This is a genomic window from Streptomyces sp. NPDC088706 (assembly GCF_044752765.1).
Taxonomy (GTDB): domain Bacteria; phylum Actinomycetota; class Actinomycetes; order Streptomycetales; family Streptomycetaceae; genus Streptomyces.
The window spans coordinates 1-115,343 of record NZ_JBIVLW010000011.1; the positions used below are offsets into that span (position 1 = coordinate 1).

The window sequence follows — 115,343 nt, forward strand, 5'->3', positions numbered from 1 at the left end:
GGGGCCCAGGGTGCGACACGGGCCGACCCTACGCCGCTCCCCCGGCCCGACCGCCACGGGCCCACCTCCCCCAGCGCCTGCGCCTCCCTGCCCCCCCCCCCCCCCCCCGCCCCCCCCCCCCCCCCCCCCCCCCCCCCCCCCCCCCCCCGCCCCCCTTTCCCCGCCCCCTCAGCCGGTGAAGATCTCCACGCCCGTCCAGACGGCGAGCCCCAGCATGCAGATCCCGCCGATGCGCTGCACGGTCTTCAGCGGCACGCGCTTGGCGATGAACTTCCCCGCGAGCAGCGCGAGGGCCGAGACGGACATCAGGGCGGCGGCCGCGCCGATCGCGGTCGACCAGGTGCCGTTGCTCGCCGCGAGGTTGGCGGTCGTGATCTGGGTCAGGTCGCCCCACTCGCTGATGAAGACCGCCATGAACGCGGTCGAGTAGACCGGCCAGAAACCGGTCACGGTCTTCACCTCGGCCTCGTCATCGTCGTCGCCACCGCTGCCGCGCAGCAGGATGAACGCGCCGAAGGCGAAGAGCGAGGCGGAGACGAGCTTGACGGTCCAGTCCGGCAGCAGCCCGATCAGACTGCCCGCGCCCACGGCGATGGCGACATGCACGATGAACGCGGACGACGTGCCGAACCACACGTAGAGCGGGCGCATCCGCGTACCCATGGCCAGCGACGCGAACATCGTCTTGTCGGGGAGCTCCGCGAGGAAGATCAGCCCGAAGGCGGTGATGATCGCCAGGAGGTCGAGGTGCATTCCAGGTGGCTTTCTGTGCGAGCCGGGCCCCGGATCTTCGCGAAGCGCCGCTCGGCTTTTCGGAGGACCACTCGGCCCGGCATGACGGTGCCGCCCACAGGGCGTGGGCGTGTCATACAGGACCGAAGGTCTCGCCCGCCCGTGGGGACCCTCGCGGGACTCACGGGCCCGGCCACCGGGAACCCGAGGGTTCCAGTGTGTCGACGACCGGTTTGCGGGGCTACTCCCCTTCGCAGCCCTCAACACTACCCCACCGCATCTGGCGGGGGCGCCTGTGTTCGAAGCGGGGAAGCCTCGGTAGAGTCGCGGTGATCACCCGGACCAGCGTTGACCGTCCCGCTCCCCCCTGCCGACCGGAAGTGCCCGCATGAGCCGCCGCCCCCGCAAGGACGTGCCCGCCCAGGGCGCTGCCCGGCCCACCGTGAGCGTCTGCCGGGGCTGCTGCTGCGGCACCGAGAAGATCCCGGGCGTCGACCACGCCGCGCAGCTGGCCCGGCTGCGCGCCGGTCTGGAAGGCGCCGCCACCGTACGGGCCGTCGAGTGCCTGGACGCCTGTGAGCAGGGCAACGTGATCGTCCTCCAGCCGTCGCCTGAGGGCCGTCGCGCCGGGGGCCGCCCGGTCTGGCTGGGCCTGGTCAACGACGAGCACGCGGAGCAGGACGTCATCACCTGGGCGTCGGCCGGCGGTCCGGGGCTCGCGGACGCCCCGGACATCCTGGACCTGTACGTCTTCCAGCCCTCACGCCGGGTCCGGGCGGGCCTCGACGACTGAGGGCCGCGCCGGGCGGCCGTGCCCCGGCCGACCGGCCCCGCCCGGTTTCAGCCCGCCGCCAGACCCGTCAGCAGCTTCGGCAGCGCCGTACCGATCGGCTCCCGGACGACCTCGTCGGCCAGTGCGTCGTACGGGGTCGGCTCCGCGTTCACCACGATCAGCCGCGCCCCGTGTTCGGCCGCGATTCCCGCGAGCGAGGCGGCGGGCTGCACCTGGAGCGTCGAGCCGACCGCCACGAAGACCTCGCACGCCTTGGCGATCGCCATCGCGTCGGCCAGCACCCGCGGGTCCAGCCGTTCGCCGAACATCACCGTCGCCGACTTCAGGATCCCGCCGCAGACCGTGCACGCCGGGTCCGCCTCGCCCGCCTCGATCCGCTCCAGGGCGTCGGCCATCGACGAGCGGGCGTGGCAGCGCGTACAGACCACCTCGCGCGAGGAGCCGGGGCGGGACGTGGAGACCGGACCCGAGGCCCAGCAGGGCTGACATCGCCTACGTGACCGGCTTGCCGTCCTCCAGCTCCACCGTGCCGGCACCGGACTCCAGCACGTCGAGGGCGGCCCGCACCCGTCCCTCCAACTGTCCCAGCAGATAACGGCCGAGTTCGGCCGGGGCGACCAGCTTCCAGGAGAGCAGCTCCTCCTCCTGGAGGCGGATCGCCGCGAGCTGCTCCGGGGTGAGCACTCCGCCGTCGTATATGTACGCCACGATCGGCGGCCGACGGCTGCTCCGCGTCCAGTCGACGGCGAGCAGCCGGCCCGGCGCCAGGTCGAGCCCGACCTCCTCCGACGTCTCGCGCCGGGCGCCCTGCCGGGGGCCTTCACCCGTCTGGGACTCCACCGTTCCGCCGGGCAGCGCCCAGCCCTCGCGGTAGTTCGGCTCGACGAGCAGGACCCGTCCCGCAGCGTCCCGGAAGAGGCACGCGGCTCCGGCGAGGACCCGGGGGAGCCCGGCGATGTACGTGGCGTAGTCGGCATCCGTAGTAGTCACGGCCGACAGCGTAGTGGGGGAGGGGGGGGCCGGACGGCCATGGGCAGATCAGGGGTCGTACGGATAGGGTCGGGGCGGCGCGACTGCCTGTTCGAAAGCAAGGGATGCAAGGTGACGGACGGAGCAGATGTGGAGACCGCCCGCGTGCTCGTCGCGGCGGACAAGTTCAAGGGCTCGCTCACGGCCGTACAGGTCGCGGAGCGGGTGACGGCCGGGCTGCGGCGCGTCGTCCCCGGCGTACGGGTGGAGACCCTGCCCGTCGCGGACGGCGGCGACGGCACGGTCGCGGCGGCGGTGGCCGCCGGGTTCGAGCGCCGTGCGGCGCGGGTGACCGGGCCCCTCGGGGACCCGGTGACGGCGGCGTACGCGCTGCGCGACTCCACCGCCGTGGTGGAGATGGCCGAGGCCTCGGGCCTCCAGCACCTGCCCGAGGGGGTGTTCGCCCCGCTCACGGCCACCACGTACGGCTCCGGCGAGCTGTTGGCGGCCGCCCTGGACGCCGGGGCGACGACGATCGTGTTCGGGGTCGGCGGCAGCGCCACCACGGACGGCGGCGCGGGCATGCTCGCCGCGCTCGGGGCCCGCTTCCTGGACGCGGACGGCAAGCCCGTCGGCCCCGGTGGCGGGGGGCTCGCCGAACTGGCCGAGGCCGACCTGTCCGGGCTCGACCCGCGCTTCGCCGACGTCGACCTGGTCCTGGCCAGCGACGTCGACAACCCGCTGACCGGGCCCAAGGGCGCACCCGAGGTGTACGGGCGGCAGAAGGGCGCGAGCGAGGAGGACATCGCGGTCCTCGACGCGGCCCTGACGCACTACGCCTCCATCTTGGGGTCCCGGACGGCGGCCCTGCCGGGCGCGGGTGCGGCCGGAGGCATCGGCTACGGGGCGCTCGTGGCCCTCGGCGCCCGCTTCCGGCCCGGCATCGAGGTCATGCTCGACGTGCTCGGCTTCGCCCCCGCCCTCGCCCGCGCCACGCTGGTCATCACCGGCGAGGGCTCGCTGGACGAGCAGACCCTGCACGGCAAGGCCCCGGCCGGGGTCGCCGCCGCCGCCCGGCAGGCCGGGATCGAGGTGGTCGCGGTCTGCGGCCGGCTGGCCCTGTCCCCGGAGGCCCTGAGCGGGGCGGGCATCGCGCGCGCCTACGCCCTGGCCGAGCTGGAACCGGACCCGGCGCTCTCGATGGCCCAGGCCGGACCGCTGCTGGAGCGGGCGGCGGAGTCGATCGCCCGGGACTTCCTGAGCTGACGGGAAGGGGCCGGACGTACGAAACGTACGCCCGGCCCTCCCTGTCCGGCCCTCCCTGTCCGGCCCTCCCTGTCCGGCCCTTCCTGTCCGGCCCTGCACGCCTGGTCCTTCGCGTCTGGTCCTTGGCGTCCGGCCTCTTCACTCCCGGCGCCTGCACATCCAGCGTTTCCCGCCTGGCCCCTTCCTGTCTGGCCCCTTCGCGCCTGGCCCCTTCGCGTCCGGCCCCGTCGTACCGCGCCGCGGACCGACGCTCCGCGGGAGGTCCCGCCGCTCACCCCAGCGCCGCCGACAGCCGCAGCGCGTCCAGCGCCAGCACCGTCTCGACCAGCTCGCGCGGGTGGGTCAGCGACCGTGAGGTCAGCCGTTCCAGCCGACGCAACCGGTTGAACACCGTGTTCCGGTGGCACCGCAGCCGCGCCGCGGCCCGCCCCACCGAGCCGACGCACTCCAGCCATGCCTCCAACGTCCCCACCAGCAGCGCCCGTTCCGCCGGAGCCAGCACGAGCAGCGGGCCGAACACCTCGGCGAGCAGCCGCGCCGACAGCTCCGGCCGGCTCGCCACCAGGGCCGCCGACAGCCGCTCGTCCAGCGGCACGATCTCGCCCGTCCCCGGCTCGCAGGTCAGCAGCGCCGCCCCCGCGAGCCGACGGGCGGACCCCAGCTCCGCCAGGCCGCCCACCACCGGGCTGACGCCCCCCGGCCCCGCGCCGGCCTCCACGAGCCGCGCGACCGGCCGGGCGAGACCTCCCGGGCCCAGCAGAACGACCCCGGCCTCCCCGCACCAGCACCACCGGGCCTCGCCCCCTTCCGGGACGGCGACGGGCGCGCCCAGCACCACCACCGCGTACCGCCCCCGCTCGGGCAGCCCGAGCTCCCGCGCCGCACGCCGCACCTGATGCGGCTGGGCGGAACCCGCCAGCAGCGGCCGGAGCAGCGCCCCGGCCCGCGGATCGGCCCGCGCCCGCGCCCCGGGCCCCGTCTCCCGCCGCATCCCCGCCTCCGTCCGCCGGACCGGCGACCGGCTCGTCCGGCGCCCGTCACCTGCCGCCGGGGGCCGCACCGGGACCGGTCTCCCCGATGACCGACGAGGATGCCACCGGCGGCGCGGCCGGGAGCCCGTCCGTCGGCGCCTCTGTGCGCGTGCACAACGCGGCCCCTCGATCGCTGGTCGTGCGCATCGAGTCCGCCCCGCGCCGTGGACGCGCGCTCCGGCCGGTGCTGGTCTGTGGCACCACACGACGCCACACCACCACCACAGACGAGCACCACGCATCAGCACCACCCACGAGCACGACACGAGAAGGCGGAAGGAGGAGGACGCATGGCAACGCTAGAGATCCGCGCTCTGTCCGTCGGCTACGGCCCGGTCCGGGCCCTGCGCGACATCTCCGTCGACGTGCCGGACGGCGCGATCACCGCCGTACTGGGCGGCAACGGCGCGGGCAAGACCACGCTGCTGCGGGCCGTATCGCGGACCCTCGGCTTCCACCGCGCGGTGCGGGCACCGGCACCATCCGGTTCGACGGCCGTCCCCTGGAGGGGCTGCGGCCCGCCCAGGTGGTGGCCGCAGGAGTGGTCCAGGTACCGGAGGGCCGGCAGGTCTTCGCCCGGATGACGGTGGCGGACAACCTGCGCGCGGGCGCACTCGGGGCGCGCGGCGGGCGCAAGCAGACGAACGCCGCACTGGCCCGCGTCCACGAACTGTTCCCGGTCCTCTCCGACCGGGCACACCAGCGGGCCGGCCTGCTCTCCGGCGGCGAGCAGCAGATGCTGGCCATGGGCCGCGCCTTGATGGCGGGACCCCGGCTGCTCCTGCTGGACGAGCCCTCGCTCGGCCTCGCCCCGCTGATGGCGGCCAGGATCGCGGAGACCGTGCGGGAGATCAACGCGAGCGGTACCTCCGTCATGCTCGTCGAGCAGAACGCGGCGATCGCGCTGCGCCTCGCCTCGACGGCGTACGTCCTGGACGTCGGCGAGGTCGCCCTGCACGGGCCGGCCGCCGAACTGGCCGCCTCCGACGAGGTGCGCCGGCGCTATCTCGGCGTCGTCGACGAGGAGGCCGCCGCCGATGCGGACGCGGGCTCCCGCAACCGGCGCACCCTGAGCAGGTGGTCCGGGTGAAGACCGCACCGGCCACCGCCACCGGCGCCACCACCGGGCCGGCCGCCCTCACCGTCTCCGACGTGACCGTACGCTTCGCCGGGCTCACCGCCCTCGACGCCGTCTCCTTCACCGTCGAACCCGGTAGCGTGCACGCGGTCATCGGCCCCAACGGCGCGGGCAAGTCCACCTGCTTCAACGTCCTCTCCGGCGTCTACCGCGCCTCCGCGGGCACCGTCCACCTCGGCACCACCGAGCTGACCGGACTCCCGCCGCACGCCGTCGCCGCCCTCGGCATCGCCCGCACCTTCCAGAACATCGCGCTCCCGCCGCACGCGACGGTCGCCGACAGCCTGCTGCTCGGCCGTCACCGGCTCACCCGCTCCGGGTTCATCGCCGCCGGCCTGCGGCTGCCCTCCGCAGCCAGCGAGGAGCGGCGCCACCTGGACCGGGTCCGCGAGATCGCCGAATTCATCGGCCTGGAGGCGGCGTTGGACCGCCCGGCGGGCTCGCTCCCCTACGGACAGCAGAAGCTCGTCGAGCTCGGCCGCGCCCTGTGCATGGAGCCGCGGGTCCTGCTCCTGGACGAGCCGATCGCCGGGATGACCGCCGACGAACGCCGCCGTACCGCGGCCGTCGTGGCCAACGTACGCGACAGCCTCGGCATCTCCATCGTGCTGGTCGAACACGACATGGGGGTGGTGATGCGGCTCGCGGACGCGGTGACCGTACTCGACTTCGGACGCAGGATCGCGGGCGGCACCCCCGCCGAGGTCCAGAACGACCCGGCCGTCGTCCAGGCCTACTTGGGAGCACCTCAATGACCACGTTCATCGAACTTCTCCTCGGCGGCCTGTCGATCGGTTCGGTCTACGCACTGATCGCCCTCGGCTTCGTCGTCATCTTCAAGGCCACCGAGGTCGTCAACTTCGCCCACGCCTCGCTGCTGCTGGCGGGCGGCTACGTCACCGCCGTCCTCCACGACGACATCGGGTTCTGGCCCGCGCTGCTCGTCGGGATCGCCGGGGCCGCGACCGTCGGGGCGGCCATCGAGTTCTTCGTGATGCGCCGCTACCGGGGCAGCGACCACAGCGTCCTGGCCATCGTCACCATCGGCGTCGACATCCTCCTCATCACCGAACTCACCCGCCGCATGGGCACGGACGTCCTCGCGCTCGGCGACCCGTGGGGCAACGAGGTCGTCCACATCGGCGGCGTCACCCTCGCCCAGACCAGGATCGCCGCGTTCCTCGCCGCCGGGCTCCTCATCACCGTCTTCCTGCTGGCCTTCCGCCACACCTCGTGGGGTGTCTCGATGCGGGCCGCCGCCGAGAACCCGCAGACCGCCGCCCTCATGGGCATCAAGCTCGGCCGCGTCTCGCTCGCCGCCTGGGCCGTCGCCGGTGCGCTCGCCGCCGTCGCCGCCCTCTTCCTCACCGTGTTCCCGACCCCCGGCCTGGAGCGCGCCACCTCGCTCGCCGCGCTCAAGGCGTTCCCCGCCGCGATCCTCGGCGGACTCGACTCCACGACCGGGGCGCTCGCCGGCGGGCTCATCGTCGGCGTCACCGAGTCGCTCGCCACCGGCTACCAGAGCGACCTCTCCTTCCTCGGCCGGGGCATCGGCGATCTGGCGCCCTACCTGGTGATGGTCGCGGTCCTGCTGATCCGGCCCGCGGGACTCTTCGGCACGAAGGAGCTCGCCCGTGTCTGACACCACCGCCGAAGCCGCCCCCCACGCCCCGGCCGCACCTGCCCCCGCACCCGTGGGCGCGGCGCGTGTCACCGACCGGCTGCGCCGACCGCGTACGTACGCCGTCCTCGTCGGCTCCCTCCTGCTCCTGGCGCTCCCGTTCTACCTGGACCGCTTCTGGCTCCAGGCCGGACTGTTCGCGATGGCGGCGGCGATCGGCGCCATCGGGCTCAACATGCTCACCGGCGCCACGGGCCAACTCTCCATGGGACACGCGTTCTTCCTCGCCGTGGGCGCGTACGGCTACTGCATCCTGGCGGGGGAGAGCAGCACCGAGAACGGCCATGCCCTGACCGGCCTGGGCCTGCCCACCTGGCTGGCCGCGATCCTCGCCGTCCTGCTCGCGGGTGCCGCCGGAGGGGTGTTCAGCCCGATCGCCGGACGGCTGCGCGGTGCGTACCTCGGTATAGCGACCCTCGCGCTGATCTTCATCGGGCAGCACGTGCTGTTCAACGCGGGCTCCCTGACCGGTGGTTACAACGGCCGGGCCGTACCGCCGCTCTCCCTCCTCGGGTTCACCTTCGACGACAGTGAACTCGTCGTCGCCGCCGTCCCGTTCGGTTCCTCGGAGAAGCTCTGGTACCTGGGCCTGGCCGCCCTGCTGCTCAGCGCCCTGTTCGCCCGCGGCGTGCTGCGGGGCAGGCCGGGCCGGGCGATGAACGCCATCCGCGACCACCGGATCGCGGCGGGCGTGATGGGTGTACCGGTGGCGCGCTACCGGGCCGGCGTCTTCGTCCTGTCCTCCATGTACGCGGGTCTCGCGGGCATCCTGCTCGCCCTGGTCTTCCAGCGGACCGTGCCCGAGTACTTCGGCATGATCCTGTCCCTCGAATACCTCGCCATGATCGTCATCGGCGGGCTCGGCAGCGTCGCGGGGGCCGTCGCCGGCGCCTTCTTCGTCTCCCTGCTCCCGCAGGTGCTGACGCACTACAGCGACTCCCTCCCGCTGGTCTCCGCCCCCGGCACGGGCGGTCTGGCACCGGGTGAGGCGTCCCGCTATCTGTACGGCGCCGCGGTGGTCGCGGCGGTCCTTTTCCTGCCCGGCGGTCTCGCCCGCCTCGGCATCGCACTCCCGCGCGTCCCGCGTCCGAAGAAAACAGGGGAGAAGAAATGAAGCTCAGAGTGCTCACGGCCGTGGTCGCGGCCCTCACCGTCACCCTCGTCGGGTGCAGTGGCAAGGCGACCGAGGGGAAGGGCGACGAGCAGGACAAGGCCGGGATCAAGACCGGCCCCGGGGTCTCCTCCTCGACGATCTCGCTCGGTGTCCTCACCGACATGACCGGCGTGTACGCCTCGCTCGGCAAGAGCGTCACCCAGGCCCAACAGCTGTGGGCGAAGCAGACCAACGCCAAGGGCGGCATCTGCGACCGCAAGGTCGAGCTGACCGTACGGGACCACGGCTACGACCCGCAGAAGGCCATCGCGGGCTACACCGAGCTGGCACCGAAGGTGCTGGGCTTCACCCAGTTCATCGGCTCCCCGTTCGTCGCCGCCGTCGAGCAGCGCATCGACGGCCAGGACAAGGGTCTCGTGCTGCCGCAGGCCTGGTCGGCGAACCTGCTCGGCTCCCCGTACATCCGCGTCGTCGGCGCCACGTACGACGTCGAGACCATCAACTTGATCGACCACCTGCTCAAGGAGAAGCGGATCGCCGAGGGTGACAAGATCGGCCATGTGTACTTCGAGGGCGACTACGGCGAGAACGCGCTCACCGGCTCCACGTACGCGGCGAAGGAAGCCGGACTCACCGTCGTCGAGCAGAAGATCAAGCCGACCGACAACGACATGACCGCCCAGGTCGCCGCGCTCAAGCAGGCCGGGGTGAAGGCCGTCGTCGTCAGCGCGGGCCCGCGGCAGGCGGCCTCGCTCGTCGGCGTCGCGGCGGCCACCGGATTCGACGTCCCCGTCGTCGGCAACAACTCCGCCTACGCACCCCAGCTGTTGAAGACCCAGGCGGGCCCGGCCCTGCTGAAGGACTACTACATCGCCTCCTCCACCCTGCCCATCGGCGACCCCGGCGACGGGCCCGCCAAGCTGGCGAAGGAGTACGCGGCGCAGTACCCGGACGATGTCCTCGACAACGGCGTCGTCGCCGGCTGGACGGCGGCCTCCATCTTCGGCGAGGCGCTGGCCAAGGCGTGCGACGACAAGGACCTCACGCGCGAGGGCGTCGACAAGGCGCTGCTCACGATCGAGGGGTACGGAAACGACTTCGGAGTCACGCACGACTTCTCCGACCCCACGGCGCCGTCCACCCGGGAGAGCGTCATCATGAAGCCGGACGCCAACGCCCCCGGCGGACTGAAGGTCATCAGCCCGGCGTCGGTCTCCCCGGCGGCCGAGTCCTTCACGGTGAGGTGACGGGGTCACGCTGCGCACAAGGTGGGTTCGGCCGATGCGGCCGGGCCCACCCCCGTGTTCGGAGGGGTTCGGCTCCGGTGCGGACGAGCGGGCCGTGGTGGGGGGCGCCGACGGCAGGCTCCGGTGGCTGGAATCAGGCCAGGGTGTGCGGACGGCGCCTCCGTACGGCGGGGGCGGTATCGGGGGCCCGGACGCCTCGTGACCACCGTGTACGGCTCCGTGTTCGGCGGAAAATTGGTCTGGACCACCTCGGGTGGCGGTGGTTAGCTCGACTCCGGACGAGGGCCCCCGAGCTGTGGGCCGTCCCGATTCCTCCTGCGCTCCCGCCCTCGTCCTCGTACAGTTCCGCCCGCGTCCGTGCTGAGGGGATCCATCCCGTGATCGACATCGTGGCAGTGCTCAGGGCCGAGGACGCCGTCCTGGACTTCCTCTCCGTGCTCACCGCCCCCGAACCCGGGCTCACGGCCCCCGGGCCCCGGCTCACGGCCCCCGGGCCCCGGCTCACGGCCCCCGGGCCCCGGCTCACGGCCCCCGGGCCCCGGCTCACGGCCCCAGGGTCCCGGCTCCCGGCCCCAGGGTCCCGGCTCCCGGCCCCAGGGTCCCGGCTGACGGCCCCCGGGCCCCGGCTCACGGTGCCCGGGTCCGTGCTCACGACCACCGGGTCCGCGCTCACCGCCCCCGGGCCGGCCGGTCAGCGGGACGAGGGCCGCGAGGTCCATGTCCTGATCGGCGACACCGCCGAACACCTGGTGCTCCCGGCGGGCCTGCCGGTCGCCGAGCGCCTCGCCGCCCTCGCCGGGCACATCCGACCCGTCCACGAGAGCGCCGCATCGCCGGGACCCCAGGCACTGGCCGCCCTGATCGAAGCGGCGGCCCAGGGCGCCCCGGCCCGGCTCTGGACCCACTCGCCCGCCGACACCCGCCGCAGCCGGGGCCGCCTCGGCCGGGACGCCGCTGCCGCTGCCGCCGTTGCTCCGGGCGGCGGGCCGCCCGTCCTGCACGCCGTCGGGCACTCCCCGTACCTCCAGTTCATCAGCGATCTCGACCGGCCGCTGGACCGCGCCGAGGTCGGGGCCAAGCTCGCCTTCGTCAACCGGCACTGCGGCCACCTGCTGCGCACCGACTCCGCCGAGTACGTCGTTCGGACCGGCCGGGTCCACGCCACCGAGCGGTTCTTCTCCGCCGGGCCCGTGGAGCGCGAGCGGCTGTTCGCGCTCCTCGCCAGCCTCGACGAGGACGCGGCCTCGGTACCCGACCCGTGGGAGTTCGCCACCTCCGCGTACGAGGCCGAGCGGCTGGACACCACCGTCGCGTGGATCGCCGGGCACTGTCCGCCCGGCAGCGGTCCCCTCGTCGAGGTCGGCGCCTGCGAAGGGGCGCTCACCGCCCGGCTCGCGGAGAAGGGCTTCACCGTCCATGCCACCGAGCCCAACCCCGCCTTCCGCCGGCGCCTGACCGACCGCGTCGGCGACACCGCCCGGGTCCACCCCCAGCCCCTGGAGGAGCTGGCCGCCCGGCCGGAGCTGCCCGGAGCGGCCTACCTCCTGATCGAGATGCTCTACTACGGCCAGGACCTCGCCCTGCTGGACCGGCTCCCGGCCGACCTGGTCTTCGTCGCCCTCGAACCCGAGACGCTCGCCGCCCGGCTGACCCCCTGGCTGGAGAGCGCACCGCACTGGGAGAAGGCGGACGAGACCCCGCTCGTCGCCCCGGCGCTGGAGAGCGTCTGCGGCGGCCGTGCCTACCTCAGCAAACGCGGCAGCGTAGGCGTCCTGCTGCGCCGCACCGGCGTCTGACGGCGTCCGCCATGTACGACGTCTGCGTCGGACTCGGCTACCACTGCGAGTCGACCTACCAGCTCCGCCGCGTCACCGGCGCGGAGTGGGCCCAGTTCTTCGACTGGCTCGACCTCGACCTCAGCGCCGTACGGGAGATCATCGCGGCCGACTTCGCCAACGTCCTGCGCCCCGGTCTGTGCGAACCCTTCAGCAACGGCGCCTGCGTCCGGGACCGGGGCTCGGACATCCGCTTCTTCCACGACTTCCACGCCCCGGCGGGCACCGCGCTGACCCTGGCTCTCATCGCCGCGCAGCATCCGGCGGTCCGGCAGAAGTTCGGGTACCTCGCCGACCGCTGGCGGGCCCTGGCGGCCTCCCGCTCACGCGTCCTGTACGTGCACCACGACGCGTTCGACGAGAGCGGAGCCGACGACCTGGCGGCCCTGCACGGACTCCTGCGCTCCCGCTACCCCCACCACGACTTCGAGCTCCTCTGGCTGCGCCGTACGGCCCCGGAGGACGCCGCCGCACTCCCGCCCGGCATCGCCTGGTCCACGGTCGCCGCCCAGCCCCGCCGCTGGGAAGGCAGCGACGCGGCCTGGGACACCGCCCTCGCCCCGCTGGACATCCCCCGGGCCCCCGCGCCCTGACCCCTCGCCCCAGCCGCCTCCGGAGGAACCGTGCCCGCCCCCGTACCGCCCCTCTGGCGCACCGTCGTCATCTCCCCGCACTTCGACGACGCCGCGCTCTCCCTCGCCGGGCTCCTGCCCACCCTGCCCGGCCCCCTCGCCGTCGTCACCGTCCACGGCGGGCCCCCGCCGCCCGGCTCCCCCGTCTCCTGGTGGGACAGCGTCTGCGGCTTCACCACCGCGGCCGAGGCCCACCGGGTCCGCGGCGCCGAGGACGCCCGCGCCTGCGCGCTGCTGGGCGCCGAGCAGGTCCTGATCGACCACCCCGACGGCCCCTACGTCACCGAGGGCGACGGACCGGACGCGCTCGACGCCCTCCTGCGTACCCTCGCCCCCACCACACAGGTCCTGATCCCGCTCGGCACCAACCAGCCCGACCACGAGGCCGTACGGCTGCGTGCCGAACGCGCCCTCGCCGCGGCCGGCGCCCCCGCCCCCTGGGTCTACGCCGACCTGCCCTACACCGGACACCTGCCGGAGTGGGGCACGCCCGAGGCGTCCGGGGCGCCGGCCGCCGGCCAGAAGTGGGGGACCGCCTACCAGGAGTTCACCCGCCGCCACCGGGTCACCGTCGCGCACGAGCTGGTGCTCTCCGACGAGCAGCGGGCGGCCAAGCGCGCGGCGATCCTCAGCCACGCCTCCCAGCTGGCCGCCCTCGCCCCCGACCACGGGTCCTTCCTGGCCCGCTCCGGCCCCCTGCGCGCCGAGCTGATCTGGAGCCTGGAGCCTGGAGCCCCCCGCCCGCGACTGACGCGGGTGCCCCGGAACGCACGAAGGCCCGGATGCCGGGAAGCATCCGGGCCTTCGCCCTGTTCGGTGTCCGTACCGCTACGTTCGCACCGCTACGGGAGCTGTGCCGCCCGCGCCTCGCGCCGGTTGTCACGGAAGGTGTTGACCCGTCGCGCCGTGGCGAAGAGCGGGATCACCGCACCGAGGACGACCTGGAGCGCACAGCCGGTCTGGAGCAGGAGCTGACCGCCCGGCGCGTCGAACGCCCACGCGGCGAGCAGTCCCATCGCGCCCACGATCCAGCTGAGCATCGCCACCGCGAGGATGCCGCGCGGCTTGGGGTACTCGACCCGGCTCACCATCAGCCACGCCACGCCGATGATGGCGAGCAGCGTCGGGACGAAGGGCAGCTCCAGAAGCACGATCGAGACGACCGTCAGCGCTCCGAAGGGGCTCGGCATGCCCTGGAACATGCCGTCCTTCAAGGTCACACAGGAGAATCTGGCCAGTCTGAGCACCACCGCCAGCAGCACGACGATCGCCGCCAGCGCCGATACCCGCTGGTGGGCGTCGTCCGCGACCATCCCGTACACGAGGACGAAGTAGGCCGGGGCGAGCCCGAAGCTGATGAGGTCGGAGAGGTTGTCCAGCTCCGCACCCATCGGCGAGGAACGCAGCTTGCGCGCCACGAGCCCGTCGAAGAGGTCGAAGATCGCCGCCATCAGCATGAGGATGACCGCGGTGGCCGCCGAGTGGCGGGCCATCCCCGTCTCGTCGCTGCCCGTGAGGTGCGGGATGAGGATCCCCGTGGTGGTGAAGTACACCGCCATGAAACCGCACGTGGCGTTACCGAGGGTGAGCGTGTCCGCTATCGACAGCCGCATCGACAGCGGCATGTCCTCCGCGTCCGTGTCACTCGCCTCGCCGGCTTCCGGAACCCAGTCGGCCTGGGTATCGGGATCAACTACGGTCAATTCGAGTCACCCCCGCGGTGGTGGCTTGGCCGACCTCGACCGCGACATCGATACCTTCCGGAAGGTAGATGTCGACGCGCGAGCCGAAGCGGATCAGGCCGATGCGCTCGCCCTGCTCCACCTTCGTGCCCTGGGGGAGGTACGGCACGATCCGACGGGCGACCGCTCCCGCGATCTGCACCATCTCGATGTCACCGAGCTCGGTGTCGAAGTGCCAGACAACGCGCTCGTTGTTCTCGCTCTCCTTGTTGAACGCCGGAACGAACCCGCCCGGGATGTGCTCGACCGACGTCACGGTACCCGCCAGCGGCGCACGGTTGACGTGGACGTTGAGCGGGCTCATGAAGATGGCGACCCGGGTGCGCCCGTCCTTCCACGGCATGATGCTCTGCACCACACCGTCGGCCGGGGAGATGACCCGGCCCGCGGCGATCTCACGCTCGGGGTCACGGAAGAACCACAGCATGCCCGCCGCGAGCGCGGTGGTGGGCACGGCCACGGCCGCCCAGCGCCCGGACTTACGGGCGCGGGCCAGGCTGAGGGCCGCGGTGGCGACGGTCGGGAGGAGCCACGGCGATGCTCCGCGTGCGATGCGGACCCCGCCGCGGTTTGCGGAGGTAGGGCTGTCGGGCATGGATGACCTTCGTAGCGGATGATGCCGCGCTGGCAACGGGGGACGGCGGCTTTCCGAAGATGCTATCGGTTGCCGGGCGCAACTGGGCAAGCCAGCAGCCGAGTCGGACTGTCGAACGACCCCGGCCGAGGGTGACCCGGTGTGATGTTCTTCGCCACCAAATCACCCCGAAGGGGACAATCAGCCCTGGAATCGGTATTCCTCCAGGAGGCGCCGGCCAATGATCATTTTCTGGATCTCGGCGGTACCTTCACCGATCAGCAGCATCGGGGCCTCGCGGTAGAGGCGCTCGATCTCGTACTCCTTGGAGAAGCCGTAGCCGCCGTGGATACGGAAGGCGTCCTCGACGACTTCCTTGCAGTACTCGGAGGCGAGGTACTTCGCCATCCCTGCCTCCAGGTCGTTCCGTTCCCCGGAGTCCTTTTTGCGTGCCGCGTTCACCATCATCGCATGGGCGGCTTCGACCTTGGTGGCCATTTCAGCCAATTTGAACTGGATCGCCTGGTGCTGGGCGATCGGCTTGCCGAACGTGTGGCGCTGCTGGGCGTACGAAACGCCCAGCTCGAATGCACGCTGCGCGACGCCGCAGCCACGCGCGGCGACATTCACCCGCCCGACCTCGACACCGTCCATCATTTGGTAAAACCCCCGGCCGGTCGTGCCACCCAGGACCCGATTGGCCGGAACGCGCAGGTCGTCCATGATGAGCTCGGTGGTGTCGACGCCCTTGTAGCCCATCTTGTCGATCTTCCCGGGGATGGTCAGGCCGGGCCGCACCTCTCCGAAGCCGGGCTCCTTCTCGATCAGGAAGGTCGTCATGGACTTGTGGGGTGCGGTGCCCTCGGGGTGGCCTTCGTCACTTCGGCACAGAACGGCCACCAGAGTCGACGTTCCGCCGTTCGTCAGCCACATCTTCTGGCCGTTGAGGACGTATTCGTCGCCGTCCTTGACGCCCTTGGAGGAGATCGCCGAGACATCGGAGCCGAGCGCCGGCTCCGACATCGAGAAGGCGCCCCGCACCTCGCCGAGCGCCATGCGCGGCAGGAACGTGTCCTTCTGCTCCTGGGTGCCGTGCTGCTTGAGCATGTAGGCCACGATGAAATGCGTGTTGATGATCCCCGACACGCTCATCCAGCCGCGTGCGATCTCCTCCACGCACAGCGCGTAGGTGAGCAGCGACTCACCCAGACCCCCGTACTCCTCGGGGATCATCAGCCCGAACAGGCCGAGTTCCTTGAGCCCCTCCACGATTTCCGAGGGGTACTCGTCGCGGTGCTCCAGCTGGGTCGCGACCGGAATGATCTCCTTGTCGACGAAATCCCGGACGGTGGCGAGGATTTCCCGCTGGATGTCGTTCAGACCAGCGGTCTGGGCGAGTCGCGTCATGGCTGCTTCTCCTGTGGCTTCACGCGGATGGCCTCAAGGCCTCACACAGTTACTTGGCGGGCGTCGGGCGGCCGGGCTGCTCGCCGCCCCGCTCCTTGATGTACGTCTCGGTGGGGACCATCACCTTGCGCCGGAACACGCAGACCACGGTGCCGTCCTGCTTGTAGCCCTTGGTCTCCACGTACACGATCCCGCGGTCGTTCTTCGACTTCGACGGCGTCTTGTCCAGCACGGTCGTCTCGCCGTAGATCGTGTCGCCGTGGAAGGTCGGCGCGATGTGCTTGAGCGATTCGACCTCCAGGTTGGCGATGGCCTTCCCGGAGACGTCCGGCACCGACATGCCGAGCAGCAGTGAGTAGACGTAGTTGCCGACGACGACGTTCTTCCCGAAGTCGGTCGTCTCCTGCGCGTAGTTGCTGTCCATGTGCAGCGGGTGGTGATTCATGGTCAGCAGGCAGAAGAGGTGGTCGTCGTATTCCGTGACCGTCTTTCCGGGCCAGTGCTTGTAGACCGCACCGACCTCGAACTCCTCAAAAGTGCGTCCGAACTGCATGATCAGGCCTCCGGGGCTTCGAACTTGGAGGTGCGCTGCATTCCGGCCGCCCGGCCCTTGCCCGCGATGACCAGGGCCATCTTGCGGCTGGCCTCGTCGATCATCTCGTCGCCGAGCATCGCCGAGCCCTTCTTGCCGCCCTCCTCGGAGGTGCACCAGTCGTAGGCGTCCAGGATCAGCTCGGCGTGGTCGTAGTCCTCCTGCGAGGGCGAGAACACCTCGTTGGCCGCGTCGACCTGGCCCGGGTGCAGGACCCACTTGCCGTCGAAGCCGAGGGCGGCGGCACGGCCGGCCACCTCGCGGTAGGCGTCCACGTCACGGATCTGGAGGAACGGGCCGTCGATCGCCTGGAGGTCGTGCGTGCGGGCCGCCATCAGGATGCGCATCAGGATGTAGTGGTACGCGTCCGCCGGGTAGCCGGGCGGCTGCTGGCCGACGACCAGGGTCTTCATGTTGATCGAGGCCATGAAGTCGGCCGGGCCGAAGATCAGCGTCTCCAGACGGGGTGAGGCGGCGGCGATGTCGTCGATGTTCACCAGACCCCTGGCGTTCTCGATCTGCGCCTCGATGCCGATCTTCCCGACCTCGAAGCCCATCGTCTTCTCGATCTGGGTCAGCAACAGGTCCAGCGCCACGACCTGCTGGGCGTCCTGGACCTTCGGCAGCATGATGCAGTCGAGGTTGGGGCCCGCGCCCTCGACGACCGTGATGACGTCCCGGTACGTCCAGTGCGTCGTCCAGTCGTTGACCCGCACGACCCGGGTCTTGCCGCTCCAGTCACCGTTGTTCAGCGCGTCCACGATGGTGTGGCGGGCGCCTTCCTTGGCCAGCGGCGCGCAGGCGTCCTCCAGGTCCAGGAAGACCTGGTCGGCCGGGAGACCCTGGGCCTTCTCCAGGAAGCGCGGGTTGGAGCCCGGCACGGCCAGACACGAGCGGCGGGGCCGCAGCCGGTTCACGGACGGGGTGGGCGTGGTCATGCGGAGACCTCCAGAGGGTCGCGCTTGTTCGCTTTCCGGATCTCGTCGACGATACGGCCGATGATCTCGGTGATGCCGAAGTCCTTCGGGGTGAAGACGGCGGCCACACCGGCTTCGATGAGCGCCGCGGCGTCGGCCGGCGGGATGATGCCGCCCGCGATCACCGGAATGTCCGGCGCCCCGGCCTCCCGCAGCCGGTGCAGCACATCGGGCACCAGCTCCGCGTGCGAGCCGGAGAGGATGGACAGCCCCACGCAGTGCACGTCCTCGGCGAGCGCCGCGTCGGTGATCTGCTCGGGGGTCAGCCGGATGCCCTGGTAGACCACCTCGAAGCCGGCGTCACGCGCCCGTACGGCGATCTGCTCGGCCCCGTTGGAGTGCCCGTCCAGGCCCGGCTTGCCGACCAGCAGGCGCAGCCGCCCCACGCCCAGGTCGGCGGCGGTACGGGTGACCTTCTCGCGGACCAGGGCGAGCGGGGTGCCCGCCTCGGCGGTGACCGCGACCGGGGCCGAGGAGACCCCGGTGGGTGCGCGGAACTCGCCGAAGACGTCCCGCAGCGCCCAGGACCACTCGCCGGTGGTGACGCCCGCGCGGGCGCACTCGACGGTGGCCTCCATCATGTTCTCGGTGCCCGCGGCGGCCTTCTTCAGCGCGGCCAGCGCCTCCGACGCACGGGCCTCGTCGCGGTTGTCCCGCCACTCGTGCAGCGCGGCGACGACCCGGGCCTCGTTCTCGGGATCGACGGTCATGATCGCGCCGTCGAGGTCGGAGGTGAGCGGGTTGGGCTCGGTCGTCTCGTAGATGTTGACGCCGACGATCTTCTCCTCGCCGCCCTCGATCCGGGCCCGCCGCGCGGCGTGCGAGGAGACCAGCTCCGACTTGAGGTAGCCGGACTCGACGGCCGCCATCGCGCCGCCCATCTGCTGGATCCGGTCGATCTCCGCCAGCGACTCCTCGACCAGGGACTCCACCTTGGCCTCGATGACGTGCGACCCGGCGAAGATGTCCTCGTACTCCAGCAGATCGCTCTCGTGCGCCAGCACCTGCTGGATCCGCAGCGACCACTGCTGGTCCCAGGGCCGGGGCAGTCCCAGCGCCTCGTTCCAGGCCGGCAGCTGCACCGCGCGGGCGCGGGCGTCCTTGGAGAGGGTGACGGCCAGCATCTCCAGGACGATGCGCTGGACGTTGTTCTCCGGCTGCGCCTCGGTCAGGCCGAGGGAGTTGACCTGGACGCCGTAGCGGAAGCGGCGCTGCTTGGCGTCGGTGATGCCGTACCGCTCCCGCGTGACGCGGTCCCAGATGCGGCCGAAGGCGCGCATCTTGCACATCTCCTCGATGAAGCGGACGCCCGCGTTCACGAAGAACGAGATCCGGGCGACCACGTCACCGAACTTCTCCTCGGGCACCTGGCCCGAGTCGCGGACCGCGTCGAGCACCGCGATGGCGGTCGACATGGCGTACGCGATCTCCTGGACCGGGGTGGCCCCCGCCTCCTGGAGGTGGTAGCTGCAGATGTTGATCGGGTTCCACTTGGGGATGCGGTTGACCGTGTACGTGATCATGTCCGTGGTCAGCCGCAGCGAGGGCACCGGCGGGAAGACGTGCGTCCCGCGCGAGAGGTACTCCTTCACGATGTCGTTCTGCGTGGTTCCCTGGAGCTTGTCGGGGTCGGCCCCCTGCTCCTCCGCGACCACCTGGTAGAGCGCCAGCAGCCACATGGCGGTCGCGTTGATCGTCATCGAGGTGTTCATCTGCTCCAGGGGGATGTCCTGGAACAGCCGGCGCATGTCACCGAGGTGCGAGACGGGCACACCGACACGGCCCACCTCGCCGCGGGCGAGAATGTGGTCCGGGTCGTATCCGGTCTGCGTCGGCAGATCGAAGGCGACCGAGAGACCCGTCTGGCCCTTGGCGAGGTTGCGGCGGTACAGCTCGTTGGACGCCTCGGCGGTCGAGTGACCGGCGTACGTCCGCATGAGCCAGGGCCGGTCCTTCTGACGTTCGGTCATGGGAGAACCTCAGACGTTGCGGAAGCGGTTGATGGCGTCGATGTGCTGCTCGCGCATGTCCTGGTCGCGCACGCCCAGACCCTCGCGGGGTGCCAGTGCCAGGACGCCGACCTTGCCCTGGTGGGCGTTGCGGTGGACGTCGTGGGCGGCCTGGCCGGTGTCCTCCAGGGAGTAGACCTTGGAGAGCGTCGGGTGGATCTTGCCCTTGGCGATGAGGCGGTTGGCCTCCCACGCCTCGCGGTAGTTGGCGAAGTGGGAGCCGATGATGCGCTTGAGGGACATCCACAGGTAGCGGTTGTCGTACTCGTGCATGTAGCCGGAGGTGGAGGCGCAGGTCGTGATGGTGCCGCCCTTGCGGGTGACGTAGACCGAGGCTCCGAAGGTCTCGCGGCCCGGGTGCTCGAAGACGATGTCGATGTCCTCGCCGCCGGTGAACTCGCGGATGCGCTTGCCGAAGCGCTTCCACTCCTTCGGGTCCTGGGTGCGCTCGTCCTTCCAGAACTTGTAGCCCTCCGCGTTGCGGTCGATGACCGCCTCGGCCCCCATCGACCGGCAGATCTCGGCCTTCTCCGGGCTGGAGACGACACAGATCGGGTTGGCGCCGCCGGCCAGCGCGAACTGGGTGGCGTAGGAGCCGAGGCCGCCGCTGGCGCCCCAGATCAGCACGTTGTCGCCCTGCTTCATGCCGGCGCCGTTGCGCGAGACGAGCTGGCGGTACGCGGTCGAGTTGACCAGGCCCGGAGCCGCGGCCTCCTCCCAGCTGAGGTGCCGGGGCTTGGGCATCAGCTGGTTGGACTTGACCAGCGCGATCTCGGCGAGCCCGCCGAAGTTGGTCTCGAAGCCCCAGATGCGCTGCTCGGGGTCGAGCATCGTGTCGTTGTGGCCGTCGGAGGACTCCAGCTCCACGGAGAGGCAGTGCGCGACGACCTCGTCGCCCGGCTTCCAGGCGTTGACGCCGGGGCCGGTGCGCAGGACGACGCCCGCGAGGTCCGAGCCGATGACGTGGTACGGCAGGTCGTGCCGCTTGGTGAGCTCGCTGAGCTTGCCGTACCGCTCCAGGAAGCCGAAGGTGGACACCGGCTCGAAGATCGAGGTCCAGATGGAGTTGTAGTTCACCGAGCTGGCCATCACGGCGACGAGGGCCTCGCCGGGGCCGAGTTCGGGGACCGGGACCTCGTCCAGGTGGATCGACTTGCGGGGGTCCTTGTCGCGGGACGCGAGCCCCGCGAACATCTCCGCCTCGTCCTTGTGCACGGTGATCGCACGGTAGGACTCGGGGAGGGACAGGGCCGCGAAGTCCGCGGCTGTGCTGTCCTGCGATTGGATCGCGTCCAGGATTTCCTTCACGGTGTTGCCTCCGGTGATGCGGCGTCGAGGGAACGCTTGGGGGGCCCTGCTGGCAGGGGAGCGGTGCGGTGTGGAGGTGTGTGCCGTCGGTTCGGCGAGTGGAGCTTCGGCTTGCTCGGGTGGAGCAGAAGGGTGCCTGTGACGCAGGCGTCCGGGCGCGCAGCACGGTGGTTGCGGGGACAGCCGGCGTACGTGAGATCCCAGCACGCCGGCCGCCCGGACACCTTCAACGTATGGCACTCCGTGACACCTGACAAGGCACCCAGTGCCAACAATTTCTCTCACTTGTCATCTGGTAGGCACGCATGAGCAACACCATGGGTGTTACGACCCGTTCTGTCCCGCTGGCGTGCGGTTACCGGCCGGGTCGGTACACATACGGCGTCGTCGTCCCCAGCTCACCGGGCGGGCCCGTCGGGGCGGGCGTGCTGCCGCATCTCGCGGTCGAAAAGGTCACGGATCTCGATGGCGTGCTCAGGTGATCGCATCCGCGCACCTCAGCGCGGCGGCGGTCGGCGAACCAGCGGATTTCGGCCGTGGTCCGCGCGGAACGGCTCGGCGCGCACGCGTCGAAAGACCAGCTCGGGGCAGGTGTGCGAGACCAAGTGATCATGGAGTGGTCAGGAAGCAGGGGTGGGGCACCGATGGGTATACCGATCCGCAGCCGAGACGGCGGCCGGAGGCAGCGCGCGCCCTTCGACCTCCGGCGCACCACCTTCGGCTTCGCCCTCATCGCGCTGATCCTCGGGGGCGGCGGAATGGCACTGCGGGCCGCCTGGCGGAGCGCCGGGCGCAACCCGGTCGCCGCAGCACTCCTGATCGCCCTGGCCCTCACCGCGGCGGTCCTGGTGCTGCGCCGCCGCCGTCGTGCCCGCCGGGTCGCGGCGGCCGTCACGGACGCCGCGTACGGGATCGTCGACGCCGGGCTCGCGGAGCTGGACGCCGCGGAGGCCGCCCGGGCGCAGGCCCGCCCCGGGGCGCGGGAGGCCGCCGATCCGGTCGACTACGCGCAGCTGGACCCGTACGCCTTCGAGGAGGCCGTCGCCGAGCTCTGCCGGCGCGACGGCTGCGCGGACGCCGAGGTGGTGGGCGGCGCCGGGGACCTGGGCGCCGATGTGGTGGGCACCACGCCGGACGGCCGCCGCCTGGTCGTGCAGTGCAAGCGCTACGGGCCGGACAACCGGGTCGGCTCCCAGGACCTCCAGCGCTTCGGCGGCACCTGCTACGCGGTGCACGGGGCGGACATCGCGCTCGTCGTCTCCACCGGCGGCTTCACCGACCCCGCGCTCGACTACGCGGAGCAGTGCGCCATCCTCTGCTACGGCCCCGAGGAACTGGCCGCCTGGAGCGAGGGCGGGGCGCCGCCGCCCTGGGAGGCGGCGGTGGTGCCCGCCGAGGAGCGGACAGCCCGGCTCAACGCTCCTTGAGCGCCTGCTGGATCGTCCGCATGACCTCGTCCAGCGGGGCGTCCGTACGCGCCACCGCGACCAGCACCTCGCCCTCCGTCGCCACCGTCGCCGCCGGGGTCCTGGCGGGCTCGGTCCGGGCGGTGCGGCCCGCCCCGATGCCGGTGCCGAAGGTGTCGCGCACGATGGCGAAGGCCCGGTCCAGCTGCGCCTCCACATCGCCCTGGCCGCCCGCCCGCAGCCAGCGGCGCAGCACGTGGTTGTGCGCGGTGACCACGGCGGACGCGGCCACCTCCGCGAGCAGCGGGTCGTCGTTGCCCACGTGGTGGTCGCGCTCGTCGAAGTGGCCCAGCAGATAACGGGTGAACAGCCGCTCGTAGCGGGCCACCGACGCGATCTCGGCCTCCCGGAGGGTGGGCACTTCACGGGTGAGCTTGTAACGGGCCACGGAGACGGCGGGCTTGGCCGCGTACATCTTCATGACCTCCTTGATGCCGCGGCAGACCGTGTCGAGGGGATGCTCGTGCGCGGGGGCGGCGTTCAGGACGGCCTCGGCCCTGACGAGGGTGTCGTCGTGGTCCGGGAAGATGGCCTCTTCCTTGGAGCGGAAGTGCCGGAAGAAGGTCCGCCGGGCGACTCCCGCGGCGCCCGCGATCTCGTCGACGGTGGTCGCCTCGTAGCCCTTCGTGGCGAAGAGTTCCATCGCGGCTGCGGCCAGTTCGCGGCGCATCTTGAGCCGTTGGGCGGCGGCGCGCGTTCCCGCAGCGGTCTCCGGGGCGTCGGGCACGGCGGTGGCACGGGGTGACTTGGCGGGCTGGGACATGGCATGAACGTAACGCATCGGTGCAGGAGAGCGCGCCTGCGGGGGCGGGCCGCCGGGGGGTCCCAGCAGCCCGCCCCACCCGGCTCCCGGGTCAGCGACGGGCATATTCGCGGAAGCCGCGGCCCGTCTTGCGGCCGAGGCAGCCCGCGGCCACCAGGTGCTCCAGCAGCGGCGCCGGAGCGAGCCCCGGGTCGCGGAACTCCTTGTGCAGCACCTTCTCGATGGCGAGGGAGACGTCGAGCCCCACGACGTCCAGCAGTTCGAACGGGCCCATCGGGTAGCCGCCGCCCAGCTTCATCGCCGCGTCGATGTCGTCCAGCGAGGCGTAGTGCTCCTCGACCATCTTGATCGCGTTGTTGAGGTACGGGAACAGCAGCGCGTTCACGATGAACCCGGCCCGGTCCCCGCAGTCCACCGGGTGCTTGCGGATCTTCACGCAGACCGCGCGGACCGTGGTGTGCACGTCGTCGGCGGTCAGGACCGTACGGACGACCTCGACCAGCTTCATCGCGGGCGCCGGGTTGAAGAAGTGCATCCCGATGACGTCCTCGGGCCGCCCGGTCGCCCGGGCGATGGCAATGACCGGCAGGGACGAGGTGGTGGTGGCGAGGACCGCGCCCGGTCGGCAGACCTTGTCGAGCGTGGCGAACAGCTGCTGCTTGATCTCCAGGTCCTCGGCGACCGCCTCCACGGCGAGGTCGACCTCCGCGAACGCGTCCAGCGACCCGGCCGCCGTGATCCGCCCCAGCGTCTCGTCCCGCGCCTCGGCGCTGAGCCGCCCCTTGGTCACCGAGCGCTCCAGCGACTTCGCGATCCGGGCCTTGGCGAGGTCCGCCTTCTCCTGGCCGCGCGCCGCCAGGACCACGGTGTACCCGGCCTTGGCGAAGACCTCGGCGATCCCGGAGGCCATCGTGCCGGAGCCGGCGACCCCGACGGACGCCACCTCGCGCCCGGCCCCGGCGGCCGCTTCCGGCGAAGGGGTCAAGGCATCGGGCACGACGGCCTGGCCGCCCGGAGCGTCATACGTGTAGAAGCCCCGTCCCGCCTTACGCCCGGTCAGGCCCGCCTCGCTGAGCTGGCCGAGGACGGGCGCGGGGGCGTGCAGGCGGTCGTGGGAGGCGGAGTACATGGCCTCCAGGACGGTGCGGGCGGTGTCGATCCCGATCAGGTCCAGCAGGGCGAGGGGGCCCATGGGCAGCCCGCAGCCCAGCTTCATCGCCGCGTCGATGTCCTCACGGGAGGCGTAGTTCGCCTCGTACATCGCGGCGGCCTGGTTCAGATAGCCGAAGAGCAGCCCGTCCGCGACGAACCCGGGCCGGTCGCCGACCGCGACCGGCTCCTTGCCCAGCTCCCGGGCCAGCTTGGTGACGGCCTCGACGGCGGGCGGCGCGGTCAGCACCGAGGAGACCACCTCGACCAGCTTCATCGCGGGCGCCGGGTTGAAGAAGTGCAGGCCGAGCACGCGCTCGGGGTGGAGCGACTCGGCCGCGAGCCGGGTCACCGACAAGGCGTTCGTCCCGGTGGCGAGGATCGCGGTGGGGGAGACGATCGCGTCCAGCTCCCGGAACACCTGCTGCTTGATCTCGTACGTCTCCGGCACGACCTCGATGACCAGCTCGGCCTCGGCGGCGGCCTGGAGGGCGTCGGAGGTACGGAACCGGGCGAGCGCGTCGGCCCGCTGCCGCTCGGTGATCCGTCCGCGAGCGACGGCGCGTGCGGTGGAGGCTTCGAGGGAGGTGTGGGCCTGGCGGGCGGCCGCCTCGCTGATGTCGATGCCGATGACCTCGCGGCCCGCGAGAGCCAGGACCTCGGCGATGCCGGTGCCCATGGTGCCGAGGCCGACGACGGCAATGGTGGAGAGCGGGGTGTCCATCACGGGACTCCAGGGTGAGTGACGACTGTGGGAGCAGGGCGCGCGGCGATGAGGGAGCGGCGCGTGGCATGCGGGATGCGTGTCGTGAAGCGCGGGGCCGGGGCGCTGGAGCACACCCGGCCGTGAGGGGTGACGGACTCTGTCCCGGAGTCCGTCGCACTGAAACTGCCGAACCGACAAGCACTCCGGATGGCTGCGTCACCAGGCCACCGGAGCTCGCGGGGAGTGTGTTCCCGCTCAGATGAGGTTAACCGGCGAGTAACGAGCGCGCCACCCCTGGGTCTTTGTGCGCTGGAACACATCGGCTCATCCGTCCCGTCCCGCACGGAACGTGTCCGTGGATACGCTGAGCGTCATGGATGAGGAGCTGCGCTCGCTGATGGACCGGTTACGGGACGAGGCCGCCGGGTCGGCCGCGTACGACCTGCTCGTGGCGACCGACGACGACGAGGTGCTGGCCCGGGTCCTGGTGGAGCCAGGGCGGCCCCTGTGGGCCCGCGAGATCGCCGCCTTCCGGCTCGGCTGCGCGGGCGACCGGCGGGCCTTCGAGGCGCTGGTGCTCCTGCTCAACCACCGGGACCCCGAGCGCTGTGTCTCCGCCGCCCACGCCCTGGCCGAGCTGAACGACCCGCGCACACCCCGGGCGGCCGCCGCGCTCGCCACCAACACCCTGCGCACCGCCTACGCCCTGCACCCGGTGCGCCTGCTCACCGCCCTGCGGGCCCCGGAGGCCGTCCCCGCCCTGGTCGCCACCCTCCACCGCCTGCTGGCCCCCGGGGAGCCGCACTGGCGGGTGGCGCTGGCCTGCGTCGAGGGGCTCGGACAGCTCGGCGACGGGCGGGCCCGGCCGGTCCTCACGGCGGCCCTCCCGCATCCCCGGCTGGGCACGGCGGCGGCGGAGGCGCTGGGGCGGCTGCCCTGAGGGTGCCGGAAGGGCGCAGGATCGGGCACCGTACGGGAGCTGCGGGGGGCCGGAGGGACGGCGGATCGGGCACCGTACGGGAGCTGCGGGGCGCCGGAGGGACGGCGGATCGGGCACCGTACGGGAGTCGCGGGGTGCCGGGGGCGGCGGATCGGGCACCGTACGGGAGTCGCGGGGTGCCGGGGGCGGCGGGTCGGGCACCGTACGGGAGCTGCGGGGCGCCGAGTTGTGCACAAGAGCTGCGGGGTGCCGGGGGGTGCGCGCCCGCCGAGCAGGGCGAGGCGCGCACCCCGTCCCTCAGTGGCGCGGCCCCAGCAGCCCGTGCAGACGGCTGCCCGCGCTGTTGTCCACCGACTGGGCCGCCGCCTTCGCGGCCGGCAGCGGCTTCGGGTCCGGCAGGGCCGCGCATACCGCGTCCGCCTCACCCTCGCCCCGGCCGCGCGGGACGCTCCCGTCGCTCAGATAGGCCGTCAGGTGCTTGTCCAGGCAGGCGTTGCCGCTCAGCGTGATGCCGTGGTTGCCGCCGCCCTCCTCCACCACGAAGCTGGAACCCCTGATCTTGCGGCGCATGCTGACCGCGCCCGCGTACGGAGTCGCCGCGTCGCCGGTGGCCTGGAAGATCAGCGTCGCCGGGAGGCGGTCGTTGTTCACCCGCACCGGGGTGAGCGGCGCCACCGGCCAGTCCGCGCACGGCGCGTTGTACCAGGTGTTGTTCCAGGCCATGAAGGGCGCCTTGGCGTGGATCCGGCGCGCGTCGTTGCGCCAGGTGCTCCAGTGCCGGGGCCAGCCGGCGTCGCGGCACTGGACGGCGGCGTAGGCGGAGTAGCTGTTGCCACCGCCCGTGCCGGTGGCACCGAAGTTCTCGTACGCCTTCACCAGCGCCTCGGTGTCCTGGTCGTTCACGTAGGCCGCGAACGCCTCGGCGAGGTAGGGCCAGTAGCCGTTGTAGTACCCGCCGGGCAGGAAGGTGTCCTCCAGCTCGCTCGCCCCGACCTTGCCGCCGGCCGGCCCGGCGGCGACCGCCGCGCGCATCCGGTACCAGGCGGCCTCGACCTTCGCGGGGTCGGTGCCGAGCCCGTACGTCGCGTCGTGCTTCGCCACCCACGCCGCGAAGGCCTTGTGGCGGTCGTCGAAGGCGTAGTCCTGGTTCAGGTTGCCCTGGTACCAGACGTCGTCCGGGCCGACGACCGAGTCCAGGACCAGGCGCCGCACCCGCTCCGGGTGCAGCTTCGCGTAGACCGCGCCGAGGTAGGTGCCGTACGAGTAACCGAAGTAGCTGATCTGCTCCGAGCCCAGGGCCCGGCGGATCACGTCGAGGTCCTTGGCGGCGCTGACGGTGTCCATGTACGGCAGCACATCGCCGTGCTTCTCCCCGCAGGCCCGGGCGAAGGCGGCGGCCCGGTCGCGGTTGACCCGCTCGTCCCGGTAGGAGGCGGGCACCGAGTCCGGGCGCACCGGATCGGAGTGGCCGGGCAGGCAGTCCAGTCGCGGGGTGCTCTTCCCGACCCCGCGCGGGTCGAACCCGATCACGTCGTACTGGGCGGCCACCTTCTTCGGCAGCGCCGACGCCACGAACCCGGCCATCGACAGCCCGCTGCCGCCCGGGCCGCCCGGGTTGACCAGCAGCGGGCCCTGGAAGACCTTCGCGGTGTGCGGGACGCGGGACAGGGCGAGGGTGACCTGGCGGCCCGAGGGGTCGGCGTGGTCCAGCGGGGCACGGACCTTCGCGCACTGGAGCGTCGGATGGTTCTCCGTCGGACAGTCGGTCCAGGCGAGCTGCGGGGCGGGTGGCGCGCTCGCCTGGGAGGCGGCGGCCGGGGCCGGAGCGGCGGCCAGCAGACCGGCGACCGTCGCACCGGCCGCGACCAGGATTCCTGCACGTTTCGTCATGGGGCCTCCCGAGGTGGAGGGGACGCGGCGGCGGTCGGCGGTCCCCGCCGCATGCTCCCCGAGATCCACCGGCCGGGGGCCGTTTCCGCGCGAAGTCGACCCGTACGGTCACGCCATCGGCCCTGCGGGCTTCACAACAGGGTGAGCTGCGTGGGCCCCGGCTCGGGCTCCGGCTCGTCCTCCACCGCCCGTGCCGGGCCGATCCGGCGGGCCTCGCCCCGGTGCGCCGGGCCGATCCCGAATTCGTCCGCCAGCTCGTGGACCTGACGGGTGATCCGGCGCTGGTACCACGTGGGGGCGTACGCCGCGTCCCCGTACATCCGGTCGTACCTCGCCACCAGGTGCGGATGGTGCTGCCCGAGCCACCGCAGGTACCACTCGCGGGCACCGGGGCGCAGATGCAGGACGAGCGGGGTCACCGAGGACGCCCCGGCCGCCGCGATGGCCGAGACCGTGGCGCGCAGCTGCTCGGGGCTGTCGCCGAGGAAGGGGACGACGGGGGCCATCAGGACCGAGCAGCCGATCCCGCTCTCCGTGAGCGCGCGCACCACGTCGAGGCGGCGTTCGGGGGAGGGGGTGCCGGGTTCCACCGTGCGCCACAGCGCGCGGTCGGTGAAGCCGACGGAGACCGAGACGCCGACCTCGGTGACCTCGGCGGCCTGCCGCAGCAGCTCCAGGTCCCGCAGGATCAGGGTGCCCTTCGTCAGGATGGAGAAGGGGTTCGCCCGGTCGCGCAGGGCGGTGATGATGCCCGGCATGAGCCGGTACCGCCCCTCCGCCCGCTGGTAGCAGTCGACATTGGTGCCCATCGCGATGTGTTCGCCCTGCCAGTGCCGGGACGCCAGCTCCCGCTGGAGCAGTTCGGCGGCATTGACCTTGACGACGATCTGGGAGTCGAACCCGATGCCGGTGTCCAGGTCCAGATAGCTGTGGGTCTTGCGGGCGAAGCAGTACACACAGGCGTGCGAGCAGCCCCGGTAGGGGTTCACCGTCCATTCGAACGGCATCCGCGAGGCCCCGGGTACCCGGTTCAGGATCGAACGGGCCCGGATCTCGTGGAAGGTGATGCCCCGGAATTCCGGGGTGTCGAAGGTGCGCGTGGTCACCGCGTCCGCGGCGAAGAGCGCGCTGTTGCCGGTCATGGAGCTCTTTTCGACCAGATTGTCCCAGCGCATGGACGCCTCCTCGGTAGCACTGGCCACAGAATAGAACATTTGTTCCCTTGATCGTGCGGACCGCACCCCGGGCGGCCCGCGGACCCCGATTTTGAGCGGCTGTACCGGAGGTGGTTGGCTCAGCCCGGGACACCCTCCCCAACCCCCGAATCACCCCGGACAACCGAAGTACTGGAGGAACAGCCATGGCGCAGGTCGAGGCCACCACGGAGCGGATCATCGCGGCGGACGCGGAGGCGGTGTTCGACGCGCTGGCCGACTACAAGGACGTCCGCGGCAAGGTGCTGACCCCGCACTTCAGCGAGTACGAGGTCCGGGAGGGCGGCGACGGCGAGGGCACCCTCGTCCACTGGAAGCTCCAGGCGACCAGCAAGCGGGTCCGCGACTGCCTGCTGGAGGTCACCGAGCCGACCGACGGCCAGCTCGTCGAGAAGGACCGCAACTCCTCCATGGTCACGACCTGGATCGTCACGCCGGCCGGCGAGGGGAAGTCCAAGGCCGTCGTCACCACCGTCTGGGACGGCGCCGGCGGCATCGGCGGTTTCTTCGAGCGGACCTTCGCGCCCAAGGGTCTCGGCCGGATCTACGACCAGCTGCTCCAGAACCTCGCCGGCGAGGTCGAGAAGTAGGGTTCGCGCGCCGACGCCGGGCCGTCGAACGGCCCGGCCCCCGCTGTTCGGCCGGCCTCACCGGAACGGGTGGTTCTCCGGGGAGGCCGGTGGCGCGCCGTAGTGGCTCCCACCGGCGCATAAGCCCTCCGTGCGCGCCCTGCGCGCCCCTCGACACGTTTGCCCCGCCTCGCCGCGCGATGCGAGAAAGGGGCGCGCAGGTGCGACGAAGGGGAGCGTTACGTGGTGGGTGGTATCACGCTGCTGAAGGACGAGCCGGACGGTACGGCAGCCCCCTCGGGGGAGCCGCCACCCCCGCCGGCCGGCCCCGGCCCGCACCGGGCGGCCGAGGAGATCAGCCCCCGCCGGGTCCGCATGGTCTTCCTCGGGCTGATGCTCACCCTCCTGCTCGCGGCGCTCGACCAGATGATCGTCGCCACCGCCCTGCCCAGGATCGTCGGTGAGCTGCACGGCCTGGAGAAGATGTCCTGGGCCGTCACCGCCTACCTCCTGGCCTCCACCATCGTCCTGCCGCTCTACGGCAAGCTCGGCGACCTCTTCGGCCGCAAGGGCGTCTTCCAGTTCGCCATCGTCGTCTTCGTCATCGGCTCCGCGCTGGCCGGCTGGTCGCGGACCATGGACGAGCTGATCGCCTTCCGGGCGATCCAGGGTATCGGCGGCGGCGGTCTCATGATCGGCGTGCAGGCGATCATCGCCGACATCGTCCCGCCCCGGCAGCGCGGCCGCTACATGGGCCTGATCGGGGCGGTCTTCGGCCTCGCCTCGGTGGCCGGACCGCTGCTCGGCGGCTTCTTCACCGACCACGCCTCCTGGCGCTGGTGCTTCTACATCAACGTGCCGTTCGGGCTCGTCACGTTCGCCGTGATCGCCGTCGTGCTCACGCTCCCGAAGCCCACCGTACGCCCCCGTCTCGATGTCCTGGGCGCCGTACTGCTGGCCGTCGCCTCCACCTGCCTGGTGCTGGTGACCAGCTGGGGCGGTACCGAGTACGCCTGGGGCTCGCGCACCATCCTCGGCCTCACGGCCGCGGCCGTCGTCACGACGCTGCTCTTCGTCGCCGTCGAGCACCGCGCCGCCGAACCGATCATCCCGCTGCGGCTGTTCCGCGACTCGGTCTTCAACGTCACCGGTCTGGTCGGCGCGGTCATCGGCATCGCCCTCTTCGGCGCCGCCAGCTATCTGCCCACCTATCTCCAGATGGTGGACGGGGCCAGCGCCACCGAGTCCGGGCTGCTGATGCTCCCGATGATGCTGGGCATCGTCGGCGGCTCCATCGTCTCCGGCCAGCTCATCACCCGTACCGGCCGCTACCGGATCTACCCCGTCGTCGGCAGTGCCGTGTCCGTCGTCGGGATGTGGCTGCTCGCGGGGCTGGAGCGGGGCACCTCCCGGCTGGAGTACAGCCTCTGGCAGGCCGTCCTCGGCACCGGCATCGGCCTGGTCATGTCGGTCCTCGTGCTGGCCGTGCAGAACTCGGTGCGCCCCGCCGACCTCGGCACCGCCACCAGCGCCAACAACTACTTCCGGCAGATCGGCGGCAGCGTCGGCGCCGCCATCTTCGGGACCCTCTTCGCCGGGCGGCTCTCCGACGCCCTCGATGTCCGCCTGCCCGCCGGCGTGACGCTGCCCGCGCCCGAGTCGATCACCCCGCAGATCGTCCACGCGATGGAGCCCGCGCTGCGCGACGCCTACATCCAGGCGTACGTCGACGCGATGCCGCGCATCTTCCTCTACCTCGTGCCGGTGCTCGTCCTCGGCCTGATCCTCGCCTTCTTCCTCAAGGAGAAACCGCTGGTGTCCCACCACAGCCCCGAAGCGGCCACCGAGCCCTCGCCGATCCCCGCCGCCCGCACCGACTCCGCCCGGCCAGGAGCCGCCCAGCTCTCCGGGGTCCCCGTCCGCGGCACCGTGCAGCACTCGGACGGCACGAAGGTGGACCGGGCCGCCCTCACCCTCATCGACGTCCAGGGGCAGCAGGTCGGACGCGGGGCCGGCGGCGAGGACGGGCGATACGCGCTGAGCGTCCCGGGCGCCGGAAACTACGTCCTCATCGCCGCGGCAGGCGGCCACCAGCCGCAGGCCGTCAGCGTCACCGTGGGCGACCGGCCCGTCGAACTGGACGTGGTCCTCGGCGGCGCCGGACGGCTCGCCGGGTCGGTCCTGACGGCGGACGGTGTGCCGGTCCGGGACGCGGCCGTCACCCTCACCGACGTACGCGGCGAGGTCGTCGCCTCCACCCGCACCGGGCGCGAGGGCGGCTACGTCATCACCGAGCTGGTCGCGGGCGAGTACACCCTCGCCGCCAGTGCCCCCGCCTTCCGCCCCGCCGCCCTCCCGGTCAGCGTCCAGGCGGCCCGCGAGACCCGCCAGGACATCGAGCTGGCCGGCGGGGCCGTGCTGCGCGGCGTCGTCCGGGCCACCGGCGGCCGCCCAGTGGAGGACGCCCGGGTCACGCTCCTGGACGCGGCGGGCAACGTGGTGGGCACCCTCACCACGGGATCCGACGGCTCGTTCCGGTTCGTGGACCTGCCCTCCGGCGAGTACACGGTGATCGCCGCCGGGTACCCGCCCGTCGCCACCGTGCTCCAGGTGGCGGGCGGCGGCCGTACGGAACGGGACCTCCAGCTGGGCCACGAGGACCGAGGCGTACGGGGGTGAGCTGAGCCCAGGGGTCCGGTGCGGGCTCCGAGGGTTCAGCGCACCCCCGCCTCCCGCACCGCGTCCTCCCGCACCCCCGCCTCCCGCACCGCGTCCTCCCGCACCGCGTCCTCCCGCACCGCGTCCTCCCGCACCAGCCGCATCAGCGCCCGCGCCCCCGGGCTCAGGCTCCCCGCCGCCGGAAGCACCACCACGCTCTCGTACACCGCCCGCCCCCCGCCCGCCGGCTCCACGTCCACCGCGACCAGCCGGGCCGCCTCCGGCTTGCGGGAGAAGTGGTGCGGCACCACCGCGATCCCCAGCCCCTCCTGCACCAGCTCCAGCAGGCTGTGGACGTCGTTGACCTCCAGGCCCACCGTCCGCCGGGCCCCCGCCGCGGCGAACGCCTCGTCCGCCGCACGCCGCGGCCCCCAGTCCGGGTGGAAGTCGATGAACGACTCGCCCGGCAGCTCCTCCCACGCCACCCGGGCCCGCCCGGCGAACCGGTGGCCCGCCGCGCACAGCACCACCATCTCCTCCCGCGCCAGCGGCATCAGTTCACCGCGCCACTCCGCCGGGCTGACCGTGGCGGCGAACGCGAGGTCGAGCCGCCCCCCGGCCACCCCGTCCAGCAGACGGCTCGTGCCTTCCTGGCGCAGCCGCAGCTCCATCTGCGGGTGCTCCCGGTGGAACGCGGCCAGCAGCCGGGCCGCACTCACCCCCGCCACGCACTGCTCGACCCCCACCGTCAGCGTCCCGCGCAGCAGCCCCCGTACGGCGTCGACCGCGTCCCGCGCCGCCCGCGCCCCCGCCAGCGTGCGCTCGGCCTCCACCAGCAGCGCCCGCCCCGCCTCGGTGAGCCGGACCGTCCGGGTGGTGCGGCTGAACAGCGGGGTCCGCAGCTCCTGCTCCAGCGCCCGTACGGAGGCGGAGAGCCCGGACTGGGAGACGGCGAGGCGCTCGGCGGCACGGGTGAAGTGCTGCTCCTCGGCGACGGCGACGAAATGCTCCAGCTGACGCAGTTCCATGATTGAGGACTGTAGGCGATGAATCCGAGCGGAATCTCCTGTTGGACTGCTGGATCGATCTGCGGAAGCCTCGTCCCCGTACCTCGAACGCCTCGTAACCCTCTCCCGCGGAGCCTCCCCATGTACCTGCCGTCCGTCGACCGCTACTCCGCCATGCCCTACCGGCGCACCGGCCGCAGCGGCCTGCTGCTGCCCGCGCTCTCCCTCGGCCTCTGGCACAACTTCGGCGGCGACCGGACCCCCGACGAGCAGGGCCGCATCCTGCGCCGCGCCTTCGACCTGGGCATCACCCACTTCGACCTGGCCAACAACTACGGCCCGCCGCCCGGCTCCGCCGAACTCACCCTCGGCCGCGCGCTCGCCGGCGACTTCGCCTCGCTGCGCGACGAGATCATCATCTCCACCAAGGCCGGCTACCACATGTGGGACGGCCCGTACGGGGAGTGGGGCTCGCGGAAGTACCTGCGCTCCTCCCTGGACCAGAGCCTCAAGCGCCTCGGCGTCAGTTACGTCGACATCTTCTACTCCCACCGCCCCGACCCCGAGACCCCGATCGAGGAGACGATGGGCGCGCTCGACACCGCCGTACGCCAGGGCAAGGCCCTCTACGTCGGCCTCTCCAACTACTCCGCCGAGGAGACCCGCCAGGCCGCCGCGATCCTGACGGACCTCGGCACGCCCCTGCTCATCCACCAGCCCCGCTACTCGATGCTCGACCGCCGCCCCGAGGACGGCCTGCTCACCGCGCTCGACGAGCTGGGCGTCGGCTCCATCGCCTACTCCCCGCTGGAGCAGGGCATCCTCACCGACCGTTATCTGCACGGCATCCCGGCCGGCTCCCGGGCGGCGGGCGACAGCCCGTTCCTGACGGCGGACGCGGTCACGCCGGAGCTGGTGGAGCGGCTGCGCGCCCTGGACACCCTGGCGAAGGAGCGCGGTCAGTCCCTCGCCCAGCTGGCCCTGGCGTGGGTGCTGCGCGGCGGCCGCCTCACCTCGGCCGTGGTCGGCGCGAGCAGCGTCACCCAGCTGGAGAACAGCGTCGCGGCCCTCTCGAACCTGGAGTTCACCGAGGAGGAGCTGGCCCGGATCGAGGAGCTGCTGCGTGAGGTCAGGACCGGCTGACCCCGGTCATGGACATGCGGGCGCCGGCGGCAGCACATGGTCGCCGGCCTTGTCCGTGCTCAGGCAGAGCGAGCAGACCACGGAGTCATGGGCCTGGCAGGCGGTCAGGTCCGGGCGCTCGTAGGACTGCCGGCAGACATGGCAGTCGTAGGTGGCCCCGCTCGGGTTGCCCTCGGCGTCCAGCAGCGGCACGGCGATGCCGTCGTCGGTCCGGCGCAGGTAGTACCTGCCCCGGGTGACGATCGCCATGGCCGGGGTCAGGACGAAGGCGATCACGACGGCGGCGACCGGGGAGTAGGGCTGGAGGGTGTCGCCGAAGGCATGGAAGTAGGTGGCGATGGAGAGGCCGGAGGCGGCTGCCCTGCCATCACCATGGCGGTCCACCAACCGCGCTTGTTGGCCTCGGTCTTCGGCGGCATGAAGCGCAGGTAGTCGATCTGCTCACCGATCTGTGGGATGAGGGAGAGGCAGACGCCCGCCCCGAGCAGCACGGACGCGGTGTTGACGCCGCCCTCGCCGTCGGTGCCCGCGTAGGCGAGGAAACGGTCGACCGTGCCCGGGTCGGTGGCGACCAGGTGGACCAGCGGCCCGACCATCAGCAGCAGCCAGATGGGCGTGGTCCACACCTGGAGCTTGCTCAGCGCCTTCATCCCGTAGATGACGAGGGGGATCACCATCAGGGTGGAGACGGCGTAGCCCAGCCAGAGCGGCAGACCGAAGCCGAGCTTGAGGCCCTGGGCCATGATCGCGCCTTCGAGGGCGAAGAAGATGACGGTGAAGCTGGCGAAGATGACGCTGGTGAGGACCGACCCGTAGTAGCCGAAGCCGGAGCCCCGGGTGATCAGGTCCAGGTCGATGTTGTAGCGGGCGGCGTAGTAGGCCAGGGGAAAACCGGTCACGAAGATGAGGGCCGCCGCGACGCTGATGGCGACCAGCGCGTTGCCGGTGCCGTGGGCGGCGGTGATGCCGGCCCCGATGGAGAAGTCGGCCATGTACGCGATGCCGCCGAGGGCGGTCGTCGCCACGACCATCGGGGTGCAGCGGCGGTAACCGCGCGGTGCGAAGCGGAGGGTGTAGTCCTCCAGCGTCTCCCGCACCGCCTGGTCGGTCTCCGGCGCCGGTGGCGGGGCGGGGGCGGGTACGGCCGGTTCGGCGAGCTGCGGGTGCGTGTCCATGGCGGGCGACGCTAGGGAACCGCGGTTTCCCCCGCGCCCGTGGTGTGTGAAGGTGGCGTTTCCGGGGACTCACGGGCGGCCTCGCCGGCGCCGGGGACCGGACGGCCCCACGGACACCGAACGGAACCCCACGGAGACCGGCCTGACGCACCCCGTTCGCGTCCTGGCCGGGGTAGCACGGGCCCGGCCCGCCGGCGCGGACGGACAGTCGGTGTTCGCGGCGCCCCGGGCCCGGGAGTCGAGCGCACCGGCCGGGAAACGGCGGGGGGTCGAGCGCACCGGCCGGGAAGCGTCCGGGAGTCGAGCGCACCGGCCGGGAAGCGCCGGGGGAGGGGTCCACCGGAGGGACCTTCGGCGGACCGGACCTCCGACGGGCCGCCCCTCCCTGGCCCGCGCCGCCCGCGGGGCGTACGGTGTGGCGGCATGAAGATCCTCATCAGCGCCGACATGGAGGGCGCCACCGGAGTGACCTGGCCGGCCGACGTGCTGCCGGGCACCCCGCAGTGGGAGCGCTGCCGGCCGATGTTCACCTCCGACGTGAACGCGGCCGCCCTCGGGTTCTACGACGGCGGTGCCGACGAGGTCCTGATCAACGAGGCCCACTGGTCGATGCGGAACCTGCTGCTGGAGCGGCTGGACGAACGGGTCCGGATGCTCACCGGCCGGCACAAGTCGCTCTCGATGGTGGAGGGCATCCAGCACGGGGACGTGGACGGTGTCGCCTTCGTCGGCTACCACACCGGAGCCGGCACGGAGGGGGTCCTCGCCCACACCTACCTCGCCAACTCCATCACCGGCGTCTGGCTCAACGGGGTCCGCGCCAGTGAGGGGCTCCTCAACGCCCAGGTCGCCGCCGAGTACGGCGTCCCCGTCGTGCTCGTCACCGGCGACGACCTGACCTGCGTGGACGCCGAGGGGTACGCCCCCGACGCCCGCAAGGTCGCCGTCAAGGACCACGTATCGCGGTACGCGGCCGTGTGCCGCACCCCCGCCCGTACCGCGGCGGACATCCGGACAGCGGCGCGGGAGGCCACCGCGCTCGCCGTCCGTCGGACCCCCGCCACCGGCGGGACGTACACCGTGGAGCTGGAGTTCGACGCCGAGCATCTGGCGGCCGCGGCGACCGTGGTGCCCGGCGTCGCGCCGAGCGGTGAGAGGCGCGTCGCCTACACCAGCCGGACGATGTACGAAGGTATTCGCACGTTCAAGGCGGTGACGACGATCGTGTCGGCCGCTGTGGAGGAACAGTATGGCTGAGGCCACCGACCCGCTCGGACCCGTGGACCGTCAGGCACTCGACGAGGTGGTGACGTTCACCTCCGAGCTCATCCGGATCGACACCACCAACCGGGGTGGCGGCGACTGCCGGGAGCGCCCGGCCGCCGAGTACACCGCCGAGCGGCTCGCCGCCGCCGGGATCGAACCGACGCTGCTGGAACGCACCCCCGGCCGGACCAACGTCGTCGCCCGGATCCCCGGCACCGACCCCTCGGCCGACGCCCTGCTCGTCCACGGCCATCTGGACGTGGTCCCCGCCGAGGCCGCCGACTGGTCCGTGCACCCCTTCGCCGGCGAGGTCCGCGACGGGGTGGTATGGGGGCGCGGGGCCGTCGACATGAAGAACATGGACGCGATGATCCTCGCGGTCGTACGGGGATGGGCGCGCGAAGGGTTCCGCCCGCCGCGCGACATCGTCATCGCCTACACCGCCGACGAGGAGGACAGCGCAGCCGACGGCTCCGGCTTCCTCGCCGAAGAGCACCCGGAACTCTTCGAGGGCTGTACGGAAGGGATCAGCGAGTCCGGCGCGTTCACCTTCCACGCCGGGCAGGGCCTCTCCCTCTACCCGATCGCGGCGGGCGAGCGCGGTACCGGCTGGCTGAAGCTGACGGCCGAGGGCCGGTCCGGACACGGGTCCAAGGTCAACCGCGAGAACGCGGTGACCGCCGTCGCCGCCGCCGTCGCCCGGATCGGCGAGCACGAGTGGCCGGTCAGGATCACCCCGACCGTCCGCGCCGCCATCACCGAGATCGCCGCCCTGCACGGCATCACCGCCGACTGGGACGAGCCCGGCTTCGATGTGGAGGAGCTGCTGGCCAAGCTCGGCCCGGCCGCCACGCTCGTGCAGAACACCCTCCGCAACAGCAGCAACCCGACGATGCTGGAAGCCGGTTACAAGGTCAACGTCATCCCCGGCCACGCCACCGCCTTCATCGACGGCCGCACGGTCCCCGGCGGCGACGACGAGTTCCACGAGACCCTCGACCGGCTCACCGGCCCCCTCGTCTCCTGGGAGTTCTACCACCGCGAGCGGGCCCTCCAGGCCCCGGTCGACTCGCCCACGTACGTCAAACTCCGCGCCGCCGTCGAGAGGTTCGACCCGGGGGCGCACACCGTCCCGTACTGCATGTCGGGCGGCACCGACGCCAAGCAGTTCGCCCGGCTCGGCATCACCGGCTACGGCTTCTCGCCGCTCAAGCTCCCCCCGGGCTTCGACTACCAGGCGCTCTTCCATGGCGTCGACGAGCGCGTCCCCGTCGACGCCCTCCACTTCGGCGTCCGCGTCCTCGACCACTACCTGCGCACCGCCTGACCCGAACCGCTCGACGAGCACCGCCGGACCAGCACCGCCTGACCGCACTGTCCGACCGGACCCGGGGGGACCTCCACCGTGAACACCGTGCCCGAAGCCCCGTACGGCTCCTGGCCGTCACCGATCGACGCGGCGCTCGCCGCCGCGCACGACGGCCGGCCCGACCACCTCGGCACCGTCGGCGACGAGGTGTGGTGGACCGAGCCACGCCCGGCGGAGGCCGGCCGCCGCGCCCTGGTGCGCCGCCGGGCGGACGGCACCACGGCCACGGTGCTGCCCGCGCCGTGGAACCCGCGCAGCCGGGCGATCGAGTACGGCGGACAGCCCTGGGCGGGGGTGGTGCGTGAGGAGGGCGGGCCGCTCGTCGTCTTCGTCCACTTCGCCGACCAGCGGCTGTACGCCTACGCCCCCGACGGACCGGAGACCCCCTGGCCGCTCACCCCCCTCTCGGACATCGGCGGCGGACTGCGCTGGGTCGACCCGCAGGTGCACCTGGACCGGGGTGAGCAGGGCGAAGTGTGGTGCGTGCTGGAGGAGTTCACCGGTCCCGGGCCGACCGACGTGCGCCGCGTGGCCGCCGCCGTACCCCTGGACGGATCGGCCGCCGACGACCGCTCCGCCGTACGGGAACTCTCCGACGGCAGCCACCGGTTCATCACCGGCCCCCGGCTCTCGCACGACGGGCGGCGGGCCGCCTGGATCGCCTGGGACCACCCCCACATGCCCTGGGACGGCACGGTGGTGATGCTGGCGGAGATCACCGGCGCCGGTGAGTTCACCGGTGTACGGCCCCTGGTGGGTGATGTCGACGAGTCGGTCTGCCAGGTGGAGTGGGACCGCGACGGCAGCCTCCTGTTCGTCTCCGACCTCGCCGACTGGTGGGAGCTCCAGCGCATCCGGCCAGGCGCCGTGGCCGGTGGTGTGGTGCCCAGCAGCCGGCTTCTGCCGCCCCGGGGCGAGGAGTTCGGCGGGCCGCTGTGGAAGATCGGGCTGCGCTGGTTCCATCCCCTGGAGAACGGGCTGATCGCCGTCCTGCACGGGCGGGGCTCCCAGCACCTGGGCATCCTCGACCCGGAGACCGGCGAGCTCGCCGACGTGCCGGGGCCCTGGACCGCCTGGGCGGACACCCTCGCCGTGCACGGCAGCCGGGTCGTCGGTGTCGCGGCGGGCCCGTGCAGCGGCTACGAGGTCGTGGAGCTGGACACCGCCACCGGGCACGCCCGCACCATCGGCTCCGCCCACCACGACGCGGTCGACCCGGCCTACTACCCGGAGCCGCAGGACAGGACGTTCGCCGGCCCGGACGGCCGCGAGATCCACGCCCACATCTACCCGCCGCACAGCCCCGAACGCACCGGGCCCGAGGGCGAACTGCCCCCGTACGTCGTGTGGGCGCACGGCGGCCCCACCGGGCGCGCGCCACTCGTCCTGGACCTGGAGATCGCCTACTTCACCTCGCGGGGCATCGGGGTCGCCGACGTCAACTACGGCGGCTCCACCGGCTACGGCCGCCGCTACCGCGAACGGCTCCGCGAACAGTGGGGCGTCGTCGACGTGGCGGACTGCGCCGCCGTCGCCGACGCCCTGGTGGCCGAGGGCGCGGCCGATCCGCGCCGGCTCGCGGTCCGGGGCGGCAGCGCGGGCGGCTGGACCGCCGCCGCCTCGCTCACCGGCACCGACCGCTACGCCTGCGGGACGATCCTCTACCCCGTCCTGGATCTGGAGGGCTGGTCGTCGGACGGCACCCATGACTTCGAGTCGCAGTACCTGGAGTCCCTGATCGGACCGGCAGCCGACGTGCCCGAGCGCTACCGTGAGCGCGCGCCGATCAACCGCACCGACCGGCTGACCACTCCGTTCCTGCTGCTCCAGGGGCTGGACGACCAGGTCTGCCTGCCTGCCCAGTGCGACCGTTTCCTCGCCGCCGTCGAAGGGCGGGAGGTGCCGCACGCCTACATCGCCTTCGAGGGGGAGGGGCACGGCTTCCGGCGGGCGGAGACCCTGGTCCGGGCGCTGGAGGCCGAACTCTCCCTCTACGTAAAGACGTTCGGTATCGACCGGAACGACATCCCGCCGCTGGAGCTGAGGACGTGACGCGTGTGGGGCCTGTGCTCCCCTCACGTGCGATCCCGTCGGCCCGGCCGCCCCGGCTGCGTCCGGGGTCGCGGGTCGCCGTCGTCGCGCCGAGCGGCCCTGTTCCCGCCGACCGGCTGGAAGCGGGGCTGGACGTGCTCCGGGGCTGGGGAGTCGAGCCCGTCGTGGCGCCCCATGTCCACGACTCGCACGGGGGCTGCGTCAGCCTGCTCGCCGCACTCACCGGTACGCCGCACGCCCGGACCGGTGCCCGGGGCGGACCGCTCGTCATCGAGGACACCGGGGAGGAGCCCTGCCGGCTCGACGGCATCCTCACCCGGTTGCCGCGCTCCGGCGCGCTGGAAGGGCTGTCCGGCGTGGTCTGCGGCTTATGGCAGGAGTGCGGGCCGTACGAGAAGATCCGTGCGGTGCTGGCCGACCGGTTCGGCCCCCTGGGGATACCCGTGATCGAGGAGCTGGGCTTCGGCCACGGGCCCACCTCGCTGACGGTCCCGCTGGGGGTGGAGGCGGTATTGAACGCTCCCGCAGGCGGTGGCCGTTGCACGCTGACCCTCAAGGCCCCCGGGCTCCTGTGACCCCGCTCGCCCGGATCGGTCCGGGGCCGGACGCGGTCCGGGGCGTACGTGTGTGTGCGTACGCGCAGCCTCGGGCGCGGGTGTGTGTACGTGCGCGGAAGCTGAACAGCCGTCACCATGTGAGGGCGCGTCAACATCTGCCGTCCTGAGCGTTGACACGGCTATGACACGTGTCACAGCATGAAGGCGGCCCAATACTTACCGGTCGGTAAGGTGCCCTCGGTGTGGAGGTCCTCGTGTCAGGTGCTGTTTCCAGCTTGCGCAACCCGCTCGCCGCGGTCGCGGCGGCCGCCCTCGCCGCCCCCCTCGTCCTCGCCGGCCCGGCCCACGCCGAAGCCGCCCCGTACACCGTCACCCCGCTGACGTTCACCGTCCAGGCGGGCGGCCGCTCCTGCACGGTCGACGCCGACATCTACCGCCCCGCCGGTGTCGACGCGGACCGCCCCGCCCCCGCCGTCCTCGCCACCAACGGCTTCGGCGGCAGCAAGTTGGACGGATCGACCGACACCATCGGCAAGGCCTTCGCCGCCCGCGGCTACGTCGGGCTCGTCTACTCCGGCCTCGGCTTCGGCGAGTCCGGCTGCCTGATCACCCTGGACGACCCCGCCATCGACGGAAAGGCCGCGAGCGGGCTCCTCGACTTCCTCGGCGGCACCCGCGCGGCGGACGACGGCACCCGCGCGGACTACGTCGTCCAGGATGGCGAGGGCGACCCGCGCGTCGGGATGATCGGCGGCTCCTACGGCGGCGCCATCCAACTGGCCACCGCCTCCACCGACCCCCGCGTCGACGCCTTGGTACCGCTCATCACCTGGAACGACCTCGCCTACGCGCTCGCCCCCAACAACACCGGGGCCCGCACCGGAGTCACCTCCGACACCGCCGGCGTCTTCAAGTGGCAGTGGACCAACGGGTTCTACCTGATCGGCGAGGGTCAGCCGCTCCTCAACCCGAGCCTGGACCCGTCCCGCTTCAACCGCCTGGACTGCCTGCACTTCGCCGCCCAGGCCTGCGAGACCATCCGGCTGCTCAACTCCGGCCGCTACCCCGCGGACAAGGTCCGCACGATGCTCGACTACGCCCGCGGTGTCTCACCCGTCTCCTACCTCGACCGGGTCGAGGCGCCCACCCTGATCGTCCAGGGGCAGGCAGACAGCCTGTTCAACCTCAACGAGGCCACCGCCACGTACAGGACCCTCACGGCTCAGGGCACCACGGCCAAGATGATCTGGCAGTCCTGGGGCCACAGCGGCGGGCAGGTGCCCGGCGAACTCGACCTGAGCCAGGGCAATCTGGAGACCAGCTACGTCGGTCAGCGGGTGCTCGCCTGGTTCGACCGGTACCTCCAGAAGAAGACGGACACCGACACCGGACCCGCGTTCGCCTACTACCGCTCCTGGCAGAGCGGCTACGGGACCGCCGCGGCCGTGCCCGCCCTGTCGCAGAAGATGTACCTCTCCGGCGACGGCAAACTGGTCGACAACCGCTCCGAGGTGGTCCGCGGCAGCCGTCAATACACCAACTGGCCGGTGCCGACGAGTCATTCGGAGAGCTCGATCGCCCCGCTGATCGGACTGCCCGACCCGGAGCCGTACGACACCAAGGGCACCTACCTCGGCTGGCGGAGCGCCCCGCTCACCGCACCCGTGGACGTGGTCGGCGCTCCGAGGGCCACCTTGAAGGTCGTCTCACCGAAGGCGGAACGCGTCCAGAACAGCGCGGACGCCTCCGACAAACTCGTCCTGTTCGCCAAGGTCTACGACGTCGCCCCCGACGGCGGCAGGAAGCTGGTGAACCGCCTCGTCGCACCGGTCCGCGTCCCCGATGTCACCCGGCCCTTCACGGTGCAACTGCCCGGCATCGTCCACCGGTACGAGAAGGGGCACCGGCTCGAGTTCGTGATCGCCGCCAGTGACACCGCGTACTTCGGCAACCGGGGCCTCAAGCCCGTCACCGTCGTCCACGCCCCCGACGACACCGGCGTGCTGGAACTCCCGGTGGTCCCGGCCAACTGACCGCCCCCTCACCCGAACGGCCCCACGCACCGCCCCTCGGACGGGACAGGGGTGCCCGCCGATCGCCCGTACCCGCCGTACGCTGGGGCGATGCCCGATCCGCACGGCCACCGCACGCCGACCGCCCCGTACCTCGCCGAAGGCCCCCGGACGGCCCTGCGCCGTTTCACCGGGGCCGACGCGGCGGAGTTCACCGCCCGCGCCCGGGAGAGCCGCGCCCACCACCACCCGTGGCTCTTCCCGCCCGAGCGGACCGGCACCTACGCCGCGTACACCGGAACCCTCGCCCGGGACCCGGCCCGCGAGGGCTTCCTCGTCTGCGAGCGCGGCGCGGGCGGGGCGGACGGCGCCATCGCCGGCTTCATCAACATCAACAACATCGTCCTCGGCGGTTTCCGCTGCGGCGCCCTCGGTTACGGGGCCTTCGCCCACGCGGTGGGGCGCGGACTGATGGGCGAGGCCCTCGGCCTCGTCATGGACCTGGCCTTCGGACCGCTCGGCCTGCACTGCCTGGAGGCCAACATCCAGCCCGGCAACGCGGCCTCCATCGCCCTGGTCCGGCGGGCCGGATTCCGGCTGGAGGGGTTCTCGCCCGACTTCCTCCACATCGACGGCGCCTGGCGCGACCACGAACGCTGGGCGATCACCGCCCCGGCCACCGAAGCCCCGTAACCCTTCACCGACATCCGCCGGAACCCGCACCCGCCGAAGCCCCTTGAGACCGCCGGGGGACGGGAGCGAGGATGGTTCGCATGGGCACCATCGTGGTCCTCGACGCCCTCTCCAGCCTGGGCCTGCGGCCCCCGCCCCCGGCACCGTCCCGGGCTGCTACAAGCCGGCGGGCGCGCTGCGCGAGCATCGGCGGCGACTGCTCCATCCAGCTCGGCGCCGCCCTCGCCCCGCGCGGCATCGGCCGGTACGGGCTCGCCGCCGTCGACGGGGCATGCGGGACGAGGACGAGAAACGGTTCAGGCCACGATGTTGCGGTCCACGTACTCGAAGACCGAGCCGTCCGGGTGCAGTGCGATCAGGTTGCGGCCTGCCGGGGTCGGCACCGGCCCGGCCACGATCCGGGCGCCCGCCCGGGTCAGCGCCGCGTTCGCCTCGTCGACGTCCTTCACGGCGATGGTCGCGCTCACCTTGCGCAGCACCTCCAGCTCCGACTCGGGACCGCTCATCAGCAGGAAGCAGCCGATCGCGGCGACCGACACCCCGCCACGCTCGAAGCGCAGGGCCGGCGTGCCCGTCAGCCCTTGGTAGAAGGCCACCGCGGCCTCCAGGTCGGCGACACAGATACGCAGCGTGGTTCCCAGGATCTCCATGCCTACGAGGGTAGTTGGCGTCCGCCACGAGCGTGATCGATTCGGGCCCGCTCCGGTCCGCCACAATCCGGTTGCCCCGGTGCGGGCGCGGTGCCAGGGTCGCGCCATGGAAGTGGAGTGGCACCGGCCCTGAGAGCCGGCGGAGGTGACCTCAAGGCGGAGGGACCTGAAGCCGCGGGAGCCTGAAGCCGGAGCGACCTGAAGCCGGAGCGGCCTCAAGGCGAAGTGCCCGCGCGCGGTCGGCCGGGGTCAGCCCCGGCAGAGCACCTCACCGTGCGGGACCATGAACCAGCCGTCCCCCTCCTCGCCCCAGCCGCGCCACGTGGCCGCGATGGCCGTCAGCTGCTCCGTGCTCGCGTGGCCGCCCCGTACCGCCAGCTCGGCGTAGACCGAGTCCGTCGTACGGTCCGCCCACAGCCCGCTCCACCAGGCGCGGGTCTCCGTGGTGGCGAAACACCAGGCGGCGGCGGTCGGCGTGATGTCGGTGAACCCGGCCTCCCGCGCCCAGGACAGCAGCCTCCGCCCGGCGTCCGGCTCGCCACCGTTGGCGCGGGCCACCCGCCCGTACACCTCCTGCCACTCCGACAGCCCCGGCGTCCGCGGATGCCAGGCCATCGCCGCGTAGTCGCTGTCACGGGCCGCGACCACGCCACCGGGCCGGCACACGCGCCGCATCTCGCGCAGCGCCTGGACCGGGTCGCCCACATGCTGGAGCACCTGGTGGGCGTGGACGACGTCGAAGGAGTCGTCGGGGAAGTCCAGCGCGTGCACGTCGGCGACCGCGAACTCCACGTTCTCCAGACCGCGTTCGGCCACGACCGCGGCCGCCTGCTCCAGGATGCCGGGGCCGGTGTCGACCGCCGTCACCCGGCCCGGCGCGACCAGGGCGGCCAGGTCGGCGGTGATGGTGCCGGGGCCGCAGCCGACGTCCAGCACCGCCATGGCGGGCCGGAGTTCCGCCAGCAGATAGCCCGCCGAGTTGGCGGCGGTGCGCCAGCGGTGCGAGCGCAGCACCGACTCGTGGTGGCCGTGCGTGTAGACGGCGGTCTCCTTCGGCATGGCAGCGTCCTCTCTCGGTGCGGCGGTCGCGCGCTGCGACCACCGTACGACGCTCCGCCGGATGGTGAGATGGATGTCTTGGGATGTGGACAGGTGTCAGGGGCGCATCGGGCAGTAGACCGTCAGCGCCTCGGGCAGCTTGTCGATCAGCAACTCCGTTCCGGAGTGGGCCACTTCGCCGTCGAACGCGTACGGGGTCCCCGGAGCCAGACCGGCGATCCGCACCCGGCGCCGCCGTACCGCCGCGTGCGCGGGGGAGCGGGTCAGGGGTCCGGACACCGCCGCCGCCAGCATGCGCAGCCCGGGGCCCCGGCCGCCGTGCACCACCCGGACGTCCAGCAGCCCGTCCGCCAGGTTGTGACGCCGGCCGGGCGCCGGGCCGACCCGCTGGAACAGGCCGTTGCCGACGAACAGCAGCCACAACGGACGCCTGCGCCCCTGTAGTTCGGCCTCCAGCGGGCGCTGCCCCCGCAGGACGTGGAGGGCGGCGAGCACCCCCGCGGGCCAGCCGCCGATCCGGGGCGACCAGTGCTCCCGGGTCCTCACCAGCTCCGGATAGGCGCCCAGGCTGAACGCGTTGAGGAAGTAGCCGTCCGCCCCGTCGGGTCCCATCGGGCCGGGGCGGAACCGGCCCAGGTCGACCCTTATGGCATCGCCCACCGTCAGCGCGGCCGCCGCCTCCTGGACCGTCTCGATGCCCAGGTCGTAGGCGAAGTGGTTCAGCGTCCCGCCGGGGAAGACCGCCAACGGCATCCCGTGGGTCGCCGCGACGGAGGCCGCCAGGTTCACCGTGCCGTCGCCGCCGCAGACGCCCAGGGCCTTGCCTCGGCCCGCCGCCTGCTCCATGGCGGTGGGCAGATCGGCCGGAGCGCACTCGGCCACCTCGGCGAGCGGCAGCGCCTGGCGCACCATCGCCGCGGTCGCGGTGGCCGTGCCGGACGCCTCGTTCACCACCACCACGAGCCCTCTCCCACCGGGCAGGGCGGGAGCCTCGCCGGGCGGGCGGCCGGGCGCGGGGAGCTGACCCCGGGTGGGGACGACCCCGCGCAGCGCGAACGCGGCTCCCACGCCGAGCGCCGCCCCGGCCAGCACATCGCTCGGATAGTGGACCCCGGTGTAGACGCGGGAGGCGGCCACCGCCGCCGCGACGGGGGCGACGACGGCGCCCCAGCCCTTGGACTCCAGCGCCACCCCGGCGGCGAAGGCCGCCGCCGAGGCCGCGTGGCCGGAGGGGAACGACGTGGTCACCGGCTGCCGCTTCAGCTGCCGCATGACCGGCACATGATCGAGTATCGGCCGCTGCCGGCGGACCGCGCCCTTGCCGACGGTGTTGATCGCCGCCGACGCCACGGCCAGCGAGGCGACCCCGCGCAGCGCGGCACGGCGGGACCGCGCGCTGCTGCCGAGGGCCGCGATGCCGATCGCCGTCCCGAACCAGAGCAACCCGTGATTGGCGCTCCGGCTCAGCTGGGGCAGCAAGGGGTCGGCGCCGGGCCAGTGGCGGCCCGCGACGCTCTGGAAGACGGCGAGATCCTGTCCCTGCAGCCAGCTCCGCACCCGGCTGACTGCGGGGGCGGCGGATGAGGTGTTCGGTGACGACATGGGCGACATGGCTCAGCGAATACCCGGCCGCTCGCCGCTGAAGCAGCAGGCGCGCTGAGAACCTCACCACGCGGCGCCGACTACCGGCACAACGGCCCATGGTCCGCCGCGCACCCTTTCAGGTGCGCGGTTGAACGGGCGACCCGGCCCGAACCTCCGTATAAAGGCCAGGAGAGCGCCCCGGCGCGCATGAGGAGCGGGGGCGGTGGAGGAGGCCGCGATGCACGAGGACCACGGGCCCGTCCGCTACGGGCCACCCGCCCCCGACCCCGGCCTCCCCGTCCTGACCGAACTGGCCGCGGTCCTCGCCGCCGCCGCGGACCGCACCCGCCCCGAGCCGCCCGGCGGCGGCCGGGAACTGCGCGAGGCGGCCTGCGCCTACTGGGCCCGGCGAGGGCTGCACGGCGGCCCGGAGAACATCGTGGCGGCCCCCGGCGACCAGCCGCTCCTCCTCGCGCTGATCGCCGCACACGGCGGTGACGTCCTGATGCCCCGCCCCTGCCCGGCCACCTGGATGCCGCAGGCCCGGCTGCTCGGCACGCCCGCCTACCAGGTGCCGACGCCCGCCGAGTGCGGAGGCGTACCCGACCCGTACGCCCTGCTGGAGACCGTGCGCCGGGTACGGGCCGAGGGCGGCCGGCCGAAACTGCTCGTGCTCTCCGTCGCCGACGACCCCACCGCCACCGTCGCCCCGCCCGAGCTGGTACTGGAGGCCTGCCAGGCGGCGGTCGGTGAGGGGATGCACATCATCAGCGACGAGACCTGGCGCGACACCGTGCACCGGACCCGCGACACCGTCCTGGTCAGCCCCGCCGAGATGTGCCCCGACGACGTCACCGTCATCAGCGACCTCTCCGGCGGGCTCACCCCCGCCGCGTGGCCGGTCGCCGTCGCCCGCTTCCCCCGGACCCCGCGGGCAGCCGTGCGCCGCGCCCGCACCCTGGACGTACTGACCGCCCTGGGCGCTCTGGTCGCCGGTCCACTGGCGCCCGCCGCCGCCCACGCCCTCGGGGAGCCGGACGCCGTACGGGAGAGGGTCCGGCAGGCGGCGGGGCTCCAGGCCCAGGTGGCCGCAGCCGCCCACCGCGCGCTGCTCTCCTCCGGCGCCCTGGCCCGCCCCCCGCAGGCGGGCCGCCACCTCTACGCGGACCTCGGCCCGCTCCGCTCCCGGCTGGCGGACCTGGACGTCACGGACTCCCTGGAGCTGGAGGAGTACCTCACCGACCGGCTCGGCGCGCCCACCCCGGGCGGCCACCGCTTCGGGGACGAACTGGGCGCCCTGCGCGTACGGCTGGGGACCGGGCCCCTGCTGGGGGCGACGCCCGGGGAGCAGCGGGAGTCCCTGGCGGCGGCGGAGCCCCTGGCACTGCCGCATGTGCGGCGGGCGCTGAGCCGGTTCGCGGCCGCCTTCGACGAGCTGCGGTGAGCGGCGGGCGCTGAGCCGGTTCGCGGCCGCCTTCGACGAGCTGCGGTGAGGTGAGCCCCGGGGAAGGCGGCGACCTCAGCCCGTCACGTCGCCCGTCCCGTGGCCGAACCGCGCGCGCAGCCTCCGCCACACCGCCGGAGCGCCGCTGATCACCACGGTCAGCGCCACCGCCGCTACCACGCCCTGCCACGGCTCCGGGAAGAGCGAACCGCCCAGGATGCCGATCAGCTGGTACGTCGCCGCCCACGCCAGACACGCCGGCACATCGCCCCGGGCGAACGTCTTCAGCGGCATCTTCCCCAGCAGGCAGGCCAGCATCACCGGGATCCGGCCGGCCGGCACCAGCCGGGACAGGACCAGCATGGTCCCGCTGTGATCGGCCAGCTTCTCCTGCGCCCGGGCGAGCCGCTCCGGCGCGGCCCGGCGGGTGAGCGCCTCCAGCCACTTCGAACCGTGGTTTGAGCGCACTCCCCGCTGCCCCAGCCAGTACAGGCAGACGTCGCCCAGGAAGGCGGCCCCCGAGGCCACCGCGAAGACGAAGAGCAGCGAGAACGGCGACGACTGGTGGAACGCCACCACCGCCGCCGAACTCACCAGCGCCCCGGTCGGGATCACCGGCACCAGAGAACCCAGAGCCACCAGCAGGAACAGCGTCGGATACCCCGCCGCCTGCTGGGTCGCCTCGGTGGGCAGCGCCCACACCACCGACTGGAGCTCCTCCATCACCGGCCGGCCTCCGGCCGGACCCGCTCGCCGTGGGACAGCACGTGCACCGTCACCTCGGGTGCCCGCTTCGCCGCCTGCCGGACGAACTCGTCGCCCGGCGAGTGGAACTCGTGCGGCCGCACCCCGTCCAGCCCGATCGGCCAGTACGTGCCGTAGTGCACCGGCACCGCCGAACGCGGCTCCAGCAGGGTCAGCGCCTCGGCGGCGCGGGACGGGTCCAGGTGGCCGTGCCCGAGGTAAGGGCCCCAGCCGCCCACCGGCAGCAGCGCCACATCCACGTCGCCCACCGCCTCGGCCATCCCGTCGTAGAGCCCGGTGTCCCCGGCGAAGTACGTCCGGGCCTCGCCCTCGACCACGTAACCGAGCGCGGGCACCCGGTGCGGACCGACCGGCAGCCGCCGCCCGTCGTGCAGCGCGGGGACCGCCCGCACCCGCACCTCACCGACCCGCACCTCATCACCGGCCCGCACCTCGGTGACGACCAGCCGACGCGTCCGGCGCAGCACCCGCAGCCCCGGCACGGCCGCCACGGCGCCGCTCGGCACGACCAGCCGGGTGCCGGGGGCCAGCCGGGAGAGCGAGGGCAGATGCAGATGGTCGGAGTGCAGATGCGAGACCAGCACCACCTCGGCGACGGCCGCCCGCGGTGGCGGGATCTCGCCCCGGCGGCGCCGCAGATGCGCGAAGCGCCGTACGAACAGGGGGTCGGTCAGCACCCTTACCCCGGAGTCCTCGATCGTGCAGGTGGCATGACCCCACCAGGTGACCTCCACCGGCACGTCCCGCCTCCTCGCTCGCCCTCCGTGACCCGGTGCCCCGGAGCGGCCCGCCCACACCCGCACGGCGGTGCTACGAGCCTAAGCGCCCCTCCGGCGTCCGCGACGACGGCCCCTGACCGGGGCCGACGCTGTGAAAAGCTGGGGCGCGGACCTTGACGGACGGGCCCGCGGGGGGAGAGGGCATGAGGTGGACCGGCGTGGACGAGCCAAGACGGCGTACGCCGCGATGGCGTACGGCGGGCGGCGCGCTGATGCGGGTCATCGCGGTCTGGGCGGTGTCCACCCTCACCCTGCTCGCGCTGGCCGGCATCCTGCCCGACTTCCAGCTCCAGTTGGACGACGGCGACACGATCACCCGGACCGCGTTCACGGCGGCCTGGGGCGCGGGGGCGTTCGGCCTGCTCTCCGCCCTGGTGTGGCCGGTCCTCGTGCGGGCCCTGCTCATCGTCCCCGCGCTCATCCTGGGCGCCCTGGTCTTCTTCCTCAACGGTTCGCTGCTGCTGATAGCGGTGCGCCTCATCCCGGACGGGCGCGGGGAGGCCGCCCCCGAGACCGCGGTCGTCGTCGCCGCCGTGATGTCCGCCGTCGCCTCCGCCACCTCCACCGCGCTCGCCGTCCGCGACGACGAGGCCTACCGCCGCAGGCTCTCCCGGCTCGCCGACCGGCGCCGCCGGCGCGGCTCGCCGGACATCCTGGGACCCGACCGCGAGGGACCGCCCGGCACCGTCTTCCTCCAACTCGACGGGGTCGGCCACGACGCCCTCACGAAGGCGGCGGCCGACGGGCTCATGCCGACCGTCGCCCGCTGGCTCGCCGACTCCTCCGGGCACCGCCTCACCCCCTGGCGCACCGACTGGTCCAGCCAGACCGGAGCCAGCCAGCTCGCCATCCTGCACGGCACCAACCACGACATCCCCGCCTTCCGCTGGTACGAGAAGGAGACCGGCACGGTCATGGTCTCCAGCCGGCCCGCCAGCGCCCTGGAGATGCAGCGCCGCGCCATCGCCCGCACTCGGGACGGCGGCCTGCTCACCATCGACGGCGCGAGCCGCGGCAACCTCTTCAGCGGCGGCTCGGGACAGCTCGCCCTGGTCCTGTCCATGGCCGCCCGGCGCGGCAAGGGCCGCCGCTCCCGCTCCGGCTACTTCGCCTACTTCTCCGACCCGGCCAACGCCGTGCGCACCGCCCTCTCCTTCGCCGCCGAGGTCGGCCGCGAGATCGGCCAGTCGACCCGGGCCCGCGCCCGTAAGGACACCCCCCGGGTCAAGCGCGGCGGCCTCTACCCCTTCATCCGGGCCTTCGCCACCGTCGTGGAACGCGATGTGGTCGTCTCCGCAGTCCTCGGCGACATGTTCGCCGGCCGCACCGCCGTCTACGCCGACCTGGTCGCCTACGACGAGGTCGCCCACCACTCCGGACCGCACAGCCGCGACGCCGAGAAGGTTCTCCAGCGCCTGGACCGCTCGCTCGCGCTGATCGCGAAGATCGCCGACCACACCCCGCGTACGTACCGGATCGTGCTCCTGTCCGACCACGGCCAGAGCCCCGGCGAGACCTTCGCCGGGCGGTACGGGCTGACGCTCAAGGACCTGGTCCGGGCGGGCTGCGGGCTGCCGGTGCCGCGCCGGGCCCGCGGGACGCACAGCGCCTCCGAGGCACGCGACGCCGTACGGATCGCGCTGCACCGCCCGCCCGTGCGGGTGGAACCGGAGACGGAGAACCCGGCGAAGGGCTCCGAACCGATCGTGCTGGCCTCCGGCAACCTCGGGCTGATCTCCTTCCCCGACATCGAGGGGCGCGCCTCCCGCGAGCAGATCGACGCCCGCAACCCGGCGCTGCTCTCCACCCTCGCCAACCATCCGGGGATCGGCTTCCTGCTCGTCCGCAGCGAGGAACACGGCTCCCTGGTGCTGGGCCCGGGCGGGGCCGAGGTCCCCGTCGCCGAACTGGCCGACGGTGAGGGCCCGCTCGCGGTCTACGGCACCGGCGCGGCGGCCGCCGTCCGGCGCACCGACACCTTCCCGCACGTCGCCGACGTCATGGTCAACTCCATGTACGACCCCGACACCGGCACCGTGCACGCCTTCGAGGAGCAGATCGGCTCGCACGGCGGCCTGGGCGGCGAACAGTCCCGGCCGTTCCTGCTGTGGCCGCGCGGCATGACGGACCCGCTCGACATCGTCGCCGCCGAGACCGCACAGGGTGCGCCGGCTCCCCCCGGGGGCGGGCTGGTGGGCGCCGAGGCGGTGCACCGGGTGCTGACCCACTGGCTGCTGGAGTTCTCCGGGCCCCAGGTGCCGGTACGCACCCAGGGGTTCACGGGGGCCGCCCGCGCGGACGAGCCGTTCCCGGGAGCGGGGACGGCCGACACGGTGGACGGTCAGGGGCCGTCGGCACGGACGCCTCCGGTGCTCAGGGAGCTCCCGTTGCCCGGGGCGCCGGGCAACGCCGGCTGAGGCGAGAGCCGTTACGCCGACCGCCGCCGTACCAGCGTCGGCGGGAAGACCACCGAGGGCGAGGGGCCACCGGGGCCGCCGATCTGCTTCAGCAGCAGCCGGGCCATCTCCGTGGCCATCTCCTCCACCGGTTGCCGCACCGTCGTCAGCGGCGGGTCGCAGGCGGCCGCCGCGCTGCTGTCGTCGAAACCGACCACGGCCACATCGGACGGCACGTCGCGCCCGGCCCGCTGCAACACCGGGAGCGCGCCCAGCGCCATCAGGTCCGAGGCGATGAACACCCCGTCCAGACCGGGCTGTTCCGCCAGCAGCCGGCGCATCGCCGCCGCGCCGCCCAGATGCGTGAAGTCCCCCTCGGCGCAGGCCACATCCTCGATGCCGTGCGCGGCGAGGGCGGCCAGGAAGCCGGCCAGGCGGACCTGCCCCGCGGGCCGGTCCTGCGGACCGGAGATGGTGCCGATACGGCGCCGCCCCAGCGCGGCCAGATGGTCGGCCGCGAGCCGCGCCCCGGCCTGCTGGTCGACCTCCACATAGGCCAGCGACGACGGACGCGGGGGGCGGCCCGCGAGAACGGCCGGCAGCCGGGTCCCCTGGAGCAGCTGGGGCAGCGGGTCGTCCGCGTGCGAGGTGACCAGGACGACGCCGTCGACGTGGCCGTGGCGCAGGTAGGAGAGCAACTGGGTCCGGGACGTCTCGTCGTCGGCCAGCATCAGCACCATCTGGATGCCCGCCGGACGCAGCACTTCGAGGAGTCCGCTGACGACCCGGCCGAAGTAGGGGTCGGAGAACATCCGCCCGGCGAACGGCTCGGAGACCGGCCGCCGTTCACGCTCCGAGATCACCAGAGCCACGGAGTCGGTGCGCCGGGTCACCAGCGAGCGCGCCGCCCGGTTGGGCACGTACCCGGTGGTCGCCACCGCCTCCTCGACCACGGTGCGCAGGGCGGGGTCCACCGTGGTGGCTCCGTTGATCACCCGGGACACGGTGGCCCGTGAGACACCGGCCACGGCCGCCACGTCCTCCAAGGTCGGGCGTACCGGCGGCTCCACTTCGGCTGTCATGCAGCCCTTTATACCCGCAGCCCACAACGCGGGTCAGCCGAGGGCCCGCGCGGCCTCCGGCAACCCTTCCAGCTCGGTGGGCGCGGGTCCCGCGTGCCCTTCCGCGCCGCACGCACGGGCACCGCACGTTCCTGGAGTGACGGGTGGCAGACCGGTCGCCGCCCGGAGCGTCGAGCCGAAGCCGGACGGCCTCGCGGTCGCCGCCCGGAGCGTCGAGCCGAAGCCGGACGGCCTCGCGGTCGCCGCCCGCTATCGAAGGGGCCGCCTGGACCGGCTGATCACCCGGGGCGACGGCACGGCCGGCGAGGACGCATCCCCGCTCTGAGAACCACGCCGGCTGCGACTCCGCCTCTGCTCCGCCGCCGCCCAGCTCACCACCGCCCCCCTCGCCGACACCTCGGATACGCGGACCACCGGTCCTGGATCGACGTCATCACCAGCGCCCCGGTCAGGCGCAACGCCTTCCCGATCCCGGCTGACCGACAGACTCCAGGAGCCGCCTACGGCAGAGAGACGATCACACCTCCACCAAGGTACAGAACCAGTGCAGGCCGGAAGACATGCCGGCCAGCGCCACCAGGTCTCCTGGCCGGAGTTCACCTCGCTCCATCATGACGTCGAGACTGACCAACGGGTCCATGCCGCCGAAATGCCCCAATGCGGCGGCTAGTTCCGCATTGGTCTGCTCCAGAGGTACGTTGAGGGCTGCAGCAGCGTTGCGCATCGCTACCTGATTCGCGTGGAGAAGGATCACCCTGGAGATGTCCGCACGTTGGACACCGGCGCGTTTGCAGGCTCCGTCGATCGCTTCGGCGATGCGGGCGTTGGTCATCGTGGCGTACGCCGAGAAGCGTTCGGCGTCTCCTCGGAAGAAGGTGAAGATCGAGTGTCCGTGGTCGACGTCCCGGTTGCTCCGTCCCGGAGGTGCGACAGGCGCGGCGTTGCCGCCGTACTCGAGCCGGAAGAAGTCGGAGTACGTGGGATCGGTCAGTTGCTCGCTGGCCAGCCAGCGCAGCGACGGATGACCGCGCCGCACTACGGCAGCAACGGCCCCGTCGCTGTCGGCCGTTGTGCCATTCCCCAAGCGGTTGACGTGTGCGTCGCTGACCCGCTCCGCCGACACGAGAAGTACGGTCTGGAGCTCGCTTCGGGTCAGGAACAGACCGGCGATGGTCTCGAACGCGAGCACGGCTGACAAACACGCCTGAGTCAGGCATTGGGTCGGCGTGTCACGCAGTCCGAGATCTCGAGCGATTGCAGTGGAGAGGTCCCAGTGGAGGTACTCGGGCAGGTTCCCGTTGGCCGTCACCAGGAGGTCCACGTCAGAGGTCTCCAGGCCCGCTCCGGCGAGTGCTGCCGCGGCCGCCGATACGCCGAAATCGGCTGTCGTCACACCGCCGGGTGCCTTGTGGAGGGTCTGGAAGCCCATGGTCTTCACCATGTGAGCGTTCACACCGAGGCGCTGGCCCTCTCCGGCGACGTCGTACGGCTCGCCGAGGCAGCTGGCCATGGCCACGATCCCGAAGTCCACTACCGCCATGAACTTTCCCCTTCCGTGTCGCGTCCGTCGCGGCTCGGAGACCGGCCACCCGAATCGTCCACGTCGGATACCGGGGCCTTGGCGCCGGCCTGGCTGATGGCGATGGAAGGCGGCATGAGAGGGGCCCAGTGATCCCGGTACAAAGCCCGGCCGAGGACCAACACGATCACGAGCGACGAAAAGATGGAGCCCAGAGCGATGGCCCAGAACGCGGACTCCAGGAGGAACACGGAGACCCACGCCAGCGGAATCATGATCCCGTAGGTCGCGATGGTTGTCACCGTCGACAGCAAGGCACCTCGTTGGTGCACGGTGAGGATTGCCGTGTACGTGGCCTCCAGCACGTACAACGGCATCGTGACCATGAAGGCGAACAGCATGACAACGCCTTGGTGCACATCGACTTCGCCCGACCCGCCGCAGATTCTCACCAGCCAAGGCGACAGGGCCAGAACCACGACGGTGCCGATCGCAGTCGGCACCGCTGTGTAGGCCAGCAGCCGCTTGCCATCAGACCGCAGTTCGTGGGGACCCGCCCCCCTACCGATCTGATAGCTGTAGAAGACCGACGTTCCCGTCACACACGCCTGCGGCACTCGGCAGAACATCGTGTAGACCTTCACGCCGACCGCGGACGCTGCGACGACCTGAGGGCCGAGGGTGCCGATGAACATGAAGGGGATGATCGCCGCCATGTAGTCGTTCAGGTGACGAACGCCGACCCCTTGCGAGGTCCACACCATGGAGCGGAACTCGGTGAGCACCGTATGCCGGTCGGCCCGGGCGACGTGGTGCTCGCGTTGCCGGATGCGACTCGCGAAGAGGAAGGCGCCGTAGCGGGCCATGACCGAGTAGACGAGCACGGTGGCGACCGCGACCGCCTGTGCGGGGGAGGAGAAGGCCGCACCCGCGTCCGTGTGGAGAAATACGTAATTGAGCACGGCGTTGGCGACGAATCCGCAGATCATGATCTTGAGTGAGAGGTTCTTCATGTTGCAGACCCGCACGGCCTCGGAGGCTGAGGGCCACACGAGTGCGGCGAACATGCCGAAGAGCCTGACCTGGATGTAGTCGACGGCCGGAGGGATCAACTCGGGGTCCTGGCCGGCCAGCTCCAGGAACCGTTCTGCGCTGAGCGCCAGGCCCACGGCGAGCGCTTGCAGGACGAGCGCACACACGGCAAAGGCACCGAAAAGCGCTGAGAGGCGGTCGGCCAGTGAACGCTCGCCCTCCGCGATCCCGAGTCTGCTGGAGAACACGTGCACCAAGCCGGTGCAGTAGGCCGTCAGGCCCATCACGATGAGATCGGCCAATCCGACCGCGGCGACATACGTGACGCCGAACGGCGCGACCATGATCAGATCGATGGCACCGAAGCCCACTCCGACGGAGGACGAGAGCAGGATGACGACGGCGAAGTTGGAGAAATTCCTTCTCGTCAACTCGGTGTGCGCCAATACGCTTTTCTGGCCTGCACTCATCCCGTCGGACACCTCAAAATCAACACAATCCAATCCCTCTCCCGCGAAGCGGCCACCTCACCGCGCGAGTGGCAGAAGGTGTAGGCCGGCATTCTGTGCACGCTGGAGGTTCGCTCTGCTCCGACCCGGCACGGAGCATACCGACAGGGAAACAAGGGTGCTATGTGGAGGTGGCGCAAAATCGGCACTTGCCCACGCATGGTGAGTCATTTTCAGTCCGAGCGGTCGGAAGTGATAGGCCGGTGGCCGGTATTCGATGGTGCGGCATCATCAAGCCAATTCCATAATCGGCGATTGACCGGTTTCCCGGACCCGCCCTGGCCTGTTTTGAGTTGCCCCTCCGGGCGATAAGCGCAACCAGGATGGCGGGCATGCTGGGGTAACCCTCTTCGGTGAACCCTACAGAATGTCGTCACGTAGAGATTGGAGTCCAATATGGAATCGTACTCTCTCAACAAGAGGCCTGCGTTCTTCCCGTCCGTCGCGGCCGAGCTGTTCTTCGAGGCCGACGCCAACTCCACCGGGATGGGCGCACTGTTCGACACTGAGATCGACGCCGAACTGGACGCGATCCTGAACGCGACCGAGCAGTCGACGGTCTAAGTGCCCCGATACGCGTGACAGCGCGTGCTGGCCAGTGCGGGCAACTGCCTGTGCCAGCACGCGTTGGGGCAATCGTCGGACTTTCCGGGGGCTGTTGTCGGGCCACATGTCAGAGGGGCGTGCGCGTGCAACCAGAGGCCATCACGAGCCTGGACGGACCCAGCCTCGTTGCCACACAGAAGATCCTCAGCGGGGCGAAGGATCGCCTTGATGCCATTCTTGCCGAAGGCCGGCTGACAGAGGAGTCCTTCGTCGAACTGGCCGCGATCTACGACAACGTCGCTTACGTGTTCCTCTACCTCGAATCCAACGAGCAGCACGTCGACTACCAATGGCTGCTCCCCTATCGGGACGCGTTTTTCAAGGACCAGGAACTCGACAGGACACTGCTGACTCTCTGCACGAATCTCCACTGCGAGAACCCGGACATCGAGGAGTGCCGACGCGCCTATGTCGGGCACCTGGACGACAAGCTTGCGGCGGGCCCCGGAAGTGCGGCGGAGCTGGCGCGTCTGCAGGACCAGGCCAAGGACATCGTCCAAGCCGGCCGACAGGACCAACTGGCCTTCCTCGCACGCCTCGGAGTCGACACCGAGGGAGGGACGGCGGATACCATCGGCTACACGCTCATCAGCGCCACGCCGGACGCCGCACGACGCGTGAAGCTCGTCGGCGCGATGACGGCGCTGCGCGACAAGCGGCTCGGCCCCCTGATCGACACGGTCGACGCCATGACCGAGATCCGGCGCGCGACGAGTCAGGGGCAGGGCGCACGGAGCGTCCTCGCGCACACCATGCGGCGATGTGCCGTCCCCGAGGAAGCGGCCCGCCACATCGTCGACGCCTACGTGTCCGGCGCGATGGAGGACCGCGGGTCGCTGGAGACGGACATTCGCGAGGTGCTGGGGGACGTCGACGCGCCCATCGATCACTTCGGGCGCTACATCCGGACCCTTCAGGGTGATGTGAAGGTTCCTTTGTTCGATCTCCGTGCCTGCCTGGACTTCATCGAAGATGTGGCTGTGCGGGTTTTCGGTCTGTCGATGCAACGGCTCCCAGAATCCAGTCCTGGCGTGTGGTCCGTCGTCTGGAGCGCCCAGGGATACGGGCCGCGCGAGTACACGTCGTTCACCGTGCTCCCCGACGGCAACGTCACGGCAGTCGTTCCCCGGGGCAACACCGTCGGACTGCGCCCGCAGGACGGCCGCTTCCTGTGGGAGACCAGCCAAGTGCTCGGACTGGCCGACCACGACCCCGCGATGGACGTCACGCCCGTGGTGGGGCCGGACGGCAGCATGTACTGCGGCTCCTACTCCGGGATGCTGTACCACTTCCGATTCCGCACGGCCGAGATGACGAAGGAGTGACCATGAAACGCGCTCTGGTCATCGGAGCAAGCCAGAGCCTGGGTTCCCACCTCGTGGCCCGGCTGGCTTCGAACGGATGGCATGTGGTCGGCACCGGACGCCGCCCGGCGTCGGACGTTCCCGGCTCCGAGGCGTTCGAGTATGTGCGGCTCGATCTGTCGTCCCCGCAGGAGGCCCGCCGGTTCCTCGAAGGAGCGGGCGGTGAGGGGTACGACCTCGTCGTTCACAACGCGGTGACGTACGGCGGCACCGAGGGCAAGCCCCCGGAACTGGACGAGTTGGAGGCCATGTTCCGGGTGAACGCGCTCGTCCCCTACCGGCTCCTGCACGAGCTTCTCGCCGCACAGCCGGCGGACCGCTTCTGCTCCTGCGTCGTTGTCAACTCCGATTCGATCTATCACGCCACCAAGCAGTCGGCCGTCTATGCCGCGACCAAGGCGGCGCTCCGCGTCCTGACGACGTCTCTGGCCGACACATTCCGATCCGCCCCGGTGAGCGTGGCGACCCTGCTCCTGGGGCCTCTGCCCGACCCGCGGAAGCTCGCGGACTTCCAGCGCGTCGCGGAGCGGCACGGTGTCCCCGTCGAAGACGTGAAGCGCGCGTTTCTCCGTAAGGCGAACCCGTTCTACGTCATCGACGACCTCATCGACTTCGACGCCTGCTATCGGAGCGTCGAGTACCTCGCCGGACTCGGGCCGGCCGGCAACGGCATGGTGTGCCGCCTCGACGGGGGTTCAGCGGGCTCTCTCATCTGACCGAACCGTCCGTCGGGCGAACCGCCCTGGTCCAGGAGGTGCGATGACACACCAGCCCAACGCCTTGTGGCCGCTCATGCTGCCCGTCGAGTGGCAGGGCGATGACGACTACTGCACAGTTTCCGCCCGCGGAGTGCGGCTCACGTTCAGCGACGGCCAGGAGGTCCTGTGCGGCGCCAGTGGCCTATGGAACTGCGTCCTCGGTTACGGCAACGAAGCCATCGCGCATGCGGTGTACGAGGCGTTGCGCGACGCGTCCTATCTCAGCGTGTACCGGTACGAGAACGTGTACGCCCGCCGGGCCGCCGAGGCGCTGCGCGAGGTGGCGGGGACCGAGCACTTCGGCCGGGTGCTCTTCTCGACTTCAGGCGGCGCCGCCAACGACCTCGTCATGAAAGTCGTACGGCACTACTTCGCGCTGCGCGACGAGCACGCCCGCAAGGGAATTGTCGGGCTGGACGGAGGCTGGCACGGTCTGACCTATGGCGCTGCCGCCCTGACCGGCGTGGACCTCGGCCACCGTGTATACGGGATCGACCGGCGGCTGGTCACCCACGTCCGCCCCAACGAGTCCGAGGAGCTGGAACGCCTGCTCGACAAGCATCGCGGCCGAATCGCGGCAGTCGTGGTGGAACCCGTTCTGGGCACGCCGGCCCTGGAACTGTCCGACGCGTACCTGGCGGATTTGCTGCGCCTGCGCCGAGAGCACGGATTCCTGCTGGTGGCCGACGAGGTGACCACCGGGTTCTGGCGGGTGGGCCCCTTCTTCGCAAGCCAGGCATGGCCGGAGCCCCCCGACATTCTTGTCACCTCCAAGGGCCTGACCAACGGCACGACGGCCGCGTCCGCGGTGATCGTGTCCCACGATGTCGCTCATGCGTTCGTCCACGCCGGCGCGGTCTTGGGCCACGGTGAGACCCAGGCGGGCACACCGGCCGCTGCCGCAGCGGTGCTGGCGACGCTCGACGAGATACGCCGCCTCGACGGCGCGTCCCTCAGCACCGCCCTCTCCGAACGGCTCGACGCCGAGCTCGACGCCCTGGTCGACGAGGTCGACCAGGTCTCGTCCACTTCCGGACGGGGCTGCCTGCGCGCCATCGTGCTCCGTCACCACGGTGCGCCGCTCTCCGACGCCGAGGTCACCGCACTGGTCGCAGCGATTCGCAAAGAGGGCGCTCTGGTGCATCCTGGGCCGAGCTGCGTCCAGATCCTGCCCGCGCTGGTGTACTCGCCGGAGGACACGTCCTCGCTGTTCAACTCCATTCGCGCTGGTATCAAACGGCATTTCCTATGAGCGGCGGCGGAACGCCGCAAGCGGTCCGGCGAGACGAGGAGACAGGCGCGACAGCAGTCGATCTCGCCGGCGGGCGCATTCCTCCCACCAACGGCGCCGAGTTCCGCCGCGTCGACGCCTGGGTGTCGGCGGTGTGCGCCGCGGCGCCCGAGTCGATCGCGCTCCAGGACGGGGACCGGCGGGTCACGTACGCGGAACTCGACCGGGAAGCGGATCGCGTCGCCCGCATGATCTCGGCGCGGGGTGTCGCGCCGGGCGGTGCCATCGGCGTCCGGATGCGCCGGGGGTGGCGCCTGTACGCCGCACTGCTGGGCGTTTGGAGGCACGGGTCGGCATACGTCCCCGTCGACCTCTCCTACCCCCGCGCCCGCCAGGACCACATCGTCGCGGACTCGGGCATGGGCCTGCTGGTGGAAGACGGGGAGGCCGAAGCCGGCTTCGCCATGCGTGTTCTGGACCCTCGGCCCGAGTGCGCGTCGCTCCCGCCGCACACCGCGTACGTGCTCTACACCTCCGGGTCGACAGGCCGTCCCAAGGGGGTTGTTCTGCGACATGCGAACGTCCTGGCCTTTCTGGACGGTGCCATCCGCACCTTCCGGTTCGGAGCGATGACATCTGGGCCCAGTTCACCTCACCGTGCTTCGATATCAGCGTGGCGGAGATCTGGCTTCCCCTGGTCACCGGCGGACGGTTCGTGGTCGTTCCCGAAGATGTGACAAGTGCGCCGGCAGCCTTCCAACGGCTGCTGGCCGACCGCCGGGTGAGCGTACTGAGCCAAGTGCCGACCGTGTTCCGGTACCTGGTGAACGCCCTGGAAGAGGAAGGAACCGTGCTGCCGTTTCTTCGGCAGGTACTGCTGTGCGGAGAACCCGTCGAACCGCATACCGTGCTGCGCTGGCTGAAGTCCGGCATCGCGTCCGCCGCGAAGGTCTACAACCTGTACGGCCCGACCGAGGCAACCGTCTACGCCACGTGGCAAGAACTGACGGAGGACGACCTCGACCGTGCCCGGTCCGGCACGCCGATCGGCAGGGCTCTGCCGCACGTGACGGTCGCCGTCCTCGAAGGAGGAAGACCGGCCGCTCCCGGGTGGACCGGTGAGATCTATCTGGGCGGGGCGGGTGTCGCCTGGGGCTACCTGGGGTTGTCCGACCGGACGGCCCGCAGTTTCGTCACCCTCGATGGCGACCCGAAGGAGCGTTGGTACCGGACCGGGGACCTGGCCCGCATCGAGCAGGACAGGCTGTGGTTCGAGGGGCGCACCGACACACAGGTGAAGCTGCGCGGCCTGCGCGTCGAGCTCGGAGAGGTGGAAGCGCTGCTCAACGCCCACGACGATATCCGCGAGGCTGCGGTCGTCATGACGAGGAGAGCGCAGGGCGACCCCTTCCTCGTGGCGTGCTGCGTGCCGTCGTCCGACTCCGTCGCGGCCGACGCCCCAGCACTGCGCGCCTACCTCGCGGAGCTGCTGCCGCCGTACATGATGCCGTCTCGATTCGTCGACATCCCGGCACTGCCCCTGACGTTGAACGGCAAGCTCGACCGCAAACGGCTCGAAGAGCTCGTACAGCCGGAGCCTGCGTGACGCACCTAGGACACCGCATGTACGCATCGACATACGGCGAGAAGGGAGGGCGGGCATGGAATCGGAAACCGTTGTCCTGGTCTCCAGGATCTGGCGCGAGGTCCTGGGAGTGGAGACAATCGAACCCACCGATGACTTCTTCGAATTGGGCGGCCATTCACTCCTCGGGAGCCAGGTCCTGGCCCGGCTCGGCAAAGAGACAGGAGCGAGGCTGCCCTTGCACCTGTTCAAGGAATGCCCCACGCTCGAATCCTTTGGGCATGCCGTGGACGCGCAGGTGAGAGCCGAGGGCCGCTGAGTGGATCGGTACCGGATCCGACAGCTGTACGCGAGGGATCCATAGCCTGTGCGCATAGCCCGACTGCTCCGTCCTGAGCGCGGGGGACGTGAAGCGAACCACTACCGTGCCGCAGCACGTCCAGATGGTCGATCGAGTCCGTGCCGGCCACCATGCCGCCTGCGATGGATGTCCGGCGGCTCCCCAGCCCACACCGCAGAGGCCGCAGAGGCCGCAGTGGTCGTCGGGGTCAGAGGCAGATCGGGAGCGCCTTGGAATCGGTGAGGAAGTGGCGTTCCCTCACCCGGTATTGCATAGTGATGGCTTGGTCATACCTCGCTGTCCTCGGGTCGACGGGTGCGGGGGCGGCTGGAGCGGCTACGGCAGGCGTGCGCGCAGATGGGCGGCGGTCTCCCGGTCGGCGGGGAGGAACGTCTCGATGGCCAGCTCCGCGACGGTCACGTCCATGGGGGTGTTGAAGGTGGCGATCGAGGCGATGAACGACAGCACCTGGCCCCCGTGCTCGATCACCAGGGGCAGTGCGAACGACGGCGTACGCCCCCCGGCCCCGGCCACGGTCCCGGCCCCGTCACCGGCGCCCCTGCCCCGTCACCGGCGCCCCTGCCCGGCACGGGGTAGCCGGCCACCTCCTCGTACAGCGCGCGCAGCTGCGGCGACCGTACGAGGGCGAGCTGACGCTCCATCTGCGCCAGCAGGTCCGCCCGCCACTCCGCCAGGTTCAGGATGCGCGGCGCGAGCCCCGCCGGGTGCAGGGTGATCCGCATGGCGTTCAGCGGCGGGGTGAGCAGCTCATCGGAGACCCACTCCATGAGCAGGGCGATGCCCCGGTTGGCCGCCACCACGTCGTACGTGCCGTCCACGACGAGCGCGGGATACGGCTCGTACCCATCGAGCAGCCGCTCCAGCCCTTCGCGCACCGGCGCCATCGCGGGGGCGTCGAGCGGCGTCTGCGCGTACCGGGGCGCGTAACCGGCCACCACCAGCAGGGCGTTGCGTTCCCGGACGGGGATGGCCAGCTGCTCGGCCAGGCGCAGGACCATGTCCTCGCTGGGGCGCGAGCGGCCCGTCTCGATGAAGGAGATGTGGCGGGCCGAGGAGTCCGCGCGCAGCGCCAGATCCAGCTGGCTGATCCGCCGCCGCTCCCGCCAGCCGCGCAGCAGCGGTCCCACCCCCGTGTCGGGGGAGACAGTCGTCATGGGAAGACCGTAACGTCACCGACGGGCCGGGGCACCGACGCCCCCGGTGCCGAACCGACCGGTCGCACGCCGCATCCGAGACCCACGGGAGCCGTTCCATGTCCGCCGAACCGCTGTCGAAGACCGAGACCGAACACCGGCTGGAGGCGCTGCCCGGCTGGGCGCTGGAGGGGGACCGGATCACCCGGACCTTCCGGCTGCCGTCGCACTTCGCCGCCACCGCGCTGACCGTGCACATCGCGCGGATCCAGGACGAGCTCGACCACCACTCCGACCTGACGCTCGGCTACAACACCGTGGCCCTGTCCGTCCACACGCACGACGCGGGGGGCGCGGTCACGGAGAAGGATCTGGAACTGGCCACCCGGGTCGCGGCCGCCGCTCCGGCCCACGGCGCGAAGTAGCGGGTAGGCCGGAGCTCAGCTCACCAGCCCGAACCGCGGATTCGTGGCGAGCCACCTGGCGTAGACGGGGCTGCGCGACACGGCCTCCGCGTACGCCGCCCGGGTCTGCCCCGCGACCGTCCCCGCCGCGGCGTCCGCGGCGGGGGAGTGCGGGTGCCAGCCCAGCAGGTGCCGCCAGCTGAGCGGCGCCCCGGCGAGCGGCCGGGTCACCAGGCCGGGGACCGGCGGGAAGGTGGCCCGGCAGAGCCCGATCGCCCGCCCGACCTGCACCAGATGGACGACGGAGGAGGTGTCCGTCTCGTACACCGACACCGGGGTGAAACCGGCCCGCGCGCAGGCCGTGGCGAAGCAGTCGGCGAAACAGCCGTCCCCCGGTACGTCGGCCCAGCACTGGTCCGCCAGCGCGCCGAGGTCCAGCTCCTCCTCGTCGGCCAGCGGGTGGTCCTCCGGCAGCATCACGAAGACCGGGTCCACCCCCACCACCTCCCAGACCAGCCGCTCGGCCAGCGGCGGCGGACTCTCACCGCAGGTGCCGATCAGCGCGAAGTCGAGGCGCCCGTCGATCGTCAGGGCGGCGATCTCGTCCACCGACCACGAGGTGTACGTGGAGACCGGCGCCGCCGGGTGCGCCGTGGCGATCCGGTCGACCAGACCGCCCAGCAGCGGACCGTGCGTGCCGCCGAGCCGGAACCGCTCCAGGGGCCCCGTGGCGTTGGCGAACCGCACCGCCTCCGCCTGGAGTTCACTCACCGCAGGCAGCACCACCCGGGCCCGCTCCAGCACCAGCTCGCCGAGCGGCGTCGCGCGGGCACCCGTGTGGTCACGGTCGAAGAGCGTGCCGCCCAGGGCCTTCTCGATCCGCCGCAACTGGGCGCTGAGAGCGGGCTGGGCGAGGCCCAGCGTGGCGGCGGCCTTGGTGAGGCTGCCGGTGTCGGCGATAGCACGGACGGTTCTCAGATGGCGCAATTCCAGCTCCATAAAGGCAAGTTATGGCCCCACGCCCGCCCCGGCAATATGTCGGTCACGCTTCGGTGCAGGCAATGTCTCCGGGGTGCACCTCCGGCGCCCGCTCTTGCCGGTGCCGCCCGGCACCGGAACCGCCGAGACGCCGACTTGCCGGAACGGCAACGTAACTTGCCCCGACGCCGGCCTCTGGGGAGGGTGGCGCCATGAGCAGCCACGCCGGACACGGCCACCACGAAGCGCACACCCACACCCACGCCCATGGATCCCCGGCCGCAGGTGCGGGCACGGAGTTCGACTGGGACGTGATGGGCCCGATGCTGGAGCAGGAGGCCGAACTCAACAGTGGCCCGTACGAGGAGGCGGCCCGCTGGATCGCCGCCCTGCCCACCGCGCCGCGGGTGCGCCGGGTGCTGGACATCGGCAGCGGCCCCGGGGTCGTCACCTGTCTGCTGGCCGAGGTGTTCCCCGAGGCCGAAGTCGTCGCCGTGGACCCCACGCCCGCCCTGCTGGAGCGGACGGAGCACCGCGCCCGGCGCCTCGGCTTGAGCGACCGCGTCCGGACGGCGGAGGCCGCGTTCCCGCAGGACGCCGGCCGGCTGGGCGAGGCCGACCTGATCTGGGCGGGCAACTCCCTGCACCACATGGGCGACCAGCGCGTCGCCCTCGCCGGATTCGCCGGCCTCCTGCGCCCCGGCGGGACCGTGGCGCTCCTGGAGGGCGGGCTGCCCACCCGGCGGCTGCCCCGGGAGATCGGCATCGGACGGCCCGGCCTGGAGGCCCGGATGGACGCGGCCTCCGCCGCGCGCTTCGAGCGGATGCGGTCCGAACTGCCCTACAGCAAGCGGGAGATCGAGGACTGGAGCGCCCTGATCGCGGGGGCCGGGCTGACCCCGCAGGGCACCCGCACCTTCCTGCTCGACCTGCCCGCTCCGCTCTCCGGGCCCGCCCGCGACCATGTGGTCACCAAGCTGACCCGGGAGTACGAGGTCTTCGGCGAACTGCTCGACGCCGACGACCGTGCCGTACTGGAAAGGCTGCTGGACCCGGAGGACCGGGCGGGGGTCCACCACCGGCCCGACGTCTACCTGCTCGCCGCCCGCACGGTCCACCTCGGCCGCCGGGACTGACAGCGTTCTCGGGGCCCTCTCAGGACACCGGCTCCAACCGCCACCACTGGAAGGGGGAGTCGGTGTCCTCCCACTGCTGGACCGTCCCGCCCTCCTCGGCCGACCGGTCGGCGACCTCCATGACGAGCCCGCTGATGAAGCTCACCAGCGTCACCGTCCCCGGCGCCTCCAGGTGCTGCTCGATCAGCCACTCCTGGGCTCCGAAGTTGTTGGCCTTCCACTGCTGGATACGGACGCCGTTCTCCGTGTCGGCGTTGGCGACGTCCAACCGCTTCCCGCTGTGCGCGTTGACCAGGTGGTAGAGCGCCGCGCCCTCGTGCACCGGGGACAGCTGCCACTCCTGGGCCGCCGTCCCGTCGTCCTTGCCCTGCTGCACCCGGGCACCGCTGCCCTTGGCCGCGCCGGACACCTCCAGCACCAGGCCGCTGCCGACATTGCGCAGACGGTACCTGCCCGCCTCGACGACGGGCGCCGGATCGCTGCTCATCTTGCTCTTTCCCCCGGGGAGTTGAAGTGGGACACACACGTGGGACACCCATGGTTGACCTGGGGTCCGGCGGCGGACCGACGGCGGCGCCCCCACCACGGCCGTGGTGGGGGCGCCGGACGAACCCGGCACTCAGGCGCCGAGGTTGAACTCCGCCGGGTCCGGGCCGAGCCGCTTGCCCTCGTCCAGCGCCGCGAAGGCGGCGAGGTCGTCGGCGTCCAGCTCGAAACCGAACACATCGAGATTCTCCTCGATCCGCGACGGGGTCACGGACTTCGGGATCACGATGTTGCCGGTCTGCAGGTGCCAGCGCAGGACGGCCTGGGCCGGGGTGCGGCCGTGCTTCCGGGCGACGGCCACGACCGTCGGCACCTCCAGGAGGCCCCTGCCCTGGCCCAGCGGCGACCAGGCCTCGGTGGCGATGCCGTGCTCGGCGTGGAAGGCGCGCGCCTCGGCCTGCTGGAACTGGGGGTGCAGCTCGATCTGGTTGAGGACGGGGACCACGGAGGTCTCGCCCAGCAGCCGCTTCAGGTGCTCGGGGTAGAAGTTCGACACGCCGATCGCCTTGGCACGGCCGTCCGCGTAGATCTTCTCGAACGCCTTGTACGTGTCGGTGTACGCGTCCTTGGCCGGGACCGGCCAGTGGATCAGATACAGATCGACGTGGTCCAGGCCGAGCTTGTCCAGCGAGGCGTCGAAGGCACGCAGCGTGCTGTCGTACCCCTGCTCGCTGTTCCACAGCTTCGTGGTGACGAAGAGCTCGTCACGGGCGACACCGGAGGCGGCGATGGCCTTGCCGGTGCCCACCTCGTTCTCGTAGATCGCGGCGGTGTCGATGGACCGGTACCCGGACTCGATGGCCTTGGCGACCGCCTTCGCCGCCTCGTCGTCCGGCACCTGCCAGACACCGAAACCGAGCTGCGGCATTTCGAGGCCGTTGTTGAGGGTGATGGAGGGAACCTGGCTCACGAGCGGTCGATCCTTACGTCGTCGGTTGGTACTCCCGACGACAACGAGCGGGTGCGCCCGGGCATTCCCGCTCCATGATCCAGAAGTGCGCGGGCCCGGTCGGTGGCAGCGGGCCCCGGTCAGTGGTAGAGCGCGTCGACCTCGACCGCGTACGCCGTCTCGATCGCCTTGCGCTTCAGCTTCAGCGAAGGCGTCAGCAGGCCGTGCTCCTCGGTGAAGGGGTGGGCCAGGATCCGGAACGTACGGATCGACTCGGCCTGCGACACGGCGGTGTTGGCGGCGATCACCGCCCGGCGGACCTCCATCTCCAGGTCCGGGTCGCGCACCAGGTCGGCGGGTTCGAGCGGGGTGCGCCCCTGCATGGTGAGCCAGTGGTCGACGGACTCCTGGTCGACGGTGACCAGGGCCGCGATGTAGGGGCGGTCGTTGCCGACGACGATGCACTGGGCGACCAGCGGATGGGCCCGTACCCGCTCCTCCAGACCGGCCGGCGACACGCTCTTGCCGCCGGAGGTCACCAGGATCTCCTTCTTCCGCCCGGTGATCGTCAGATAGCCGTCCGCGTCCAGCGAACCGATGTCCCCGGTGGCCAGCCAACCGTCGTGGAGGGTGGCCCGGGTCGCGGCGGGGTTGTTCAGATAGCCGGAGAAGACGTTCGGGCCGTGCACCCACACCTCGCCGTCGTCCGCGATGTGCACCGACGTCCCGGGGATGGGCTGCCCGACCGTGCCGTACCGGGTGCGCTCGGGCGGATTGGCGGTCGCCGCCGCCGTGGACTCGGTCAGCCCGTACCCCTCGAAGACACTCACCCCGGCGCCCGCGAAGAACAGGCCGAGCCGGCGGTTCATGCCCGAGCCGCCCGACATCGCGTGCCGCACCCGGCCGCCCATCGCGTCGCGGACCTTCCTGTAGACGACCTTGTCGAAGAACTGGTGCTGCATCCGCAGCCCGGCGGACGGCCCGGGACCGAGGCCGAACGCCTTCTGCTCCAGTGCCTCGGCGTACTTCACCGCGATGTCCACCGCCTTGTCGAACGGCCCGGCCCTGCCCTCCGCCTCGGCCTTGCGCCGGGCGCCGTTGAAGACCTTCTCGAAGATGTACGGCACCGCCAGGATGAAGGTGGGCCGAAACGTCATCAGGTCCGGCATCAGCGCGTTCGCCGAGAGCTCCGGCTGGTGGCCCAGCTTGACCCGCCCCCGTACCGCCGCGATCTCCACCATCCGGCCGAAGACGTGCGCCAGCGGGAGGAAGAGCAGGGTGGCCGCCTCGTCGCCGGGCTTGGAGTGGAACACGGGCTCCCAGCGGGCGACCATCGTGTCGCTCTCGAACATGAAGCTCGCGTGCGTGATCACGCACCCCTTGGGGCGGCCCGTCGTGCCCGAGGTGTAGATGACCGTCGCCACGGACTCGGGAGTCACCGCGCGCCGGTGCCGGTGCACCACCTCGTCGTCGACCGTCCCGCCCGCGCCGACCAGCTCGTCCACCGCCCCCGCGTCCAGCTGCCAGAGCCGCTTGAGGTGCGGCAGCCGGTCGATCACCGAACCCACGGTCATCGCGTGGTCCTCGTGCTCGACCATCACCGCCACCACCTCGGCGTCGTGCAGCATCCAGTGGACCTGCTCGGCGGAGGAGGTCGGGTAGACGGGCACCGACTGGGCTCCCACCGACCAGAGCGCGAAGTCGAAGAGCGTCCACTCGTACCGCGTACGGGACATCAGCGCGACCCGGTCGCCGAACCGGACGCCGTGCGCGATCAGCCCCCTGGCCAGGGCCAGCACCTCGTCACGGAACGCCTCCGAGGTCACATCCCGCCACTGCCCGCCCGCGTCCTTGCGGCCGAAGGCGACCCGCTGCGGATCGGCGTCCGCGTAGTCGAAGACCGCGTCGGCCAGACCGCCCACCTGAGGCGGCGCGGCCATGGGTGGGACAGTGAATGCACGCAATGGCCTGCTCCTCGTGGCGCTCCGCACAGCGCCGCGACGCTACCCCAACCGGGGGCCCGGCGGGAGGGGCCGAACCCCGGGTAAAACGTGGCATTCGCAGAGGTCAACCGTCGAAATCCGGCCAGATGGGCAAGGCTCGGGCGCACTTCTGACGAAGGAGTGAGCGGCTCGCGGCCACATCTCCACCCAATCCGACCCCGGGCGTCACTCCCGGCCGCCGATCCCCCGGTGCAGCCGGTCCCCGCCCGCCAGGATCGCCCCCGCCAGCGCGCCCGCCGCCTGCTGCGCCCCGCCCCGGCGGTCCCCGTGCAGCAGGACGAAGTCGACACCCCCCGGCTCCGGCAGCCCTGCCCTGGCCGGAACCGGTGCGAGCCCCGGCGGGATCAGCCCCCGTGAGTGCACCATCACCCCCAGACCCGCCCGCGCCGCCGCGACCAGGGCACTCAGGCTCGTACTCGTACACGCGATCCGCCAGGCCCGTCCGTCCTCCTCCAGCACCTCCAGCGCGCGGGCCCGGGTGATCCCCGGCGGCGGGAAGACGATGAGCGGCACCGGGCGTTCCGGATCGATCCGCAGCCGCGGGGCGCCGATCCATTCCAGCGTGTCCCGCCACACCAGCTCGCCGTGCGTGTCGCCGGTCCTCCGCTTGGCCAGCACCAGGTCCAGCCGGCCCGCCTCCAGCTGCCGGTGCAGCGTCCCGGACAGCTCCACCGTGAGTTCCAGTTCGACCTCCGGATGGTCGCGGCGGAACGACTCCAGGATGTCCGGCAGCCGCGTGAGCACGAAGTCCTCGGACGCCCCGAAGCGGAGTCGGCCGCGCAGCCGGGTGCCCGCGAAGAACGCCGCGGCCCGCTCGTGTGCCCGCAGGATGGTCCGGGCGAAGCCGAGCATCGCCTCGCCGTCCTCGGTCAGGTCCACCCGGTGGGTGTCCCGCGCGAACAGCTGCCGCCCGGCCGCCTCCTCCAGCCGCCGGACGTGCTGGCTGGCCGTGGACTGCCGGATGCCGAGCCGGCGGGCGGCCTGGGTGAAGCTCAGGGTCTGGGCGACCGCGAGGAAGGTACGGAGCTGGGCGGGGTCGTAGGAGGTGTCCATGGCCCCACGCTAACGGGGCTTTATCGCCTTCCGTGATGACAGTGAGCACGGTATGAGGGATTTCCGATCGCTCGGGGCGGGGCAGGATGGTGGGGCGTACCAGGAAGCCGAAGGATCCGTGGAGCCCATGAGCCGCCGCCGCACCCTCACCCTGCCGTCCTGGCCGCCAGTCGACGCGTACGTCCTGGCGCTGATCGGCACGGTCGTCCTCGCCGCGCTGCTGCCGGCCCGCGGGTCCGCCGCCGACGTGGCGGGCGGGGCCTCCACCGGAGCGGTCGCCCTGCTCTTCTTCCTCTACGGGTCCCGTCTCTCGACGGCCGAGGCGCTCGACGGGCTGAAGCACTGGCGGCTCCACCTCACCGTCCTGGCCTGCACCTTTCTCGTGTTCCCGCTGCTGGGACTGGCGAGCGGGGGCCTGGTCCCGTACGTGCTGACGTCCGAGCTCCAGGCCGGCTTCCTCTTCCTGTGCCTGGTGCCGTCGACGATCCAGTCCTCGATCGCGTTCACCTCGATCGCCCGGGGCAACGTGCCGGCCGCGATCTGCGCCGGGTCCTTCTCCAGCCTTATCGGGATCTTCCTGACCCCGCTGCTCGCCGCACTGCTGCTCGGCTCCACCGGCGGCGGGTTCTCGGCGGACTCGCTGCTGAGGATCGCGCTCCAGCTGCTGGTGCCGTTCCTCGCCGGACAGTTCCTGCGCCGCTGGGTCGGCGGTTTCCTGACCCGCCACAAGAAGGTGCTCGGGCTGGTGGACCGCGGCTCCATCCTGCTGGTCGTCTACACCGCGTTCAGCGTGGGCATGGCCGCCGGCGTCTGGCACCGGGTCACCCCTGCCCGGCTGGCCGCCCTGCTCGGCGCCGAGGCGGTCCTGCTGGCCCTGATGCTGACGCTGACCTGGTACGGGGCACGGCGGCTCGGCTTCGACCGGGAGGACCGGATCGCCATCCAGTTCGCCGGATCGAAGAAGAGCCTGGCGGCGGGGCTGCCGATGGCGAGCGTGCTGTTCGGGGCGCACGCGAGCCTCGCCGTGCTGCCGCTGATGCTCTTCCACCAGATGCAGCTGATGGTCTGCGCGGTCATCGCCAGGCGCCGCTCCCGCGACCCGGAGCCGGCACGTGGCCCGGAGGACTCCGACGCCGGGCCGGTGTCCCACCCGGCGGTCACGGTGACCCCGTAGCCGCCGACGGACGCCGGGCCGGTGTCCCACCCGGCGGTCACGGTGACCCCGTAGCCGCCGACCGCGGCCGACGGGGTCCGCGGGGGAGTGGGCCGGGGCCACTCGGGTCCGTGACAGTCGGCCCGGGAGCCGCCGAGCCCGTCAGTGGACCCCCGCCTCCAGCGCGATCCGGTGCTCACCCGCGTACACGTTCATCGACGGGCCCCGCAGGAACCCCACCAGGGTCAGTCCGCTCTCCGACGCCAGGTCCACCGCCAGCGAGGACGGCGCCGAGACCGCCGCCAGCACCGGGATGCCGGCCATCACCGCCTTCTGCGCCAGCTCGAACGAGGCCCGCCCCGAGACCAGCAGCACCGCACGCGACAGGGGCAGCCGCCCGTCCGTCAGCGCCCGGCCCACCAGCTTGTCGACCGCGTTGTGCCGCCCCACGTCCTCCCGGACGTCGAGCAGCTCGCCCTCCTCGGAGAAGAGGGCCGCCGCGTGCAGGCCACCGGTCCGGTCGAACACCTTCTGCGCGGCCCGCAGCCGGTCCGGGAGGGCGGCGAGCAGGCCGGGCGTGACGCGAACCGGGGGAGTGTCGCCGACCGGGTGCCGGGTGGTGGTGCGTACCGCGTCCAGGCTCGCCTTTCCGCACAGGCCGCACGAGGAGGTGGTGTAGACGTTCCGCTCCAGCGTGATGTCGGGGACCGGGACACCGGGCGCGAGCTGCACGTCCACCACGTTGTACGTGTTCCCACCGTCGGCACTCGCCCCGGCGCAGTAGACGATCGACCGCACCTCCTCGCCCTCGGCGATCACGCCCTCGCTCACCAGGAACCCGGCGGCCAGCGCGAAGTCGTCACCCGGCGTACGCATGGTGATGGCCAGCGGCTTTCCGTTCAGCCGGATCTCCAGGGGCTCCTCCGCGACGAGCGTGTCGGCGCGGGAGGAGACGGCACCGTCCCGGATGCGGAGGGTGCGGCGGCGCTCGGTGACCCGTCCCATGAGGCTGAACCCGATCTGTCGGTGTGCGGAGCTGGTGGCCGTGGATGGGGCCGAAGCCTGGCCCCGTCATTGTCCTGCACACGCACCACCCTGTCCCAGCGGGAGCGGCACGGAGCAGCACGGGGGCCGGACTGTTGTCAATGCTCCAACGTGTGGGCCGGATTCCTGTGGGATCACGTGCCCGTGTACTGGTCGGTAGCGACCAAGACTGGATTTTCTTCCCTACCCAAAGTCCTACCCAAAGCCCTACCCAACGATGGGAACCCGTATGACCGGCTCACGTGTCGTGGCGCTCGGCCACTATCAGCCCGCCAAGGTGCTCACCAACGACGACCTGGCGGCCATGGTCGACACGAGCGACGAGTGGATCACGAGCCGGGTCGGCATCAAGACCCGACATGTGGGCGGCCCGGACGAGCCGGTCGACGAGCTGGCCGCGCACGCGGGTGCCAAGGCGCTGGCCGCCGCCGGTCTTGAGCCCGCGGACATCGATCTGGTCCTGGTGGCCACCTCCACGGCGATCGACCGGTCCCCGAGCATGTCGGCGCGGGTCGCGGCGCGGCTCGGTATGGGGTCGCCCGCCGTGATGGACATCAACGTGGTCTGCTCGGGCTTCACCCACGCCCTGGCCGTCGCCGACCACACCATCCGGGCCGGGGCGGCGACCCGGGCGCTGGTCATCGGCGCCGACAAGATGGGCGACATCGCGGACTGGACCGACCGCACCACCTGCGTCCTGCTCGGCGACGGCGCCGGCGCCGCCGTCGTCACCGCCGGCCCGTCCGCCCCCGACACCCCGGGTGGCCCGGGGATCGGGCCGGTGCTGTGGGGGTCGGTGCCGGAGATGGGCAACGCCGTACGGATCGAGGGGACGCCGCCGCGCTTCGCGCAGGAGGGGCAGTCCGTCTACCGCTGGGCCACGACCCAGCTGCCCCCGATCGCCCGCAAGGTCTGCGAGAAGGCGGGCATCGCCCCGGAGGACCTGGCCGCCGTCGTGCTGCACCAGGCCAACCTGCGCATCATCGAACCCGTCGCCCGGAAGATCGGCGCGGTCAACGCGGTCATCGCGCGGGACGTGGTGGACTCCGGCAACACCTCCGCCGCCTCCATCCCGATGGCGCTCTCCAAGCTCGTCGAGCGGGGTGAGGTCGCCTCCGGCGCGCCCATACTGCTGTTCGGTTTCGGTGGGAACCTCTCGTACGCCGGACAGGTCATCCGCTGCCCCTGACCATCTTTGTCCTGAGTGTGGAGAAAGTTGGGGCGGATTCCTGCGCAACTTCTTCCCACTCCGGGAAAGCGCTGCTACGTTCCCCTCGAAAGCCCGACGGACTGGCCGGATGTGGCGGGGAGGGACGCGTGAGACGTATGACGGCACGACCCGCGAACACGCATCAGGCGCGGTTGCTCCGACTGTTGCGTGACGGGGGTCCCAACTCCCGTGCACAACTGGGTGATCAGGTCGACCTGTCGCGCTCCAAGCTCGCCGTCGAGGTGGACCGGCTGCTGGAGACCGGCCTGGTGGTGGCCGACGGACTCGCCGCATCCCGTGGCGGGCGCCGCTCGCACAACATCCGGATCGCCCCCGAACTCCGGTTCCTCGGGGTCGACATCGGCGCCACCTCCATCGATGTGGCCGTCACCAACGCGGAGTTGGAGGTACTGGGACACCTCAACCAGCCGATGGACGTACGCGAGGGGCCCGTCGCGGTCTTCGAGCAGGTCCTGGCGATGGCCGCCAAGCTCCGGGCCTCCGGCCTCGCGGAGGGCTTCGACGGCGCGGGCATCGGGGTCCCGGGCCCCGTCCGCTTCCCCGAAGGCGTACCGGTCGCGCCGCCGATCATGCCCGGCTGGGACGGGTTCCCGGTCCGCGAGGCCCTCAGCCAGGACCTGGGCTGCCCCGTCATGGTCGACAACGACGTGAACCTCATGGCGATGGGGGAGCAGCACGCGGGCGTCGCCCGCTCCGTGGGCGACTTCCTGTGCGTCAAGATCGGTACGGGTATCGGCTGCGGGATCGTCGTCGGCGGTGAGGTCTACCGGGGTACGACGGGCAGCGCGGGGGACATCGGGCACATCCAGGTGGAGCCGCACGGCCGGGCCTGTGCCTGCGGCAACAAGGGCTGCCTGGAAGCCCACTTCAGCGGGGCCGCCCTGGCCCGCGACGCGGAGGACGCGGCCCGTGAGGGCCGCTCGCCCGAGCTCGCGGTCCGGCTGGAGGCGGCAGGCCGCCTCACCGCCGCCGACGTGGCCGCCGCCGCGGCGGCCGGGGACGCGGCCGCACTCGACCTGATCCGCGAAGGCGGCAACCGGCTCGGCCAGGTCATAGCGAGCCTGGTCAGCTTCTTCAATCCCGGTCTGGTGGTGATCGGCGGCGGGGTCACCGGCCTCGGTCACAACCTCCTCGCCAGTGTCCGCACCCAGGTCTACCGGCAGTCCCTGCCCCTGGCCACCGGCAACCTCCCCATCGTGCTGGGCGAGTTGGGCCCCACCGCCGGAGTGATCGGCGCGGCCCGCCTCATCAGCGACCACCTCTTCTCCCCGGCCTGACCGCACCGACACGCGCCCCGGCCACACCCGCACGAGCCACCACGCCCCGCACGACCCATTCGGCCCCGCACGACCCATTCGGCCCCGCACGACCCATTCCGCCCCGCACGACCCATTCCGCCACGCACGAGCCACCGCACCCCGCACGACCCACCGCACCCCGCACGACCCGCATCGTCATCACACCCGCACCCGCACCCGCACCGCCCCGGCACCGTACGCATCACCGTCCACCACCCGTACGCACCACCGCTTTGGTCAGGTACTCGTCACGTACCGCTGGTCAGCAGCCGCTCCCGGTGCCGCCGGCTCCACGGCACCTCCAGCCCTGCGCCCTGCCCGCTCACCGGCCCTCCCCGAACGCCCGGCACCCACCCGGCCGGGGAGACCCCATTCGCCGAGGGGATTCGTCATGGCACCAGAACCACCCCTGCTCACCATGTCCGGCATCACCAAGTCCTTCCCCGGCGTGCGCGCCCTGGACGGCGTCGACCTGGAGGTCCAGGCCGGCGAGGTCCACTGCCTCCTCGGCCAGAACGGCGCGGGCAAGTCCACCCTCATCAAGGTGCTCGCCGGGGCCCACCAGCCCGACGACGGCGAGATCACCTGGCGCGGCGAGGCCGCCCGGCTGAAGTCCCCGATCGCCGCCATGCGCCTGGGAATTGCCACGATCTACCAGGAACTCGACCTGGTCCAGGGGCTGTCGGTCGCCGAGAACGTCTTCCTCGGCCACGAACCGACCAGCGCCGGCTTCATCGTCCGTACGGGGGAGGGGCGTCTCGCGGCGAGAGCGCTCCTGGCCCGGCTCGGTCACCCGGAGATCGACCCCGCGCGGCCGGTCGGGGACCTCTCCGCCGCCCAGCAGCAGATCGTCTCGATGGCGCGGGCGCTCTCCCACGACGTACAGCTCATCGTGATGGACGAGCCCTCCGCCGCGCTCGACCCCGACGAGGTCGACAATCTCTTCCGGATCGTCGACGGCCTGACCGCCGACGGGGTCGCCGTCGTCTACATCTCGCACCGGCTGGAGGAGATCCGCCGCATCGGCGACCGGGTCACCGTGCTCAAGGACGGCCGGGCCGTCGCGGTGGGGCTGCCCGCCGCCGACACCCCGACACGCGACATCGTTGCCATGATGACCGGCCGAGATGTCGAGTACGTCTTCCCGCCGCGCCCCGACGAGGCCGCCGCGAACACCACCGAGCCCGTACTCCGGGTCCAAGGTCTCTCCCGCAAGGGCGAGTTCGCCCCCGTCGACCTGAAACTGCGGCCCGGCGAGATCGTCGGTCTCGCCGGACTCGTCGGCTCCGGCCGCTCGGAGATCCTGGAGACGATCTACGGTGCCCGCAAGGCGAGCACCGGAACCGTCACCGTCGCGGGCAAGCGGCTCCGCCCCGGCAGCGTCCGCGCCGCCGTCGCCGCCGGGATCGGCCTCGCCCCCGAGGAGCGCAAGGCCCAGGCCCTGCTGATGACCGAGTCCGTCACCCGTAACGTCTCCGTCTCCTCACTCTCCCGGTTCGCCCGGGTGGGCTGGATCGACCGGGGCGGCGAGCGGCGGTCCGCGCGGCGGGCCACCCGCGAGCTCTCGCTGCGGCCGGACAACCCGGACACCCCGATCCGCACCCTCTCCGGCGGCAACCAGCAGAAGGCCGTCCTCGCCCGCTGGCTGCTGCGCGGCTGCCGGGTCCTGCTGCTCGACGAACCCACCCGCGGCGTGGACGTCGGCGCCCGCGCCGAGCTCTACGCCGTGATCCGCCGGCTGGCCGACGAAGGCCTCGCCGTCCTGCTCGTCTCCAGTGAAGTGCCCGAAGTCCTGGGCCTCGCCGACCGGGTGCTGGTGCTCCGGGAGGGACACGTGGTCCACACGGCCCCCGCCCAGGAGCTCGACGAGCACCGCGTACTCGACCTCGTGATGGAAGGGAGCCCGACGCCATGACACAGCCCGCCCCCTCGGCGCAGCACAACGGGCCGGACAAGGGGGTCCTCACCGGCCCCGCCGACCCGCCCCCGTCGAAGACGGCCGGCGGTGGCCGACCCGGACTCGGTCCGCGGTTCGACGTCCGGACCCTGTCCCTGCTCGGCGTCCTCGCCGCCCTCGTCCTGGTCGGCGGCATCACCGAACCGGACGCGTTCCTGGACACCGGGAACCTCCAGCTGATCCTGACCCAGGCCTCCGTCATCGGAGTCGTCACCGTCGGCATGACCTTCGTCATCACCAGCGGCGGCATCGACCTCTCCGTCGGGGCGATGGTCGCCCTCGCCTCGGTCTGGGCGACGACCCTGGCCACCCAGGAGTACGGCTTCGCGGGCATCGCCTCCACCGCCGTGGTCGTCGGCCTCGCCGCCGGACTGGTGAACGGCGTGCTCATCGCGTACGGGGGCATGGTCCCGTTCATCGCCACCCTCGCCATGCTCGCCTCGGCGCGCGGCCTCGCCCTCCAGATCACCGACGGCAAGACCCAGATCGTCACCGTCGACCCGGTCCTGGACCTGGGCCTGCCGGACTCCTACATCCTCGGGATCCCGCCGCTGGTCATCATGTTCGCCGCGGTCACCGTCATCGGCTGGCTGATCCTCAACCGCACCACCTTCGGCCGCCGCACGGTCGCCGTCGGCGGCAACGCGGAGGCCGCCCGGCTCGCCGGGATCGACGTCCGCCGCCAGCGCCTGTACCTCTACGTGCTCTCCGGGCTGTGCTGCGGCATCGCCGCCTTCATGCTGGTCGTGCTCTCCGGCTCCGGCCAGAACACCAACGGCAACCTGTACGAGCTCGACGCCATCGCCGCATCAATCATCGGGGGCACCCTGCTCAGCGGCGGCCGCGGCACCATCGTCGGCTCCGTCCTCGGTGTCCTCGTCTTCACGACGATCACCAACATCTTCGCGCTCAACAACCTGCAGAGCGACGTCCAGCAGATCGCCAAGGGCGCCATCATCGTGGCCGCCGTCCTCGTCCAGCGCCGCACCCTGCGCGGCGGCGAGACCTGAGCAGTTCGCCGCTCCGCACCCTGCGCGGCGGCGAGACCTGAGCAGTTCGCCGCTGCGCAACCGCACGTCGTACGCAACCCACCGGATGAAGGGTCCCACCGCCATGCCAGAAACCAGCCGCAGAGGGCTGCTGTTCGGAGCCACCGCCCTCTCCGCGGGCGCGCTCCTCACCGCCTGCACCAGCAACGAGCCGAAGAACGCCGAGCCCGCGGGCGACAGCCGGCCCGCCGCCGACGACAAGCCGGGCAAGCCCGTCACCATCGGCTTCGCCGGACCGCAGGCCGACCACGGCTGGCTCAACGCCATCAACGTGAACGCCAAGTCCCGGGCCGAGAAGTACTCCGAGGTGACGCTGGAGATCACCGAGGGCTCCAATGACACCGCCGCCCAGATCGGGCAGGTCAAAACCCTGATCAACAAGAAGGTCGACGTCCTTGTCATCCTTCCCGCCGACGGCAAGGCGCTCACCCAGGTCGGTCTGGAGGCGATGGAGGCGGGCATCCCCGTCGTCAACCTGGACCGCGTCTTCGCCTCCCCGCAGGCCTACCGGTGCTGGGTCGGCGGCGACAACTACGGCATGGGCCTCAACGCCGGTCACTACATCGGCGAACAGCTCAAGGGCAAGGCCAACGCCAAAGTCGTCGAGCTCGCCGGCATCGACAACCTGGAGCTGACCAGGCAGCGCAGCCAGGGCTTCGCCGACGCGCTCAAGAACTACCCCGGCATCAAGCTGGTGGCCCGTCAGGCCGCCGACTTCACCGTCGAGTCGGGCCAGGCGAAGATGGCCCAACTCCTCCAAGCGGAGAAGCGGTTCGACGCCCTGTGGAACCACGACGACGACCAGGGCGTGGGCGCGCTGCGCGCCATCCAGCAGGCGGGCCGCGACGAGTTCATCATGGTCGGCGGCGCCGGTGCCAAGTCCGCCATGGACGCCATCAAGGCCGACAATTCGGTCATCAAGGCGACCGTCCTCTACCCGCCGACGATGGCCGCCTCCGCCATCGACCTGGCGCGGGCGCTCGGCCAGAGCAAGGGCATCAGCGGCCTCTCCGAGATGGAGATCCCGACCTCCCTGACCCTGTACTCCGCGGTCGTGACCAAGGACAACATCGACCAGTACCTGCCGACGGGCTTCAACTGACCGGGTCCGAGGGGGATGCGGCGAGCGCGTCCCCCGGCCCGTTACCGCACACCGACGAGGAGGAAGTCCGCATGGCCCGTAGTCAAGAGACGCACACGCAGACCGCGCCACCGCCGCCGCAGCAGGCGCGGGGAACGCTCGGGGTCGGCATGGTCGGATACGCGTTCATGGGCGCCGCCCACTCCCAGGGGTGGCGCACCGCGGGACACGTCTTCGACCTGCCGGTGCGGCCTGCTCTCGCCGCGATCTGCGGACGCGACCGTGCGGCGGTCGACGCCGCCGCCGCCCGGCACGGCTGGGCGGCGGCGGAGACCGACTGGCGGGCGCTGATCGCCCGGGACGACGTGCAGCTGATCGACATCTGCACCCCCGGCGACAGCCATGCGGAGATCGCCATCGCCGCTCTGGAGGCGGGCAAGCACGTGCTGTGCGAGAAGCCGCTCGCCAACACGGTCGCCGAGGCGGAGGCGATGGTCCGCGCCGCCGAGGCGGCGCAGGCCCGGGGCCAGATGGCGATCGTGGGCTTCAACTACCGCAAGGTGCCCGCCATCACCTACGCCCGGCAGCTCATCGCGGACGGCCGCCTCGGCGCCCTGCGCCATGTACGCGCCAGCTACCTCCAGGACTGGCTGGTCGACCCGGCCTCCCCGCTCACCTGGCGGCTCAAGCGCGAACACGCCGGCTCGGGCGCGCTGGGCGACCTGGGTGCGCACATCGTCGACCTCGCCCAGTACCTGGCGGGGGAGCTGCTGACCGGGGTGTCGGCGGTGGCGGAGACCTTCGTACGGGAGCGGCCCCTGCTCTCGGGTGCGTCGGCCGGGCTCTCCGGCGGGGCGGACGCGGTGGCGCGGGGCGAGGTGACGGTGGACGACGCGGCGATCTTCACCGGGCGCCTCGCCTCCGGGGCGCTGGCCTCCTTCGAGGCGACCCGGATGGCGGCCGGGCGCAAGAACGCGCTGCGGCTGGAGATCAACGGGGAGCTGGGCTCGCTCGCCTTCGACCTGGAGCGGCTCAACGAACTCTCCTTCCACGACCACACCGAGCCCGCCGCCACCGCCGGCTTCCGCCGCATCCTGGTCACCGAACCCGAACACCCCTACCTGGAGGCCTGGTGGCCGCCGGGCCACGCCCTCGGCTACGAGCACACCTTCGTCCACCAGGCCCGTGACGTGGTCCGCGCGATCGCCGAAGGCCTCCCGCCCCGGCCCTCGTTCGTGGACGGCCTCCAGGTGCAGCGGGTGCTCGCCGCCGTCGAGGAGAGCGCCGCCAAGAACTCCGTACACACTCCGGTCCCCTCGTCCTAGGAGGCAGTCGCCCCATGCCCCGCCCCTTCACCCTGTTCACCGGCCAGTGGGCCGACCTCCCGCTGGAGGAGGTCTGCCGCCACGCCAGGGACTTCGGCTACGACGGCCTCGAACTCGCCTGCTGGGGAGACCACTTCGAGGTGGACAAGGCGCTCGCCGACCCCGGATACCTGGACAGCAGGCACCAACTGCTCGACAAGTACGGGCTGAAGTGCTTCGCCATCTCCAACCACCTCGTCGGCCAGGCCGTCTGCGACAGTCCGATCGACGAACGCCACCAGGGCATCCTGCCCGCCCGCATCTGGGGCGACGGCGAGGCCGAGGCCGTACGGCAGCGGGCCGCCGCCGAGATGGCGGACACCGCCCAGGCCGCCGCCGCCTTCGGCATCGACACGGTCATCGGGTTCACCGGCTCCTCGATCTGGCACCTGGTCGCGATGTTCCCGCCGGTCCCGCCGCACATGATCGAGCGGGGCTACGAGGACTTCGCCGAGCGCTGGAACCCGATCCTGGACGTCTTCGACGCCGAGGGGGTGCGCTTCGCCCACGAGGTGCACCCCAGCGAGATCGCGTACGACTACTGGACCACCAAGCGCGCCCTCGAAGCGGTCGACCACCGGCCCGCGTTCGGGCTGAACTTCGACCCCAGCCACTTCGTCTGGCAGGACCTCGACCCGGTCGGCTTCCTCTACGACTTCCGGGACCGGATCTACCACGTGGACTGCAAGGAGGCCCGCAAACGCCTCGACGGCCGCAACGGCCGGCTCGGCTCGCACCTGCCGTGGGGCGACCCCCGGCGCGGCTGGGACTTCGTCTCGGCCGGCCACGGTGATGTGCCCTGGGAGGACGTCTTCCGGATGCTCCGGTCCATCGGCTACGAGGGCCCGATCTCCGTGGAGTGGGAGGACGCGGGCATGGACCGGCTGACCGGCGCTCCGGAAGCGCTTGCCAGCCTCAAGCGGTTCGACTTCGACCCGCCCTCGGCCTCCTTCGACGCGGCCTTCGGCGGCGGCGAATAGCACGGCGGTCGAGACCCGGGGGCCTGATCCGCACCACGCGCCCCAGCCCCCGGGGCCGCCTCGCGCTGCCCGCAAACCCCTTTGTCCTGGCGGAAGCAGAAGTTCGACCCAACCGTCGCACAAGGGCTTTCCGTCCCGGACGAACAGGTCTACCGTCCACCACGTGTACACGACATGACTCGCGTCACCGGGGTCGCTCCCGTCTCCGGTGAGGCACGCGCGGCAGTCCCCGCGCGGCACGGCAGCTACACCCGCCCGTACAACCGGCACTCCCCGGAGGACCTACGTGCACCGAACCAGAAAGCGGCTCCTGGCCCGGACCCGCGTCCGTACATCGCTCGCGCTGTTCACCGGCGGCCTCCTCACCGCCGCGACCCTGACCCTCGGCTCCGCCCCCGGCGCCACCGCCCACCCCGGTCACCCGGGCCACGACGAGCCCGTGGCGGAGGACTTCCAGCAGGTCACCCTCGCCAAGGGCGCGGAGGAGACCGGCGAGCCCATGTCGCTCGCGGTCCTCCCCGACCGCAGCGTGCTGCACACCTCGCGCAACGGCGAACTGCGGATCACCGACAGCGCCGGCAACACCAAGGTCTCCGGCACCCTCCCCGTGTACACGCACGACGAGGAAGGCATCCAAGGCGTCGGCGTCGACCCCGACTTCACCGAGAACCGGGCCATCTACCCCTTCTACGCACCCCCGTTGAACACCCCGGCGGGTGACGCCCCCGAGACCGGCACCGCCGCCGACTTCGCCAGGTTCGAGGGCGTCAACCGGCTGTCCCGCTTCGTCCTCGACGAGGACGGCACGCTCGACACCGCCGGCGAGAAGAAGGTCCTGGACGTCCCCACCTCGCGCGGCATCCGCTGCCACGTCGGCGGCGACATCGACTTCGACAAGGACGGGAACCTCTACCTGTCCACCGGCGACGACACCAACCCCTTCGCCTCCGACGGCTTCACCCCGATCGACGAACGCCCCGACCGCAACCCGGCGTTCGACGCCCGGCGCACCTCCGTCAACACCAACGACCTCTGCGGCAAGATCCTGCGCATCAAGGTCGCCGAGGACGGCTCCTACACCGTCCCCGAGGGCAACCTCTTCGAGCCCGGCACGGACAAGGCGCGCCCCGAGATCTACGCGATGGGCTTCCGCAACCCGTTCCGCTTCTCCGTCGACCGGGCCACCGGCATCGTGTACGTCGGTGACTACGGCCCCGACGCCGGCGCGGCCGACCCGCAGCGCGGGCCCGCCGGCAAGGTGGAGTTCGCCCGGGTGACGAAGGCCGGCAACGTCGGCTGGCCCTTCTGCGTCGGCGAGAACGAGCCGTACCGGGACTACGACTTCGCCTCCAAGGCCTCCGGCGCCGCCTTCGACTGCGCCGACCTGAAGAACCAGTCGCCGCACAACACCGGACTTGTCGACCTGCCCCCGGCCGAGGCCGCCTGGATCCCGTACGACGGCGGCTCGGTGCCCGAGTTCGGCACCGGCTCCGAGTCCCCGATGGGCGGACCGGTCTACCGCTACGACGCGGACCTCGACTCCCCGGTCAAGTTCCCCGAGGCCTACGACGGCGACTTCTTCGCCGGTGAGTTCGGCCGCAAGTGGATCAAGCGCATCGAGCAGGACGCGGACGGCGCCGTCCAGTCCGTCAACGACGTGCCGTGGTCCGGTACGCAGATCATGGACATGGCCTTCGGGCCGGACGGGGCGCTCTACGTCCTGGACTACGGCCTCGCCTGGTTCGGCGGCGACGAGAACTCCGCGCTCTACCGCATCGAGAACGCCACCGGAGGCCGCTCACCCATCGCAGAGGCCTCGGCGAACAAGACCTCCGGCACCGCGCCCCTGAAGGTGAAGTTCTCCTCGGCCGGCACCGCGGACGGCGATGGCGACCCGTTGACGTACTCCTGGGACTTCTGGGACGGCGGAACCTCCACCGCCGCCGATCCCACGTACACGTACAAGAAGAACGGCACCTACACCGCCACCCTCACCGCGAAGGACCCGACCGGCCGCACCGGCTCGGCCAGCGTCCACGTCACGGTGGGCAACACCGCGCCCTCCGTGGAGCTGGTGCTCCCCGAGGACGGCCGGCTCTTCGAGTTCGGTGACTCCGTGCCGTTCAAGGTGAACGTCAGGGACCCGGAGGACGGCACCATCGACTGCACCAAGGTCGAGGTCAAGTTCACCCTGGGCCACGACAGCCACGGCCACGACATCACCACCGAGCACGGCTGCGAAGGCACCATCAAGACCGCCATGGAAGGCGGCCACGACCCCAGCGCCAACATCTACGGCGGTATTTCGGCCTCCTACACCGACAACGGCGGTGGCGGCCAGGCCAAGCTGACCGGCAAGGACACCTCCCGGCTCCAGCCCCGGCACCGGCAGGCCGAGCACTTCGACGGCTCCTTTGGCGTCACCACCCCGAACAAGTCCAGCGCGCACGGCGGCAAGGCCGTCGGCGACATCCACAACGACGACTGGATCTCCTTCGACTCCTACGTCCTCGCCGGCACCACCAAGCTCACCGCCCGCATCTCGTCGGCCGGCTCCGGCGGCTTCCTCGAAGTGCGCACCGGATCGCCCACCGGCAAGATCCTCGGCTCCGGACCGGTCCCGGTGACCGGCGGCTGGGACACCTTCCAGGACATCGACATCCCCCTGCGCGGAGCGCCGAAGAAGCAGACCCAGCTCTTCCTCGTCTTCAAGGGCGGCGACGGAGCGCTCTACGACATCGACGACTTCGAGCTGTCCGACAGCCCGGTCGACAGGACCGCCAAGCGCGTCCTGGTCTTCGCCAAGACCGCCGGCTTCCGCCACGACTCGATCCCGGCCGGCATCGCCGCACTGAAGGAGATCGGCGAGGACACCGACATCACGGTCGACTCCACCGAGTCCGCCGCCCAGTTCACCACCAGCAACCTCGCCCGCTACGACGCCGTCGCCTTCCTCTCCACCACCGGTGACGTCCTCAACGCCGAACAGCAGAAGGCGTTCGAGAACTACGTGGCCACCGGCGGCGGTTACGTCGGCATCCACGCGGCCGCCGACACCGAGTACGACTGGGAGTTCTACGGCGGCCTCGTCGGCGCCCACTTCGCCTCGCACCCGCGGATCCAGCCCGCCACCATCCGTGTCGAGGACCACGACCATCCGGCCACCGCGCACCTGGACGAGGAGTGGCAGCGCACCGACGAGTGGTACAACTACCGCACCAACCCCCGGGACCAGGCCAAGGTGCTGGCCACCCTGGACGAGACCACCTACACCGGCGGCACCATGAAGGGCGACCACCCGATCTCCTGGTGCCAGACCTACCAGGGCGGCCGCTCCTTCTACACCGGACTCGGCCACACCAAGGAGTCCTACGCCGAACCGGACTTCCGCCGGCACCTGTCGGGCGGCCTGCGCTACGCCACCGGCCAGGTCAAGGCCGACTGCAAGCCCCACAAGGACTACCGGCCGATCTTCAACGGCAAGACGCCGGAGGGCTGGAAGCAGGCCGGCCCGGGGAAGTTCTCCGTCCGTGACGGCGCCCTGCACTCCGAGGGCGGCATGGGCCTGCTCACCTATCAGGCCAAGGAGCTGAAGGCATACTCGCTCAAGCTCGACTGGAAGATGGCGGGCGACGACAACTCCGGTGTCTTCGTCGGCTTCCCGGAGTCCAACGACCCCTGGTCGGCGGTGAACAAGGGCTACGAGATCCAGATCGACGCCACCGACGCCGCCGACCGCACCACGGGCGCCGTTTACGGGTTCAAGTCGGCCGACATCAAGGCCCGTGACCGCGTCCTGCGGCCGCCGGGGCAGTGGAACAGCTACGAGATCAAGGTCCAGGGCGAGCGTCTGCAGGTCTTCCTCAACGGAGCGAAGATCAACGACTTCACCAACATCGACCCGGCCCGCAGCCTGACGGACGGCTACATCGGCCTCCAGAACCACGGAGCCGACGACCAGGTGTCCTTCCGCAACATCCACCTGAAGGAGCTGCCCTCGACGTAGGGCGGCCACCTCTGCCGACGACGGGCGGGGGAAGCCCGCACACCTTCCCCCCGCCCGCCGTCCTCCACCTCTTCATCCCCCAGGGAGGCAGCCCGTGACCGCACATGCCAATCGTCCCGGCCGTACGGAAGCGCAGGACCGTACCGACACGCCAGGCCGCCGTACCGGCGTCTGGTTCATCGGAGCGCGCGGCTCCGTCGCCACCACCGCCACCGCGGGGTGCGCCGCCGTCGCGGCGGGCCTCCACCCGCCGACCGGCATGGTCACCGAGACGCCCCCCTTCGCCGACAGCGGCCTGCCGCCCCTGACCTCGCTGGTCCTCGGCGGCCACGACACCGTGGACTGCCCGCTCGCCAAACGGGCCGAGGCGCTGGCCGAGGGCGGCGTGCTGCCCCACCGGCTCCCCGCCGCCGTCCGCGCCGAACTCGACGCCGCCGACGCCGAGATCCGCCCCGGCGGACCGCTCCCCGGCGACACCCGCACCGACGAGGAACTCATCGCCGCGTTCGCCGCCGACCTCACCGACTTCGCCCACCGCCACGACCTGGCCCGCACCGTCGTCATCAACGTCTCCTCCACCGAGCCGGCCCCCCGCCCCGACGACCCCCGGCTCCCCGCCAGCTCCCTCTACGCCGCCGCCGCGCTCCGGGCCGGCTGCCCCTACGCCAATTTCACCCCCTCGACCGGCCTGCGCGCCCCCGCGCTGGCCGACGCCGTCGCCGACTGCGGACTTCCCCACGCGGGACGCGACGGCAAGACCGGCCAGACGCTGCTCCGCTCCGTACTCGCCCCGATGTTCCTCCAGCGCGCCCTGCCCGTACGGGCCTGGTCCGGGGCGAACCTGCTGGGCGGCGGGGACGGGGCGGCGCTGGCCGACCCGGCCGCGGCCGCCGCCAAGAACGCCGGCAAGGAACGCGTCCTCACCGACACGTTCGGCACCACCCCCGAGGGTGAGGTCCACATCGACGACGTACCGGCGATGGGGGACTGGAAGACGGCCTGGGACCACATCGCCTTCGACGGCTTCCTCGGCTCCCGGATGGTCCTGCAGACCATCTGGCAGGGCTGCGACTCGGCGCTCGCCGCCCCGCTGGTCCTGGACCTGGCCCGGCTGCTCGCCCGCTCCCACGAGGTGGGACTCAGCGGCCCCCGCCCGGAACTGGGCTTCTACTTCAAGGACCCGGACGGCGGCACCTCGGCCGCGCTCGCCGAGCAGTACGCCACCTTGCTGTCCTTCGCCGAGCGGCTGCGGGGTCAGGCGTGAGGTGGCGGCTGCGGCTCCTGCCGGCGCTCGGGGCAGGCCTGCGGGTGCCCTCGGGGGCTCGGGGCCACGCACTCCAAGACGGCCTGTCCGGTACGGGTGGGACTGCGCCCGCACCGGACAGGCATCCACCGTCCCCCGGCCGCGGGAGAGGGGACGCGGTGCGGGCCTGGACCGAACTGTTCCGGGTCTCCGCGCTGTTCTCCGTGCCGGGTGACGCTCTGGCGGGGGCCGCGGCGGTGGGCCGCGGTCCCGGCCGGGGCACCGCGTTCGCGATCGGCGCCTCGCTCTGCCTGTACGAGGCGGGGATGGCCCTCAACGACTGGGCGGACCGGGAGGAGGACGCCGTCGACCGTCCGCACCGGCCGATCCCCTCGGGCCGCATCAGCCCGCCGGCCGCCCTGGGCGCGGCCGGGGTCCTGACGGCGGCGGGCCTGGCCCTCGCGGCCCGGGCCGGCCGCCCTGCCCTGGCCGTCGCCACGGGCCTGGCGGCCACGGTCTGGGCCTACGATCTCCGGCTGAAGCACACGAAGGCCGGCCCGGCGGCGATGGCGGCGGCCCGCTCCCTGGACCTGCTGCTGGGGGCTACGGCGACGGCGGCGGGTGCGGGTGCGACGACGGGGCGGGGGACGGCGACCGCAATGGCGCCGAGGACGGCACCAGGGACGGTGACGGCAGCGGCGACGGTGTATGCCGGTAGGGGACCGGGGCCCGGACCACGCGCTGGGCGTCCGGCGCGCGGAAGGGCCGCACCGCTCCCGCCCGCGACGGTGTATGCCGGTAGGGGACCGGGGCCCGGACCACGCACCGAGCGTCCGGCGCGCGGAAGGGCCGCACCGCTCACCACCACTCCCGACAACGTTGCCTCCGCACTCCGTCCGCCGCTCGCCGCCCTGGCCGCCGCTCTCCCCGCCGCCCTGGTGCTCGGGGCGCACACCTACGGCGTCACCGCCGTATCCCGCCACGAGGCGCGGGGCGGCTCCACCGCCGTACCGCTCGCGGTCCTCGCCACCACGGCCACGCTGGGCGCGATCGCGCTCGCGGCACCCCGGGGGTGGCGGCCGAGGGAGCCGGCCACGGCACACCGGGGGCCGCGACCGGGGGAACCGGCCACGCCAGGGCTCGGCGCGAGTGGCATCGGCCTGACCGGGCCGGGGGAGTACCGAGAGGGCCGCCCTCACCGCCCCACCGCCTCAACCCTCACCCCCCTACTGCTCACCACCTTCACCGGCGCCTACCTCCGTACCGCCGGGCCACCCCTCCTGCACGCCGCCCTGAACCCGTCCCCGTCCCTGACCCAACGGGCCGTCGGCGGCGGAATCCGGGCGATGATCCCGCTCCAGGCCGCGCTCGCCGCCCATGCGGGAGCGCCCGCCTCCGGGTTCGCCGTCATGGCACTCGTCCCCCTGGCCCGCAGCCTCGCCCGGAAGGTGAGCCTCACATGACCCTCCACCTCGGATACGGCACCAACGGGCTCACCGACCTCCGCCTCGACGACGCCCTCGGGCTCCTCGCCGACCTCGGGTACGAGGGCGTCGGCCTGACGCTCGACCACATGCACCTGGACCCCCTGGCCCCGGATCTCGCCGAGCGCACCCGCCAGGTCCGGCGCCGGCTCACCTCCCTCGGCCTCCGGGTCACCGTCGAGACCGGTGCCCGCTATGTCCTGGACCCGCGCCGCAAGCACGGCCCCTCCCTTCTCGACCCAGGCCCCGACGCCCGGGCCGCGCGCACCGCGCTGCTCGTGCGTGCCGTGGACGTGGCCGCCGAACTCGGCGCGCACGCCGTGCACTGCTTCAGCGGCATCACCCCGTCGGGCACCTCGACGGACACCGCCTGGAAGCGCCTGGCCGAAGCGATCACCCCCGTACTCGACGCCGCCGACCGGACGGGCATCCCCCTCGCCATCGAACCCGAACCCGGTCAGCTCCTCGCCACCCTCGCCGACTTCCACCACCTCCGCGCCCTCCTCGGCGACCCGGGCCCCCTCGGCCTCACCCTCGACATCGGCCACTGCCAGTGCCTGGAGGAGGCGTCGCCCGCGAGTTGCGTCAAGGACTCCGCCCCCTGGCTCCGGCACGTACAGATCGAGGACATGCGGCGCGGCGTCCACGAGCACCTCCCGTTCGGCGACGGCGAGATCGACTTCCCGCCCGTGCTCAGGGCCCTCGCCGCCTCCGACTACCGGGGCCTCACCGTCGTCGAACTGCCCCGCCACTCGCACGCGGGCCCCGAGCTCGCCCGCACCTCCATCGGCTTCCTGCGTGACGCCATGACCAAGGGAGGAGCCCCGTGCTGAAGTCCCGCAAGGAACTCGACGCCGAACTCGACGACACCGCCCGCGCCTGGCTCGACGAGGCCCTGACCGAGGCCGCGCAGGACGCGGCCGCCCGCGAGACCGTCGCGCACGATGGAGCCGCCCGCGCCGAACCCGCCACCGTCTCTGACGCCCCCCGCGCCGAAGCCGCCCGCGCCGAGGCTCCCCGCGCCGAGGCCATCCGCGCCGAGGCCGCCACCGTGTCTGACGCCCCCCGCGCCGAGGCCGCCACCCTGTCTGACGCCCTCCGCGCCGAGGCCGCCACCGTGTCTGACGCCCTCCGCGCCGAGGCCGCCACCGTCTCCCCGTACACCTCCCCGCCGTACACCTCCCCGCCCTGGGAACTCCGCTACGCCGCCGCCGGCCGGCGCTGCGGGCCGGTCCACGCCGACTCCGTACGCTCCCTCCTGCTCGTCGAGGCCCGCGCCCCGCTGTCCTGCGTCATCCGGCTCTACGAACAGGGCACCGCCGCCGAACGCCGTGCCGTCCTGCTAGCCCTGCCCCGCCTCGACCTCGGCGCCGCCGCCCTCCCGCTCGTCGAGGACGCCCTGCGCACCAACGACACCCGGCTGGTGGCCGCCGCCGTCGGCCCGTACGCCGCAGCGCACCTCGATCCGCACGCCTGGCGCCACGCCGTACTGAAGTGCCTGTTCACCGGGGTGCCGGTGGAAGCCGTCGCCCGGCTCGGCGAGAGAGCCCGAGGGGACGCCGAACTCGCCCGGATGCTGCGCGACTTCGCCGCGGAGCGGAGTGCCGCCGGCCGTGACGTCCCGGCCGGCCTGCGCACCGCCCTCGCCCTCACCGGCCCGGCACCGGAGCACACCGCCCCGCCGGGCTCGCCCGAGCACACCCCGGCACCCGAACGGACCGGCGCCGCCGCCCCCACGGAGGAGTCCTGATGCGCATCTTCGACCCCCACATCCACATGACGTCCCGGACCACGGACGACTATCAGGCGATGTACGACGCGGGCGTCCGCGCCCTCGTCGAACCCTCCTTCTGGCTCGGCCAGCCCCGCACCTCCCCGGCCAGCTTCTTCGACTACTTCGACGCCCTCCTGGGCTGGGAGCCCTTCCGCGCCTCCCAATACGGCATCGCGCACCACTGCACGCTCGCCCTCAACCCCAAGGAGGCGAACGACCCCCGCTGCACCCCCGTCCTGGACGCCCTGCCCCGCTACCTCGTCAAGGACTCCGTCGTCGCCGTCGGCGAGATCGGCTACGACTCCATGACCCCGGCCGAGGACCACGCCCTCGCCGCCCAGCTCCAGCTCGCCGCCGACCACGGGCTCCCCGCCCTCGTCCACACCCCGCACCGCGACAAGCTCGCCGGTCTCCACCGCACCATCGACGTCATCCGCGAATCGCACCTCCCCCCGGAGCACGTCCTGCTCGACCACCTCAACGAGACAACCGTAAAGGCCGCCACCGACAGTGGCTGCTGGGCCGGGTTCTCCATCTACCCGGACACCAAGATGGACGAGGACCGCATGGTCACGATCCTCCAGAACCACGGCACCGAGAAAATGCTTGTCAACTCCGCCGCCGACTGGGGCAGGAGCGACCCGCTCAAGACCCGCAAGGTCGCCGACGCGATGCTGAAGGCCGGATTCACCGAGGACGACGTCGACCAGGTCCTATGGCGCAATCCGGTCGCCTTCTACGGCCAGAGCGGCCGGCTCCAGCTGGACCTCCCGGCCCCCGATCCACTGCACGAGGGCAACTCCATCCTGCGCGGCGGGGAGTGAGGCCGTGCGCTTCCGCCACCCGGACGGCTCGACGGTGCACCTCTCCTACTGCACCAACGTCCACCCCGCCGAGACGCTGGACGGCGTCCGCGCCCAGCTCCGCGACCACTGCGAGCCGGTCCGCCGCCGGCTGGGCCGGGACCGGCTCGGCATCGGCCTCTGGCTCGCCAGGGACGCCGCCCGCGCCCTGATCAACGACCCCGCCGAACTCCGCGCGCTCCGCGCCGAGCTCGACAGCCGGGGCCTGGAAGTGGTCACCCTCAACGGCTTCCCGTACGAGGGGTTCGGCGCCGACGAGGTCAAGTACCGGGTCTACCGGCCGGACTGGACCGAACCCGACCGCCTCGCCCACACCACCGACCTCGCCCGGCTGCTGGCCGCTCTGCTCCCCGACGACGTCACCGAAGGCACCATCTCCACCCTCCCGCTGGCCTGGCGCACCCCCTACGACACCGACCCCGCCGCCGCCCGCACCGCGCACACCGCCCTCACCACGCTCGCCCAGCGCCTGGACGCGCTGGCCGAACTCACCGGCAAGTCGATCCGCGTCGGCCTCGAACCGGAGCCGGGCTGCACCGTGGAGACCACCGCCGATGCCATCGTCCCGCTCACCGACATCGGCCACCGGCGCATCGGCATCTGCGTCGACACCTGCCACCTGGCGACCTCCTTCGAGGACCCGGACGCCGCACTCGACGCCCTGACCGCGGCGGGCGTCCCCGTCGTCAAGTCCCAGCTCTCCGCCGCCCTGCACGCCGAACACCCCCATCTCCCCGAGGTCCGCACCGCGCTCGCCGCCTTCGCCGAGCCGCGCTTCCTGCACCAGACCCGCACCCGCACGGCCGCCGGGCTGCGCGGCACCGACGACCTGGACGAGGCCGTCGCCGGCCGGGCGCTCCCGGACTCCACCCCCTGGCGCGCCCACTTCCACGTACCGCTGCACGCCCCGCCCGCGCCCCCGCTCACCTCCACGCTGCCCGTGCTCCGCACCACGCTGGCCCGGCTCGTCGGGGGGCCGGTGCCGCTGACCCGGCACCTGGAGGTGGAGACGTACACCTGGCAGGCGCTGCCCGCCGAACTGCGGCCCCGCACCCGCACCCAACTCGCCGACGGCATCGCCGCCGAACTCACCCTCGCCCGCGACCTCCTGGTCGACCTCGGCCTCAAGGAGCTGCCATGACCAGCGACAGCACGGACAGCCCGCACCAGTCGGCAGCCGGGAGCCCCACCCCCCTCCTCGTCCTCGACATCGTCGGCCTCACCCCACAGCTCCTCGCGTACATGCCGAACCTCACCGCGCTCGGGAAGCGGGGCGCGCAGGCTCCCCTCTCCACCGTGCTGCCCGCCGTCACCTGCGCCGCCCAGTCCACCTTCCTCACCGGCACGACGCCCGCCGAACACGGCATCGTCGCCAACGGCTGGTACTTCCGCGAGCTCGGCGACGTCCTGCTCTGGCGCCAGCACAACGGGCTCGTCGAGGGCGACAAACTCTGGGACGCGGCCCGCCGCGCCCACCCCGGCTACACCGTCGCCAACATCTGCTGGTGGTACGCGATGGGCGCCGACACCGACTGGACCGTCACCCCGCGCCCCGTCTACTACGCCGACGGCCGCAAGGAACCCGACTGCTACACCCGGCCCCCCGCCCTGCACGACGAACTGACCGACAGACTCGGCACGTTCCCCCTCTTCCACTTCTGGGGCCCGGGCGCCGACCTGGTCTCCTCGCAGTGGATCATCGACGCCACCCGCCACATCATCGCCACCCGCACCCCCGACCTGGCCCTGTGCTACCTGCCCCACCTGGACTACGACCTCCAGCGCTACGGCCCCGACGACCCCCGCTCCCAACAGGCCGCCGCCGACCTGGACCGGGCGATGGCCCCGCTGCTGGCCGACGCCCGCGCCGAGGGCCGTACGGTCGTCGCGCTCTCCGAGTACGGCATCACGCGCGTGCGTCGCCCCGTCGACATCAACCGGGCGCTGCGCAGGGCGGGCCTGCTGGAGGTGCACACCCAGGACGGCATGGAGTACCTTGACCCGATGGCGTCACGCGCGTTCGCCGTCGCCGACCACCAGCTCGCCCACATCTACGTGCGCCGCCCCGAGGACCTGGAGGCGACCCGGGCCGCACTGGCCGACCTGCCCGGCATCGACCAGCTCCTGGACGACGAGGGCAAGAAGGCACACCACCTGGACCACCCCCGCTCCGGCGAGCTGGTCGCCGTGGCCGAGAGGGACGCCTGGTTCACGTACTACTACTGGCTCGACGACGCCCGCGCCCCCGACTTCGCCCAGCTCGTCGAGATCCACCGCAAGCCCGGCTACGACCCCGTCGAGCTCTTCATGGACCCCGAGGACCCCTACGTACGGCTCAAGGCCGTCTCGGCGGTCGCCCGCAAGAAGCTCGGGATGCGCTACCGCATGGCGGTCGTCCCCCTGGACCCCTCACCTATTCGCGGCAGCCACGGCCGCCTCCCCGAGAGCGACGACGAAGGTCCGCTCATCCTCTGCTCCACCCCTCACGCGTTCACCGACCGGGTCAGGGCCACCGAAGTGAAGTCCCTGCTCCTGAAGCTTGCCGGACTGCACTGACAACGCCCCGGCACCGCACTGCTCACCCCACGTCACCCAAGGGAGTCACGCGAACATGAGCCGCACCTCCAAGGACACCGAACTCGCCCGCAGACTGAGCCGCCGCAACATCCTCGGTGTCGCCGCCGGAGCCACCGCCGCCACGATCATCGGCACGGCGAGCGCCCAGGCCGCCGGCCGGAACCACGGCCAGGGATCCGGCAAGGGCCACGGCCACGGACATGACCACGGGCACGGTCACGGGCACGACCACGGGCACGGTCACGGGCACGGCAAGCCCGTCCTGCCCCCCGGCCGCCTGGGCATCCAGCTCTACAGCCTGCGCGACCAGATCTCCACGCTCGGCTTCGGCCCCGTATTCGCCGAGCTGGAGAAGTACGGCTACGACGAGATCGAGATGGCGGGCTACACCCAGGGCTCGGCCGGCCCCATCACCCTCGTCCAGCTCAAGCGGCTGGCCCGGGATCACGGCCTCAACCCGATCGGCAGCCACGTCGGCTACTACGACGACAACAACCCCGGCGCCTACACCTTCGCCCAGAACCTGGAGAAGGTCCTCGACGACGCCCAGGCCCTCGGCCTCAAGCACATCGGTACGCCCTCGGGCCCGTTCCGCTACGGCTCCACGGTGGACGGCTGGAAGCGGGCGGCCGACGATTTCAACACGTACGGGGCCGCCGCCCGCAGGCGCGGGATGAAGTTCTACCAGCACAACCACGCCGAGGAGTTCTCCTTCGCCACCGACAAGCCGAAGGTGCGCCTCTACGACGTCCTGCTCGCCGAGACCGATCCCGACCTGGTCTATCTGGAGCTGGACATCTACTGGGCGTACTGCGCCCAGTTCCGTTTCAGCAAGCGCGCGGACGGCACCAGGGCCCCGCTCGACCCGCTGAAGTACGTCCTGAAGCACCCCGACCGCTACCCCCTCTTCCACGTCAAGGACGGCGTCCGCGACGACACCACGCGCGACGGCTACCGCATGTCGGACGTGGGGGACGGGGACATCGACTACAAGAGGTTCCTGTCCAAGGTGACCAACCGGACCCATCGCGGCCGGACCTACCACCACTGGCAGGCCGAACACGACAACCCGGTTCAGTCGCTCGCCTTCGCCCGGAAGTCGAGCGAGCACCTGCACTCCCTGCGCGAAGGCCGCTGCGGCGACTGACACGGGACACCCCGGCCCGCCGGAACCTCTCCGGCGGGCCGGGCGCACGACCGGCGCGCCCCTACCCGATGCCCTGCCGGTCCGGCAGCAGGGCGAACTCCCGGTCGGCGGCCACCGGAACACTCCACTCCACGGTCTGGACGAGCAGCGCCCGATGCCGGACCAGCGGCTTCCTCCGCTCCTCCGGAGCGAGCAGCAGGAGATCATCCAGCCCCGCCAGCACCCGGCGCGACACCTGCGGGCTTTTGGCCAGACACCACCGGATCTCCTCGAAGGCGAGGTCCACCAGGCGCTCCCACCCCGGACCGTCCTGCACCAGCCGCACCCGCCCGGACCGGTCCCGGTGGTGGACGGTACCGAGCGGCCGGTCCACCACGGCCGCGAGGAACTGCACGATCCGGTCCAGGCACTGCACGGCGGTGGTCGGATCGTTCACGGACGTCGACAGGGCCCGCAGCGCGATGTCGACAAGCTGACGCAACCCGAAGGCCAGGTCCTGGTGCAGGGTGCGCTCCACCCCGACGGAGACGGTGTACCGCAGCAGGCGACGCGGTGGTACGGCGGCGCCGCCGTGGACGGCGAGCACCGGCGTCCCCGGCACCACGAAGTCCCCGATCCGGGGGATCAGCCGCAGCACCACGTCCTGCCGCCGCGCAGCCCGGACCAGCCGCGCGGTGTTCACGTCCCGCAGCACCCCGGCCCGCCCCTCGTGCACCACCCGCCCGGTCTCCGGCCCCAGCTCCTCGGGCCCGCCCGGCCCCCTGGGCATCCGGCCGAGCACCCGGAACGAGTCGCGCGCGATCCTGTCGACGACCGGGCCGACCTGCAGAAGCCGCAGCGTCGCGCTGACGTAGACGATGAACAGCAGCAGGCTCAGCCCGACGAGTACCAGCGTGAGCATGCTCTGCAGCAGCGGGACCGAGACCACCCGGCGCGCGTCCGCCTCGCTCTCGTACGAGGTCAGGACCAGCAGGGAGAACAGGAACGTGGCGAGGAACACCGTCAGCGTGAGCTTGCTGATCCGGCTGCGGACGAAGATCCGCACCACCCGGGGCGTGAGCTGCCCGCTGGCCATCTGCACCGCGACCAGCGAGATGCTGAACACCACACCGATGAAGGTCATCATCGCCGAGCTGACCGTGGTGACGATCGTCTTGGCGTCCTGGGCGAAGGCCATCAGGTCACCCAGCTCGTCGTACGCCTCCTCCCGACGGAGAAACGCGACGATCTCCCCGTCGACCGCGGAAGCGACCAGCCACAGTACGAACACACAGACGAACCCCATGGTCGGGGCGAACCAGAACGTGTCACGCAGATGCTCGCGCAGGGGAGACAGCGGACGGGGCCGGCGGTAGCCGCGATCACTCATGGACGCGAAGGTAGCCCCGCGGCCCCCGCAGACCGTGGAGGCCACGGTCGCATCGGCCCGCCGCACCGCACTGACCACCGGATATGCAGGTGAAACGCGCGTCGAACCCCTGGTATTGTTTTCCCTGTCGCCGCGGGGAACACACCGCGAACGGCAGGCACCTTGTCCGGGTGGCGGAATGGCAGACGCGCTAGCTTGAGGTGCTAGTGCCCTTTATCGGGCGTGGGGGTTCAAGTCCCCCCTCGGACACCGGCGAAGACCCCAGTTCATCTGGGGTCTTCTGCGTTTTCCGGGCCGCTTCCACTTCCCTCCTTCCGGTCACGATCCGGTCTCGTACGCCTGGAGGGGTCTTGTTCTGAGCCGTGTAATCGATTCCAATCGTCCCTGTAATCGATTCCACGGCGTCGCTCGATCGGGCTGTCCGGTGGTTTCGAGGTGTACGGAAACCACAAGGAGGTGGTCCGGACATGGCGAGCATCAAAGATGTCGCGGCCCGGGCGGGGGTCTCCGTCGCCACGGTCTCGCGGGTGCTGAACAGCCATCCGTCCGTCAGCGAAGAGGCACGTACGCGCGTTCTCGCCGCCGTCGACGCCCTCGGTTACCGGCCCAACGCCGTGGCCCGCTCCCTGCGCACCGCGCAGACCCGGACCCTCGGCCTGGTCATCAGCGACGTACTCAATCCGTACTTCACCGAGCTGGCCCGCTTCGTCGAGGAGGAGGCCCGCGCGCTCGGCTACAGCGTCATCATCGGCAACGCGGACGAGCGGCCCGAGCTCCAGGACCACCACATCCGCACGCTCATCGACCGCAGGATCGACGGGCTGCTCGTCTCGCCCGCCGACGGCGGCTCCCCGCTGATGCGGGAGGTCGCCCTCAGCGGTACGCCGATGGTCTTCGTGGACCGGTGGATCCCCGGCATCGACGTGCCCGTCGTCCGGGCCGACGGTACGGGGGCGGTCAAGGACCTGGTGGGGCACTTGCACGGCCTCGGCCACCGTAGGCTGGCAATCATCGCCGGGCCGGCGGCCACCACCACCGGAAACGAGCGCGTCGAGGCCTTCCGGGACGCGATGCGCGAACTCGGCCTCGCGCTGCCCGATGCCTACATCGGACAGGGTGACTTCCAGGCCGCCAGCGGACGCCGGGCCACCGAGGGGTTCCTCGCCCTGCCCGAGCCGCCCGAGGTCGTGTTCGCCGCCGACAACCTGATGGCGCTCGGCGCGCTGGACGCGATCCGGGCCCGGGGGCTGCGGGTACCCGACGACATCGCGTTCGCCGCCTTCGACGACATCCCGTGGTTCGTGCACACCGATCCGCCGATCACCGCCATCGCCCAGCCGACCGCGGACCTGGCCCGTGCCGCCGTACGCGCGCTGGCCGACCTGATCGAAGGACGGACCCCGCAGTCCGTCATCCTGCCCGCCCGTCTCGTCCGGCGCCGCTCGTGCGGCCGCGACGCGACCGACCAGAGGAGCGACCGGTGACCGCACCGGAGGAGCGACCGGTGACCGCACCGGAGGAGCGACCGGTGACCGCACCGGAGGAGCGACTGGTGACACCACCGGACGAGCTGCTGCGCATCGAGGGTCTGCGTAAGACCTTCCCCGGCGTGGTGGCGCTCGACAACGTCGACTTCGACCTGCGCAGAGGTGAGGTCCACGTCCTGCTCGGCGAGAACGGCGCCGGCAAGAGCACCCTCATCAAGATGCTCTCCGGCGCCTACCGCCCCGACCGGGGCCGGATCCTCGCCGAGGGCCGCGAGGTCCGCATCACCGGCGCGCAGGACGCCGAACGGCTCGGCATCGCCACCATCCACCAGGAGTTCAACCTGGTGCCCGACCTCACGGTGGCCGAGAACATCTTCCTCGGCCGGCAGCCGCGCCGCTTCGGGCTCATCGACCACCGGCGCATGCGGGCGGACGCGGAGAAGCTGCTGCGCCGCGTCGGGGTCGACGTGCGCCCGGACGCCGAGGTCCGTGAACTGGGCATCGCCCGGCTCCAGATGGTCGAGATCGCCAAGGCGCTCAGCCTTGACGCCCGCGTCCTGATCATGGACGAGCCGACCGCCGTGCTCACCTCGGAAGAGGTCGACAGACTCTTCCTCATCGTCCGGCAGTTGCGTGCGGACGGCGTCGGCATCGTCTTCATCACCCACCACTTGGAGGAGATCGCCGCGCTCGGTGACCGTGTCACCGTTCTGCGCGACGGCCGCAGCATCGACCAGGTGCCCGCCTCCACGCCCGAGGACGAGCTCGTCCAGCTCATGGTCGGCCGCAGCATCGAGCAGCAGTACCCGCGCGAACGCCCTGACGCGGGTGAGGTGTTGCTGTCCGTGCGGGGGCTGACCCGGGACGGGGTCTTCCACGACATCAGCTTCGACGTGCACGCCGGTGAGGTCGTGGGCCTCGCCGGACTCGTCGGCGCCGGTCGAACCGAGGTGGCGCGCGCGGTGTTCGGCGCGGACCCCTACGACGCGGGCACCGTCGACGTACGCGGAGAACGCCTCGCCCGGCACGACGTGCCCGCCGCGACGGGCGCCGGCATAGGCCTCGTACCGGAGGACCGCAAGGGCCAGGGCCTGGTCCTGGACGCCTCCGTCCAGGAGAACCTCGGCCTGGTCACCTTGCGTTCCGCGACCCGCTCGGGGCTGGTGGACCTGAAGGGGCAGCGTACGGCGGCCGCCCGCATCGCCGAGCAGCTCGGTGTCCGCATGTCCGGCCTCGGCCAGCACGTCCGCACCCTGTCCGGCGGCAACCAGCAGAAGGTCGTCATCGGCAAGTGGCTGCTGGCCGACATCCGGGTGCTGATCCTGGACGAGCCGACCCGGGGCATCGACGTCGGCGCCAAGGTCGAGATCTACCAGCTCATCAACGAGCTCACCGCCTCCGGCCACGCCGTCCTGATGATCTCCAGTGACCTGCCCCAGGTGCTCGGCATGAGCGACCGGGTGCTGGTCATGGCCCAGGGCCGGATCGCCGGCGAACTCCCCGCCGGCCAGGCCACCCAGGACGCCGTCATGGCGCTCGCGGTCGGCACCGCCGGCACGCACGAACACCCCGCACCGACGAACGAAGAGGAGGGCCCCCGTGGCCACTGAGACACTCAAGAGTGCCCCGGGGCGCAGGTGGCACTTCCGTGATACGCCGCGTCCTGCTCGACAACGGCGCGCTCAGCGCCCTGGTCGTCCTGGTGGTGGCCATGTCGCTGCTCTCCGGCGACTTCCTGACCACGCAGAACCTGCTGAACGTCGGCGTGCAGGCGGCGGTCACCGCGATCCTCGCCTTCGGCGTCACCTTCGTCATCGTCTCGGCGGGCATCGACCTGTCCGTCGGGTCCGTGGCGGCCCTCTCCGCGACGGTCCTGGCCTGGTCGGCGACGTCGGCCGGCGTACCGGTCGTGCTGGCGGTGATCCTCGCCGTCGTCACCGGGATCGTCTGCGGCTTCGTGAACGGCGCCCTCATCTCGTACGGCAGACTCCCGCCGTTCATCGCCACGTTGGCCATGCTCTCGATCGCCCGCGGCCTGTCGCTCGTCATCTCGCAGGGCAGCCCGATCGCGTTCCCCGACTCCGTCTCGCGGCTCGGTGACACGCTCGGCGGCTGGCTCCCCGTACCGGTCCTCGTGATGATCGTCATGGGCCTGATCACGGCGCTCGTCCTCGGCCGCACCTTCATCGGCCGCTCCATGTACGCGATCGGCGGCAACGAGGAAGCGGCCAGGCTCTCCGGTCTCCGCGTCAAGCGCCAGAAGATCGTCATCTACGCGCTCTCCGGCCTCTTCGCGGCCGTCGCCGGCATCGTGCTGGCCTCGCGCCTCGTCTCCGCCCAGCCGCAGGCCGCCCAGGGGTACGAGCTCGACGCCATCGCCGCGGTCGTCATCGGCGGCGCCAGCCTCGCGGGCGGCGTCGGCAAGGCCTCCGGCACCCTGATCGGCGCGCTCATCCTCGCGGTGCTCCGCAACGGCCTCAACCTCCTTTCCGTCTCCGCTTTCTGGCAGCAGGTCGTCATCGGCGTCGTCATCGCCCTCGCGGTCCTGCTCGACACGCTGCGCCGCAAGGCCGGTTCGGGGGCGGCCTCCTCCACCGGGACGGCGCCCGGCGCACCGGGTTCGGGGCGCGGGGGCGCGCTCAAGTTCGCCGGAGCGGCGCTCGCCGCGGCGGTCGTCGTCGTCGGCGGAGTCTCCTACCTCAACTCCGGTTCGTCCGGGGGTGCGACGAAGGTCGGCATGTCCCTCTCGACGCTCAACAACCCCTTCTTCGTGCAGATGAAGGACGGCGCACAGGCGGAGGCCAAGAAGGCGGGCATCGACCTCACCGTCACCGACGCCCAGAACGACGCCTCACAGCAGGCCAACCAGCTCCAGAACTTCACCAGTTCGGGAGTCTCGTCCATCATCGTCAACCCGGTGGACTCGGACGCCGTCGGCCCGGCTGTCCGTAGCGCGAACAAGGCCGACATCCCGGTGATCGCCGCCGACCGCGGGGTGAACAAGGCGGACACCGCCACTCTGGTCGCCTCCGACAACGTGGCGGGCGGAAAGCTCGCCGCCGACGCGCTGGCCGACAAGCTGGGCGGCAAGGGCAGCATCGTCATCCTCCAGGGCACGGCGGGCACCTCCGCCAGCCGTGAGCGCGGAGCGGGCTTCGCCGAGGGTCTCGAGGCATACCCGGACATCACGGTGGTGGCCAGCCAGCCGGCGGACTTCGACCGCACCAAGGGCCTGGATGTGATGACCAACCTGGTCCAGTCCCACCCGGGGATCACCGGCGTCTTCGCCGAGAACGACGAGATGGCGCTCGGCGCGGTCAAGGCCCTTGGCAGCAAGGCCGGCACGTCCGTCTCGGTCGTCGGCTTCGACGGCACCCCGGACGGCCTGAAGGCGGTCGAGGCGGGGGCACTGTACGCGTCCGTCGCCCAACAACCCCGCGAGCTGGGCAGGATCGCGGTCCAGAATGCCGTCAAGGCGGCGAGGGGCGACAAGGTCCAGGAAACGGTGAAGGTGCCGGTCAAGGTGGTCACCCGCGAGAACGTCGCCGACTTCTCCTGACCCCCGGCCCCGGCCCCGACCGAAGAGAGCAGGAAGCATTCCCGCGCAGGACAACGCCTCCCACGACGGCTACGACCTGCTGGTCGTCGGCTCGGCCAACGCCGACCTGGTGATCGGCGTCGAACGCCGTCCCGCCCCCGGAGAGACGGTGCTCGGCTCCGATCTGGCCGTCCACCCGGGCGGCAAGGGCGCCAACCAGGCTGTCGCGGCAGCCCGGTTGGGAGCCCGTACGGCACTGCTCGCCCGGGTCGGCGACGACGACCACGGACGTCTCCTCCTGGAGACCCAGCGCACCGTCGGCGTCGACACGGCGAGCGTCCTGGTCGGCGGGGCCCCGACCGGGGTCGCGCTGATCACCGTGGACCCCTCGGGTGACAACAGCATCGTGGTGTCCCCGGGTGCCAACGGCCGGCTCACCCCAGAGGATGTACGGGCGGCGGCGCCACTGCTGGCCGCCGCCCGCGTGGTCTCCGTACAGCTGGAGATCCCCCTGGACACGGTCGCGGAGACAGTGCGCCACCTGGGCGCCGGGACCCGCCTCGTCCTCAACCCGTCCCCGCCCGCCCCGCTCCCCGACGAGGTGCTGGCGGCCTGCGACCCGCTGGTGGTCAACGAGCACGAGGCCCGGTACATCCTCGGCAAGGCCGTCGGCGAGGCCGCCGGCGAGGCCCCGCACGACTGGGCCCCGGCGCTGCTCGCGCTGGGCCCGCGCTCGGTCGTGATCACCCTGGGCGGAGCGGGCGCGCTGGTGGCCGACAGCCGCACGGACTCCCTGGACCACCTGGTCAGCCCGAAGGTCGAGGCCGTCGACACCACGGGTGCCGGTGACGCGTTCACCGCCGCCCTGGCCTGGCGCCTGGGCCGCGGCGACGACCTGCGGGAGGCGGCGGCGTTCGCCGTACGGGTGGGGGCGGCGGCCGTCACGTCGAGGGGCGCCCAGGCTTCCTTCCCGACGCTGGAGGAGGTCGACGCGCTGTGAAGAAGTCCGGCATCCTCAACCGCCACCTGGCCGGAGCCATCGCCGAACTCGGCCACGGCGACGGCGTGCTGATCTGCGACGCGGGCATGCCGATCCCGCCCGGCCCCCGCGTGGTCGACCTGGCCTTCCGCGCCGGAACCCCGTCGTTCGCCGAGGTCCTGGACGGCCTGCTCGACGAGCTGGTGGTGGAGGCAGCGACAGCGGCCCTGGAGGTACGCGACGCCAACCCGGAGGCCACCCACCTCCTGGACGCCCGCTTCCCGAACCTGGAACTGATCCCGCACGACGACCTCAAGGCGCGCACGGCAACGGCACGCCTGGTCGTACGGACGGGGGAGGCCCGGCCGTACGCGAACGTGCTGCTGCGGTGCGGGGTGTTCTTCTGAGCGGGTGACGGTACGGCGGGCGGCGGGCCGCTCCGGGCAAGGCGAGTGCTGATGCTCACCCACACCGCGAATCGGGATCCCCGCGCTTCCGTCCGGCCGCGCGTCCGCGACTTCGCTGTGCCTGCCTCGGTGATCGAGACTGCGAACGCCCGCCGCCAGGTGGGTGTTCCTGGACGAACCGCCGGGGTGGGCGGTGGTGGAGATCGGTCAGCCGTCCCGGCACTGGGCCGCGCACTGTGTCAGCACCCGGCCACCAGCTCCGCCAAGGCCCCCGCCAGCGCGTCGAGCCCAGGTCCCGCGGGTCCGCCCGGCTCGGTCATGTATGTGTCGCGGCGGATCTCGATCATCAGGGCCGTGATCCGGCGGTCCGTGCCGTAGTGCTTCAGTGGGACGTACGTACCGGCGAACGGGCTGTCGATGCCCGTACCGCCGAAGCCGGCGAACGCCTCCTCCGCCAGGGAGATCAGCTCCGGCGGGGTGTGGAACGCGTCGGTGCCCAGGCAGACGGGCGGACGGGGGCCCGTGCCGTGGAGTTCGTACGGGAGGGGGGCAGTCGGGTACGAGTGGACGTCGACGATCACCGCGCGGCCCGTGGCGGCGATCCGGGCCTCGACCGCCTCCGTCATCGCCTGTGCGTACGGGTGGAAGTAGCGGTCGAGCAGCGGGCGTTGATCGAGGTTCGGGTCGCGCAGCCGCTCGCGGTGGGTGGTGTGCGTGTAGACCGCTCCCATGCCGACCGCGCGCATCTCCTCCCGGTCGTCCGGGAAGCGTTCGGGGTCGATGACCAGGCGGGAGAGGGCGTTGACGTATCGCCAGGGGCGGATGGCGCAGGCCTCGGTTGCCCGGGTGGCCAGTTCAGCCGTGTGGGAGTCGGTGATGTGGTCGAGTTCCCGCTCCAGAGCACCGTCGTCCAGCAGGATCGAGCTCCGTACCTCCTCGGGAATCGTCCGGGACCCGTGCGGTACGTGCAGCAGTACCGGGGAGTCGGGGCTTCCGGGAAAGAGGTGGAACGACGGCTGGGCGACGGTGCTCATAGAGCGGGTCCTTCATGGATGGGGTGTGGGCCCCGATTGTCGCATCCGTGGCGTCAGTTGGCGGAGCCGATCACCGGGTAGTGGTCGGAGAGGTTCGTGTACGTGTAGCTGCCGCCCCAGCTGGAGACCGTCCAGGGGGCGCTCTGCTCCTTGATCACGTCGTTCTTCCAGCCCGCCGGCTTCACATGGCCGGCGCGGTGCAGGACGTGGTCCAGGTCCTCGCGGGGGTCGTTCGGGTAGCGCTCGGAGGCGATCGAGTTGTCGCGGGTGTCGAAGGAGTACGTGTGGCCCGTCTTGGTGTCGGCCGCGCTGAGGCCCGCGTCGTTCAGGAAGGAGGCGTACTCGGCGGAGTGCCCGTCCACGTTGAAGTCGCCCGCCACGACGACCTGTTCGGAAGCCGGGATCTTCTTTGCGTCCAGGAAGGCGTCCATCACCTTGAACTGGCGGCTGCGCGTCTGGGCGGCCTCGCCCGCCGCACAGCCGGGGTCGGTCGACTGGGCGTGGGTGCCGACGACGTGGACCCGGGCGCCGTTGACGTTCAGCACGGTGTAGGCGAAGCCCTTGTTGGACCACCAGTCGGCGCCGCAGGCGTCCTTGAAGACGTACTGCTCCTTGCGGACGATCGGCCACTTGCTCAGGACCGTGACGCCGCCGTCCTCCGGGGTCGTCGCCGCGTACGAGCCGCCGGTGGCGTCCCAGCCGCTCTTGCTCCGGCCCACCACCGGGGTCTGGTACGGGTACTGGGCGGCGGAGTTCCGCAGCAGGGCGTCGGAGGCCCCGTTGTCGAAGGCCTCCTGGATCACGACCACGTCATTGCCCCGGAAGAACGAGGTCTTCGGGATCTCCGCCGCCCGGTGGTCCTGGCCCCAGTTGGGGTACAGGCTCTTGTTGAAGATGAACGTGTTGTACGAGAGCACCCGCAGAGACGGGGTGCCGGCGGTGGTGGCCGCCGCTGCCTGAGGCGTATGCACGGCCAGCGGGATGGCGGCGAGGGCGGCGGAGAGGGCTACACCGGAAAGGCGGCGGAACGTGGAGTGCGGCACGAGGTCTCCTGCTGAATGAGTGGGGGCGTACCGGGTGGCACCCATCAAAGCAGCGGGAGTTACCCACGAGTAGACATCGGATGCCGCCAGTCTGTCCGGCGAAATGCCATCTGGATTCAGGGGCAGGGGGAGCAGAAGATCAACTCAGCTTGGCGTAGACGATGAGGTTGTCGACGGGGTGCCCCTCCGCGTCGAACCCGCCGTCGCAGGTGATCAGGCGCAGCGTGCTGCCCTCGGTGGCACCGTAGACGCGCTCGGTGGGGAACGCCTTCTTGCTGACCGTCTCCTTGCCGGTGACGGTGAAGCTCAGCGACTTCCCGGTGCTGTCGCGGACGAGCACCTCGGCCCCCTCGCGGATGTCTTCGAGGTCGTGGAAGACGGCCCGGCCGAACCGGGTGTCGTTGTGGCCGATCAGGACGGCCGCTCCTGGTCGTCCAGGTACGGCTCCGCCGGTGTACCAGCCCGCCCGCATGCCCTGCTCGGCGGGCGGGACCTCGACCGTGCCGTCCGCGTTGAGCCCCAACCGCATGAGGGAACTGCGGATCTTGAGGGAGGGGACGGAGAGCTGGGTAGGGGCCACGTCGTCCGGGGAGGGTGACGTGTCCGTGGTGGCCGGCTGGTGTGTTGTGGTGGCCTCCGGCGGCGCGCTCGCGCTGGGTGAGGGCTCCGGGCCCGCGCAGGCCGTCAGGGCTGCGCATGTGACAAGTGCGGTCAGCAGGGTGGCCGTTCGGGGGAGGTGGGAGAAGGGGCTGACGGGCATGAGTGCTCCAGGGGCGACCACCGGGCGTGGCGCCGCCCCGGTGCGGGACGGCGCCACGATCGGTGTCAGGGGAAAGGGATGACGACGGGTCAGCCGTTGCGGCGGCGCAGCACGAGGGTGCCCGCGCCCGCGAGCAGGGCGGCCCCGGCCACCGAGCCGGCGAGGGCGGTGGTGCTGTTGTCGCCGGCGCCGGCCGGGCGCTCACCCGCCGCCACACCACCGCGCGGCGCGACCTCGGGGCGGCGGCATCCCGGGGTGCCGCGGGTGCCAGGCGCTCACCCGCCGCGACGCCGCCACGGGGGGCGGCGGAGGGGCGGGCCCGCTTCGGCGCGTCCTCGGCGGCCTTCGTCCGCTCCGGCGACACCGCGGGGGCGCTCTCGGCGGGGGCGGAGGGCTTCGGGCTCGCGTCGGCGAAGGCCGCGGTGGACGGGATCAGCACCGCGCCGGCCGCGACGGCGGCGAGCACGGCGGTGCGCAGGGAGAGGCGAGTGGTCACAGCGGTCATACGGATGGCTCCATTCCATACATCGCCCCGTGATGGGCCCGGGTGCCGGTGTGCACCCGGGTACGAGGCAGGGAGCCAGGCTGTCCGGACGTTATGAGGAACCTGTCAGGACGCTGTGGTCATCCGATCAGGGCGCCGCGGCCGTACCGGGGAGGCGCAGGGTGAAGGCCGAACCCGTCCCCTCCGTACTCGTCGCACTCGCCGTCCCGCCATGGGCCTCGGCCAGCTTGCGGACGATTGCCAGCCCGAGACCGCTGCCGCCCGTACGGCGGCTGCGGGACTTCTCCGCCCGCCAGAAGCGGTCGAAGACGTACGGGAGGTCCCCGGCCGGAATGCCGGTCCCGGTGTCCGCCACCTCGATCACCACCTGGCCGGACCCGGACCCGGACCCGCATTCCGCTCCGGACCCGGATTCCGCTCCGGCCCCGGCGCCGCGCCCGGACTCGGATACGGCGCCGCGCCCGGACTCGGATACGGCGCCGCGCCCGGACTCGGGTACGGTGCCGCGCCCGGACTCGGACCCGCACCCCTGCCCGGGCCCGGCGCCGTCCCCCGACCCGCACCCCTCCCCGTACGCCCGCAGCGTCACCCTCCCGCCCGCCGGCGTGTGCCGTACGGCGTTGGAGACCAGGTTCCCCACCGCCTGCCGCAGCCTGACCGGGTCCGCCCGCAGCTCCAGGTCCGGACCGTCGGCCACTCCAGTCGCCCCGGCCGCCCCACCCACCACCGTCAGCGTGACGCCCGCCGTCTCCGCGCGGGCCTGGTGGGCGGCGGCGACCTGGGCCAGGAGGTCGGCGATGCGCACCGGTTCGGGGTGCAGCCGCAGCACGCCCGCGTCGGCGGCGGCCAGGTCCTGGAGGTCGTCGATGATGTGCTGGAGCTGCACCGCCTCCTCCAACAGCGAGTCCACGAACGCCGGATCCGGGTCGGCCAGGCCGTCCTGGGCCGCCTCCAGCCAGCCCCGGATGTTGCTCAGCGGGGTCCGCAGCTCGTGGGCCACATCGCTGACCATGGCCCTGCGCTGCTCCTCCAGCCGCGCCCGGTGCGCGGACATGTCGTTGAACGCGGCGGCCAGCCGGCCGATCTCGTCGTCCCCCGAGACCGGCACGGAGGCGTACTCCTCACCCTCCCGCATCCGTTGCGCGGCTCCGGTCAGCGCGTGGAGTGGGCGGACCAGCCGGGCGCCCGCGAGCACCGACGCGCCCACGGTCAGCGCCAGGACCAGCGCCGCCGCACCGGCGATCTTCGCGGTGTTGGCGGGGGAGAGGTCGAAGCCCGGTACCGTCGCGTCGCCCTCGTCGCCGATGAACAGGAGCGCGGGGGAGGCGACGTACGAGCTGAGCTGTTCGCTGCGCGCCGTCCCCACACACGAGGCGATGGCCCGGTCGCCCTCCCCGGTGACCTCCTGGTCCGGCTCGACCGCCGGAGCCGGGCTCGCCTGACGCGCGTCGCCCGGCGGGGGGCTCGGCATGGGCACGGCGGCCACCCCACCCCAGGACAGGTCGGGGTTCAGCCGCACCCCGTCGCGGCCCTGGCGCTTCAGGCAGGCGTCGGCCAGGGCGTTCAGGGCGGTGAGCGCCTTCTTCTCCGTACGGGTGGGGGCCTCCAGGTCCGAGGGGTCGCACCGGGTGCCGAGCGCCCGTTCGGGGTCGTTGCCCACCATCTGCACCCGGGGCCGTCCGCTCGGCCCGACGACCACGTCCGCGGCGATGCCCACCCGGTTCAGGCACTCCGCGTTCTCCTCGGCGGTGCGCCGCAGCGCCGCCCGGTCGGCCGCCGGCAGCAGGAACGGTCCCACCGCCCGCGGGTCGATCCGGTCGGAGCCGGTGCCCTGCCCCTCGGCGCTCCGGGTGGCCAGGACAGCGTCCACGGAGAGCGGGTCGACCACCGCGGAGGCCTGAGGCGGCAGTACGGGCGGGGTGGCCGACGTCGCGGAGTCGGTGAGCGGCTGCCTGCTCTGCGTGGTCAGCGCGACGCGGCGGCCCGACTGCTCGGCCAGCTCCCGTACCGTCGCCTCCACACCGTCCCAGGTCGGATTGCGGGCGGCATAGCCGAGCAGGGTGTCGTAGATCCGGGCGTCGGCGGTGAGGTTTTGGCCCTGCTCCCGCAGAATCGCGCCCGAAGTGGTCTGGACGGCGAGCCAGGCGGTGGCCGCCACCGAACACGCGGCCACCAGCGCCGACACGCCGAACAGCCGCCCCAGCAGACTCCGCCGCAGCGGCACCCGGGTCCGGCCCGGCTCCCCGCGCCGGCTCCTACGCACGCCGCGCTGCCTTGGCCGGGTCCGTCAGCTTGTAGCCGACCCCGAAGACCGTCAGCAGGCGCACCGGCCGTCGGGGAGTCGGCTCGATCTTCTTGCGCAGGTTCATGACGTGCACGTCGACCGTCCGGTCGCTGATGTAGCGGTCGAAGCCGTGCAGCTCCGCCAGCAGCCGCTGACGGCTGAACACCCGGTCGGGACCGGCCGCCAGCGCGGCCAGGATCCGGAACTCGCCGCGGGTGCATTCCACCGGCTCGCCGTCCACCGTCACCTCGTGCCGCTGCGGATCGACCGCGAGGCCGCCCACCCGCAGGACGGGGTCGTCCACCGCGCCGCCCGGCCGCCGGGTGCGGCGCAGCAGCGTACGGACGCGTGCCATCAGCTCCCGTGGGCTGTACGGCTTGGTCATGTAGTCGTCCGCGCCGAGGTCGAGCCCGAGCAGCAGGTCGTCCTCGGTGGTGCGGGCGGTCAGCATCAGCACCGGCAGCTCCCGGGCCTCGGCCCGCAGCACCCGCACCACGTCCAGACCGTCGGCCCGGGGCATCATGACGTCGAGGACGAGCAGGTCGGGTTCCCGGTGCCGTACGGCGTCGAGCGCGGCGAGGCCGTCGCCCACGATCCGTACGGCGTGTCCCTCCCGTTCCAGATAGCGTCGTACGAGCTCGGCCTGCTTCTCGTCGTCCTCGGCAACTATGACGTCTGCGCACACGCCCCCGATCGTAGAGCGGGGCTCCGGGGCCGGGCCGGGGCGGGTTCCGGAACGCGGGAGCCGGGAGGCGAACCGGTGCGTTCCCCCGGATGGCTGGGCCGTGAAACGGAGGCAGCGGGTCCAGGTGCCGATCTTGTGATCAAAGCTGCGCAGATGTCGTACGACAGTGATCGGCGCAGCGGGTGGGGGTGGCCGGGAGTGGGCAGAAAAGGGCGCGATTCAGCTCCGTCGGTTCACGGAATCTCCTTATAGTGGTGGCGCGTTGATCGTATGGTCGCAACGCGCGAAGCCGTCGCCACTGGAGTCCGTACGATGACGAACCCCTCGTCCGCCACGCCCGCGCCCCCGGCCGGTGAAGGCGGTGGTTGTCCCATGGGCTCCGGCGGGGCAGCCGTTGCGCTCAGCGGCCCCGGTTTCCACACCGAACCCCAGGCGCTGTACCGCTCCATGCGGCGCGACCACGGCCCGGTCGTCCCGGTCGAGCTGCCCGGCGGCTTCCCCGCCTGGCTGGTCATCGGCTACCGGGAACTCCACCAGGTCACCAGCGACGGGGAGTTGTACCCGAGGGACGTCTCCCTGTGGAACCAGTGGGCGAACATCCCCGCCGACTGGCCGCTGCTGCCCATGGTGGGGACCCCCATGCCGTCCATCTACTTCACCGCCGGAGCCGAGCACCGGCGCCACGTCGACATGGTCGTCCCCGCCCTCGAAGCGGCCGACCCCTTCGAGATCCGCCAGCACTGCGAGCAGTTGGCGGACCGCCTCATCGACGCCGTGTGCAGCCGGGGCGCCGCCGACCTCGTCGCCGAGTTCGCCGAGCCGCTGCCCGTCCTCGTCCTCGCCCGGCTCGTCGGCTTCCCCGACGACGAGGGCGCCGACATCGCCCAGGTGCTCAAGGACCTGGCCGACGGCGGGCCCGGCGCCCAGAAGGCCCACCTGCGCTTCGGCGAGCACATGCACCGGCTCGTCGCGGCCAAGCGGGCGCGCCCGGGGGACGACGTGACCTCGCGGATGCTCGCCCACCCCGAACCGTTCACCGACGAGGAGTACGCGCTCGACCTCATGGCCGTCACGGCCGCCGGGCACCTCACCACCGCCGACTGGATCAGCAACTCCACCCGGCTGATGCTCACCGAGGACCAGTTCGCCAACGCCCTCTCCGGAGGCCGGCACAGCGTCGCCGAGGCCATGAACGAGGTGCTCTGGGAGGACGGCCCGACCCAGATCCTGGCCGGCCGGTGGGCCTCGCGTGATGCCCGGCTCGGCGGGCAGAACATCGCCCGCGGCGACATGCTCCTCCTCGGACTCGGCGCCGCCAACGCCGATCCGCACATCCGCCAGCAGGTCACGGATCAGGGGGTCCGCTCCGGGCAGGGCGGCAACAGCGCCCACATGGCGTTCAGCCACGGCGAGTACCGCTGCCCCTTCCCCGCGCAGGAGATCGCCGAGATCATCGCCCGTACCGGCATCGAAGTGCTGCTGGACCGGCTCCCCGACCTCGAACTGGCCGTACCGGCAACCGATTTGGTGCGCAGACCCTCCGCCTTCCTGCGCGGGATGACCGCGCTGCCCGTCCGCTTCACCCCCGTACGCACGACAGGAGACGCGTTGTGAACTGTCCGCATGCCGGAGCCGCGCAAGCCGGCCGGGGCGCCGGGGCCATCGCCATCGCCATCGCCATCGACCCCATGGTCCAGGACCTGGACGGAGAGACCGCGCGGCTGCGTGACGCCGGGGTGCTCGCCCGGATCGAGCTGCTCGGCGTGCCCGCCTGGACGGTCACCCGGCACGCCGAGGCCCGTCAACTCCTGGTCGACCCGCGGCTGGTGAAGGACATCAACGCCTGGGGTCTCTGGCAGAGCGGGGTGGTGACGCACGCCTGGCCGCTGATCGGCATGATCGACGCCGGGCGCTCCATGTTCACCGTGGACGGGGCCGAGCACCGGCGGCTGCGCACCAAGACCTCGCAGGCGCTCACGCCGCGGCGGCTCGAAGCGATCCGCCCGGCCATCGAGAAGTTCACCGAGGAGCTGCTGGACGACCTCGGCGCGGCGCGGGGCGAGGACGGGGTCGTCGATCTGAAGGCGGTCTTCGCCCAGCCGCTCCCGATGCGCGTGGTCGGCATGCTGATGGGCGTCGACGAGTCCCAGCACGCGATGCTGACCCGGCAGTACAAGGCGTTCTTCTCCATGCTGACACCGCAGGACGAACGCCTCGCGCTCCTGGCCGAGTTGGACGTCTTCTACACCGACCTCGTACGCGAGAGGACCGCCCGCCCCACGGACGACCTCACCAGCGCGCTGATCCTGGCCGAGGAGGGCGGCGAGCCGCTCACCGAGGAGGAGGTGGTGGGCAATCTGAAGGCGATGGTCGCCGCCGGGCACGAGACGACGATCGGGCTCATCCTCAACGCCGTGCGCGCCCTGCTCTCCCACCCCGACCAGCTGGCGAAGGTGCGCTCGGGCGAGGCCGGCTGGGACGCGGTGATCGAGGAGACCCTGCGCTGGGACACCCCCACCACCCACCTGCTGATGCGGTTCGCCACCGAGGACCTCACGGTGGGCGACACCGTGATCCGGAAGGGGGAGGGGGTCGTCATCTCCTACCGGGCCATCGGCCGCGACCTCGAACAGCACGGCAGTGACGCCGACGCCTTCGACATCACCCGCCCCACCCGCAACCGCCACATGACCTTCGGCCACGGCCCGCACATCTGCCCCGGCGCCGCCCTCTCCCGTATGGAGGCCGCCGTCGCCCTGCCCGCGCTGTTCGCCCGCTTCCCCGGCCTGCGGCTCGCCATCCCGGACGAGGAGATCACCAAGCTGCCGGTGATGACGCAGAACGACATGGCGGCCTTCCCGGTGCTGCTGGGCTGAGGACGGCACGTACACCGGGCGTTCGTGCCGTCCTGAACACGTCGTCCTGAACGCCTCGTCCCGCCCTCGCCGTGCCGAACGCGTCGTCCTGAACGCGTCGTCCCGCCCTCGCCGTGCCGAACGCGTCGTCCCGCCCTCGCCGTGCCGAACGCGTCGTCCCGCCCTCGCCCCCGTAGTGACCCGGAGCACCCCGCAGGCGCGCCTTCCGAGTGAGGTGCATCACGCAGAGTGAAATTCTCGGCATACATTTCGCCGTACCGGGGAGGGGCCCCGACCGCTGGTGCGGCCGTACCCCGGTCCACCGCGCAGGACGCCCCCGGCCGAACCGACGGGGGCATTTCGGGTACGGAAGGCGAAAAGCGATATGTCGGCGCTCAGCACCATCCACATCGACGGCACCTGGCGGGCCGCCGGATCAGGCGCGACGCGCGAGATCCTCGACCCCGCCGACGCCTCCGTCCTGGCCGTCGTCGCGGAGGGCGGTGTCGAGGACACCGATGCGGCGATCGCGGCGGCGCGCCGCGCCTTCGACGACGGCCCCTGGCCGCACAAGCCCGTCGCCGAGCGGGCCGGGCTGCTGCGCCGGGTCGCGGAGCTGCTCCAGCGGGACCGCGAGGAGATCGCGATCACCGAGAGCCGCGACACCGGCAAGACCCTGGAGGAGGGCCGGGTCGACGTCGACGACGTGACCAGCGCCTTCCGCTACTTCGCCGACCTCGTGATGAACGAGAGCGGTGGCCGGGTCGTCGACGCGGGCGACCCCGACGTCCACAGCATCGTCGTGCACGAGCCCGTCGGCGTCTGCGCCCTGATCGCCCCCTGGAACTACCCCCTCCTCCAGGCCAGCTGGAAGATCGCCCCGGCCCTCGCCGCAGGCAACACCTTCGTGCTCAAGCCCAGCGAGGTCACCCCGCTCTCCACCGTCCACCTGATCCGGCTGCTCGCCGAGGCCGGACTCCCCGACGGCGCCGCCAACCTCGTCACCGGCGCGGGCGACCCGGTGGGCGCCCGGCTCTCCGAGCACCCGGACGTCGACCTGGTCTCCTTCACCGGCGGCCTCGCCAGCGGTACGAAGGTGGCCCAGGCCGCCGCGCCGACCGTGAAGAAGGTGGCCCTGGAGCTCGGCGGCAAGAACCCCAACGTGGTCTTCGCCGACGCCTGCGCCACCGACGAGGGCTTCGACACCGCCGTCGACCAGGCACTGAACGCCGCCTTCTTCCACAGCGGGCAGGTCTGCTCCGCCGGGGCCCGTCTGATCGTCCAGGACACCGTCAGCGAGCGGTTCGTCACCGAGCTGGCCCGCCGCGCCGACGCCATCCGCCTCGGCCGCGGCACCCTCGACGGCGTGGAGTGCGGCCCGCTCGTCTCCGCCCAGCAGCTCGCCAAGGTCGAGGCGTACGTCGCCTCCGCCCGCGAGGAGGGCGCGGTCGTCCGGGCCGGCGGTACCCGCCCCGAGCCCAGCGACGTACGCCCCGAGGGCGGCTACTTCTACCGGCCGACCGTCCTCGACGACTGCCATCGGGAGATGAAGGTGGTCCGCGAGGAGACCTTCGGCCCGATCCTCACCGTCGAGACCTTCCGTACCGAGGAAGAGGCCATCACGCTGGCCAACGACACCGACTACGGCCTCGCGGGCGCCGTCTGGACGAGCGACGCCGGCCGGGCCCGCCGGGTCGCCGGACGGCTGCGCCACGGCACCGTCTGGATCAACGACTACCACCCCTACCTCCCGCAGGCCGAGTGGGGCGGCTTCGGGAAGTCCGGTACGGGACGCGAGCTCGGCCCCACCGGCCTCGCCGAGTACCGCGAGTCCAAGCACATCTACCAGAACCTCAACCCGCGCCCCCAGCGCTGGTTCGCCGGCTGACACCTGCGGGGGCCCCGGAACGACCGAACCCCGGGGCCCCGCCCGGCTGTTCGCAGCACCACGCACACGCACGAACCTTGCAGAAGGAGCAGTGACCGATGCCTCCCACCCCTCACAGCACCGCAGTCCCCGACTCCGAAGGCCCCGTGGCCGACTACGTGATCGTCGGCGGCGGCACCGCCGGATCGGTCATCGCCTCCCGGCTCACCGAGGACCCCGACACCACCGTCACGGTCATCGAGGGCGGCCCCACCGACATCGACCGCGACGACGTCCTGACCCTGCGCCGCTGGCTCGGCCTTCTCGGCGGTGACCTCGACTACGACTACCCCACCACCGAGCAGCCGCGCGGCAACTCCCACATCCGGCACAGCCGGGCCCGGGTGCTCGGCGGCTGCTCCTCGCACAACACCCTCATCAGCTTCAAGCCGCTGCCCGGTGACTGGGACGAGTGGGCCGAGGCGGGCGCCGAGGGCTGGGACGCGGCTGCGATGGACCCCTACTTCGCCAAGCTGCGCAACAACATCGTCCCGGTCGACGAGAAGGACCGCAACGCCATCGCCCGCGACTTCGTCGACGCCGCCCAGGCGGCTGCCGGGGTCCCGCGCGTGGACAGCTTCAACAGCAAGCCGTTCCACGAGGGCGTCGGCTTCTTCGACCTCGCCTACCACCCCGAGAACAACAAGCGCTCCTCGGCCTCGGTCGCCTACCTCCACCCGCACATCGAGGCCGGTGACCGGCCGGGCCTCCGGATCATGCTGGAGACTTGGGCGTACCGGTTGGAGTTCGACGGCACCCGCGCCACCGGCGTACACGTCCGGACGAAGGACGGCGAGGAGATCCTCCTGCGCGCCGCCCGCGAGGTCATCGTCTGTGCGGGCGCGGTGGACACTCCCCGGCTGCTGCTGCACTCCGGGATCGGGCCGCGCGAGGAGCTGGAGGCGCTCGGCATCGTTGTCCGCCACGACCTGCCGGGTGTCGGCGAGAACCTGCTCGACCACCCCGAGTCCGTCATCGTCTGGGAGACCGACGGGCCCATCCCGGAGAACTCCGCCATGGACTCCGACGCGGGACTCTTCGTCCGCCGCGACCCCGATTCCCGGGGCCCGGACCTGATGTTCCACTTCTACCAGATCCCGTTCACCGACAACCCGGAGCGGCTCGGCTACGAGAAGCCCGAGCACGGGGTGTCGATGACCCCGAACATCCCCAAGCCCCGCAGCCGGGGCCGCCTCTACCTCACGAGCGCCGACCCCGAGGTCAAACCGGCCCTGGACTTCCGGTACTTCACCGACGAGGACGACCACGACGGCCGCACCCTCGTCGACGGAATCAAGCTCGCCCGTCAGATCGCGGCCACCGAGCCGCTCGCGCACTGGCTGAAGCGGGAGGTCTGCCCCGGCCCCGAGATCACCTCGGACGAGGAGATCAGCGAGTACGCCCGCAAGGTCGCCCACACCGTCTACCACCCGGCGGGCACCTGCAGGATGGGCGCCACCGGCGACCAGGAGGCCGTCGTGGACCCGCAGTTGCGCATCCGGGGCCTGCAGGGCATCCGGATCGCCGACGCGTCCGTCTTCCCGACCATGCCCGCCGTCAACCCGATGATCGGCGTCCTCATGGTCGGTGAGAAGTGCGCCGAACTCCTCGCGGACCAGGCGCGTGACGCCGTGCCGGTCACCGGTACCAGCACCGGAGGTGATGTCCGATGACCGC

General features: G+C 71.9%; 90 protein-coding genes, 1 tRNA gene and 10 pseudogenes (1 of these 101 running past the window's edge). 62 read left to right on the plus strand and 39 right to left on the minus strand.

The features are described from left to right. Positions 1–168 precede the first annotated feature (168 nt). Positions 169–753 (minus strand): TMEM165/GDT1 family protein, encoded by a 585-nt coding sequence (locus ACIQAK_RS22810; RefSeq protein ID WP_366391288.1) that lies wholly within the window; start codon positions 751–753, stop codon positions 169–171. A gap of 367 nt (positions 754–1,120) precedes the next feature. Between ACIQAK_RS22810 and ACIQAK_RS22815 the strand changes: the two genes are divergently transcribed. Further along, positions 1,121–1,525, plus strand: a complete 405-nt coding sequence (locus ACIQAK_RS22815) for a (2Fe-2S) ferredoxin domain-containing protein (protein ID WP_366391289.1) — start codon at positions 1,121–1,123, stop codon at positions 1,523–1,525. Positions 1,526–1,572: 47 nt separating this feature from the next. On the opposite strand, the pseudogene ACIQAK_RS22820 reads toward ACIQAK_RS22815, so the two are convergent. Both ACIQAK_RS22820 and ACIQAK_RS22825 read right to left on the minus strand, forming a co-directional pair. Then, positions 1,573–1,968 (minus strand): annotated as a pseudogene (locus ACIQAK_RS22820) (SIR2 family NAD-dependent protein deacylase); the annotation flags it as partial. A gap of 49 nt (positions 1,969–2,017) precedes the next feature. Continuing rightward, the gene (locus ACIQAK_RS22825) at positions 2,018–2,515 is read right to left on the minus strand and encodes an NUDIX hydrolase (protein ID WP_366391290.1); all 498 of its coding nucleotides are present in this window, start codon (positions 2,513–2,515) and stop codon (positions 2,018–2,020) included. Positions 2,516–2,644: 129 nt separating this feature from the next. Here ACIQAK_RS22825 and ACIQAK_RS22830 point away from each other — a divergent pair, with 129 nt between their 5' ends. Then, positions 2,645–3,760: a glycerate kinase gene (locus ACIQAK_RS22830; protein ID WP_366391447.1), complete on the plus strand. Its 1,116-nt coding sequence runs from the start codon at positions 2,645–2,647 to the stop codon at positions 3,758–3,760. Between the two features lie 271 nt (positions 3,761–4,031). Here the strand turns inward: ACIQAK_RS22830 and ACIQAK_RS22835 are convergent, their stop codons facing one another. Further along, positions 4,032–4,751 carry a helix-turn-helix domain-containing protein gene (locus ACIQAK_RS22835; RefSeq protein ID WP_366391291.1) on the minus strand — a complete coding sequence of 240 codons (720 nt, stop codon included), beginning with the start codon at positions 4,749–4,751 and terminating at the stop codon, positions 4,032–4,034. Between the two features lie 330 nt (positions 4,752–5,081). Here ACIQAK_RS22835 and ACIQAK_RS22840 point away from each other — a divergent pair. The 8 genes and pseudogenes from ACIQAK_RS22840 to ACIQAK_RS22875 all read left to right on the plus strand — a co-directional run. Further along, positions 5,082–5,881: pseudogene (locus tag ACIQAK_RS22840) on the plus strand (ABC transporter ATP-binding protein). After that, positions 5,869–6,684, plus strand: a complete 816-nt coding sequence (locus ACIQAK_RS22845; RefSeq protein ID WP_366391292.1) for an ABC transporter ATP-binding protein — start codon at positions 5,869–5,871, stop codon at positions 6,682–6,684. The pseudogene ACIQAK_RS22840 and the gene ACIQAK_RS22845 overlap by 13 nt, the downstream one beginning before the upstream one ends. After that, entirely contained in the window at positions 6,681–7,571 is an 891-nt protein-coding gene (locus ACIQAK_RS22850; RefSeq protein ID WP_366391293.1) for a branched-chain amino acid ABC transporter permease, read from the plus strand. The genes ACIQAK_RS22845 and ACIQAK_RS22850 overlap by 4 nt, the downstream gene beginning before the upstream one ends. Continuing rightward, on the plus strand, positions 7,564–8,724 hold the full coding sequence (locus ACIQAK_RS22855) for a branched-chain amino acid ABC transporter permease (RefSeq protein ID WP_366391294.1): 1,161 nt from the start codon (positions 7,564–7,566) through the stop codon (positions 8,722–8,724). Before ACIQAK_RS22850 ends, ACIQAK_RS22855 begins: the two co-directional genes overlap by 8 nt. After that, a complete protein-coding gene (locus ACIQAK_RS22860; protein ID WP_366391295.1) occupies positions 8,721–9,971 on the plus strand; it encodes an ABC transporter substrate-binding protein in 1,251 nt (416 codons plus the stop codon). Before ACIQAK_RS22855 ends, ACIQAK_RS22860 begins: the two co-directional genes overlap by 4 nt. A 644-nt stretch (positions 9,972–10,615) precedes the next feature. After that, positions 10,616–11,767: a hypothetical protein gene (locus tag ACIQAK_RS22865; protein WP_366391296.1), complete on the plus strand. Its 1,152-nt coding sequence runs from the start codon at positions 10,616–10,618 to the stop codon at positions 11,765–11,767. An 11-nt stretch (positions 11,768–11,778) separates the two neighbouring features. Then, on the plus strand, positions 11,779–12,399 hold the full coding sequence (locus ACIQAK_RS22870; RefSeq protein WP_366391297.1) for a DUF1796 family putative cysteine peptidase: 621 nt from the start codon (positions 11,779–11,781) through the stop codon (positions 12,397–12,399). Between the two features lie 30 nt (positions 12,400–12,429). Next, positions 12,430–13,167: pseudogene (locus ACIQAK_RS22875) on the plus strand (PIG-L family deacetylase); the annotation flags it as partial. A 113-nt stretch (positions 13,168–13,280) separates the two neighbouring features. Here ACIQAK_RS22875 and pssA read toward each other — a convergent pair. The 7 genes from pssA to ccrA all read right to left on the minus strand — a co-directional run bounded on the left by pssA (position 13,281) and on the right by ccrA (position 21,047). Next, entirely contained in the window at positions 13,281–14,141 is an 861-nt protein-coding gene (pssA, locus tag ACIQAK_RS22880; RefSeq protein WP_366391298.1) for a CDP-diacylglycerol--serine O-phosphatidyltransferase, read from the minus strand. Beyond that, entirely contained in the window at positions 14,128–14,775 is a 648-nt protein-coding gene (locus tag ACIQAK_RS22885) for a phosphatidylserine decarboxylase (RefSeq protein ID WP_366391299.1), read from the minus strand. The genes pssA and ACIQAK_RS22885 overlap by 14 nt, the downstream gene beginning before the upstream one ends. Positions 14,776–14,955: 180 nt before the next feature. Beyond that, positions 14,956–16,161, minus strand: coding sequence for an acyl-CoA dehydrogenase family protein (locus tag ACIQAK_RS22890; RefSeq protein WP_366391300.1), 1,206 nt, complete (start codon positions 16,159–16,161; stop codon positions 14,956–14,958). A 49-nt stretch (positions 16,162–16,210) separates the two neighbouring features. Then, the gene (locus ACIQAK_RS22895; RefSeq protein WP_366391301.1) at positions 16,211–16,714 is read right to left on the minus strand and encodes a MaoC family dehydratase; all 504 of its coding nucleotides are present in this window, start codon (positions 16,712–16,714) and stop codon (positions 16,211–16,213) included. Between the two features lie 2 nt (positions 16,715–16,716). After that, complete coding sequence (locus ACIQAK_RS22900; protein ID WP_366391302.1) at positions 16,717–17,691, minus strand: CoA ester lyase; 975 nt, start codon at positions 17,689–17,691, stop codon at positions 16,717–16,719. After that, complete coding sequence (locus tag ACIQAK_RS22905) at positions 17,688–19,700, minus strand: protein meaA (RefSeq protein ID WP_366391303.1); 2,013 nt, start codon at positions 19,698–19,700, stop codon at positions 17,688–17,690. Before ACIQAK_RS22905 ends, ACIQAK_RS22900 begins: the two co-directional genes overlap by 4 nt. A 9-nt stretch (positions 19,701–19,709) precedes the next feature. Next, positions 19,710–21,047 (minus strand): crotonyl-CoA carboxylase/reductase, encoded by a 1,338-nt coding sequence (ccrA, locus tag ACIQAK_RS22910; RefSeq protein ID WP_366391304.1) that lies wholly within the window; start codon positions 21,045–21,047, stop codon positions 19,710–19,712. A 644-nt stretch (positions 21,048–21,691) separates the two neighbouring features. Here ccrA and ACIQAK_RS22915 point away from each other — a divergent pair. Next, positions 21,692–22,474, plus strand: a complete 783-nt coding sequence (locus tag ACIQAK_RS22915) for a restriction endonuclease (protein WP_366391305.1) — start codon at positions 21,692–21,694, stop codon at positions 22,472–22,474. Here ACIQAK_RS22915 and ACIQAK_RS22920 read toward each other — a convergent pair. Continuing rightward, positions 22,461–23,276, minus strand: coding sequence for a TetR family transcriptional regulator (locus ACIQAK_RS22920; RefSeq protein ID WP_366391306.1), 816 nt, complete (start codon positions 23,274–23,276; stop codon positions 22,461–22,463). The genes ACIQAK_RS22915 and ACIQAK_RS22920 overlap by 14 nt on opposite strands. Positions 23,277–23,367: 91 nt before the next feature. Beyond that, positions 23,368–25,149 carry a 3-hydroxybutyryl-CoA dehydrogenase gene (locus tag ACIQAK_RS22925; protein WP_366391448.1) on the minus strand — a complete coding sequence of 594 codons (1,782 nt, stop codon included), beginning with the start codon at positions 25,147–25,149 and terminating at the stop codon, positions 23,368–23,370. 355 nt (positions 25,150–25,504) lie between these two features. On the opposite strand from ACIQAK_RS22925, the gene ACIQAK_RS22930 reads away from it, so the two are divergent. Then, the gene (locus ACIQAK_RS22930) at positions 25,505–26,071 is read left to right on the plus strand and encodes an adenylosuccinate lyase (protein ID WP_401368694.1); all 567 of its coding nucleotides are present in this window, start codon (positions 25,505–25,507) and stop codon (positions 26,069–26,071) included. Positions 26,072–26,368: 297 nt separating this feature from the next. Here ACIQAK_RS22930 and ACIQAK_RS22935 read toward each other — a convergent pair whose 3' ends face one another. Together ACIQAK_RS22935 and ACIQAK_RS22940 are read right to left on the minus strand one after the other, a co-directional pair. Continuing rightward, positions 26,369–27,961 carry an alpha/beta hydrolase gene (locus tag ACIQAK_RS22935; RefSeq protein ID WP_366391308.1) on the minus strand — a complete coding sequence of 531 codons (1,593 nt, stop codon included), beginning with the start codon at positions 27,959–27,961 and terminating at the stop codon, positions 26,369–26,371. 131 nt (positions 27,962–28,092) lie between these two features. Beyond that, positions 28,093–29,136 carry an Rv2578c family radical SAM protein gene (locus ACIQAK_RS22940; protein ID WP_366391309.1) on the minus strand — a complete coding sequence of 348 codons (1,044 nt, stop codon included), beginning with the start codon at positions 29,134–29,136 and terminating at the stop codon, positions 28,093–28,095. 185 nt (positions 29,137–29,321) lie between these two features. Between ACIQAK_RS22940 and ACIQAK_RS22945 the strand changes: the two genes are divergently transcribed. Next, complete coding sequence (locus tag ACIQAK_RS22945) at positions 29,322–29,765, plus strand: SRPBCC family protein (protein WP_366391310.1); 444 nt, start codon at positions 29,322–29,324, stop codon at positions 29,763–29,765. Between the two features lie 222 nt (positions 29,766–29,987). Then, positions 29,988–32,423: an MFS transporter gene (locus ACIQAK_RS22950; protein WP_366391311.1), complete on the plus strand. Its 2,436-nt coding sequence runs from the start codon at positions 29,988–29,990 to the stop codon at positions 32,421–32,423. Positions 32,424–32,458: 35 nt separating this feature from the next. On the opposite strand, the gene ACIQAK_RS22955 is transcribed toward ACIQAK_RS22950, so the two are convergent. Next, complete coding sequence (locus ACIQAK_RS22955) at positions 32,459–33,430, minus strand: LysR family transcriptional regulator (protein WP_366391312.1); 972 nt, start codon at positions 33,428–33,430, stop codon at positions 32,459–32,461. Positions 33,431–33,550: 120 nt separating this feature from the next. Between ACIQAK_RS22955 and ACIQAK_RS22960 the strand changes: the two genes are divergently transcribed. Next, positions 33,551–34,552 carry an aldo/keto reductase gene (locus tag ACIQAK_RS22960; protein ID WP_366391313.1) on the plus strand — a complete coding sequence of 334 codons (1,002 nt, stop codon included), beginning with the start codon at positions 33,551–33,553 and terminating at the stop codon, positions 34,550–34,552. 6 nt (positions 34,553–34,558) lie between these two features. Here ACIQAK_RS22960 and ACIQAK_RS22965 read toward each other — a convergent pair. After that, positions 34,559–35,727: pseudogene (locus ACIQAK_RS22965) on the minus strand (purine-cytosine permease family protein). Between the two features lie 423 nt (positions 35,728–36,150). Between ACIQAK_RS22965 and ACIQAK_RS22970 the strand changes: the two are divergent. The 7 genes and pseudogenes from ACIQAK_RS22970 to ACIQAK_RS23000 all read left to right on the plus strand — a co-directional run. Next, positions 36,151–36,984: a M55 family metallopeptidase gene (locus ACIQAK_RS22970; protein WP_366391314.1), complete on the plus strand. Its 834-nt coding sequence runs from the start codon at positions 36,151–36,153 to the stop codon at positions 36,982–36,984. Further along, on the plus strand, positions 36,977–38,320 hold the full coding sequence (locus ACIQAK_RS22975) for a M20/M25/M40 family metallo-hydrolase (RefSeq protein ID WP_366391315.1): 1,344 nt from the start codon (positions 36,977–36,979) through the stop codon (positions 38,318–38,320). The genes ACIQAK_RS22970 and ACIQAK_RS22975 overlap by 8 nt, the downstream gene beginning before the upstream one ends. Before the next feature lie 78 nt (positions 38,321–38,398). Beyond that, the gene (locus tag ACIQAK_RS22980; RefSeq protein ID WP_366391316.1) at positions 38,399–40,414 is read left to right on the plus strand and encodes a prolyl oligopeptidase family serine peptidase; all 2,016 of its coding nucleotides are present in this window, start codon (positions 38,399–38,401) and stop codon (positions 40,412–40,414) included. A gap of 14 nt (positions 40,415–40,428) precedes the next feature. After that, positions 40,429–40,989, plus strand: a complete 561-nt coding sequence (locus ACIQAK_RS22985) for a hypothetical protein (protein ID WP_366391449.1) — start codon at positions 40,429–40,431, stop codon at positions 40,987–40,989. Positions 40,990–41,246: 257 nt separating this feature from the next. Continuing rightward, positions 41,247–43,004, plus strand: a complete 1,758-nt coding sequence (locus ACIQAK_RS22990) for a CocE/NonD family hydrolase (RefSeq protein ID WP_366391450.1) — start codon at positions 41,247–41,249, stop codon at positions 43,002–43,004. Positions 43,005–43,094: 90 nt separating this feature from the next. Beyond that, on the plus strand, positions 43,095–43,676 hold the full coding sequence (locus ACIQAK_RS22995) for a GNAT family protein (RefSeq protein ID WP_366391317.1): 582 nt from the start codon (positions 43,095–43,097) through the stop codon (positions 43,674–43,676). A gap of 80 nt (positions 43,677–43,756) precedes the next feature. Further along, positions 43,757–43,960: pseudogene (locus ACIQAK_RS23000) on the plus strand (hypothetical protein); the annotation flags it as partial. A gap of 12 nt (positions 43,961–43,972) precedes the next feature. Here ACIQAK_RS23000 and ACIQAK_RS23005 read toward each other — a convergent pair. From ACIQAK_RS23005 to ACIQAK_RS23015, 3 genes are all read right to left on the minus strand, one after another. Continuing rightward, positions 43,973–44,326, minus strand: a complete 354-nt coding sequence (locus ACIQAK_RS23005) for a VOC family protein (RefSeq protein WP_366391318.1) — start codon at positions 44,324–44,326, stop codon at positions 43,973–43,975. Between the two features lie 249 nt (positions 44,327–44,575). Further along, complete coding sequence (locus ACIQAK_RS23010) at positions 44,576–45,385, minus strand: methyltransferase domain-containing protein (protein ID WP_366391319.1); 810 nt, start codon at positions 45,383–45,385, stop codon at positions 44,576–44,578. Between the two features lie 96 nt (positions 45,386–45,481). Continuing rightward, entirely contained in the window at positions 45,482–46,987 is a 1,506-nt protein-coding gene (locus ACIQAK_RS23015; RefSeq protein WP_366391320.1) for a phosphatase PAP2 family protein, read from the minus strand. Positions 46,988–47,207: 220 nt separating this feature from the next. Here ACIQAK_RS23015 and ACIQAK_RS23020 point away from each other — a divergent pair, with 220 nt between their 5' ends. Then, positions 47,208–48,413, plus strand: a complete 1,206-nt coding sequence (locus ACIQAK_RS23020) for an aminotransferase class I/II-fold pyridoxal phosphate-dependent enzyme (RefSeq protein ID WP_366391321.1) — start codon at positions 47,208–47,210, stop codon at positions 48,411–48,413. 75 nt (positions 48,414–48,488) lie between these two features. Here the strand turns inward: ACIQAK_RS23020 and ACIQAK_RS23025 are convergent, their stop codons facing one another. Then, the gene (locus ACIQAK_RS23025) at positions 48,489–49,136 is read right to left on the minus strand and encodes a DedA family protein (RefSeq protein ID WP_401368660.1); all 648 of its coding nucleotides are present in this window, start codon (positions 49,134–49,136) and stop codon (positions 48,489–48,491) included. Continuing rightward, a complete protein-coding gene (locus ACIQAK_RS23030; protein ID WP_366391323.1) occupies positions 49,136–49,918 on the minus strand; it encodes an MBL fold metallo-hydrolase in 783 nt (260 codons plus the stop codon). The genes ACIQAK_RS23025 and ACIQAK_RS23030 overlap by 1 nt, the downstream gene beginning before the upstream one ends. 251 nt (positions 49,919–50,169) lie before the next feature. Between ACIQAK_RS23030 and ACIQAK_RS23035 the strand changes: the two genes are divergently transcribed. After that, a complete protein-coding gene (locus tag ACIQAK_RS23035) occupies positions 50,170–52,374 on the plus strand; it encodes a phage holin family protein (RefSeq protein WP_366391451.1) in 2,205 nt (734 codons plus the stop codon). A gap of 11 nt (positions 52,375–52,385) precedes the next feature. Here the strand turns inward: ACIQAK_RS23035 and ACIQAK_RS23040 are convergent, their stop codons facing one another. Next, positions 52,386–53,435, minus strand: coding sequence for a LacI family DNA-binding transcriptional regulator (locus tag ACIQAK_RS23040; RefSeq protein ID WP_366391324.1), 1,050 nt, complete (start codon positions 53,433–53,435; stop codon positions 52,386–52,388). Positions 53,436–53,628: 193 nt separating this feature from the next. Between ACIQAK_RS23040 and ACIQAK_RS23045 the strand changes: the two are divergent. Further along, a pseudogene (locus ACIQAK_RS23045) lies at positions 53,629–53,751 on the plus strand (hypothetical protein); the annotation flags it as partial. Between the two features lie 201 nt (positions 53,752–53,952). On the opposite strand, the gene ACIQAK_RS23050 reads toward ACIQAK_RS23045, so the two are convergent. Together ACIQAK_RS23050 and ACIQAK_RS23055 are read right to left on the minus strand one after the other, a co-directional pair. Next, positions 53,953–54,975, minus strand: coding sequence for a 3-oxoacyl-[acyl-carrier-protein] synthase III C-terminal domain-containing protein (locus ACIQAK_RS23050; protein WP_366391325.1), 1,023 nt, complete (start codon positions 54,973–54,975; stop codon positions 53,953–53,955). Further along, positions 54,966–56,456 carry an MATE family efflux transporter gene (locus ACIQAK_RS23055; RefSeq protein WP_366391326.1) on the minus strand — a complete coding sequence of 497 codons (1,491 nt, stop codon included), beginning with the start codon at positions 56,454–56,456 and terminating at the stop codon, positions 54,966–54,968. The genes ACIQAK_RS23050 and ACIQAK_RS23055 overlap by 10 nt, the downstream gene beginning before the upstream one ends. A 435-nt stretch (positions 56,457–56,891) precedes the next feature. On the opposite strand from ACIQAK_RS23055, the gene ACIQAK_RS23060 reads away from it, so the two are divergent. The 7 genes from ACIQAK_RS23060 to ACIQAK_RS23090 all read left to right on the plus strand — a co-directional run bounded on the left by ACIQAK_RS23060 (position 56,892) and on the right by ACIQAK_RS23090 (position 62,358). Next, positions 56,892–57,059 (plus strand): hypothetical protein, encoded by a 168-nt coding sequence (locus tag ACIQAK_RS23060; RefSeq protein ID WP_366391327.1) that lies wholly within the window; start codon positions 56,892–56,894, stop codon positions 57,057–57,059. Positions 57,060–57,184: 125 nt separating this feature from the next. After that, a complete protein-coding gene (locus ACIQAK_RS23065; protein WP_366391328.1) occupies positions 57,185–58,426 on the plus strand; it encodes a hypothetical protein in 1,242 nt (413 codons plus the stop codon). Between the two features lie 2 nt (positions 58,427–58,428). Continuing rightward, positions 58,429–59,181 carry an SDR family oxidoreductase gene (locus ACIQAK_RS23070; protein ID WP_366391329.1) on the plus strand — a complete coding sequence of 251 codons (753 nt, stop codon included), beginning with the start codon at positions 58,429–58,431 and terminating at the stop codon, positions 59,179–59,181. Positions 59,182–59,224: 43 nt separating this feature from the next. Further along, entirely contained in the window at positions 59,225–60,475 is a 1,251-nt protein-coding gene (mpaD, locus tag ACIQAK_RS23075; protein WP_366391330.1) for a daptide-type RiPP biosynthesis aminotransferase, read from the plus strand. Further along, positions 60,472–61,191 (plus strand): AMP-binding protein, encoded by a 720-nt coding sequence (locus ACIQAK_RS23080; protein WP_366391331.1) that lies wholly within the window; start codon positions 60,472–60,474, stop codon positions 61,189–61,191. The genes mpaD and ACIQAK_RS23080 overlap by 4 nt, the downstream gene beginning before the upstream one ends. Further along, on the plus strand, positions 61,122–62,060 hold the full coding sequence (locus ACIQAK_RS23085; RefSeq protein WP_366391452.1) for an AMP-binding protein: 939 nt from the start codon (positions 61,122–61,124) through the stop codon (positions 62,058–62,060). The genes ACIQAK_RS23080 and ACIQAK_RS23085 overlap by 70 nt, the downstream gene beginning before the upstream one ends. Before the next feature lie 55 nt (positions 62,061–62,115). Continuing rightward, positions 62,116–62,358 carry a phosphopantetheine-binding protein gene (locus tag ACIQAK_RS23090; RefSeq protein WP_366391332.1) on the plus strand — a complete coding sequence of 81 codons (243 nt, stop codon included), beginning with the start codon at positions 62,116–62,118 and terminating at the stop codon, positions 62,356–62,358. 357 nt (positions 62,359–62,715) lie between these two features. Here the strand turns inward: ACIQAK_RS23090 and ACIQAK_RS23095 are convergent. Continuing rightward, positions 62,716–63,554 (minus strand): annotated as a pseudogene (locus tag ACIQAK_RS23095) (helix-turn-helix domain-containing protein). A gap of 98 nt (positions 63,555–63,652) precedes the next feature. On the opposite strand from ACIQAK_RS23095, the gene ACIQAK_RS23100 reads away from it, so the two are divergent. Continuing rightward, complete coding sequence (locus tag ACIQAK_RS23100) at positions 63,653–63,958, plus strand: 4a-hydroxytetrahydrobiopterin dehydratase (RefSeq protein WP_366391335.1); 306 nt, start codon at positions 63,653–63,655, stop codon at positions 63,956–63,958. 15 nt (positions 63,959–63,973) lie between these two features. Here the strand turns inward: ACIQAK_RS23100 and ACIQAK_RS23105 are convergent, their stop codons facing one another. Continuing rightward, positions 63,974–64,936: a LysR family transcriptional regulator gene (locus ACIQAK_RS23105; RefSeq protein ID WP_366391336.1), complete on the minus strand. Its 963-nt coding sequence runs from the start codon at positions 64,934–64,936 to the stop codon at positions 63,974–63,976. Between the two features lie 191 nt (positions 64,937–65,127). Here ACIQAK_RS23105 and ACIQAK_RS23110 point away from each other — a divergent pair, with 191 nt between their 5' ends. Further along, positions 65,128–66,051 (plus strand): class I SAM-dependent methyltransferase, encoded by a 924-nt coding sequence (locus ACIQAK_RS23110; protein WP_366391337.1) that lies wholly within the window; start codon positions 65,128–65,130, stop codon positions 66,049–66,051. 19 nt (positions 66,052–66,070) lie between these two features. Here the strand turns inward: ACIQAK_RS23110 and ACIQAK_RS23115 are convergent, their stop codons facing one another. The 4 genes from ACIQAK_RS23115 to ACIQAK_RS23130 all read right to left on the minus strand — a co-directional run bounded on the left by ACIQAK_RS23115 (position 66,071) and on the right by ACIQAK_RS23130 (position 70,542). Next, positions 66,071–66,538, minus strand: a complete 468-nt coding sequence (locus ACIQAK_RS23115) for an RICIN domain-containing protein (RefSeq protein WP_366391338.1) — start codon at positions 66,536–66,538, stop codon at positions 66,071–66,073. Positions 66,539–66,670: 132 nt separating this feature from the next. After that, positions 66,671–67,507, minus strand: a complete 837-nt coding sequence (locus ACIQAK_RS23120) for an aldo/keto reductase (protein ID WP_366391339.1) — start codon at positions 67,505–67,507, stop codon at positions 66,671–66,673. Between the two features lie 119 nt (positions 67,508–67,626). Continuing rightward, positions 67,627–69,426 carry a long-chain fatty acid--CoA ligase gene (locus tag ACIQAK_RS23125; RefSeq protein ID WP_366391340.1) on the minus strand — a complete coding sequence of 600 codons (1,800 nt, stop codon included), beginning with the start codon at positions 69,424–69,426 and terminating at the stop codon, positions 67,627–67,629. A gap of 228 nt (positions 69,427–69,654) precedes the next feature. Next, positions 69,655–70,542, minus strand: a complete 888-nt coding sequence (locus ACIQAK_RS23130) for a LysR substrate-binding domain-containing protein (RefSeq protein WP_366391341.1) — start codon at positions 70,540–70,542, stop codon at positions 69,655–69,657. A gap of 127 nt (positions 70,543–70,669) precedes the next feature. Between ACIQAK_RS23130 and ACIQAK_RS23135 the strand changes: the two genes are divergently transcribed. Beyond that, positions 70,670–71,716, plus strand: a complete 1,047-nt coding sequence (locus ACIQAK_RS23135) for a bile acid:sodium symporter family protein (RefSeq protein ID WP_366391342.1) — start codon at positions 70,670–70,672, stop codon at positions 71,714–71,716. Between the two features lie 141 nt (positions 71,717–71,857). Here the strand turns inward: ACIQAK_RS23135 and fdhD are convergent, their stop codons facing one another. Next, positions 71,858–72,700, minus strand: a complete 843-nt coding sequence (gene fdhD, locus ACIQAK_RS23140; protein ID WP_366391343.1) for a formate dehydrogenase accessory sulfurtransferase FdhD — start codon at positions 72,698–72,700, stop codon at positions 71,858–71,860. 268 nt (positions 72,701–72,968) lie between these two features. On the opposite strand from fdhD, the gene ACIQAK_RS23145 reads away from it, so the two are divergent. From ACIQAK_RS23145 to ACIQAK_RS23220, 16 genes are all read left to right on the plus strand, one after another. Further along, positions 72,969–73,928 carry a beta-ketoacyl-ACP synthase III gene (locus tag ACIQAK_RS23145; RefSeq protein ID WP_366391344.1) on the plus strand — a complete coding sequence of 320 codons (960 nt, stop codon included), beginning with the start codon at positions 72,969–72,971 and terminating at the stop codon, positions 73,926–73,928. A 137-nt stretch (positions 73,929–74,065) separates the two neighbouring features. Then, positions 74,066–75,247: an ROK family transcriptional regulator gene (locus tag ACIQAK_RS23150; protein WP_366391345.1), complete on the plus strand. Its 1,182-nt coding sequence runs from the start codon at positions 74,066–74,068 to the stop codon at positions 75,245–75,247. Between the two features lie 412 nt (positions 75,248–75,659). Beyond that, positions 75,660–77,183 (plus strand): sugar ABC transporter ATP-binding protein, encoded by a 1,524-nt coding sequence (locus ACIQAK_RS23155; protein ID WP_366391346.1) that lies wholly within the window; start codon positions 75,660–75,662, stop codon positions 77,181–77,183. Continuing rightward, complete coding sequence (locus ACIQAK_RS23160; RefSeq protein ID WP_366391347.1) at positions 77,180–78,235, plus strand: ABC transporter permease; 1,056 nt, start codon at positions 77,180–77,182, stop codon at positions 78,233–78,235. The genes ACIQAK_RS23155 and ACIQAK_RS23160 overlap by 4 nt, the downstream gene beginning before the upstream one ends. Positions 78,236–78,338: 103 nt before the next feature. Continuing rightward, complete coding sequence (locus tag ACIQAK_RS23165; protein WP_366391348.1) at positions 78,339–79,376, plus strand: substrate-binding domain-containing protein; 1,038 nt, start codon at positions 78,339–78,341, stop codon at positions 79,374–79,376. A gap of 149 nt (positions 79,377–79,525) precedes the next feature. Next, positions 79,526–80,680 (plus strand): Gfo/Idh/MocA family protein, encoded by a 1,155-nt coding sequence (locus ACIQAK_RS23170; protein ID WP_401848868.1) that lies wholly within the window; start codon positions 79,526–79,528, stop codon positions 80,678–80,680. Positions 80,681–80,694: 14 nt separating this feature from the next. Continuing rightward, the gene (locus ACIQAK_RS23175; RefSeq protein ID WP_366391350.1) at positions 80,695–81,699 is read left to right on the plus strand and encodes a sugar phosphate isomerase/epimerase family protein; all 1,005 of its coding nucleotides are present in this window, start codon (positions 80,695–80,697) and stop codon (positions 81,697–81,699) included. Positions 81,700–81,985: 286 nt separating this feature from the next. Further along, positions 81,986–85,705 carry a ThuA domain-containing protein gene (locus tag ACIQAK_RS23180; protein ID WP_366391351.1) on the plus strand — a complete coding sequence of 1,240 codons (3,720 nt, stop codon included), beginning with the start codon at positions 81,986–81,988 and terminating at the stop codon, positions 85,703–85,705. Between the two features lie 94 nt (positions 85,706–85,799). Next, positions 85,800–86,969, plus strand: coding sequence for an inositol-3-phosphate synthase (locus tag ACIQAK_RS23185; RefSeq protein ID WP_366391352.1), 1,170 nt, complete (start codon positions 85,800–85,802; stop codon positions 86,967–86,969). Positions 86,970–87,127: 158 nt separating this feature from the next. After that, entirely contained in the window at positions 87,128–88,411 is a 1,284-nt protein-coding gene (locus ACIQAK_RS23190; protein WP_401848824.1) for a UbiA family prenyltransferase, read from the plus strand. Then, complete coding sequence (locus tag ACIQAK_RS23195) at positions 88,408–89,265, plus strand: sugar phosphate isomerase/epimerase family protein (protein WP_366391353.1); 858 nt, start codon at positions 88,408–88,410, stop codon at positions 89,263–89,265. The genes ACIQAK_RS23190 and ACIQAK_RS23195 overlap by 4 nt, the downstream gene beginning before the upstream one ends. Before the next feature lie 284 nt (positions 89,266–89,549). Then, positions 89,550–90,182, plus strand: coding sequence for an EboA domain-containing protein (locus ACIQAK_RS23200; RefSeq protein ID WP_366391454.1), 633 nt, complete (start codon positions 89,550–89,552; stop codon positions 90,180–90,182). Continuing rightward, complete coding sequence (locus ACIQAK_RS23205; protein ID WP_366391354.1) at positions 90,182–91,030, plus strand: TatD family hydrolase; 849 nt, start codon at positions 90,182–90,184, stop codon at positions 91,028–91,030. Before ACIQAK_RS23200 ends, ACIQAK_RS23205 begins: the two co-directional genes overlap by 1 nt. Before the next feature lie 4 nt (positions 91,031–91,034). Beyond that, on the plus strand, positions 91,035–92,210 hold the full coding sequence (gene eboE, locus ACIQAK_RS23210) for a metabolite traffic protein EboE (protein WP_366391355.1): 1,176 nt from the start codon (positions 91,035–91,037) through the stop codon (positions 92,208–92,210). After that, positions 92,207–93,625 (plus strand): nucleotide pyrophosphatase/phosphodiesterase family protein, encoded by a 1,419-nt coding sequence (locus tag ACIQAK_RS23215; protein ID WP_366391356.1) that lies wholly within the window; start codon positions 92,207–92,209, stop codon positions 93,623–93,625. Before eboE ends, ACIQAK_RS23215 begins: the two co-directional genes overlap by 4 nt. A gap of 55 nt (positions 93,626–93,680) precedes the next feature. After that, positions 93,681–94,793 carry a sugar phosphate isomerase/epimerase gene (locus tag ACIQAK_RS23220; RefSeq protein ID WP_366391357.1) on the plus strand — a complete coding sequence of 371 codons (1,113 nt, stop codon included), beginning with the start codon at positions 93,681–93,683 and terminating at the stop codon, positions 94,791–94,793. Positions 94,794–94,854: 61 nt separating this feature from the next. Here ACIQAK_RS23220 and ACIQAK_RS23225 read toward each other — a convergent pair whose 3' ends face one another. Further along, on the minus strand, positions 94,855–96,162 hold the full coding sequence (locus ACIQAK_RS23225; RefSeq protein WP_366391358.1) for a DUF2254 domain-containing protein: 1,308 nt from the start codon (positions 96,160–96,162) through the stop codon (positions 94,855–94,857). Between the two features lie 164 nt (positions 96,163–96,326). On the opposite strand from ACIQAK_RS23225, the gene ACIQAK_RS23230 reads away from it, so the two are divergent. From ACIQAK_RS23230 to rbsD, 6 genes and pseudogenes are all read left to right on the plus strand, one after another. Then, positions 96,327–96,411: transfer RNA gene (locus tag ACIQAK_RS23230), tRNA-Leu, on the plus strand. Between the two features lie 218 nt (positions 96,412–96,629). Continuing rightward, the gene (locus ACIQAK_RS23235; protein WP_366391359.1) at positions 96,630–97,646 is read left to right on the plus strand and encodes a LacI family DNA-binding transcriptional regulator; all 1,017 of its coding nucleotides are present in this window, start codon (positions 96,630–96,632) and stop codon (positions 97,644–97,646) included. Between the two features lie 44 nt (positions 97,647–97,690). Beyond that, positions 97,691–99,259 carry a sugar ABC transporter ATP-binding protein gene (locus ACIQAK_RS23240; RefSeq protein WP_366391455.1) on the plus strand — a complete coding sequence of 523 codons (1,569 nt, stop codon included), beginning with the start codon at positions 97,691–97,693 and terminating at the stop codon, positions 99,257–99,259. Continuing rightward, positions 99,249–101,208: pseudogene (locus tag ACIQAK_RS23245) on the plus strand (substrate-binding domain-containing protein). The gene ACIQAK_RS23240 and the pseudogene ACIQAK_RS23245 overlap by 11 nt, the downstream one beginning before the upstream one ends. 37 nt (positions 101,209–101,245) lie before the next feature. Continuing rightward, the gene (locus ACIQAK_RS23250; protein WP_366391456.1) at positions 101,246–102,187 is read left to right on the plus strand and encodes a ribokinase; all 942 of its coding nucleotides are present in this window, start codon (positions 101,246–101,248) and stop codon (positions 102,185–102,187) included. Further along, positions 102,184–102,573 (plus strand): D-ribose pyranase, encoded by a 390-nt coding sequence (rbsD, locus tag ACIQAK_RS23255; protein WP_366391360.1) that lies wholly within the window; start codon positions 102,184–102,186, stop codon positions 102,571–102,573. Before ACIQAK_RS23250 ends, rbsD begins: the two co-directional genes overlap by 4 nt. Positions 102,574–102,812: 239 nt before the next feature. On the opposite strand, the gene ACIQAK_RS23260 is transcribed toward rbsD, so the two are convergent. The 6 genes and pseudogenes from ACIQAK_RS23260 to ACIQAK_RS23285 all read right to left on the minus strand — a co-directional run bounded on the left by ACIQAK_RS23260 (position 102,813) and on the right by ACIQAK_RS23285 (position 108,884). Next, on the minus strand, positions 102,813–103,607 hold the full coding sequence (locus tag ACIQAK_RS23260; RefSeq protein ID WP_366391361.1) for an N-formylglutamate amidohydrolase: 795 nt from the start codon (positions 103,605–103,607) through the stop codon (positions 102,813–102,815). Positions 103,608–103,660: 53 nt separating this feature from the next. Continuing rightward, on the minus strand, positions 103,661–104,650 hold the full coding sequence (sph, locus tag ACIQAK_RS23265; RefSeq protein WP_366391362.1) for a sphingomyelin phosphodiesterase: 990 nt from the start codon (positions 104,648–104,650) through the stop codon (positions 103,661–103,663). A gap of 139 nt (positions 104,651–104,789) precedes the next feature. After that, entirely contained in the window at positions 104,790–105,410 is a 621-nt protein-coding gene (locus ACIQAK_RS23270; RefSeq protein WP_366391363.1) for a class F sortase, read from the minus strand. 89 nt (positions 105,411–105,499) lie between these two features. Beyond that, positions 105,500–105,906: pseudogene (locus ACIQAK_RS23275) on the minus strand (hypothetical protein). Between the two features lie 136 nt (positions 105,907–106,042). Then, positions 106,043–108,178, minus strand: coding sequence for an ATP-binding protein (locus tag ACIQAK_RS23280; protein WP_366391364.1), 2,136 nt, complete (start codon positions 108,176–108,178; stop codon positions 106,043–106,045). Next, entirely contained in the window at positions 108,171–108,884 is a 714-nt protein-coding gene (locus ACIQAK_RS23285; protein WP_366391365.1) for a response regulator transcription factor, read from the minus strand. Before ACIQAK_RS23285 ends, ACIQAK_RS23280 begins: the two co-directional genes overlap by 8 nt. Before the next feature lie 312 nt (positions 108,885–109,196). On the opposite strand from ACIQAK_RS23285, the gene ACIQAK_RS23290 reads away from it, so the two are divergent. The 5 genes and pseudogenes from ACIQAK_RS23290 to ACIQAK_RS23310 all read left to right on the plus strand — a co-directional run. Then, complete coding sequence (locus ACIQAK_RS23290; RefSeq protein ID WP_366391366.1) at positions 109,197–110,498, plus strand: cytochrome P450; 1,302 nt, start codon at positions 109,197–109,199, stop codon at positions 110,496–110,498. After that, the gene (locus tag ACIQAK_RS23295) at positions 110,495–111,760 is read left to right on the plus strand and encodes a cytochrome P450 (RefSeq protein ID WP_366391367.1); all 1,266 of its coding nucleotides are present in this window, start codon (positions 110,495–110,497) and stop codon (positions 111,758–111,760) included. Before ACIQAK_RS23290 ends, ACIQAK_RS23295 begins: the two co-directional genes overlap by 4 nt. Positions 111,761–112,124: 364 nt before the next feature. Further along, positions 112,125–113,627, plus strand: coding sequence for an aldehyde dehydrogenase family protein (locus tag ACIQAK_RS23300; protein WP_366391368.1), 1,503 nt, complete (start codon positions 112,125–112,127; stop codon positions 113,625–113,627). A 98-nt stretch (positions 113,628–113,725) separates the two neighbouring features. Beyond that, a complete protein-coding gene (locus ACIQAK_RS23305) occupies positions 113,726–115,339 on the plus strand; it encodes a GMC oxidoreductase (RefSeq protein ID WP_366391369.1) in 1,614 nt (537 codons plus the stop codon). Then, positions 115,336–115,343: pseudogene (locus tag ACIQAK_RS23310) on the plus strand (glycine betaine/L-proline ABC transporter ATP-binding protein); its annotated part runs 1,067 nt beyond the window's last position; the annotation flags it as partial. The gene ACIQAK_RS23305 and the pseudogene ACIQAK_RS23310, both read left to right, overlap by 4 nt.

What these genes read in the sequence shown, in the direction of transcription:
- ACIQAK_RS22815 (WP_366391289.1), top strand. Translation starts at nt 1,121, where the DNA reads ATGAGCCGCCGCCCCCGCAAGGACGTGCCCGCCCAGGGCGCTGCCCGG.
- ACIQAK_RS22915 (WP_366391305.1), top strand. Translation starts at nt 21,692, where the DNA reads ATGGGTATACCGATCCGCAGCCGAGACGGCGGCCGGAGGCAGCGCGCG.
- ACIQAK_RS23070 (WP_366391329.1), top strand. Translation starts at nt 58,429, where the DNA reads ATGAAACGCGCTCTGGTCATCGGAGCAAGCCAGAGCCTGGGTTCCCAC.
- ACIQAK_RS23150 (WP_366391345.1), top strand. Translation starts at nt 74,066, where the DNA reads ATGACGGCACGACCCGCGAACACGCATCAGGCGCGGTTGCTCCGACTG.
- ACIQAK_RS22870 (WP_366391297.1), top strand. Translation starts at nt 11,779, where the DNA reads ATGTACGACGTCTGCGTCGGACTCGGCTACCACTGCGAGTCGACCTAC.
- ACIQAK_RS23160 (WP_366391347.1), top strand. Translation starts at nt 77,180, where the DNA reads ATGACACAGCCCGCCCCCTCGGCGCAGCACAACGGGCCGGACAAGGGG.
- ACIQAK_RS22890 (WP_366391300.1), bottom strand. Translation starts at nt 16,161, where the DNA reads ATGACGCGACTCGCCCAGACCGCTGGTCTGAACGACATCCAGCGGGAA.
- ACIQAK_RS23060 (WP_366391327.1), top strand. Translation starts at nt 56,892, where the DNA reads ATGGAATCGTACTCTCTCAACAAGAGGCCTGCGTTCTTCCCGTCCGTC.
- ACIQAK_RS23035 (WP_366391451.1), top strand. Translation starts at nt 50,170, where the DNA reads ATGCGGGTCATCGCGGTCTGGGCGGTGTCCACCCTCACCCTGCTCGCG.
- ACIQAK_RS23290 (WP_366391366.1), top strand. Translation starts at nt 109,197, where the DNA reads ATGACGAACCCCTCGTCCGCCACGCCCGCGCCCCCGGCCGGTGAAGGC.
- ACIQAK_RS23170 (WP_401848868.1), top strand. Translation starts at nt 79,526, where the DNA reads ATGGTCGGATACGCGTTCATGGGCGCCGCCCACTCCCAGGGGTGGCGC.
- ACIQAK_RS23305 (WP_366391369.1), top strand. Translation starts at nt 113,726, where the DNA reads ATGCCTCCCACCCCTCACAGCACCGCAGTCCCCGACTCCGAAGGCCCC.
- ACIQAK_RS23225 (WP_366391358.1), bottom strand. Translation starts at nt 96,162, where the DNA reads ATGAGTGATCGCGGCTACCGCCGGCCCCGTCCGCTGTCTCCCCTGCGC.
- ACIQAK_RS23050 (WP_366391325.1), bottom strand. Translation starts at nt 54,975, where the DNA reads ATGGCGGTAGTGGACTTCGGGATCGTGGCCATGGCCAGCTGCCTCGGC.
- ACIQAK_RS23110 (WP_366391337.1), top strand. Translation starts at nt 65,128, where the DNA reads ATGAGCAGCCACGCCGGACACGGCCACCACGAAGCGCACACCCACACC.
- ACIQAK_RS23155 (WP_366391346.1), top strand. Translation starts at nt 75,660, where the DNA reads ATGGCACCAGAACCACCCCTGCTCACCATGTCCGGCATCACCAAGTCC.
- ACIQAK_RS23125 (WP_366391340.1), bottom strand. Translation starts at nt 69,426, where the DNA reads ATGGCCGCGCCGCCTCAGGTGGGCGGTCTGGCCGACGCGGTCTTCGAC.
- ACIQAK_RS23205 (WP_366391354.1), top strand. Translation starts at nt 90,182, where the DNA reads ATGCGCATCTTCGACCCCCACATCCACATGACGTCCCGGACCACGGAC.
- ACIQAK_RS23195 (WP_366391353.1), top strand. Translation starts at nt 88,408, where the DNA reads ATGACCCTCCACCTCGGATACGGCACCAACGGGCTCACCGACCTCCGC.
- ACIQAK_RS22920 (WP_366391306.1), bottom strand. Translation starts at nt 23,276, where the DNA reads ATGTCCCAGCCCGCCAAGTCACCCCGTGCCACCGCCGTGCCCGACGCC.
- ACIQAK_RS22925 (WP_366391448.1), bottom strand. Translation starts at nt 25,149, where the DNA reads ATGGACACCCCGCTCTCCACCATTGCCGTCGTCGGCCTCGGCACCATG.
- ACIQAK_RS23235 (WP_366391359.1), top strand. Translation starts at nt 96,630, where the DNA reads ATGGCGAGCATCAAAGATGTCGCGGCCCGGGCGGGGGTCTCCGTCGCC.
- ACIQAK_RS23020 (WP_366391321.1), top strand. Translation starts at nt 47,208, where the DNA reads ATGCACGAGGACCACGGGCCCGTCCGCTACGGGCCACCCGCCCCCGAC.
- ACIQAK_RS22860 (WP_366391295.1), top strand. Translation starts at nt 8,721, where the DNA reads ATGAAGCTCAGAGTGCTCACGGCCGTGGTCGCGGCCCTCACCGTCACC.
- ACIQAK_RS23105 (WP_366391336.1), bottom strand. Translation starts at nt 64,936, where the DNA reads ATGGAGCTGGAATTGCGCCATCTGAGAACCGTCCGTGCTATCGCCGAC.
- ACIQAK_RS22945 (WP_366391310.1), top strand. Translation starts at nt 29,322, where the DNA reads ATGGCGCAGGTCGAGGCCACCACGGAGCGGATCATCGCGGCGGACGCG.
- ACIQAK_RS22935 (WP_366391308.1), bottom strand. Translation starts at nt 27,961, where the DNA reads ATGACGAAACGTGCAGGAATCCTGGTCGCGGCCGGTGCGACGGTCGCC.
- ACIQAK_RS22850 (WP_366391293.1), top strand. Translation starts at nt 6,681, where the DNA reads ATGACCACGTTCATCGAACTTCTCCTCGGCGGCCTGTCGATCGGTTCG.
- ACIQAK_RS23270 (WP_366391363.1), bottom strand. Translation starts at nt 105,410, where the DNA reads ATGCCCGTCAGCCCCTTCTCCCACCTCCCCCGAACGGCCACCCTGCTG.
- ACIQAK_RS23175 (WP_366391350.1), top strand. Translation starts at nt 80,695, where the DNA reads ATGCCCCGCCCCTTCACCCTGTTCACCGGCCAGTGGGCCGACCTCCCG.
- ACIQAK_RS22955 (WP_366391312.1), bottom strand. Translation starts at nt 33,430, where the DNA reads ATGGAACTGCGTCAGCTGGAGCATTTCGTCGCCGTCGCCGAGGAGCAG.
- ACIQAK_RS23215 (WP_366391356.1), top strand. Translation starts at nt 92,207, where the DNA reads ATGACCAGCGACAGCACGGACAGCCCGCACCAGTCGGCAGCCGGGAGC.
- ACIQAK_RS23010 (WP_366391319.1), bottom strand. Translation starts at nt 45,385, where the DNA reads ATGCCGAAGGAGACCGCCGTCTACACGCACGGCCACCACGAGTCGGTG.
- ACIQAK_RS22905 (WP_366391303.1), bottom strand. Translation starts at nt 19,700, where the DNA reads ATGACCGAACGTCAGAAGGACCGGCCCTGGCTCATGCGGACGTACGCC.
- ACIQAK_RS22960 (WP_366391313.1), top strand. Translation starts at nt 33,551, where the DNA reads ATGTACCTGCCGTCCGTCGACCGCTACTCCGCCATGCCCTACCGGCGC.
- ACIQAK_RS23055 (WP_366391326.1), bottom strand. Translation starts at nt 56,456, where the DNA reads ATGAGTGCAGGCCAGAAAAGCGTATTGGCGCACACCGAGTTGACGAGA.
- ACIQAK_RS22895 (WP_366391301.1), bottom strand. Translation starts at nt 16,714, where the DNA reads ATGCAGTTCGGACGCACTTTTGAGGAGTTCGAGGTCGGTGCGGTCTAC.
- ACIQAK_RS23100 (WP_366391335.1), top strand. Translation starts at nt 63,653, where the DNA reads ATGTCCGCCGAACCGCTGTCGAAGACCGAGACCGAACACCGGCTGGAG.
- ACIQAK_RS22975 (WP_366391315.1), top strand. Translation starts at nt 36,977, where the DNA reads ATGGCTGAGGCCACCGACCCGCTCGGACCCGTGGACCGTCAGGCACTC.
- ACIQAK_RS22885 (WP_366391299.1), bottom strand. Translation starts at nt 14,775, where the DNA reads ATGCCCGACAGCCCTACCTCCGCAAACCGCGGCGGGGTCCGCATCGCA.
- ACIQAK_RS23115 (WP_366391338.1), bottom strand. Translation starts at nt 66,538, where the DNA reads ATGAGCAGCGATCCGGCGCCCGTCGTCGAGGCGGGCAGGTACCGTCTG.
- ACIQAK_RS22835 (WP_366391291.1), bottom strand. Translation starts at nt 4,751, where the DNA reads ATGCGGCGGGAGACGGGGCCCGGGGCGCGGGCGCGGGCCGATCCGCGG.
- ACIQAK_RS22900 (WP_366391302.1), bottom strand. Translation starts at nt 17,691, where the DNA reads ATGACCACGCCCACCCCGTCCGTGAACCGGCTGCGGCCCCGCCGCTCG.
- ACIQAK_RS23145 (WP_366391344.1), top strand. Translation starts at nt 72,969, where the DNA reads ATGACCGGCTCACGTGTCGTGGCGCTCGGCCACTATCAGCCCGCCAAG.
- ACIQAK_RS23260 (WP_366391361.1), bottom strand. Translation starts at nt 103,607, where the DNA reads ATGAGCACCGTCGCCCAGCCGTCGTTCCACCTCTTTCCCGGAAGCCCC.
- ACIQAK_RS23005 (WP_366391318.1), bottom strand. Translation starts at nt 44,326, where the DNA reads ATGGAGATCCTGGGAACCACGCTGCGTATCTGTGTCGCCGACCTGGAG.
- ACIQAK_RS22970 (WP_366391314.1), top strand. Translation starts at nt 36,151, where the DNA reads ATGAAGATCCTCATCAGCGCCGACATGGAGGGCGCCACCGGAGTGACC.
- mpaD (WP_366391330.1), top strand. Translation starts at nt 59,225, where the DNA reads ATGACACACCAGCCCAACGCCTTGTGGCCGCTCATGCTGCCCGTCGAG.
- ACIQAK_RS23165 (WP_366391348.1), top strand. Translation starts at nt 78,339, where the DNA reads ATGCCAGAAACCAGCCGCAGAGGGCTGCTGTTCGGAGCCACCGCCCTC.
- ACIQAK_RS23300 (WP_366391368.1), top strand. Translation starts at nt 112,125, where the DNA reads ATGTCGGCGCTCAGCACCATCCACATCGACGGCACCTGGCGGGCCGCC.
- ACIQAK_RS22930 (WP_401368694.1), top strand. Translation starts at nt 25,505, where the DNA reads ATGGATGAGGAGCTGCGCTCGCTGATGGACCGGTTACGGGACGAGGCC.
- ACIQAK_RS23025 (WP_401368660.1), bottom strand. Translation starts at nt 49,136, where the DNA reads ATGGAGGAGCTCCAGTCGGTGGTGTGGGCGCTGCCCACCGAGGCGACC.
- ACIQAK_RS23090 (WP_366391332.1), top strand. Translation starts at nt 62,116, where the DNA reads ATGGAATCGGAAACCGTTGTCCTGGTCTCCAGGATCTGGCGCGAGGTC.
- ACIQAK_RS23220 (WP_366391357.1), top strand. Translation starts at nt 93,681, where the DNA reads ATGAGCCGCACCTCCAAGGACACCGAACTCGCCCGCAGACTGAGCCGC.
- ACIQAK_RS22940 (WP_366391309.1), bottom strand. Translation starts at nt 29,136, where the DNA reads ATGCGCTGGGACAATCTGGTCGAAAAGAGCTCCATGACCGGCAACAGC.
- ACIQAK_RS23015 (WP_366391320.1), bottom strand. Translation starts at nt 46,987, where the DNA reads ATGTCGTCACCGAACACCTCATCCGCCGCCCCCGCAGTCAGCCGGGTG.
- ACIQAK_RS23130 (WP_366391341.1), bottom strand. Translation starts at nt 70,542, where the DNA reads ATGGACACCTCCTACGACCCCGCCCAGCTCCGTACCTTCCTCGCGGTC.
- ACIQAK_RS23135 (WP_366391342.1), top strand. Translation starts at nt 70,670, where the DNA reads ATGAGCCGCCGCCGCACCCTCACCCTGCCGTCCTGGCCGCCAGTCGAC.
- ACIQAK_RS22995 (WP_366391317.1), top strand. Translation starts at nt 43,095, where the DNA reads ATGCCCGATCCGCACGGCCACCGCACGCCGACCGCCCCGTACCTCGCC.
- ACIQAK_RS23080 (WP_366391331.1), top strand. Translation starts at nt 60,472, where the DNA reads ATGAGCGGCGGCGGAACGCCGCAAGCGGTCCGGCGAGACGAGGAGACA.
- fdhD (WP_366391343.1), bottom strand. Translation starts at nt 72,700, where the DNA reads ATGGGACGGGTCACCGAGCGCCGCCGCACCCTCCGCATCCGGGACGGT.
- ACIQAK_RS23040 (WP_366391324.1), bottom strand. Translation starts at nt 53,435, where the DNA reads ATGACAGCCGAAGTGGAGCCGCCGGTACGCCCGACCTTGGAGGACGTG.
- ACIQAK_RS22810 (WP_366391288.1), bottom strand. Translation starts at nt 753, where the DNA reads ATGCACCTCGACCTCCTGGCGATCATCACCGCCTTCGGGCTGATCTTC.